Origin of the sequence: Dyadobacter sp. CY312 (genome assembly GCF_021390535.1) — a bacterium.
Classification (GTDB): Bacteria; Bacteroidota; Bacteroidia; order Cytophagales; family Spirosomataceae; genus Dyadobacter.
On sequence record NZ_JAJUXG010000014.1, the window covers coordinates 115,343 to 230,685 of the forward strand.

Here is a 115,343-nt window from a genome sequence, read left to right on the forward strand (position 1 = left end):
GATCAAAAAGTCATTTTTAATTACTCCTCGTTGCTGATTTGTCGTTCGGTTACTTTTTGTAAATACCAGCGGAAGTCCCTTATCATAAATCCTTTTCAAAATGTCCGGATGAAATGTAACAATCACAATTTCACTATTGTCACTGGAACTGATGTCTCTAATTTGGTTACCCGCTTTCAGGCAGTTTAGCAGCAGGGATTGATGGGCAGGAATATTCAAATGATCAGCTCCTGATTGATATTCCATGTCCCCTTTCAACATATATAAGAAACACGCTTGCTCAGCAACCGGAAATGTGAATTCAAAAGACGGCTTTAAGTTCAACCTTTGAATGAAGGTTTCACCAAACAAATCAAATTTTTTATATTCAGTGACCATGGAAACAGTATTACACGAAACAGTAGTGAGGATAAGTTATAAACGCTTGCCAATTCCCCAGCCTTCATTTTCTAAGACAGATATAGAACGAACAAGCACATTGCCACCTTACTGTGAAAAGGCTCTATACGGCTGCAATTACTCTGATACAAGAATTGCCGACGACGAAACAGATACACTTAGGACTTTTGAAATTAAACAGTTTCTTTCTGCTTCTTTTGTGATTGCTTCAAATTCTTGGTGGCTAAGTCCCGGCACATTTCCTGTAATTGAGAGGTGTACGCCAGTGATGCTCGCGCTATCCATGGACACAGTTGCCTGTGTATCCAGCTCAATTGCCACCAAACCTTTTTCTGTGAGCGCATAGCTGACTGCCATTGTAAAGCATCCTGCATGCGCTGCCGCGAGTAGCTCTTCGGGATTGGTTCCTTTTTCGCCTCCGACAAACCGGGTTTTAAAGCTATAATTTGTTTTGTTCAAAATCTCACTCTGGGTAGTCAGCTCTCCTTTGCCTTCTTTTATGCTTCCCGACCAATGCGCTTTTGCTGTACGTTGCATTTTTTATATCTGTTTGATATTGCTGTCGATATTGACAATACAAAGTTGCAACACTCGTGTTGGAGATGCCTTGGAAATCAGGCCAACTATTTGGCAATTTGGGTCATTGTAATGCACGTCATTAAGCAAAATCAGTCGATTTTGTCAACGCTTCCTATTGCTTGCAGGAGGAAGATAGAAGGTCCAAACTGGTAAAATGCTCGGGCGTAAGCATCGCTACCCAAAAGCAAATACAAGGGCGGTTCTGCCACCTCGGCCACTTCAATCATCACCTTGGCTCTTTTGCCGAATCTACGGGAACCGGCTTCATCCGTGGAAATCCATTTATGGTTATTATAATCGTAAATGGTAGTGCTCCCTTTTACCTGACATTTCTGAAAGGGTGAATTAGCTTAGCTATCTGCATTTGGCCTGAAATGTCCGATATTTGGCTCATTAAGATGCCAGGCATATTCTAATTTTACAATCTGAATCAGTTATCCATGTCGCAAACTCAGCAAGTCATTTTTGTTGTACCTCCATATGTACACGTCTTAGATCTGACGGGACCAGTTCAGGTTTTTTACGAAGCTGCTGAGTATGGTGCTCCTTATCAGTTACAGTATTGTTCATTTCAGAATCAGGTAACTAGCTCAGCAGGAATGCCAATGGGTCCTGTAAAGCATTTTACACAGGTAGATCCTCAACCCGGTGATATGATCTTTATTCCTGGTATGGACATGCATTATATACGATCAGAAGAATTTAAAGCAGAGCACGTTTTCTTTGACTGGCTTCGTGCACAGCACCGTCAGGGGGTTATCATTTGCTCTGTTTGTACTGGCGCTTTTACTGTGGCTCAGGTTGGCCTTTTGAATGGCCGGAAATGCACTACGCACTGGAAACGGGTTGATGAAATGCAAACAACTTATCCACAAATTGTAACCCAGCATGACCGGTTATTCGTGAACGATGGCGGGATTTATACCAGCGCCGGGATAACTGCCGGTATAGATATGGCACTGGCAATTCTGGAAGAGCAGCAAGGCCCGCTCTTTGCCTCAAAGATAGCCCGCGAGCTAGTCGTTTACTTACGCCGCGGTCCACACCATTCGCAGAAAAGCGTTTACCTTGATTACCGGAATCACATGAATGTGGCCGTTCACCAGGTGCAGGACTGGCTGATTGCGAATCTAAAAACCAGGTTTACATTAGACGCGCTCGCCGAGATCGCCGGTATGAGTACCCGTAATATGACCCGAACATTTCGAAAGGAGACCGGGATATCCATTCATGACTACACTACGCTACTGCGTCTGGAGCTGGCCCGTACGTTAAGGCATAATCCTGACATGACCATGGAAGCCATTGCACAGAAGTGTGGTTTTCGGGATGCCCGACAGCTACGCCGGATCTGGCAGAAAGACAAACTTAAAAACAACACAGGATCTTTTATTTCACCTTAATTCTATTAGCCCATGAACGTCATTCTTCGTTACCGATTTATTGTATTTGCTGCTTGCTGGCTCGCTGCCGCTTGCAACCCACTTTTGGCAAAGAACATATCCCCGAGAGAAAAACCTACGGCGTATTATTGCAAGCCCTGCGGCAATGGTTGTGATTTGGAACGACATGAAAAGCCCGGCAATTGTCAGCATTGTGGAATGCCTCTTGTCGAAGGCACTCCTGCCCTTTCAGATTCACTGAAGCGAAACGAGAAGCAAGCCAAAAAGCGAAATGTGGCTATATTTATTCACAATGGCGCTGAAATTCTGGATTTTGCCGGGCCTAGTGAAGTCTTCGCTTCCACAGACGGATTTAATGTCTATACCTTTTCGCTATCCAAAGAACCAATCATCAGTCAGGGATTCATTAAAATAACCCCGACCTATAGCCTGACTGATTGTCCCAAGCCTGATATTGTGGTTTTGCCTGGAGGTGATACTGGTCCGTTCATCGAGAATAAGCCGCTGATTGACTGGATAAAAAACGCTGCCACCCATGCGGAAGTCATGTTGTCGGTTTGTACTGGTGCCGGACTGCTGGCCAAAGCGGGACTGCTGGACGGCAAACAAGCGACGACTTTTCATTCTTATATTGAGAAGCTGCAACGGGCAACGCCCAAAGCAAAGATTCTGTCAGGTACCCGCTTTGTAGACAATGGACAGATTATCACGACTGCCGGTGTTTCCGCAGGAATTGATGGTGCCCTACATGTAGTTGCCAAGCTAAAAGGACAGGCCATAGCCACCCAAACAGCTCGTTATATGGAGTATGATAAGTGGAAACCAGAGGAAGGACTGATTGTGAAGCAATCAGATAAGGGCTCGGTCGAGAATAAATAGACATCGCTAACAAATTACCTTCAACCAAGTTCTGCTCTCAACAGAACACGGTTGAAGGTAAAGTTTTTGCGCTTTTTCTCTCTGAGGAAGCAGTCGGATCTTATTGTTTCATATCCTAGCGAACGAAAATATAATCAACACTTTTACCGTCACCTGAGATCACCACTTTTGCCGGTTACCGCTACCGTTATATGCTATTTTTTGGGGAAAGTCATGCTTTAGGTTCTCACAGGTAAAGCCATTATCAATAATTGAAGTCAGCTCGAAGTAGACGGGCTTTGTCTCACTACCTATAGTTATTGCATAAAAGATATCATTGCCTTTGACAATCAATTCCAGGTTATCTGTAAAAATGACCTCTTTGCCTTTAGAGGATCCTGATTTCGTTTCTGCAAAATTGCAGCAGGAATAAAAAGCGGAAGTAGCCTAAACGCCTTTTGATGTAGCCAAAAGAAATATGATCTACCTGAGCTGCCTATTGTCTTAATTATCAAGGTCGGACACCTTCGGTTATTTGTCTTGAACTGGGTTTTGAATCCTTGCCCATTTTTTCTGTTTCTTCAAAAAGAGTTTGAGATAATGCCGGCTTCGCTTAAAATGAAGAATAAGCACAAATTGGTAACTTTGCTCAATGATGACCGTTTGAAACCATGCCTATTAACACATTTCCCGAAAATCTGAGTCAGAACAAAAGGCTCTCGATACGTATCGTTTCTCCGGAATTCGGGCATGTATCGCCAGCGTTGGCGGATCAATACGGTTCTTCTCAACGGCTGCCTTATTATTTCTTTCTCTTCGTGATGCACGGGAACAGTCAGGAGGTTATCGACGGGGAAACGATCGAAGTAAACAAACATGAGCTTTTTTTTGCGTTACCTCACCAGCTTAGGCAACTACCTGTAACTGTCCATACCGCAGACTATTATAAATTGGGATTTGACGATGAATGCCTTTCGCGATTGCCGCGAAAGTTCCCCTTTCTTCTCAACCCTTTGAACCAGCAAAAAATCAGTTTCCCGCCCGATGCTGCACTTAGAGTTTGGAATACGTTCAAGATTTTGAATGACCTGCTACGTACTGCTGATAATGATCCGGAACTGATCCTGGCTTACCTGAACAGCCTGCTTACAGAAATAAACTCCGCTTATTTTGTATTGCATAAAAAGCATACGCCAGAAGGTCTTGATAAGTTTTTAGGATTCAAGCTGTTTGTAGAAGATAATCTTACCGAGCAACCTGCCATAACGGAGATAGCAGAGAAGCTTGCTTTAAGCACTGATCGTTTATATAAGATTGTAAAACAGCATTCCGGCGTTTCACCAAAAGAATTCATTACAGACCGCTTGATCATCGAGGCAAGGCGTAGAATGTATAATAACCAAAGCACATCTGTAAAGGAGCTGGCATATGAGCTCGGCTTTAATGATCCTGGTTATTTTTCGCGTTTGTTCAAAAAGGTAACCGGTAAAACGATAGCCGGCTTTTATCAGGATTTGTCCTTATAAAAGCGTTTTTTGTCCGGTCCTTACTGAAATATTAGCCACACCTTTGTCTAAAATAAATTATTTATGGACAGACAATTTGGTAAAATATTGGTAACCGGGGCAACCGGATTAGTTGGGTCAAGGCTTTTGCCTCGCCTTGTTGAAGCGGGGTATAATTGCTTTGCACTGGTACGTGGCAAAGATGTTGCGGCCGGAGTAGCGGCTATAGAAGGGGACTTGTTTGACCCGGCAACGCTGGAAGAAGCGGTAAAAGATGCAAAAGCGATCATTCACCTGGCAGCCGTGTTCCGGTCACCGGACGCGAACCTGATCTGGAAAAGTAACCTGGAGGGTACGCGCAACCTCATTAATGCTGCAAAAAGCAACGCCCCAGATGCCCGCTTCATTTTTGCAAGCACCAGCCATGTTTATGATATGAACAATCCGCACCCCGGCCAGGAGGACGATGTGCTTAACCCGCAACATGCCTATCCGGCAAGTAAAGTTGCTGCGGAAAAGGATTTACGTGAAAGCGGATTGAACTGGTCAGCTCTTCGCTTCCCATTTGTATATGGCGATGGCGACGGACATCTCGAAGATCTGCCAAAACACGTTACCGCTGCTAACTTTCATCCGGCTATGCGGATGAGCACCATTCACCATCGCGACATATACATTGCTGTCATGATGGCTTTGCAAGGGATCATGGACGGACGGGTGGTCAACATCGCAGATGAGGCCCCAACGACACTATATGAGCTATTGCAGCTTGTTGGCAAACCGATGGCTTCATTCGCAGAGCCGTTGATGAACCCCTGGTATCTCCACGCTGATACCTCGCTAGCCCGCAGTTTAGGCTTTCAGCCATCAGTGAGAACCGTCTATCAGGCAGTGCAGGAAAACCTGCTCTGATAACTTACTCGATTTGTCCGGCTCACTTCATTTTTACCATATGGTAATTGAGGGGTTTGTGCTGTACACTATCTTTACATGATGGAAGCGCTCATAAATCTTATCCTGCAATTTGGTGATCTGAACAAACAGCAGATCGAGTTTTTGCTGAGCAAAGTTGAAATGCTCGAATTGAAAAAAGACGACTACCTGTCAGAAGCCGGGAAAGTGCCCCGGTATGTGGCGTTCGTGTTGGAAGGCGTGTTTCGCTTTTGCTATTATAACAACAGGGGCGAAGAAATCACCAATTATTTTGTGGACGAAGGCAATTTTGTAGTAGATAATCAAAAATTTGAATCGCAGATTATGGCCTCCGAATATGTACAGGCCGTTACCGACTGCAAGGTACTGGTTTTTAATAAAAAGAGCTGGGACGAGATATCCAACACCATTGTGGGTTGGGAAATGATGAAGGCCAACATGGTAAAAAAATGCCTTACGCTGGCTATGGAACGGCGCAGTCCGCTGGTTTCAGAAGATGCCACCACGCGATATCTGTCATTCATTGAGGCGTTCCCCAACCTGGTCAACCGCATCCCGCTTTCGCATGTGGCCTCTTACCTGGGCATCACCCAGCAATCGCTGAGCCGTATACGCCGTAATATCCGTTAGCGGCGCTTTTTACCAAATGATAAAAATTTTCTTCTTGCCTTTTTCAACCTTTGCTTATTCATTTAAAACTAAAAAAGATGAGCAAAAAGATCGTATTGATAACCGGAACAAATAGTGGTTTTGGCTGGCTTTCCGCCCACAGCGTGGCCGCTTCCGGGCATCAGGTATATGCCACGATGCGCGATACAAAGGGCCGTAATGCCGATAAAGCCCAGGCCCTTGAGGCCATGGAAAACGTGACGGTTTTGGATGTTACCCTGACAGACGAGCAAAGCGTGAAGCAGGCCGTTGATGCCATTCTGACCAAGGAAGGTACTATTGATGTGCTGGTAAATAACGCCGGTTACAGCATGACCGGTGTGGCTGAGAGCTTTACCACCGCCGATGTGCATACCACTTTTGATATCAACGTTTATGCGCCCTGGAGACTGATCAAACAGGTGTTGCCCGCTATGCGTAAACAGGCCGACGGGCTGATCATTAACGTAACCAGCGGCTTTGGGCGGGTATCGTTCCCGTTTGCTACCATTTATTCTGCCTCCAAATTTGCACTGGAGGGAATAAGCGAGGGCCTGCACTACGAGGTAAAGCGGTTAGGCATTGATGTGGCCCTTGTGGAGCCTGGTGCTTTCCCTACCGAAATGCAGCAAAAGAACAACCCCGCATCGGATCAGGGTGTATTTGAAGGGTACGGCGCCATGGCCGATATACCCAACAAAATGATAGCCGCATTGGGTGGAGAGATGCAGGTTAAAAAACCTAACCCGCAGGACGTGGCCGACGCCATTGTAAAACTGATCGGCACGCCAAAGGGCACCCGGCCACTACGCACCGTGGTTGACCCCATCACCGGCCAATACATTGAAGCCGCCAATCAGGCTGTGGCCGAACAATTTGCCAAAGGATTGACTGTATTCGGCATGGGTGAGTTATTGTAAGTGGAACCCGATTTAACAGAAACGGCAGTGGCGTGGGCTACTGCCGTTTCTTATTTTGTGGCTGTTGGATCAGTTCAAACTAACGCGATATTGGAGATGAGAGATCATGCCAGAGAGCTTGTTACCGAGTTGGCGATGTAGCTCCATTGATTGCCTAATGTGGCAACCGGTCTCTAAACCTGCCGTAAACCCATGTCCCTACAACCGCACTAAGCAGTGTAACAATTACAACCATAGTACCCATCCCGATCTGTGCGAAAAGTGGTCCCGGACAAGCACCCGTCAAAGCCCAGCCCAGACCGAAAAGCAAACCTCCATAGATCTGTCCTTTGTCGAACTTCTTATCGGTAAAAGTAATCGGCTCCCCTGAAATAGTAAGGATGCCAAACCGCTTGATAAGCAGCACTGAAATCATTCCAACAACAACGGCGCTGCCAATTAGGCCATACATGTGAAAAGATTGAAGCCGGAACATTTCCTGGATCCGAAACCAGCTGATCACTTCCGCTTTCACAAAGAGAATTCCAAAAAATAGCCCGACTGCCATATATTTCAGGTTGTAGTACCATTTGTGCTGCTGTTGACTTTCATTGATGCACAGTGAATCCGTTGCACGGACGTCGTGCTCACTTGCTCCTACTAGATCTGTGATTATATGCTGCATATGCTTTTACACCTGAGTTTTTATAAAGTCCGCAAAAAGGAAATTCTGACTGGTTTGAAAAGGTGTGAGGTAGTCTGCATAAAAATGGCTTTTTACTTCAAACGAGCCTTTGAAGAAATCCGCCAACGCAGGCATATCATATTGACAAACCGGCAACCCGCTACATTTCTCCGGACCTAACATTGAAAATGTTCCCAGAATCATGTGACCATCTGCGACCGTATTTTCAACAAGGTTTTTATATTTTGTTTTTTGCTCTGCTGTCGTCAAAAAATGAAACGCGGCCCTGTCGTGCCAAATTCCATAATGCTTTTCAGGGTAAAAATCCAGAATGTCACTGACCACCCAGGTAACTTTCCCCGCTTTTCCCCCTAACCTTTTTTTTGCTCTTTCTATTGCAGTTGCCGAAATATCCAAGACAGTGATATTCGAGTAACCTTCGTCCAAAAGATAGTCTACAAGCAGGCTATCTCCTCCCCCAATGTCAATAATCGCTATATTTTTTACTGTACTGGCATTTTGAATTAGCTTTAAAGAATGCACTGGTTTCAGTTCGGTCCAGCTTACCTGATCAGATGTCTTATTTTTGTAAACATCTTCCCAATGTGTTTTAAAATGGTCGTTCATTTACTAAAGTATTAATAGTAGAGGCAATATCCAGTTAGCCATCACAAACCCGCCTACCATAAAACAGACTGTCGCCACAAGTGAAGGCCATTGCAGGGTTGAAAGCCCCATGATTGCATGTCCACTCGTACATCCGCCAGCATAACGCGCCCCAAATCCAACCAGAAAACCGCCACCCACCATCATGATCCATCCGGGAAGTGTCAGCAATTTGTCCCAGGTCACCAGATCAACCGGAATCAGCGATGAAAAATCCGTTATTCCATATACGCTTAATTCTTTTACCAATATTGGATTCAACTGCATTGGCTCTGGATTAGCCAGAAACGTTACTGCGAAAACCCCACCAAAAAAGATGCCTAATACAAAAAACAGGTTCCAAAGCTCCTTTTTCCAATCGTATTGAAAAAAAGGAATTTTCGCCGGGACGCACATGGCGCAAACATGCCGAAGCGATGAGGAAATCCCAAAGGATTTATTTCCCAGGATTAAAAGGACAGGCACTGTGAGCCCTATTAGCGGTCCGGCCACATACCATGGCCAGGGTTGTTTTATTATTTCCAGCATAATTAAAATGATCACTGTTGAATTTTTTTCTAAGCTTATCCCACCCGCCTCCATTGTAAACCTCAACTCCCGCCGCCCTGAGCATCTCCTCAGCAATGATACTGCGAACACCGCTCTGGCAGCAGGTAATCACTGGTTTTTCGCCGGCCTTAAAAAAGGCTGCTTTGGAGCCAATCATATGCAGCGGCATGTTCACGCTTCCATCGATATGACCGGATGAAAATTCCCGGGGATTGCGCACATCAACGATCAGCGCGCCGTTAGCAACAAGACTTTTAAAATCTGTTTTGTTATTTCCGAATAATACCGAAATAATTCCCATGATCTTGATTTACAAAAGTGTACTCGGACAAACATAATTGCTCACGGCGAGCCCACCTGACTCTTTTATCGCCTTGAACCCTCCTTTCACATCAATTAGATTGTCGTAACCCCGGGCTTTCAAAATAGAATTAAAGATCATGGAACGGTAGCCGCCTGCACAGTGTACGAAGTATGTGATGCTTTTATCGATCTGAGCCAGGTGCTCATTGATGTAATCAAGCGGCATGTTTTCTGCACCAAGGACATGTTCCGAGTTAAATTCGCTTGCTTTACGAACGTCCAGCACGACAATGGATTGATCACTTTGTAACCAATCTTTCATCTGTTGCGCGGTTACCGATTCGGTCTGATCAACCTCTTTACCTGCTTTCATCCAGGCTTCGATGCCGCCTTTCAAATAGCCGATCGTATGGTCGTAACCCACCCGGGCAAGACGTGTTACCACTTCCTGTTCCCTACCTGGCTCCGTAATGAGCAATATTCGCTGCTTAATATCTGGCAACAAAGTCCCAACCCAGGGCGCAAAACTTCCATTGATTCCAATATTGATGGAACTGGGAATAAATCCCTTTGCAAAGATCTCGGCATCCCTGGTATCAAGCATCACTGCGTCGGTTTCATTGGCTGCTGCTTCGAATGCTTCCGGATCCAACGCATTGTTTCCGCGTTCAATTACCATATCAATACTTTCGTACCCCCTCATATTCATCAGCACATTTTCAGGGAAATAAGCCGGAGGCGGCATCAGCCCATTGGTAACTTCTTTCACAAATTCCTCCTTACTCATATCCGCCCTCAGCGCATAATTGAACATCTTCTGGTTACCCAAAGTATCGGTCGTTTCCCTGCTCATACTTTTTCCACAGGCACTTCCAGCCCCGTGTGCGGGATACACAATAATATCATCAGCCAAAGGCATAATTTTATCACGCAAAGAATCAAAAAGATGTTCAGCCAGTTTTTGCTGCGTCAGTTCAGCTGATACTTTTTGCGCCAGGTCAGGCCGTCCCACATCACCAATAAACAAGGTGTCACCTGTAAAGATCCCTACCTCTCTACCCAGCTCATCTTTTAAAAGATAACAGCTGCTTTCCATGGTATGCCCCGGCGTGTGAAGGACTGTAAATGTGACATCGCCCACTTTTAAAACCTGACCATCCTCTGCTATAAGCGCATCAAAGTCAGGCTTGGCAGTTGGTCCAAACACGATCTGGGCACCCGTTTTTTCAGCAAGGTCAATGTGGCCTGATACAAAGTCTGCGTGAAAATGTGTTTCGAGCACATACTTGATTTTGGCACCGTCTTTTTCAGCCCGGTTGATATAGGGCTCAACTTCGCGAAGCGGATCAATTATCACGGCCTCGCCATTACTCTCTATATAATACGCGCCCTGTGCAAGGCAGCCGGTGTAAATTTGCTGGATTTTCATTCTGTTGATTATTAATGTTTTTTGTTCTTCTTAAAACTTAACTATACAAAGTTGGTGATGTTCTGGCAGGCGGTCAGTGATATTTGTCACTTATCGGAAAAGAGTTAACGCATTAAAAAAGACATTCCGATTAACTCTTTTGAGATGATGTAAATCCCCATGAACAGTACAAACCACCCAAAGCCTTTTTTTAGATAAGCAGCATTTACCCTTTTGGCAACCGCGCCTCCGATCAGGATCCCGACCATGGCAATGGCTGTAATTTTTAGCAGAAATAGCCAGTCAATCACAAAATGACCCAGATCGCCTGCAAAGCCGATCAGCGAATTCAGTGCGATGATCAGAAGCGATGTACCAACTGCTTCTCTCATAGGCATTCCTAATATCAATACCAGAGTAGGAATCAAAAGAAAACCTCCGCCTGCTCCCAAAATACCAGTAGTGAGTCCGATGCCTATGCCGCTTAGTAACATTTTGATTATGTTTGCTTTCAGATCACATTCCAAGCATCCGGGCTTTGTTTCCTTGCTTCTGATCATCCCCACCGATGCGGCTACCATTAACACGGCGAAAAGAAGCATCGTCAGTAAAGGTTCTGTAATCTGAAATCCGGCAATTTTAAATAGATCCTTTGGGATTAACGGAATCAGAAATTTACGTGTTAAAAAGACTGTCGTGATCGATGTGCTGCCAAAGAGCAAAGCCATTTTAATTTTGACCGAACCTTTCCTGTAATTATGATAAGCGCCGACAAGACTGGTTGAACCGACAATAAAAAGAGAATAGGATGTTGAAACCAAAGGACTGATCCCGAACAGATATACCAGCACGGGAACTGTCAGGATCGACCCGCCGCCGCCGATCAAACCAAGTGAAATCCCTATAAATACCGAGGCGACGTATGCAATGATTTCCATGTTTGTATCAATTGTGATACAAAATTCAGCGTTATTAAAATCCAGGAAAGTGATAAAAGTCACAGATGGAAAACATTGTTTTTTAAAACTTTACCAAAAACCTAACTCTGAGCGGCTCCAATTGACATAAGGAACCTTCAGGATCAGGTTTGATTTATAAACTTTAACCTTGGCTTACTAATTTAGCTCATGATGACTGAAAGTATTTCGTATTACCTCGACCACGTTTTTTCCGATTTTGAGCCCGAATTAAAACAGCAACTGGCAAAGGATTGCATCCTGAAAGATATACCTGCCGGGGAGGTAATTATGCGGACAGGACAGTTTATTAAACATACCCTGCTGATCGGTAGCGGCAGGGTAAAACTTTACCGTCAGGGCGACGATGGAGAAGAAGCTTTCATTTATAATCTCGAACCAGGCAGCGCATGTGCACTGTCGATGATCTGTAATACCCAACAGGAAGCTAGTGAGATCATGGCCAAAACCGTTGAAGAGACCGTTGCGATCATGATACCGATTCAGCTAATGGACGAGCTGATGCAGAAATACAAAAGCTGGTATCATTTCGTGATTGCCAACTACCGGGCCCGTTTTGAAGAACTGTTGGTCGTATTTGACAACGTCGTTTTTAAAGGTATGGACGAAAGACTGGAATTCTATCTGAAAAACCAGTTTGAAAATCGAAAAACTAACATGCTGACTATCACACACCAGGAAATTGGAAATGACCTGAATACTTCCCGGGAGGTCGTATCAAGATTGCTAAAAAAAATGGAGCAGAATAAAAAGATCAAGCTCCTAAGAAATAGTATCCAGTGGCTTTCCTGAATTAAATCAAAAAACCTTTACTGGAATTAAACACTCTGGATCAGATACACAATCAGTACGATACTAATCAGCAAGATAACGCCTGTTAAAATGCTAGTAAGAACAGTAGACGGCTGATAAGTGCCTTTTCTTAGCTGCTGATCCGTTTTTCGGTACTGCCAGAAAGAAAACAGGATCGTCAACACACCCATGGCTACCAGTATAATCCCGATGACCGCAGAATAACCATGCGAAGGTGTCCTCAGTTTCTCGCCTAGTACCACACCGATTTGTTTAACAAACAAAGAAAATTTGACCACCACAAAGCCAAATGCCATAATTCCGATACCGGTCCTTATCCACGCCAGATAAGTTCTTTCATTGGCCAGATGATCATTGGGCTTAAAGGGAGAATTGTGGTTTGTATTTTCATCCATAAAACAAAGATAACTCTGATTTTAACTTTAAGTCAGGAAAGCGACAAAGTTGGCAACAGGATTCAAACCATGGGCCAGGAATATTTCCCGCAGTGGCAAGTCGTATCATTGGCTGAAATACATCTTCAAAATACCGATTTTCTGGTCAATCGCTTTCAGCGTTACCAGATTCATTTCAAAATCAACACAGAGTATAATAGGTTTTTAGTGAAAATCCAGGTTATGACTTTATTAATATGCCTTTCTGAGATGGTCAGATCATACCGTTTTTGATAAGATTCCAAATATTCCAGTACTTCATTTTGGAAGGAAGATTTTGGCATCATCCATCCTGGCAACGAGCTATGCGGTGCCGGTGAAAATAAAGTTAAAGTATCCCAGACGTGCTGCCACGCTCCACCGCCTTACATCTGGTCATCCAAAATAATGTATTTCAGATTCGCCCGGCGAAGAAAGTACCCGCAAAGCACTCTGCCCGCCACCAATAATAATCAGATCATATATTTCCATGGTGCGCAACAGTGGGATCAGCTTTATAGTATTTATCCCGCAGCCAAAACGCAACGTTGACCAGAGCAATCAAAGCCGGTACTTCTACCAGCGGACCGATCACACCAACAAAAGCTTGTCCGGAATTGATACCAAAAACACCGATTGCCACCGCAATCGCCAGCTCAAAATTATTACCGGAAGCGGTAAAGGCTATGGACGCGTTTTGAGAATAATCAGCTCCCTGCGCTTTTGCCACAAAAAAGCTGACCAGAAACATAATAACAAAGTAAATAACAAGCGGAATGGCGATCAGAAGCACATCGCCCGGCAACTGAACAATGAGCTCGCCTTTCAGCGAAAACATCAGAACAATTGTTGACAGCAACGCAATCAGTGTGAGTGGTGAAATAAATGGGATAAATTTTTGCTCATACCACTGCTCGCCTTTCAGTGCTGTCAGTCCAATGCGGCTCAGCACGCCGGCAGCAAATGGAATGCCCAGGTAAATACCAACACTAACTGCAATTTCAACAATGGTTATATTTACATCCAAACCTTTCAAACCGACCAACGGAGGCAAAATGGTTATAAAAAAGTAGGCGTAAAAACTGTAAAGCAATACCTGAAAGACACTGTTTAACGCCACCAGACCGGCAGCATATTCCCGGCTTCCTTCCGCAAGTTCATTCCAAACAAGCACCATGGCAATACAGCGGGCGAGACCAATCAGTATCAACCCTATCATATATTCAGGGTGATTTGGCAGAAAAATAATGGCGAGCACAAACATCAGCACCGGCCCTATAATCCAGTTCAGAATCAGCGAAACGGTCATCACTCTGGTGTTGCGAAACACCTCACCCATTTTGTTATATTTCACCTTGGCAAGCGGCGGGTACATCATTAAAATAAGTCCGATGGCCAGCGGAATATTCGTTGTTCCACTTGAAAAAGTATTGATATAGGATGGCACAGAAGGCACAAAATTACCGAGCCCTACTCCTATGCCCATAGCCATGAAAATCCATAATGTTAAATAGCGATCCAGAAAACTGAGTTTCTTTCGGTTGGCCGCAGGGGCACCGGAACGCCGGGAGGTATTTGATGCAGACATAAGTATTAGCTGTTAGCGGATAGTCTTTGGCCCTTGGACTGGCCGCTCTCCGGAGTTTTTCATAAATCGGTTTTAATAAATAAGCCGCCAGATATCAGATTCATTTGACATTTGTATTTACAAAACCCTCACAGTATTCCCGGATCATTTCTCTTACAGCCCGGAACTCCGTTTTCACCTCTTCGTCGCTACCGGTTGCTTTGGCGGGATCTGGAAAATTATAATGGAATTTCTTTGCATTGGTGGGGAAATACGGACAACGCTCTTTGGCATTGTCGCACACGGTGATCACAAAATCGAAGTCGATGTTGGTGTATTCTTCAACATGATTAGATGTATGACCAGAAATATCAATCCCATCTTCGGCCATGATCGTTATCGCTTTCGGATTGACGCCATGCGTTTCAACCCCAGCACTGTAAACGGCGGCTTTTTCGCCGGCAAATTTCCTAAGATAACCTTCGGCTATCTGGCTTCGGCAACTGTTGCCTGTGCAGAGCACTAGTATTTTTTTCATTTTGCTTAATCTATTCCTGTTACTTTGCTTCTTCTTTCCAAAAGGTTGACGCTCCGCCAGATCCCATTCATTTTTCCAATATTTTCACGATATCCGATCAGGCGGAAACCATTCTTCTCATGCAGTTTGATACTTGGAACATTTTCGGTAAATATGCCTGCCTGAAGTGTCCAGTAGCCTCCTTTTTCACTTTCCAGGATTAGGTGCTTTAAAAGTGAATCACCGATTTTTTGTCCCCGGAAGCAGCTACCGATGTAAACGCTCACTTCGGCTACTCCGGCGTAGACACATCTTCCGGACACCGGTGTCAAGGCCGCCCACCCGGCAATTTCACCGCTGTCTGAAAGTGCGACAAAACGGTGCCGGGTTACATGAGACTGATCCCATGCCTGCCACTCAGGTGCGCTGGTTTCAAGTGTGGCATCGCCGGTAGCTATACCTTGTTCATAAATTTCACGGACGGATGGCCAATCACCAGATTCTAAATTTCGTATCATGATCATATTTATCTGGTCAGATTATTAACAGCATCCCCCGTCTGGCGTGCAACTTTGCGTTTCTGCACCAACCACTTCAAGTACCTGTACTTGCCTAACATCAGACTGCTTTTTGCTTGAAGGTGTGCAGCATTCTTCACCCGATGGTGTCGTGCCACAGCTTTGTCCCCTGGTTAAGGCTTTGCACTGCGTAAAGTCGGCAGCCAGATTAACAGTAAATGAATCACCATCACTTATAAATTCAGAAGGGTACATTTGACGTGTATCAAACTTTGAATTGCCAAATTCTATTTTGACCACACCCAGTGGATTAAGGGGAAGCGATTTTTCTACCAGGTTAATAATGGAAAGCGCTTTACTTACTTTCATGGCACGTTCAGTCTCTGCCACCGACGGCTCCCAAAGCTGCACAATGATTTCCGTCCAGCTATTCATCACACCACCGCAATCGACAGATACAATCGGTGCCTGCTTGATTTCAGTAATGTGGTAAGATGCGTCTACATACTGACCTTCTGCATATTGGAATTGAAGTACCTTGTCAGGATTTTCAACGAGCGTATTTTTGAAAGCCTGCCAGTTCATAGGATTTAAGTTATTCATTGCTATGTTACGATTCATTAATAATAAAAAATCTTGTTCCTAAATTATTTGCAGCAAGTTACTGCAACGTCCGATTCGAAAATTTCTCCGAATATAGCCTTAGCTTCCTGCCAGACCGTTTCATTGATACAGTAACAAACCCGCGGCGGATTGATTTCTCCATGAAGAATTCCAATATTTTTCAATTCCTTCAAGTGTTGTGAGACGGTGGCCTGTGCAAGCGGCAATACTTCAACCAGATCACCACAAACGCATGATTTTTCTTTTAAAAGATGTTGAATAATCGCAATACGCGCCGGATGAGCAAGCGCCTTGGCCAAATCGGCAATACGGTTTTGCTTATCGGTAAAAACCTGTGTCTTTGTAACTCCCATACCCAAAGGTAAGAAGTATTTTTATTATCGCAATAATACGATAGACATTTAAATAAACAACTCCTATAGACTTGAAGTCTATAGGTTAAAGGAAAGAATGAAATTCTTTCGTTGCTCTTTACTCATCCAGTAAATTTAACAAAATGTGTAGCAACTGAAACGGGGTCGCCCGGCGGTCCTGCCTCCTGCAATGTAAAGATGGAGACATTTACAGAGAAAGCAGGAAAAATGCAGAGCCAGTCATTTGGCAATCTCATGATCTGTTAAATAATCTATGGGGTAAAGTCAATATAATTCAACTTTTCGAATCTGTAAAAAATTATTCCCACTTTGATCTTTTATATATTGGTTAAAAACCAACATATGGTCGCTAGGGGAAAAACAAGGAGCTCCTACGATTTTCCCTTTTTCTTTGCTGGTAATTTGAACAGTAGAACCTTTTCTAAGATCCAAAAGATAAACGGAATTTTGAGCAACATAAGCTATCTGATTGCCACCATTATTGAGATTAAATGGGTAGTCAATTGAAAAATTATTGTTGGTCAGCAGTGTTATTTTTCCCGAAGAGATATCAATTTGACCCAGTTGATTATATTCATTCTGGTCTTTAATCAGGGCGTAAAGGAATTTTCCGTCGGGGCTAGATCGTAACCAATGCCGGGTATCAGAAAGTCCTTTTTCAGAAAAAGTAATCCGTTTCTGTTGTACGCCTTGCGGTATACGGGGTCTTCCTCCCGGTTTTCCTACCGCGTTTAAATCTCTCAGAATTTTTTCAGAATCGATATGGACAACAAAAACCTCTGTAATTTGTTTACCTTCCTTATTTAAAGTGTTTCCCTGAAAAGCAATTGCATAGGGAATATGTTCTCCGGAATGAAGTGTATATCCCTTTTTTCCAATCCAACACTCATCAAATGCCTTGTTGATTTGATCAGAACCCGGTACGGGATTTCTTACTACGTCGGTAACAATAGAGGAAAACATGGTACCAGTATTGTTTCCTTGTACTGAATCAACCATAATTTGTTGCGCTACCGGAATCATGACCCCCACCACCCTCAACTCTGTATCTACCATTTCATCGTTATAGGTGAAGCTAATCAGTTGTCCGTCCCCGCTCCAGCAATGAGAATGTGTTCCGCCTCGCAGCGAGCCAGGAGTATATGGAAAACTTACATCCCTGGCATCATAGAAAAACGGACGATGCGGAAGATTGATATCGATACCGACACCAGTCCTTCTCGACATTCCGTAAGGCTTCTCAGCATTAGCATCTGACAATCCATGGATAAAAATCACTTTATCCTCCGTCGGGCTAAAAGACACTGCTCCAACACCCGGCCCGTAAATGGTCTGGTTCTGGGTTTTATAAATAATCTTTTCTTCCCCGGTCAAAACATTAACAATGCCTATCTGAGAAGTTTCTCCAATTTTTGTATCGTCATTCCTGCCATCATAAACAATCCAATGTCCGTCCTTCGAAAACACACCGTTATGGTGTAAAGTATGACCTGACGAAAAAACTGTCAGGTCATTATTTTTTTTTGATACCATACAACGATATAAGATTGACTGTGATGGCGTGCTTTTCCAAAGAGATTTTTGTTATATTTTCAATTGAATCTGCTTTTATAAAGGCCCTTTAAAAGTGGTTCCTTTTCTGTTCTTATAGGGCTATTTTCAAAACTTAGAAGGATCTACTGTTACGTGTTTTACCGATCTTCTGTCGTAGGTGTAGGTTATATGTACCTTTCCGTCAGCACTCTGGATTATGGCAGGATAGGAATATCCATGCTGGATAGGATCGTTTTCGAGGGTGGTAACCACTTTCCAGTTTTTACCGTCATCCGATATAGCCAGATTAAGAATATTTCTTCCTTTTGGCTCCGGTCCGTTTTTAGTGGAATGGTTGTACACCAGAAGATGTCTGCCGTCTTTCAAAGTAACCGCATCGGTTCCGGAATTAGGATTTGGCAACCCGGATTTTTCCAGTTTAGACCAGGTCTGTCCATTGTCTTTGGACCAGCTTGTTACCAGCACATCCTGGATAGTTCTTGCCAGAATCTGCAGATCTCCGTTTTTGTGAATCAGCACACTCGGCTGAATGGCATCATACTCCACTCCATCGTTTATCGGCGGAATAACTTTCCAGGTTTTACCATTATCCTTTGAGATCTCAAAATAAATTCTCCAGTCTCTTCCATTGGGTGTGCCCCTTCTTTCCAGACTGGTCGGAGAGATAATCGTTCCGTCTGCCAGCTGAACCGCTTTGTTCTTCACCGGACCCAGTAAATCACCTACTATTTCATCCTTGCCCATCCTTACCGGTTTTGTCCAGGTTCGTCCTTCATCTGTTGAGGTCATGTATACGCCCCACCAGTTGTCTACATCCGGCCCGACTTTATAAAACAAAAAGATAGGACCGCCCTTAGGCCGGAACAGAACAGGATTCCAAGCCGGATGCTTCACCGAATCTGTCAGAAAGCCATTGGCGACTTCCACCGGCCAACTCCACTGTCCATTTTTATAATGAGCCACACGAATACCAACATCCTTGTTTTTTTCGTGTGTGCCGGCAAAGAAAGCACACATGAGCCCCTGGCTTGTTTCAATAATAGTAGAAGCATGACACTGAGCGGTTGGCTTCTGATCCATACTATACACCAGCTCTGAACTTACTATTCCCTGTTTTCCTTTCGTAGCTAATTCGGGAATTTTAAAATCCTGTCCGAAAGAACAATTCGTAAATGAGATTAGCAATGCTATACCTGCTATCTTCCTGAAATTTAATAAACTAGTCATATTCTTAAATATTGATGGTTAATATCCCGGATTTTGCTCTATTACACGTCCATAATTTGCGTCGATCACTGATTGTGGAATCGGAAAATATTGGTGATACTCCTGAATGGAATTTCTGGTTTCTTCCAGCAGGTTATACTTTTTGACTCTCTCCACCAGTTTTCCAAGCCGTACAAGTATTCGTCTCCGTGGTTCTTCCACTGTTAACTCTCTGGCTCTTTCTTCCAAAATAAAATCGATACTTACTTTACCGGCGCTAATAACAGGTGCGTTAGCTCTTTTCCGGATTACGTTGATATCCTCTGCTGCCAGATCTGTACGCCCCAGCTTGAAGTAAGCTTCTGCCCTTAATAAATATGTTTCTGCCAATCTGAACACCACTACATCTTTTGCTGTACGGCCCGAAGTAGGATTGTTTGCCCAGGGCATACCATCTATTTTTCTAGAATATGGATATATATTCCGCATGGTGTCGTCGTAAATTACCTTAGGTTCTACCTGCTGTTTAAAATACTTAGACCGTGGATTGTTGTAATAGAACTTCCTTCTCATATTATAGGAGGAGTTTCGCATATCGTTCGGGTTTTCTTTCCATATATCATACAGGAAGTAATTGGTACCCCTTACCCTTCCCACACCTCTTCCGAGTGTATCTACTACCAGCATGGCTACCCCATCCGGGTCCGTAATTTTGCTTAGAAAAGGAGCCCAATTACGAATTTGGACGTTTCCGTTCAGGCTGCTGCCTCCTCCCTGTACATTATTTTCAAATTGCCATACCAGAATAGACTCATTATTACCAGAGGCTCTGTTTTGATTACCGTCTAAAAACAAATCTGCAAATACATCGCCCGCTTGAGTGGCTTTGGAACCGAATCTGCTGGTCATGATCTTGTAATCACCTGAAGAGATTAATTCCGAAGAAATACGTACAGCATTCTGGGCATCGCCAAGACTCAAATAAACTTCCGTAAGCAAGTGTTGGGCTGCCCCCCTGGTGAGTTTCCCGTCGAGATTACCTTCGCTGACTGCAGGCAGCCATTGAACCGCAAACTCCAGATCGCTTTTCACAAAATTCAGCACCTCTTCTTTGCTCGATTTTGTATAGTCGTTTTTCGGAGAGGTATTTATTTGGTCTACTAAAGGTACCCCTCCAAAAGAGTTTACCAGAAGATTGTAGGTATATGCCCTGAAAAACCTAGCCTCTGCCAGTACCTGATTTCTTTCTTTCTCAGTAGCCCATACATCACTGCGCAACTCTCCGTAGTGAATGAGCGTATTAGCTCTCACAATCATGGCTGTATATGCCCAGTTCCAGAGCGTATTCAGGTTATTGTTGGTGGGCGTATAGGTGGTGAGATAGTTTCTCAGACCTATGTATTCAATGCCCGCATCTGCGCCAATATCTGTGGATGCAAAATTAAGGGCAAAGTAGGTATTGTCCCCCATTGACATTTCCTCCCTGGAAGCGGCATATAGTCCGGTGAGGTACGTCCTGAAACCGTTAGGAGATACTAAAATCTGCTCGGCACTTAAATTGGACAACGGAACTTCTTTGAGGTCATCCTCACAGCCCCATAAGACTATTCCTGTTATTATGATTATTAGAATACGTTTCATATATGGATATGATTTAAAAGCTAAAATTTAATCCCACATTATAAATCCGGGGCAAGGAATACAGCTGATCCGAGGAAGTTCCGCCAATTTCAGGGTCTGTCCCCGGCCAGTCACTAAGTGTTACCAGGTTTTTTGCATTTGCAAATACACGCAGCGATTTTAACCTCACGCGTTTCAGCACAGATGGCGGTACCTGATACGAGACGGAGATATCCTGTAGACGGACAAAGTTTCTGCTCACATACCAGCCGTGCCCCTGTGGGTTGGTATAAAGAAGAGAAGGGCGGGTTTGTGAAGCGTTTTCCTGGGTCCAGTATCCCGCATCGAGCTGATTCAGTCCTCTACCGGGAGCATTCGGGCTTACAGCTGTGTTCAATAGCGGAAAGTTGCTCATCCATCCTGTCATGACATTGATGAAGGTCGAAACGGTGAAATTACCATAATAGAAGTCATTGGAAAGTCCGAATTTAAATCTTGGCTGACCGCCAGATCCTATAATCCTACGGTCACTGGCATCTATTTTTTTATCTCCATTCAGGTCTTTAAGTCTGACGTAGCCTGGACGATAGCCACTAGGAAGCTCATCACCCTGTTGATACACTCCGTCAAAAACATAATCAAAATAGGAGGTAATGGGCTGCCCGAGAAACCACCGATTGCTGATATCATCATCTTCCGCTCCGTCATTGTTCAGATCCTGACCATACAGTTTGGTAATTTTATTCTGATTATATGTAAAATTAAATCCTGTATTCCAGCTGAATTTATTGGTTTGTATATTAGTTGTATTCAGTGTGATTTCTATCCCTTTGTTCTGTACTTCACCGATGTTGGTAAGTACGTTCTGATAGCCGTTCATGGCAGGAATTGATCTTCTTACCAATAGATCTTTCGTTCGGGTGTTGTACAGTTCTACTGTACCTGAAACACGCTTGGACAGGATGCTAAAATCAATACCTAAGTTTCCCGAATAGGTGGTTTCCCAACGCAGGTTATCGTTCCCCATTATGCTTGGAAACGCTCCGATAGACATGCTACCGCCGTTTCCATACACGTACTGGGTGATGCTCGATAAACTAAGGGACTGGTATGGATCAATACCCTGATTTCCAACCGACCCATAAGAAAGTCTTAGCTTCAGGTTATCGAACAGCTTTTGATCCTGCATGAATTTTTCACTGCCCACATTCCAGCCAAGTGCTACCGACGGGAACAAGGCGTATTTATTATTGGCAGCGAATACACTGCTTCCGTCTCGCCTTGTAGTCAGGGTAACCATGTATTTTCCGCCGTAATCGTAGTTTAATCTGATCATAGATGAAACACCCTTAATCTCAAAGGCAGAAGAACTGTTGGTAAGAATGGTACCCAAACTGAGATCATTGAATCCCAGAGCATCTGCACTCAGCTGATTAGCACGGGCCAGAGTCTGCTCCTGCTGCATGTAGTTTTTGCCGAATAAAAGCGTTACATCAAAATGATGCTCATTGATGTTTCTGTTGTACTTCAAAATATTCTCCCATACCCAATCAAAACCGTTCTGGTTCAGTTTATTGGCATACGTGGTATTATTCGGCAAAAACTGATCTTGTCTGAAAAAGTTATAATTACGGTTCCACCTTATATTTGGAGAAAAATTTACTCGTAAGCTCAGACCCTGGACTTTCGGAACCACAATTTCTGTATAAAAATTACTAAGCAGGTTATTGTAAACTTCCTCGTTGGTCGTCATTAACGAATTGTACAGCGGATTTGAAGCTACCTGATCTTCCTCCACTATGTACCGGGTAGGGTCTCCATTCGGGTGAAACCACCTGCCGTAGGGACTGCTCGTATAAAGACTGCCCACTGATGCCTCTATTCCCGACATATTTCTCTGACCGTAGGTGGAGGTTAAACCCACTTTAATAGAAGAGTTCACTTCGGTTTCTAAGTTGATACGAAACGTCCGTCGCTTGAAATTATCATTAACCAGTAGGCCTGCCTCCTTTGAAAAAGAACTGGATAAGAAGTAGTTCGTCTTTGCACTCCGTCCCGCCAGATTGATATCAAAATTCAATAGGCCGGCTTTTTGAGAAACCTGATCGTAAGGATCTGTAATCACACCATTTGCATAGTTATCTGCCTCTGTACGGTACAAATATGTTGTTATTTTAGACGGATCGGCGTCCAGTCCTGTCTGTGAACGGTAGTCCAGTTTACTCTGAATATATCTTTCGGGACTGAAAGAATTGATTTTCTTTCCCCAACCATAAGAAGAAACACTTGAATTAACCGTCAATACTACGCCCTCCTTATCTGCTCTTTTGGATGTAATTAAAATTACCCCGTTGGCAGCTCTGGAGCCATATATGGAAGCTGCACTTGCATCCTTGAGTATATCCATCGATAAAATATCATTGGGGTTTATATCGCTGAGTGTTCCGCCAAAGATGATTCCGTCTAAAACAATAAGCGGTGCGTTATTTGCACTTAGCGACCGCTGTCCCCTGATTAGAATACTAGGATCCTGCCCCGGACGACCATTGTCCAGAATCTGAACACCTGCCACCCTGCCCCGCAGAGCCTGACCCGCATTCATTGACGGACTGCTTTCCTGCACAGACATATCGAGGCTGCTCACTGCACCCGTTACTTTTCGTTTTGACTGGGTTCCGTATCCCACCACCACCACTTCTTCCAGACTGGCTACGGACGGTAGCAGTTCTATGGTCAGATCATCCGAGCTCTCACTGAGCGTAAGCTCTTTATTATCGTAACCTATATAAGAGATTAATAAAACACCGGTTTTCTGCTGAACCTCCATTCTGAAGTTCCCCTTTTCATCGGTAGATATACCGCTTCCGTTAGCTGCAAGGTTCACAGTTGCTCCGGGCAAAGGCTCCCTGGTTTTGGCGTCAATTACCTTTCCGGTAATTATATTCTGTGCCTGAGTCGTTATCGAAAACAACAGCAGCAGCACTGCCAGCCTACATGTGACCAGATTTCGATTCATTGCTATTAACATTTAAGGTGAATTCGTTTTATAAAGAATTGCTTTTACCGCCTGGTGCGGGCTATATCATTCACAGGCTGTACACTTTTAAATTAATCTGCTCTGCCAGTTCCTCAAATTTTTGTAACAGCCCATCCAGGTTGTCATAATCTGCCCCGCTGCTTAATGCGCTGCCGTTGCGGCATACCTGAGTGATGCCCAAGCCCCGTTTGCCAAGAATATATTTTGCACTTGCAGGATATGTATCATGCATGACGGCCATGTTTTCAGTAAAAAACCGGCGTACTTTGTCTACGTCCTCTGAATTATCATTATAATGAGTGCACAGCCAGACAACCAATTCCGGAAAGTAGTTTCCCTGGATACAGGACAGACCCGCCGAACCGGCCTTAAGAGAATCTACGGCGTGTACCATGTAGGCATCGTATAAGGCAAAATCAGCAGCGCTTTTACCGGCTGCAATCTTAGCCCGCACGCCATCAATATCCAGGCAAGTATCTTTGTGATATCTGATTCTTCCTGTCTTAACCAGTTCTCCCAGAAAATCGGCCCTCAAAATCCTTTTATAAGGCACAGGACATTCATAAAAACCAAGCGGGATGTCACCTGTTAAGTCGAGCAGTTTTTTTACGTTGGCTTCAAAGACTTGTTCAGAATCCGATTCTCCTGCCAGCAAACCGGTAATGACGATCACACTGTCAATGCCCGTACTGTGCATTTCTTTTATAAATGAAGCCTGATTTTCCAGCGTGTCAGGAAAAGTTCCTGTGGCCACAATTGGAACCCGCCCGTTTACTTTTTCCACGATAAAAGAAACCATAGCAAGCCTCTCCTCTCTGGAAAGATCATACATTTCACTCGACAAACAGTTGGCAAAAAGTCCCCCTGCCCCCGCACTAAGGTAAAACTCAACGAGCTCCTCCAGGGCTTTATAGTCAATAGCAGCACTCTCCTGAAACGGTGTAAGCATCACAGGGACAAATTTTTTAGGTATCATCATTTTTATTTTTTTCTTAGTTTAAGAGATAAGTTACCGGCCAGAAAAATTGATAAAGTACCCACCACAATGATCATGTTGGCGTGCAGGGGATTTCTCAGATAGTCGTATTGAGGAGGTATAAGGTAGGAGAAAGTCATCCAGAGAATAACCAGGATTCCGGTTACAGTACCCGTGAGTGCATCACTATTCGTCACTTGTTTGCTGATAATACCCAGCAGAAAGAGTCCCAGCATACCTCCTGCAAATATTCCTGATAGCGTCCACCAGACATCTAAAAGGCTCTTGATACCGATCATCGCTATTCCGCATAACATACCTGCTAATCCCACCACAACCGTTGCGACGTAAAGAACTCTCAGACTGTTCTTTTCAGTTGAATCCCGATTAAAATATCGCTTGTAGATATCTTCAGTAAATACGGTTGCCGAAGCGTTCATGCCTGAACTGATCGTGCTCATCGCCGCAGACAGAATGGCTGAGACAATCAATCCTAACAAACCGGTTGGTATCATATGCACCATAAAATGCGGCATGACTTTATCGGCATAATCGGATGGTATCATACGGGCTGCCAGCAGAACAACCTGCTGATCATTTATTCCTCTTCCAAGTTGCTCGGAAGCAGCCTGAAGTTTGATGGTGTTCAACAGCACCGGATTCTGCATGTAGTAGGTATACAGACATGTCCCTATGATAAAGAACAACAGCGATACAGGAACATAAATCCATACACAGAGCCATACAGACTTGTTTGCTTCATCCGGACTGGTGGCGGTGTGATACCTTTGAACATAGTTCTGGTCCATTCCGAAATTGTTCAGATTGATAAAGAAGCCGTATAACAACACTACCCAGAAAGATGAGCCTGTCAGATCGAACCGAATGCTTCCCAGGCTAAACTTATTTTCCGATAATCCTGCTGTGAGAATATCACTGAATCCTCCCGGCACCTCTTTTACCACCAGATAAATAATAATGATCGCCCCCAAAGTCTTTAAAATACCTTGTACTACTTCGGTCCAGATTACGGCTTCAATACCACCCATCACCGTATAAATCACGATGCATATTCCCACTATCACCATAATCGTTACCAGGCTATATCCTGTAAGCGCCTGCAGGGTCAGCGAAATCCCAAAGAAAATAGACCCGATCCTGGCTAACTGAGTTAATAAAAAGCATGTAACTGCATACGTTCTCGCCCAGGTACCAAACCGTTTTTCCAGATTCGTATAGGCAGATACCTCTCCGGTACTCCGGTAAAAAGGAACAAAGTACCTGGTGGCAAACCAGGCTGCAAAAGGCATAGAAAGACTAAACACAAAGGCATTCCAGTTACCTCCGAAGGCTTTACCCGGAACACCAAGAAATGTGTTCGAGCTCAAAAACGTAGCATAAATAGAAATTCCGATCGCCCAGCCAGGGATCCGGCCTGCGGCTCTTGTAAATTGGTCAGCGGAAGTATTTCTTCGGGAAAAATACAACCCGACCAATACCATTGCTATCAGGTAAACAATAATAATGGCTAGGTCCACTAATGGTAAGTTAGTCATGTATCAATTCTTTATATCGGTGATACAGGATTTCGTACTTTTCCCGCGTGTCAGGATTGGGTATATAGGTCTTTACGATCTTTGCGGCAATTACTTTTTGGGCTTCCTGAATATTGGGATAAATGCCGGATGCAGTTGCAGCAAAAATAGCTGAACCCAATGCGCAGGTCTGCCCGCTATCTGTTACATGGACTTCTACACCCATTACGTCAGCCAAAACCTGTACAACATAAGGGGATTTGTCAGGTATTCCTCCGGTGGCAATTACATGTTCTATCGCAATACCGAAAGACTGGAAGTGCTCCATGATTGCCCTCGAACCAAATGCCGTTGCTTCAACCAGCGCCTTGAAGAAATGTCCAGCTTGCGTGGCCAGTTCGAAACCGTAAGCAGACGCCTGCAGACCAAAGTCAGCGTCGGGAGATCTTCTCCCATTATGATAATCAGTGAATACCAGATCTGATCCAGTAAGTTCTATTCGGGCAGCCTCAGCAGTTACATAGTTAAAGAACTGATCGTCCAGCTTTTGACTTAATTCAGCACCGATCTGATCGCCAATGATATCCTGAGTAGGTTTTAGTACTAACTTCTTAAACCAACTGTAAATGTCTCCAAAAGCGGATTGCCCTGCCTCCAAACCAATCATTCCCGGATCAATCGAACCATTCACCTGGCCGCAGATCCCATCCACAACCGGCAGCTGGTTTGATTCGGGCACAACCAGCATGTCGCAGGTGGACGTGCCCACGACCTTGACTAAAGTATATGGGGTAATCCCGGCCCCCACTGCTCCGTGGTGGGCGTCAAGGGCTCCAACGGTAATAATTGTCTCGGGATTGAAACCAAATTTATCAGCCAGATTGGGAGAAATGGTACCGAACACCTGATCCGATGTATATGTTTCCGTATAAAACCTGCCGTCCAGTTTATCAAACGAAGGATCTAAAGTCTTTAGAAATGTCGCGGAAGGTAAGCCTGCGAACGCTTCGTTCCACATGGCCTTATGTCCAGCGGCACAGCGGTTTCTCTTTACAGCATAGGGTGCATCGGTTCCGCACAAATAGGCTGGAATCCAATCCGACTGCTCCAGCCAGGTATATGCATTTTGTAATACACTTTTGTCTGCTCTGTTGATGTGAAGTATTTTCGACCAAAACCATTCGGATGAATAAATACCGCCGCTGTACCTGGTGTAATCCGGATTCCACTTTTTTGAGAGCGCGTTTATTTCGGCCGCCTCATTGATAGCGGTATGGTCCTTCCAGAGTACAAACATCGCATTAGGATTTTCCTCAAACTCCTTTAATAAGGACAACGGCTGACATTTATCATTTACGGCCACAGGCGTAGAACCGGTCGTACTGGAAGCAATAGCCAAAACATTTGCAGCATTTTCTGTTTCAAAGAGCTTTACGAACACCTCATCCATCGACTCAATATAATCCAGCGGATGCTGCCGGTACTGGTCTTCTTCGGGATTGCAGTATAATCCGGCGCTCCATCTTTTGAAGTAAGCTATTGCCGATGCAACCACATGTCCATTGACCGGGTTAAGCAATACCCCCCGAACCGAATCCGTGCCGAAGTCCAGGCCTATCACTAGCTTTCTTTCCATGGGCTCAGATTCCGCAAAAGTTTACCTTAATCCCCAGATTCGTTAACGTGGCTGCTTTGACTTCCGCAGCTTTGCGCACATCGTAACCTCCGTCAACATATACTACCTGAATGTGATTGGCCTTGTGCTTGGCCATCAGTTGGTCGCGACTTACCCCATCCAGTATGCCATGCATCACAGGCCACTGCGGATCCGTAAGTTTCCACAGACGATCAACCTCAGAATCTGGCAACTCAACGCATCTGCCTGTGCCTATATCACACCAAAGCGCGTTGTCTTCAATGTAAATCCTGCTCCAAACAATATTTCCTGGCCTGCTTACTCCCCGCAGTGTCCCTCCACCTTTTCCGAAAAACATGGGTGGCTGACGCATACTGTCTGCTCCGGCATAGCCTCCTTTAAAATGTGATGCAGGAGCCGCGCCGGAAATCAGAAATACCCACACAAATTCCTCCTTACCTGCTATCGTAAAAGTTTCACCGTAGCGTAAGTCATGTAGCGTATTATCTCCGTTCAGTCCCAGTTCTCGCCAGAGATGATAGGTTACATAACCGTCTATACCGGCACATTCGTCTACTTCGTTAAAATGAGGCAACGCTGCATTTGGATACAATTCTTTTCCATTTGCATCAAAAACCGGCGGACGGTCCGTATTGTTTAGCAGTCCTTCTACCAGATCACTGGCTGCTGTAAGTTCTTTCAGACCTTGTTGATACTGAATCCCGATCGTATCGCAGCCAAATTCGTCGGCCAATCTAACTGCCGCAACGTACATTTTACATTGTTCAAGTGTTTGCTCTCTGGTAAGTTCATTTACCGGATCAGTTCCCCAGACAAAGTTCATTCCTCTTTCAAGCATCCATTCCAATACCACATTTGCTTCCTGGTCGGAGACTGCCAGCATCCTTGCATACAGGGTTGACTGGCTTAAACGTTCCTTGTAAATGCCAAGCGCGTGAATAAGCGCATCGGGGACGATAGCATTGAACATGCCCATACAGCCCTCATCGAACACGCCCATGATCACTTTATCATCTTTGATTCGGGCAGCAAATTTTTCAGCCACCATCAGTGAATCATGCTGCACTTTACTGATGTCAAATCGTTTCACATGGGAATAGTCATGGGTAACCTTTCCGGTATCAAGCCATTCTTTTAGTCCCGAGGTAAAAACGTTATCCTTAAAATCCTTACTCCATAAAAAGCTGTATGTCACCCCGGCTTTTGTTAAGGACCCTGTAAGGTTCAGCGCACCCACAAGACCGGGATAGGTGCCGTCCCAGTTAGCGACTATCAGAATCGGCCCCTGATGGGAGATAAGTCCAGCCAAAACATGATGGCTATACTGCCATACGCTCTCTGCGACTATCAAGGGCTTGGTTTTATCTATTTGTCTGAAAGTTTTTATTCCAATATGCTGGTAATCGATAAACCCATGTCCCTTTTCCTGATCATAATCATGGGCTCTTTTAAGGGTCCAGCAGTACTTTTGCAAAGCCTCTGCCAGCCCTTCTTCCATTTTTTGCTGCATAGGCCAACACTTAAGATTAGCCGACTGTCTAAGGTCTCCGCTACAGACCAGTAATGCCTGATTTACTTCCATTTTTCCATTTTGCTTTTGTATTACAAAGATGGAATGCCTGTCCCCGAAATAATTTCCTTAAATTTTCCAACTTGTCCAACATATTATCATATTTAAGAAAAATATGATATAATTTCTTTAATTTCGTACATTACAGTAACTGCAAGTAAGATATGGTACCTAAGTTTCATATTGTCCCCAGGTCCCTCGACAATGCTTTTAGCATTCGCCACGATGTAGTACCACAGTTTGGAACCGTGTGGCATTACCATCCCGAAATAGAGCTTCATTATCTCATAAAAGGGGAAGGAATTCGGTTTGTAGGTGACAGTATTGGCAATTTTCAGCAAGATGATATGATCCTCATGGGTTCAAACGTACCGCATACCTGGAAATGTAATATTTCCAATTCTTCGGATAATCATGTGGAAGCATTGGTACTTCACTTCCATCCTGAATGCCTTGGAAAGGAATTTCTGAATGTGTATGAAACCCAGGGAATAACCAAACTCTTTGAACAAGCCAAAACCGGACTCATTATCAAAGGCAGCTCGAAAGAGAAAATTAAACGGCTCATGTGGAGAATGAAACAAGAGACTGGCTTAAATAAGGTGGTTTACCTGCTTAGAATTTACGCTATTTTGTTGGAAAACAAGGAGTATGATGCTTTATCAAACAGTGCAGAGTTTGCAAAATTTAGTCAGCTGGATGGAAATAGAATGGAAAAGGTGTTGTCATTTACCTTAAAAAATTTTCGGGATAAAATTCTGACTGAAGATGTGGCGCGACTTACAAATCTGAGCGTTACTTCATTTTGTCGCTACTTTAAAATGACTTCCAATAAATCGTACTTTGATTTTCTTACCGAAGTACGGCTTAACCATGCCTGCAGATTACTGATTAAAACAGATTATACGATACAACATATAGCTCTGGATAGCGGATTTGAAAACACATCAAATTTTTACAGACATTTCAGGAAAGTCAAAGGAATTACACCCAAGGAGTACAAGGCCAGTTTTTTCTGACAGTAAGAGAACAGTGGTCTTTAATTCAACTGAATGTATCTGATCTTGCTTCAGCGCAAATTTCGTTTCAATACAGATTCAGCTCTTTCGCTCTGTATTTTTTAGAAACATCCAGTCCTTCCACGCGTATCGGAGCCATCACCATTTCTGTTTCCGACCAGATAAGAGAAGAGAATAGCTTTGGACTTGTTTTTGTAGCAAACATAATACACCTCCACAAAGACATCTCCATTTAAAAAACCTACTCTTTTACTACTTTCCTTACCTCGGAAAGACTTCCATTCTCGAACTTTACAAAATTTATGCCCGAATTCAGCTTGTCGATCGAAATTTTATTCAAGCCAGGTTGTAAAATTTTGCTTTTGGATGAGATCACTTTTCCACTTAAATCATAAGTAGTGATGTTCCAGGTTCCTTTTTCCAACGCATTAATTTCAACGGTTACTTTACCCGTGCTTGGGTTTGGATAGAAATTACCGACAATAGCTTTTGCCGCGTCGTTTTCTATTGAAATTATTCTTGAGAAACTAAATGTACCATCCGTACCGCCCGCGGCCCGATCGATCATTTTGAGGCGATAATATGTTTTTCCACCAGGTGGATTCGAGTCTAGGAATGTGTAATTACCCGACACCTTCGACGTCTGTTCGCCAATCTTGCCAAAAACTTTTGCATCCAGACTTCTTTGAATTTCGAAATGACTAAAATTGGTTTCCGAGCTGGTTTTCCAGTTAAGCTCATTTTCTTTCTCTATGGCTTTTCCTGAGAAAGAAATTAAAGTAACTGGTAAAGCTTGTGAAATTGATTTAGCCAAAAATCCACTAAAACCTGTAACGGGAAATGTGACTTCCCAAATGGAATTTATTTCATTCCAAACAAAAGTGTGATCATCTATATTCCAGGTCTTTCCCTCGGTTGGAATATAGATTGGTGAGCCTGCATAACCCAAGCCCGTTGGACTGGTTCCTGCATATTTCAGGATTTGAAAATTGGCAATTTTTGATACATCAGTTGGACCCGTTGGCAGCAACCCGCTCGTTATGGTTCCATTATAGGCATTAAAGTCGGCTTGGGAGAAGTACAACGTTACCGTTCCGGTTGCGGTACTGGGGTTGCTGCCCGGGGTAATTTCATAATGCCTTGGCACATAATTAAAAGGGGGGATTGCCTCAATCCAGCTTTTAACCGTCGCCTCCGTAAAACCCGTTGTTGGTACTACTTTGGCAATATACTGGCAATCATTACTTACCAACGGCGTAGTGGCTACATTTTGTGTATGGATTGTGGCTGTTGTTGGGAGCGAAACGGGCGTTACATTCACCGTTACAGGTGTCGATGAAGTTTTTAGTGCGCTGTTGGTACAGGTTACTTCGCAATAAAAATGATCCGTTGTTGTAACTGTCGCGGTGTAAGTGGCATCTGTTGCGCCCGTAACCGCCTCCCCGTTTTTAAACCATTGATAGGTAATCCCGTTGGTATTTGTTGGTGGAGACGAAAGTGACAAAGTAATGCTTGAATTGGCGCACACATTGTTTTGGCTGACCACCGTATTGCCAGCCGTAGGCGTGTCACTGCATGCCGGAACAACAATATTTACAAAATAATCTTCCGTTTCACCCCTGCTATACTCACCGCAGGCGGACGGCATTGGCAGGCCAACATCTCCGGCGGTAATCACTCTCATACGCGCCGGGCCAGGCAAAGCATCCGTCGGAATTATGAATGAACCTGTCTCTGTGTAAGCGGTGCGCGTACGATAAAACGCAGAATTGAATACTCTTTCGCCAGGTGCGTCAAATTCACCGTTATGGTTAAAATCTATCCATATTGCAGTTGACGTGTTAGGGCCCCAGGAACCACAAGGACTTGTATGAACAGAAAAGGGAATGGCAGTTAATGCCGGCAGATTCGGAGCAGCAATTAAAGTGGTAAAATCTGAATATTTATTAGGTACAGACCCGGGACCAGCAATTTGGTAACAACCTGAGGAATTGTTTAATGTACCAACAGTGACGTTATGTATATTGTCGTATTCGGCAAGAATAGGAGTAGAAACACATTTTTTGTAGAGGTAGGGGTCAAAGACAGTAACTGGCGTTGATGCCGTCGTTAAATTGCCATTGGGACAGGTAACTTTGCAATAAAAATGATCTGCTTTTGTGATTGTTGCTGTATAAGTTTCATTTGTCGCACCGGTGATCAGTCCTGCATCGTTGTACCATTGATACGTGTAACCGACAGTAGTAAATATCGGAGTCAGGGAAAAAGTGAAACTTATTTCCGGGTTACCCAGATTTTGAGTGGCTATGGTGTTCGTCTGTACTGGGCTGCCACTACAAGCAGGACGTGGTGCTATATCAATTAAATAATCTTCGGTTTCTCCATCATAATAATTTTCACAAGCAGAATTTAAGGGGAAAATACCATCACTGGTAATAATTCTCATACGGGTGACACCTGTTAAGGAGGATAAGGGAATCGTAAAAGAACCTGTCTGCGTATAATTTCCCCGATTTTCCCCTGTTGATTGATAGGCCAGTTCACCCGGGCTATCGAAAGTAAGGTTATGGTTATAATCAATCCAGATAGCAGTTTGGGAAACATTGTAGCTTTCACCGATTTGAACTGAAAATGGGATCGTAGCCATTTGATTAAATACCGGGACCGCAACCAGGGTTGTGAAGTCGGAATAACGATTTAATATGGACCCGGGCCCTCCTGTTTGAGACTTGTTGGTTGAATTGTTTAGTGTTCCTGCTGTCACATTAAAAATTTCTACAAGTTGCGCACTGTTGGGCATGGAAGCACAATAGCATTGGATGACGGCAACCGGCGTTGATGTTGTTGTTTGATTACCATTCGGGCAGGTAACTTTACAATATAAATTATCCGGTTCTGTAATTGTTGTCGAGTAGGTTTGATTTGTAGCACCGGCAATTAAGCCACCATTGTTATACCATTGATAGGTGTTACCAGTGGTAAGAATTGCAGGACTTAGAGAGAAAGTAAACTGAGATCCGGGACAGACCGAAGTGGCTATCGTATTCGTTTGTATCGGGCTACCACTACAAACAGGAGCTGCTGCAATGTTCACGAAATAATCTTCTGTTTCTCCATCATAATAATTTTCACAGGCAGAACTTACCGCATTATTACCAGAATTAGTAACAACTCTCATCCGGGTGATACCTGGTGAAGCGGTTATGGGAATTGTGAAAGAACCACTATGAGTATAAGCTTCCCAAACTGGTGATATTAACAGAAATACCCGTTCACCCGAGTTCTCAAAAACGCCATCACGGTTATAATCAATCCAGATAGACGTGTGGTGATAAGAATCGGTTCCACTAATTTGGACTGAAAATGGGATCGTAGCCAATTGATTAAATACCGGCGCATCTACTACGTTTGTATAGTCGGAATATTTATTTAATATGGATCCGGGTCCCCCGGTTTGATTCTCATTGCTTGAATTGTTTAGTGTTCCTGCTGATACATTGTAAATTTCTAAAGCTCTGGTATCATCGGCCATCGAAGTACAATAACACTTTAAAACAGCTGCCGGGGTTGATGTTGTTATTTTATCACCATTGGGGCATGTAACTTTACAATAGTAATTGTCCGGATCGGTAATTGTGGTCGTGTATGTGTCGTTTGTAGCACCCGTAATTAAGCCGGCATCGTTATACCACTGATACGTGTTACCGGTAGTAGGAATTCCAGGACTTAGAGAAAAAGTATATTTTGATTCCGGACAAACCGGAGTAGCTACTGTTTTTGTTTGTATAGGGCTGCCGCTGCAGGCTGGAGGTGTTGCAATATTGACTAAATAATCTTCTGTTTCTCCCGCGAGGTAATTGACACAGGCAGAACTTACCGGTCTCATACCAGAATTATTAACAACTCTCATCCGGGTAGTACCTGTTAAGGCGGTTATAGGAATCCTGAAGGAACCACTGGCAGTGTAATTTTCAAAATTAATTCCTACTGTCTGATATACCCGTTCGCTCGCATTCTCAAAAGTACCGTTATGGTTGTAATCAATCCAGACAGAAGTATGAGAATAATAGTTGCTTCCACCTATTTGTACCGACAATGAAATAGTCGCCAATTGATTAAATACCGGCGCAGCCACCATGGTTGTAAAGTTGGAGTAACTGCCTAATATGGATCCGGGTCCCCCGGTTTGATTCTCGCTGCTTGAATTGTTTAGTGTTCCTGCTTTCACATTAAAAATGTCCATTCCATCGTCTACGGTAGCCATGGAAGTACAATAATTTTGCGCATAAATACTGCCACCGGTAACGGAAAGCAGTAAGGTCAAACATAATAAAGACCGCCAGAATCTTTGTAGGGCGAAGGAAAAACGTATTTTTTGATGGGTTGAAATACTATCAGCCTTACCATCAAAAGCATAATTTTTGTTGACCATTTCTGCTCTAAACGCATGGACAAAAAGAAGCAATAATGTTTGTATATATGTTTTCATGATGTTTTTCAATTGAGTTAGTACTCTAAATTGTGAATCGGTTGGTTCAATTATGTAAGAGCTATAATTTAACACCCGTTGTGACGGCACGGAATATTTCTCCGTCCGTCCAAACCGGGAAGTGTATATGGTGTGATATAGCACGCAAAAATCTGCCAGGCATTGTCAAAGGCTCTTGACTAAGCGAATTTTTGCAGCTTGTCTATTTAAAGTGTGTGGTATTTTTTAACCGGGCTTACTCAAAAATGCTGAGAACCCAGACAGTTGTTCCTGTTTCTTAGACTAAAATGCTTTCGAAACTCGCGCTGGTGACCTTTGCTGATAATGATTACGGTTTGCTTCTGAATCAACCATGAAAAGCTGGAAGAAGATTAGAGAAAGCGCACCGCAGTTGAAAATGTAGTAATTCTTCATGCTTGTAAAGTTTACAATGTTGAGTAAATCAATACATCTTAAAACCGACGCACTGCGGAAGTAGCCACAGCTGTCGGACTATAGAGATGCAGGATTTTATGTAGACAAAGGAAACCAACATGGCTACAAAGCACAATAGCAAATTCTTGCTATGCAGGTGGGGTAATTGGGGTAAAATCCCATTTTGCACCTATCAGTTACTAATTAATATCTGAATTTTAGTCCGGTTATGTTGTTCGCCGGTATATATTTGATTTCCCTCAACAATATAATGTCTGTTATTTCATGCAACGTAAACTTCAAAAATCCGGGTTTTTCGGGCAATTCGTAAAACTTCAAACCTTCGGATTATTTCTTTTTGTATTCCACACCTGTATCCTTCCATGCAATGCACAGGCCCCCAAAACACGTATCAACATACAGTTGCTGGGACCTGAACAGGGGTTGCCCAGTCGAAATACACGCAGTCTGTCGCAGGATGGTCGCGGCTTTATGTGGGTTGGCACCGGCCAGGACCTTTGGCGGTACGATGGATATACATTTCAGAATTTTACAGGAATACTTACAAATTCCATCGGTAGCCATACGCTGATCAACCAGATCAGGACTGACTCCGGAGGTAACATCTGGGTAGCGCACAACAATGGGGTCAGCATTATAGATCCTATTCATTTTACCTGCAAAACCATTGACCCCTCCCGGTATATCAAAGAAGTAGCTACCAAACAAAATCTGGATATTTTTTTTGACAAAAAGAACAATGCGTGGGTAGCACTTTCCTCTGGCAGACTGGTTAAACTCGATAAAAATGCTGTCCCCATTGCCTTGTATACGCCACCAACAGACTCTACAAATTCAATAAAAAGTGTGGTTACCAAGCTTTTAAGTGATGGCAAAAGTAATGTGTATGCATATAGTGAAGGTAATTTTCTGGATGTCATCGGTGAAAAGGCAAATTTAGTCCGCCGTATCACTTTACTGGGTTCAGATCTGTCAGCCAGAGAGTGGCATGTTACCGGTGTGGTACAATCCGGCACGGACGGGATAACCATTTATTACAATCACTTAGGCGACAAAAAGAGCCGAATGCGCAAATATTTCCTAAGTAAACAGACATTTGACCCATTGCTTGAAGCGGACACCCCTATCGTTCCCGATTTAACTTATCCGGATTCGAAAGATTACACGTGGTACACGACAAAGAAAGAAATTGGCTTTTTAAATCAAAAAACAGGTGAGTTCATTCACCTGAACGACCGTCTCAGGCAAAAGTCAGGAGCTGGTATTTTTTTCTTCGCAACGTATCTGAGCTCCGACGATAGCTTTTGGATATCATGTGTCGACGGTCTTTTTAAAATCACACTAACCGAAGAGGTTTTCAGAAAATACCTGAGTGTACCTTTGGAAAAGCCGGGCGATATTGGCAGCAGTATCCGGGGTATCACCGAGGACAGCGAGGGGAAAATCTGGGTATGCTCGTATGGCTTTCAATCTGCCGGGGAGGTATATATGTTCCACCAGATCGACCCGATTACAGCAAGAGCCCGGCACATGGTGTTGCATCGTCCGAAGAATATCCCGGGGGAACATGTTATTCCATATAAAGTGCTGTTTGCAAAAAACCAGGTTTACGCCATTACAGATGGTACCCAATTCATCAAAATCAATCCCGAAAGCGAGGAATACTACCCGGTTGAGTTTCCTTTTGTCAGTGGTCGCGGATTTACATCTTTTTATAAGTTGAATGACCATACTTTCTGGATGGGAACCTGGGGCGGAATGGCCATGACCGACACCAGAAATCTGAAACCTGTATTATTCAATGACCGTACTGGTCCGTATATTAAAAATGTACGGATCAACCATTTTATGCCCTGGTCGCACAACCGGGTTTTGGTCAGCACCACCGATGGTCTGTACGTTTTAAACCACGATGGCACCATTAACGAGCACTTTGGGCAAGATACCAAAGACAAAATCAAGTTGCCTGCGTTACAAATATTTCACAGCACCTGGTATGAAAATGCATTGTGGGCAGGATCGACGCAAGGCTTGCTGCGCATTGACACAACTTTAAAAAAAGCACAGCTTTTTACTACCGAGGATGGCTTGCCAGATAACAACATCTACGCATGTTTGTCAGATAAACGCGGAAATCTCTGGCTGAGTACGAACAGGGGTTTGTCGCGCTTTGATACCCGCACGCAAAAGTTTTACAACTACGGCATTTTGGACGGACTGCCGCATATGGAATTCAATCACGGGTCGTATCTCAAATCACGGAATGGTATGTTATATTTTGGCGGGTTGAACGGCATTGTTGCCTTTGATCCTTCACGGCTTGACACCACCGCACCAAAAGAGCATGGATTGCAGCTGATATCCTATTCAAAATACGATGCAGGGCAAAATAGAATAGATACACTTACAAACTATCAGCCGGGACGCGAGATCATTTTTAATCCCGGGGATCGCTTTTTTGCATTTTCATTCATGAGTCCCGACTACCACGACACTTCACTCAATCGATTTCGATATCAGCTGGAAGGATGGAACGATGACGGCTGGCATATTTTGGAAAATGGGAACAAGCTACTTTTGAACAGTCTGCCGTCGGGAGATTATAAGCTTCGGGTGCAGGTTTCCGTGGCAGGTGCAGACTGGGGAACAAATGAATGGCAGGCTACCGTCAAAGTGCTTGCACCCTGGTACAAATCGCCCTGGTTCTTTATTCTAAGCACGCTGTCTATTGGTTTTTTAATATACCTCTTTTACCAGTACCGGCTCAGGCAGATTCTGCACGTACAACAAATACGAAATGGTATCAGCGCCGACATGCATGATGAGATTGGTGGTACGCTTAGCAGCATCACCTTTTACAGCCAGGCACTCTTGATGCAAATAGAAAAAAAGGAACATCAGCAGGTTGTACAGAAAATAAAAGAAAATGCCCAGCAAGTGCAGGAAGGTCTCAGCGATATTATCTGGAGTGTGAAAGCAGGAAGTGACGAGCTTCAGGATGTGTTTGCGCGTATGTTTCGGTTCGGCAGCGGAATTGCGGAATCCAAGGGTATTACTTTCAAATTCGAAACAGACCCCGGGCTTGAAAATAAAAAGCTCGATATGCAAACACGAAAAAATCTGTATCTCATATTCAAAGAAGCTATAAACAATGCCGCCAAGTATGCGGAATGCAGTGCTCTGAATGTCATAATCAATTACGAAAATGACGGTGTTATTATGATAATCAGAGACAATGGTAGAGGGTTTGATCCTGCAAATGCCAGACAAGGAAACGGTCTGACAAATATGCAGCAGCGTGCAGCTCAGATGAAGGCTAAACTTCTAATACAATCAGAGCGAGAAGGCGGTACAACCATTTCACTGACTTTCTAAACTGAATTGGCATGGCAAGTATTTGCTATGTAATGCCAGTTTCAGAGTTCTTAAATTTGCGGCATGAAATCAAGGATCATTATTTTCGACGATAACCAGGAAAGATTGAACAGTGTTGCGATGCTGCTGAATCTCTCCGCCAACTTTACTTGCGAAGGCACCTTTCACAATGCCAATAATCTGTTAGCGGATATTACCAGCTCCAAACCCGATCTTGTACTCATGGACATCGGCATGCCTGGCACAAATGGCATCGAAGCCACCCGGCTCGTACGAAAGCATTTTGGGGCATTACCTGTAATAATTCAAACAAACTTTGAAGAGGATGAACGCATTTTCGATAGTCTGCAAGCCGGAGCAAACGGATACCTTCTCAAAAAAACAAGTCCTGAAAGATTTCTCGAAAATTTGCGGGAAGCAATCGACGGCGGCGCTCCCATGACCGGCAGCATCGCCGTGAAGGTACTTCGCTATTTCTCCACCGAAACCCAAGCCAAAAAGGACTACCATTTAACCGAACGCGAAAAGCAGATATTAGGCTTTTTGGTTAAAGGTTACAGCTACAAATTGATCGCCGCCGAATGCGGAATAACCTACAACACGGTGAACAATCACATTCGCAATATCTACGACAAGCTTTATGTAAACAGTGCAACCGAGGCGGTAAGTCTGGCAATTAAAGAGAGGTTGGTTTGATGTAGATTCGACCAAAAAGATATTACATAAATTTATAAATTACGCTGAGCAAGTGTGACGAGTTCTACAAGAACTTAACAGAAACCAGATCTTAAATAACAGATCGGAAGGTATCATAGATATATCTTTAGGATCTAATGCGATTCTGTCAAAATCTAAATCAGACGTTTAACCAGCTCGGCCATAACCTCCATTTTCTTTTTATCAAACCTGTGTGCGGGACCGGACAGCCCGATTACTGATATGATCCTGTCCTTATAAAAATATGGTACAGCTATACAATTGAGTTCTTTTTCATATTCCTCCAAATCCATTGCATAACCCCTATCGAGTATCCCCTGCATTTCATTTTCCTGAAGTCTGATTTCATTTTCGTTCCCCCCTTTGTATACACTATTGGATAAATGTGGAGAATAGGCCATGAATACTTTCCCGATCGCCGTATGCTTCATTTCATATTCTTTACCCAATTCCAGAGAAATCCTCAATGATCTGTTGGGCTCACATTTCCATTCATACCGAAAGTAGCTGCCCATCTGTATTGCCATGAAGGATGTCTCACCGCTTTCGGCAGTCAGCTTTTCCATCATTGGCTTTAAATCACTTCGCAATTGATGGTAAGGGATATCGGAAAAATCCAGGTGGCGGATTTTCGAAGTTATCCGGTAACGAGGGGTTAGCTCATCCTGTTCAACATAGCCTGATTCTTTTAGACTGGCAAGGAAATTATGTACAGTCGTTTTCTGTAAACCTAACGCCTGAGCAATATCGTTCAGCCGGACCGTGTTCCCGTTGGCGGCTATATATTCCAGAATATCGAATGTCCTTTTGACGGATTGAATCATTTGTTCAACAGTATTGAATTATATAACATTAACTACTCATGTACGCCTGATTATTTCCAAAAATACATCAATTTTGAAGCGACAGTAACAAATTTCAAAAATGAAAAAAGTAACATTAGGAACAACAGGATTACAGGTGGCTCCAATCAATTTCGGCGGCAATGTATTCGGATGGACTTTGAATGAGAAAGAGTCCTTTGATATTTTAGATGCATTCGTAGCAGCAGGTTTCAATTTTATTGATACTGCCGACACATATTCGTTTTGGGTACCAGGCAACACCGGCGGAGAATCCGAAGCTATTATCGGTAAATGGATGAAAGAGCGTGGCAACCGTCAGGACATGGTTATCGCCACCAAAGTAGGCTTCCAAAACAACGAAAGACCAGCCGATATCAGCAAAGGAAATATCATCAAAACAGTAGAGGAGTCCTTACAGCGCCTGCAGACAGATTTTATAGATCTGTATTATACGCACATCGATGACGGAAAAACGCCGGTAGAAGAATCCATGGAAGCGCATGCACAGCTGGTCAAAGAGGGAAAAGTGAGGCATATCGGCGCGTCTAACCTAAGCGTTGAAAATCTTGTTTCTTCGATGGAATATGCAAAAAAACAGGGTACTGCGGCTTATGAAGTCTATCAGCCTCATTATAATCTGATCGAACGAGGCGAATTTGAAACAAAATACGCCCCTATTATAGATCAATATAATTTATCGGTACTTCCTTATTATTCGCTTGCTTCCGGATTTTTGACTGGCAAATACCGTTCAGCGGATGATCTTGGGAAAAGTCCTCGCGGTGGTGGCGCTACACAATATCTGAACGAAAAAGGTTTAGGTATCTTATCAGCACTGGACAAGGTCTCTGCCAAGCATGATACAAAACCTGCCACAATTGCATTGGCCTGGCTACTTAATCAGCCACATGTAGTTGCACCGATTGTGAGCGCAACGTCAAAAGAACAATTAGCAGTTTTGACCGACGCGCCGAATATCGTTTTGGATAGCGGCGACCTGGAAATATTGGATCAGGCCAGCGCCTATTAACAAAAAGTGAAAGATCAATTCCGGCACATCATCTTGCTTGATATGCCGGAATTGTTTTTATCAACAATAATCTTCAAGGAAGACTACGACGTCCACATTATCGCTTGAAAGGATCCCAAAATGGGAGTAACGAAAACCCAACCTGCACGAACGGCGTCGCACCGGTCTTGTTCTTAATGAGATAATCATTTTGTTTAGCCCCTACTCTGAAAATCCTGGATTGGAGTGTTGAATTCAGCCCCGCCGAGAAGCTTAAAACCGCTTTTTTTGTAAGCCTGTGCTCGAACATAAGTCCGGACTTTAATTCCGTTGTAGCAAATGTCATACGGTGCGGCAATATTGGACTGGGTCCGTCAAACCCAAAAAACGAATTGTTACCAGCCATTTCACTGAAAGCACTCAAAGAATTTCTTTTGCCTATCGTCTTCCGCAGAGCAACACGGTAAGGCAGGTCTGCCAACAGATAAACATCCAGCTCCTTAAATTTATGTGAATAGCTGATCAGTGGAATGAAAGGCGTTAATGAAGAAGGGTCAATATTAAGTACTACTCCAACCGTCATGTTTGTGTTTTCCCTCCGGATAACGGGCACTGTAAGAACCCCAAGGAACCGTAATTGCTTGCTTGCAAAATCAGGATTAAAAATCCCTCCGACAGATCCTGTAAGCGAAACAGGAATATTAAATATGGTATCCCGTCTGTTGAAACTTGCGGCCAGGTTAATCATCGGAACATAACGCGTTTCCTCCGATACCGAATATTCGGGGTTTTGAGTGGTGATCTGATTCAGGTCGAAAAATTGATGGACAAAGCCCACGCTTGCAACTACGATGTTTTTATTTTGTGTCAATATGGGAATATTCATGTTGACGGTCGTTCTGGACATGCGCATGCGTCCACTGAAGAAGTCGCTGCCATAAAGTTTAGACCGGAAATTTCCCTCAGCGCTGCTTTGATGGGTTACGGTAAGCTGACGTATTCGAGGATAAATCAAAGCTGCTTCGTCGATACGGACCGACCGGATGGAGTCGATCATTTTTCGCTTCATATCAGCCATCATTTTTTGCCTTACCGGGTCTGCGTGCTCCTGCGCCCTTACGTATCCCGAGACAGCTAATAAAAAAAACAAAACTTTCATGTTACGCATAGTACTTGGTTATAAATATTTAATAATTGGAGTTCCATTGGTTGCCGTAAACAACAGTCCACCATTCTTCGACAGCCATCAGCCATCTGGCTTAAAAATGGGAATACCTCATCCGAAGGCATACTGTTACATGGCTAATGAGCAGAAGACTTAATAAGTCCTTCTCTAGGCCAAAATTTGCCGTTTAAATAGCAGTACAGAAGTTGTTTAAGCGCGAAGCGGACAAAAGAGGAAATAAGCCGACATGAAGCGATACGAAAGGGCAGAAACTAGTGCTGAGAGCCTTTAACGGGATATATGTCCCACAATCCCGACGATCTGCACTGAGCGTTATTAGACTGCATGAAATTTCCATCTCAACAATGAACACGCACTGGGCAGTCACCAATTTACAAAAAGCCAGTCTCTCTCAGGAACCGGCCAGCCATTTGAGAAAACCAGGAGCCCTCTCCTTACTAACTGTTATTACATCGTTTATTTGAACAGAAATAGTTATTGACAACTTTCTCGAGAATATACTGGAAGCATTGACGATCGCTTTTCGGTTAACAAGTATTTGTCTGTTAACCCGGAAGAAATCATCACCGACAATTTCTTCAAGCTCGTCAAGACTTTTGGCAGGATAATGTTTGTCCTGCTTAAAAGTTATCAAGTGTACCATTCCGTTATCGAGGCGAAAAAAGGCAATATCATCGATTTTCAAAGGTTTGATCGTATCTCGGTATTGTATCAGCAACGACGATGGTTTTGGAGATTTTATTCCTGACAAAAGCCTCTTTATGGATTCATACTGCCCAGCAAGTCCGTCATTATTGGTTTTTGTTAATTTTTTGAATTTTTGTAGCGACGCCTCAACCGACTCGGTCGAAAAAGGTTTGAGGATGTAATCAATTCCGTTTGCGTGAAATGCGTTGAGTGCATATTCATCATAGGCGGTGCAAAAAATTACCGGCACAAATTCACTTCCCAGAATTTCAAAGCTGAGCCCATCACCCAATTGAATATCGCTGAATATCAGATCAGGTGCCGGTTGGGATGAAAACCACTTTTTACCTTCTTCCACTGATTTGAGAATCGCTGCGATTTCAATTGAAGGATCCAATTGCAACAGGGTTTGCGACAGATCCAAGGCAAGTGCTTTCTCGTCTTCTATAATGACTATTCTCATTTCGCCAGAATTCTAATGGTAACAGTGAAATATTCGTTGTTGGAGGTAATACGTATGTCTTCGCTTCCCATAAACACATAACGCTCGGAAAGATTTGAAAGCCCATATCCCGTTGACGGTTCTTTATATCTACGTGGTTGCATGTTGTTAGATATAGTCAGGTAATTGTCTAGTTGCTCAATTTTTATATGAATGGGACGGTCTTCTGTTAAATCATTATGTTTGAGAACGTTTTCGACCAGCGGTTGCAACGAGAAATAAGGCAAATACCGTGTGTTCGCTGTTTGTTGGTCAACCGATACGGAAAAGCTAAGTGCCGAACCAAACCTGACTTCCTGCATTTTCAGGTAATCAAGGCAAAATTCCAGTTCATCCTTTAACAAGGCAGTAGTGGTGTTATGACTGGATATTGCTACCCTAAGAAAATTAGCCAGGTGGATCAGATAACTTTCACCTTGCTTTACATCGACTTTATAAAGTGACTTTATCGTAGTAAGCGAGTTAAAAAGAAAATGCGGATGAATTTGCTGAATCAATAATAGGTTTTTTGTCTCACTGGCACTGGCTTTCAGTTGAAGGTTTTCGATTTCACCCTGCACTCTTTCATGCTGTATAATGACGAATTTTTGCACGATCAAAATCAATGAATTTAAAGCTGTAACGGCTACCAACGATGGCGCATAATCCCACAAATCATCAAAACCCTCGGACTCCCAGGATATTTTGGTAAATAAGGAGTACAATAAGCGTGTCAGAATTCCGATAATGATTGATGCGGTAAAACTGAGTACGTAAAAATTTGCCGGAAGACGTTTACCAATCGATTTTTTATTACCCTGGAAAATCTTAAGCAATAGGAGATTGGTAAAACTCGTCGCAGAAAAAAACAGGAAAGTTTCAAAGAACCGATTTATGGCATTGCCTAAATCTTCAATAATGGAAAGCAGAAATATAAATATGATGATTGAAGACATCAAAGATAGGATCCAGTTCAATCTGACCAGGCTCTTAACAGGTAATTGATTTGCTGTCACTGCATTAATCTAATTTGATGCGAATGTTTATTTTCCAAAAGTACATCTATCGATAACAATCATTTACTACTGCCAACATATTCCTCCCGATTACAGGTTGATTTCCAATATTCAACGAGACGAAAATCATCTCATTTTAGCTGCGCCCCATGTGTACGGAAGATTCAAATTTGACCAAAATGCGCCGAATTAAGTAATGACTCTCTTGCGAGCCGGACAAAATGCTCATTGAGCAGGTCAAAATCAGAATTAAGCAGAATATATGGTCTGGTATCCATCTAACCCGTCAAGGCATGTTTGGATTTCACCTCTCAATATAGACCTGCAATAGGATATGCACTTCCGCTTATGGAAAGTATGAAACTATACGCACTTTATGGAGATTTACAAATTGATAACAACCTGATCGAGAACGCTATTAGGCCAATTGCTCTGGGGCGGCGTAACTACCTCCTCTTCCAGGAAGCCCCACATAAAACAATAGCCCATCCAGATTGACTGAACGGGCTATTAACAAAATAACGGTTGTTATTACGGTGTACTATTGTGGCTGGTTATATTCATACCAGGCAATTTTCCAATTTCCATTTACTTTTTTCACTACAAAGATCTCGCGGTAGCTGGCCGGGATAGTTTGACCTGTTGCGTTAATCAATGTTGTTCCGGATGAATGCGATCTGACATATCCATATTCGCCGTCAACAACGACTTCGTCAATGTTAAAGGTAAGATTAAGCTTAATTGCAGAAAAGACACTCGTATAAACATCTTTAATGACAGCGCTGCCGATGGCAGTCGGCGAATCCGGGGCCATCAGCACACCATCCGTAGTAAAGGCTGCTGACACAGCGGCCGGATCTGAAGCAGTAACTGCGCTGGCATGCGTTGAAGTTATCAAGGAGTTGATAGCCAGCCTGTCCGCATCCGTTGAAGTAGCAGACTTGTTTTCGATCGTTAGAGTACTTTGTGCCTGGTTTAACGTCCCCATTTTATTCTAGATGTACCTTGCAATTTTCATTTGATCATCTGCCTTTTTCTGTACACGAGAGACCCGCGAAAGCGACTGCCAATAAGAGCGAATTTTTTTTCATTTCTTTTATTTTTTGTTTGTGATACGAAGGTCACGCACATTACCGGTATGCACCCATAAACAACTTTAAGAAGCAGCCTTAACATTGTTTAAGATTCAGTATTGATTTTAATCAACAACCAGACGTATTCCAGTGAATTGCCAGCGCAGATGGGGATGAAAGAAATTTCGGTATGTGCTGCGGCTATGACCTTCCGGGGTTGCCACAGAAGCCCCTCTAAGAACCAATTGACTCACCATAAATTTGCCGTTGTATTCACCTATTGCGCCATCCGCTTTTTTGAAACCGGGATAAGGCAGATAGGCACTGTTGGTCCATTCCCAGCGTGTTCCCCAGCCCAATGCAGCAGATGAAACCTCCCACTCTGCCTCGGTAGGCAACCTCAGCCCTTTCCAGTTCGCAAATGCGGTTGCTTCGTAAAAGCTTATATGACAAACCGGATTTCCCGGAATTATTTCCGACAACCCACCCAAATCATAATTCATCCATTTTCCATCTATCAAATGCCAGTACAGTGGTGCCAACACATGCTCACGCATAACCCAATCCCACCCTTCGGCATGCCAGTAGTTAAAATTCTGATAACCGCCGCTAGTGATAAATTCCAGGAATTCACGATTGGTAACCAGATGGGTCGCAATCTTAAAATCATTCAGCCATACCTGATGCCTACCATGTTCATTATCAAAAGAGAAGTCTTCGCCTTGAAATCCTATCTGGTAATTGCCTGCAACAACCTGGTGAAATGGTTTTTCGACAGAATTCTGGCCCGGTGGAACGTAATCAGGCTGATAGGCAGGAAACAATGGGTTATGCCCAAGGATATACTTAATATCTGTGACCAGTAGCTCCTGATGCTGTTGTTCATGGTTCAGGCCTAGTTCCACGGTTTCTGCCAAAGCAGAATCTGGTTTGGCATTTTCCAGAAGTTTAGCCATTTGCTGATCGACGTATCTTCGGTAGACATAAACATCATCTACTGTCGGCCTGCTAAGATTTCCCCGGTCAGTGCGGATCACCCTCGCCCCGACTGTCTCATAATAGCTATTGAATACAAAATCATACTGATTGTCATAAACCTGGTATCCCGGCAAAAATGGTTTCAACACAAAGGTTTCAAAAAACCATGTGGTATGTCCCAGATGCCATTTAGGAGGACTTACGTCCGCGCATGGTTGTACCACATAATCCTCTGTTTTTAACGGACGGCATATAAATTCGGTGTGCTGCCTGATCGCAGCAAACCGGGCTGATAATTCTTTGCCAGCCATTACAATGGTTTCTTCCATTTTTTTGGGAATTTAATCGTTTAATTTGGCCTCAGACAGCCTTCCATACCACATCGGCAAACCATCCTTTGGAGTCTGTAAAAGTAGACACAGCTTCAAAACCGCTATCGACCGCCATCTGGTTGATCTGGCTGAGCGAGTACTTTTGAGAAATTTCCATCCAAATACATTCTCCTTCGCTGAAATGAATATCCGCATCAGGAAATATCACGGTATGCTCACGCTGAGACACGAGGTAGCTTTTACAGGCACCAGTCCAGGGATCGTAACTGCAGTAATGATCAAACAAATCAAGATCAAAGTCAGCGCCCAATTCTGAATTGATCCGCTGTAACAGGTTTAGATTAAAGGCTTTGGTAATGCCCTGCTGATCTGAATACGCCGCCCGAATCAAATAAGGGTCTTTTACCAAATCGAAGCCTATCAAAGCCATATCGCCAGGCCTTATCGATTGCCGTATGAGGGTGCAAAACCGGAGTGCATCTGCCGGTGGCATGTTCCCAATGTTCGAACCCAGAAACATGACTACCTTATGTAGACTTGATAATGAAACCGCCTGATCGAGCATCTGGAAATATTCCCCTTCCAATGGCTGGATATCCAGTTCAGGGTTTTCGGCAAGTAAGTTACCAGTCAACTCATCAAGGATATTTCCGGAAATATCAACCGGCATATAACGGAACGATTTACCTTGCCGGGCAAGACTATCCAGGAGATATACCGTTTTTGTTCCATCTCCCGCCCCTAATTCAATAATATCAAAGCTATCTTCACCATTTTGGATCGCGGCGCAAATCCGCTCACGTTGCTGTTTTATAATGGCAGCCTCACAGCGTGTTAGATAATAATCCTCACAGGCCATAATCTGTTGAAACAGTCGATCGCCCTGCTTATCATAAAAATATTTTGAGGGAAGCGTTTTAAATTCCTTGGTAAGGCCCTCAATCACACCAAGATAAAATGCACCATTTTCTCCCATTACTTGGGTTGGGGAAAGGGCTTCCTGAACATTTTGTTCCATATTAACTTGTTATTTCAGTCGGTAGTTATTACAATTTTTCCGCTTGCCTTGTTGCTATCCATCAGCTTGTGGGCTTGGGCGATATCGTCAAGCTTGAACACGCCGCCGATGCTTAATTTTATTTCACCGCGCTCTACCATCGATATAAAAGACTGAAATGCCTTGTGATCGACACTCATCTGTCCGGTATCATATACAGTCAGATTTACTGCGGCAGGAATGTAATCCATGGGTGCAAAATCCTGGATACTCCAGGTTTCAGAAAGCATTCCGGTCATACAAACGATACCTCCCGGTTTAGCGCAGGAAAGTGAATCTTTTAAAGTATTGGCTCCGACCAGCTCCAATATTTTGTCGATTCCCCCGGGATACAGCTTATCAACCTGTGCTTTCAGGTTACCATCGTCAATCAGCACTGCTTCGGCACCTTGTTCGATCAAGAACTGCTTTTTCTCTTCGCTGCGACTCGTTGCAATCACACTCAGTCCTGAGTGGCGGGCAAGCTGTATGGCCAGAAGCCCGATTGACGATGTACCACCGCGAATCAGTATACTTTCGCCTTTTTGTATGCGCAGCGCAAGATGCAGGGAACCGTAAACGGTCTGGAACATTTCAGGAATTGCGCCGAGTACGTCCCAGGAAAGCGTACTGTTAAACGGATAGATGATCGAGCTGGGTAAGACAGCATATTCTGCGTAGCTCCCATCATAATCCCTTCCTATTCCACCCATGCAGGCAGCCACTTGTTGTCCAGGCTGCCATTTACCACTGGGGTCAGCAACTATTTCGCCCACACATTCAATGCCCAATATCCTAGGAAAAAGTACTCCGGGTGAGTATCCTTTGCGGGTCATCAGCTCGGAACGGTTTAACCCGAAAGCCTTTACTTTTACCAGCACTTGTCCCGGATTCGGTTCTGGCACCGACTTGTCTTCAATGATCAGCCGCTCTGGCCCTCCCGCTTGATAAATAACCGCTGCTTTCATAAATCCCTATTTTTTATTAAAGGTATTAAAAATGTACCTCGCTATTTTCCAGGATCCTGCCTGCCGTTTTAGCACAAACAAATCACGTGTTTTCATAGACGTAGCATGACCGGCAAAGTTCTTGATTGCAACCGTTGCTACGCTTTCAACGATGCCAAAATTCTGATCAACAACTACATTTAAAATTGAATAGCCGGCTTGTACAGTCCGGCGCTCAAAGAATTTTTCGGCACTGGCCAAAATCTTGTGAGGTCCTTTGATTGTAGGAAGGCCATCCGGCATAAAACATCCGTCCCGCACATACAGGGCTGCAATTGCAGCAGCATCGCTATTGTTGAGCGCAGTAGAATATGCATTCAACAATTCTTCAATCATTTGCTCGTCTTGCTTCATTGTCATCAATTGTTACTTTGTTTATAAATAGCCCTGACTCGATCTTACTCCCACAAATTATTTGTTGGATTTCAGATCGGGAGTTATAAGACAAAGTTCTGACAAGCAGTCAAAACGCACCCATAAACAACTATAAGAAAAACTCTTAAACTATATTAAGATTTGTCCCTGGAAACGATTGACTTTCGGATTTTACTTAGGAATTCAGGAGTGATCCCCAGGTAAGATGCAATCTGTGCATTTGGTAGTCGGTTAGCCAAATGAGGATATTGGGCCAGAAATGACTGGTAGCGCTGCTCACCGGTAGAGCTGATGTTTTCCAGTACCCTGTTTTGAAGCTCCATATATTTTTGCTCCGTAATGATACGGAAATTCCGGTCAAACTTGTGATGATTGATAAACAGGTAAAGAAGATCTGCTTTTTTAATTTGCAGGATCGTAGATGGCTCCATAGCCTCAATGTACATCAGGCTGGGTTTTTCGGAATAAAAGCTGCTTAAATCTGCTATCCACCGATCCGCCGGCCGACCATTCTCAGCAACAAATTGCAAATTATGCTCCACGCCCTTCTGGTCTACGTGGTACATCTTAAAACATCCTGAAACCACGAAGGAATAGTATTGGCACACATCTCCCTGTTGCAGTATGAAATGACGACGTTTCACCTGCTTTTCAACAAATAACCGGGTTATTTCAGCCCGCTCTTTTTCGGCAAGCGGAAAATACTGTTTGAAATATTCTATAAGTTGAGATGTTGCCAAAATTTGAGCTTTAGAGTCAAGATGTGATTTAAGATTATTGAAATAACACCTTTTTATGATTTTAGTTACATTACTGTTTCAAGATTGCATTCAAATCACTGCCAACAATTTGATCGGGCACCCTCTCCAACCTTGAAGTAGTTTAAGAGTATTTCTTAAAATAAGTTATGGGTACATCTGCTAGCAAACTGGGATCTTTGTGGCACGTTAAAGCCCAAGGCAATGAACTTTCAATGTGAACAAGTCTAATCAACCATAGCTATGAAATCCACCATCCCAGTATTAATGAGTTTCCTGATGCTGATCAGCTATGCGAATGCCCAAAACATTAAACTTAACCTTACAAAGCTAGAACCGGTTCAGGCATCCATGTCCGTTCAGACGATCGTTGGCAAGCAAGCGCTCCGGGTATTGAAAGATACTTCGGTGAAGGAAGTGGATGAACCTACGTTTGTCAAAGTGAAAGAAGTAGACTTTCGTGATGGTATCATTGAAGTAAAAGTGCTAAGCAGGTTACTAAAAGACGCACCCGAATATGCTCGCGGATTTATTGGTATCGCTTTTCGTATCGATGAGCAAAACTCAAAATATGAGAGCATTTACATTCGTCCAACCAATGGCCGGGCCCAGAATCAGGTCCGCAGAAACCATTCCATCCAATACTATGCATATCCGGATTACAAGTTTGACCTGCTCCGCAAACAATCTCCGGAAAAATATGAGTCGTACGCGGATATGGAGCTGAATAAATGGATCACCCTGCGGATTGAAGTGAAAGGCGCTTCTGCCAAATTATTCATAGATAAAAATCCGCAGCCATCACTGGTTGTCAATGACCTCAAACTAGGACCCGACGCATCAGGCGGTGTAGCACTCTGGGTGGAAGTGGGCACGGAAGGATTTTTTACCGATCTAAAAATTTCAAAGCCAGATTAACACAAACTGAAAATGAACCAGTTACAATTTAAACTTTTATGTTGTCTGCTATTACTGACAGGTATAAACGCGATTGGGCAGGACCTGAAACACCTCAGGCATTTCATGCAGCAAAACCCATCGCCCGAAACTGCCATACCTTATGGCAACAATCCAAAAGCTGGCCAGTATCTAAAAAGTGGTAATGCCAGGATTTATTATGAAGTATATGGCAAAGGAAAACCAATTGTCATTTTACATGGCGGCATATTCGGGTCAACGCTTGAAATGGGGCGGTTCATCGACAGCCTTTCCAAAAACTACAAAGTCATAGCTGTATCGACCAGAGGGCATGGAAAATCAGAAATAGGAAAGGCAGATCCCAGCTACGAGCAAAAGGCAAAAGATATTCATGCAATCATTCAGGCAGAAAAAAGTGACAGTGCAACCGTGCTTGGGTTTAGTGATGGGCTTACACAGGCTATTATCTTGCTGCCGCATTTCCTGCAAAAATAAAAAAGCTGATTGCGATTGGAGCAGGCTCCTGGAAAAAGGGATGGAGAAACTTTACTGTTAATAAAGAAATGGCTCTGAGTTGGACAGTCTTTATTGGAAACAGCAAATGGCATTAGTACCTGAGCCAGAAAGGGTCGATGAGTGGTTTACCTCCATTAGCAAAATGTATAATTCTACCGAGGTCAAAGATGAAGTTTTTAAACAAATTCAATGCCCTGTACTGGTGCTGTCTGGCGAACTGGACCAAAACGCCCCACTTCAAACTGTCATCGATGCTTATCGCCTGATACCTCATGCCCAGCTGGGAATTATCCTTAATGCGCCACATCCGGTTTTTCTGGTGAATTTCGACGCAGTTTGGGCTAGTATGACACTCTTTTTACAACTTTGACTTTGATTAATAATCTTATGTCCCAAGTGTACATTTTAAGGTATCCTTGACCAAGCTTACTGAACAAAAAAGGCACCTGCGAATCGATAGCAGGCACCTTTTTTGTCAGGTCGGCCAATCGACAATAGACTATTCTATCCACCGTTTTCAGACACACATTTGATGTAGCGGCGATGTTTCAACTGGCTTCATTTCACCCTCCTATCGTTCACATGGGAAACAACCCACACTACTAGGCATGCATCGTTTCAGCCTCTTGCATATTGGCAGCTACTGGCTCCCGGTGCATATTCCCCCAGTCAGACATAGAGGCAAGAACCGGCCTGAGCGTTTCGCCAAGTGAGGTAAGCCTGTACTCCACGCGTGGTGGCACTTCCGGGTATACCTGACGCTCCACGATTCCGTCATTTTCCAGTTCGCGTAATTGCGCCACCAGCATCCGCTCGGAGATTCCTTCAATGTCTCGGTTAAGTTCACTATAACGCATGGTCTTGTTGGATAGTCTGCATAGAATCGCAGGTTTCCACCTGCCCCCAATTAGACCTACGGTATAGGCCATACCACAGCTATCGATAATGTGCTTTTCATTAAAAGCATTGGTGGAGCTCTCTTTTCTCATTTCTTACTTTTTTGTAAGTACCTAACAATTATAGCAGTACAGTGCGAATATAACCTATTTTACGGAAATTCGATTCATAATTAATTATCGAATCAAATGAAAAAGTTAGAAAACAAAGTAGCGCTGGTAACGGGTGGTAGCCGTGGTATTGGAGCAGCAATCAGCAAAAAATTAGCACGGGAAGGTGCAACAGTGGTGTTCACCTATTCGCACGCAACCGAGAAGGCCGACGCAGTGGTTACCCAGATCCAGGAAGCGGGGGGAAATGCATTAGCGATCCAGGCCGATAGTTCCGATAGCCAACAAATTACGGATGCAGTAAATACCACCATCGCACAGTTTGGCCATATCGATATACTCGTGAGCAATGCGGGTATCTATATAGGAAAGGCATTCGAAGACCACACGCTTGAAGATTACGAGCGCATTATGTCCATCAATGTGCGTGCCGTTTACCTGGCGGCCCATGCGGTAGCAAAACAAATGTCGGCCGGTGGCCGGATTATCACCATTGGTAGCAATATGGCCGATAATTCATTTGGTCCACAGACAACTTTGTATACCATGAGCAAATCAGCCTTAAAGGGCTTCACGCGTGGTTTGGCCCGTGACCTGGGTCCAAAAGGCGTTACAGTAAACCTGGTACAACCAGGGCCAATCGATACCGATATGAACCCTTCCAATACGGAACATGCCGAGCTTTTAAGAGAAAGGATGGCTATTCCAAAATACGGGACCGGCGATGACATTGCCGGCCTGGTGTCTTTTTTGGCGAGTGAAGAAGGGAAGTTTATTACAGGTTCCGCGCTGACCATTGACGGAGGTTTTAATGCCTGATCGGTTTTTTGATACAGTTTGTCATTTAGCGAGGCTGCTTTTTTGAAGCAGCCTCGCTTTGTTTTAGGTCTGGTCAAGCTTTGAATTGAATATCTATAAAAAAAGGTAAAAACGCACGTTTTGCAAGGTTTAGAAAGCTTAACCTGAGCTATCATACTTTAATATACTGTCAAAGTAATTCATTCTACAGTCGGGAGTGGGAAAAGTAAACTGTTATTTCTTAGCAAGAAACCAGGCAGTTTTGCCTGCAAATTGCCCATCTCGCCTACTGACTGAGCTTATCTCAAAACACTAATTATTCGAGGCAAATATTGATGGGCAAATTATAGAGAGATGAAGTAGATTTCCCAGAAATTCTCGCTGGCTGCCATGCAGGCATAAGCCTAACTACTCGAATACATTCTTTTTCAACACCAGAACCGAAGCCTTTTAATGCTTTAATGTTTACTATACTTCCAACCGAATCGATTTTCAGTTGCAAAAACACCTTCCCTGAGACGTTTGCTTTCAAAGCCTTCTCTGGAAATCTAAGATTTTTCAACAAAAACTTATACATCTCAGCCTTCCCTCCTGGAAATTCAGCTTCCACATCAGGACGCCGAAATTCGGTCTGGGCAAAGCATCCAAATGATTGTAAAAAGAATAGAAGTACGGACAATCTGAGGCATATAATCATAGGATTCAACTTAGGAAATTGGTAGCTTAAAAGCTCAAGTAAAAGAACATCTTCACCTGATGCAGCTGCGAATCCAGAACAAATTGGGAGAAGTGAGCTGATCATGTACAAAACCAAGAATTTTACTAAAAAGCCAAAGCCCTTCTTGTTCTGTGTACCGTCATTTAACATAAAATGCAGTTATGAGAACAACTTGGTTATTCATGCAAAATTCAGCCACGTGGACTTGGAAGCTTTGGTGCAGGCGCGTACCCAAACGGACGAATTAAAGGAAGTACTGGTCCGTGTTCATCCGTGGTCCTCTTTACGTTATGGATATGCTGCTGTAGATATGGTTGAAAAACTGTATCAGGGTATTATTCCCAAATACTGGATCTGGCCTATGCCATTACCATCCATAAATCCCAAGGCAGTGAGTTTGAAACCGTCATCATTCCATTGGTCACCCAGCATTTTGGCATGCTGTTCCGAAACCTTGTGTACACCGGAATTACCAGAACGAAAAAACTGGTCGTTTTTGTTGGTACCAGAAAAGCGCTGGCTATGGCGGTCAATAAACAGAACACTGCCGCCAGGCAAACTGCGCTTGCATATCTGTTACGCCAAACCGGCATGTAAACAGGGGGTAGCTAAACTACTTTCAGTAAATCTTATATCATTTCTCTCTTGCAGGTGGAAGGGTGGAGAATTCGCTAGGCCGCCCCACCCAATTCCATGGCAAAAGGGCGATCAACTTTACCGCCTTAGCCCTTCGTTAACTCTCTGAGAGCAAATGTGATATTCGGGTCAATTGAACCCCAAATAGCGTGGTCAGCCTAAGCGAATTACGGAGGTCAACAGCTGGTTTATCGTCACTTTTGGTGAAAACATTTTAATTGTTGTACTAGACTATAATATTTGTATACGGATTTTTTATTATGGGTTCGTGAATATCATTTCGAAGTGTTCAACAATTGGAAATGGATCGTAATAGTGATGTAACAGACGCTTCCAATCTTTATAGGCGTCAGATTCTCTAAAACCGACTGTGTGGTCTTCAAGCTTATTCCATTCCACGAGTAGTAAGTACTTATTAGATTGTTCAACACATTTTTGTAGACTGTGCCTTATATAGCCAGTTGTCGAACTGATGTGTTTACCGGCTAACGCAAAGTCTCTTTCAAATTCAATTTCTTGATTCTTTTTAACATGTAAGATTGCTACTTCTAGTATCATAAACAGAATGAAATTGTACGAACAATATTTTTGGTCAGGGTTATGCAAAGATATTAAACCGTAATCGATTTATTTTTCGCCAAAAGTGACGCAGAACCCAACAGCTCCGAATTCTCCACTTAGATGCTGCAAATCAAAACGCGTCAGCAAAATTATCGACGTTATACATTCCTCGGCAATCGTAACAATGTTAGAGTTACATTAATTCTGCAATCGTTCTTTTTCCTCCACAATTGACGTAGCCTAACTACTTTACAAGACTTTTCACTTGCTGGACAACAGTTTAAAACGAACGTGTAGGTCACCTCCCCCGAGTTTCCCTTCCAGTGCCGCATTGACCATTGCGCTGGTGTTAGCCAGCTTGACCCGGGTACCCGTCCCATAATGCCCACCTGCCCAGCCTGTATTGACCATATAGAAATTGACCTCTCGGTCGCGTCCTGCCTGCTCCAATGCAATAATAAAGTACACTATCATGTACTTTTCTTGCTATCTATAAGGTTTTAAGCTTTGATCCTCACAGAAAGTATATTTTAGTATACTTTTTTGCGTGATACTGTAACTCGCACCAGCGTGGCACTAAAAAAGTATATTATAGAATACTTTTTTAGGGTAATTCGAGATAAAATCCTTAACTTTACTTTAAAAGAACATTATAATGAACTTTGTATCTATCATTGAGGCGATCAAAGCTAGGCGAGAATCACTTAAGGTTACGCAAAAAGCCCTATCAGATTTATCTGGTGTAGCACCGGGCGCTTTGAAAAAATTTGAGTCTGGCAAGGGCAATCCTACTTTGTCAACATTGAAGAAACTATGTGATGCCCTGGGCCTTGAAATCACCCTAAGCATAAAAAAAACCATTAATCCATGAGAAGTGCAAAGGTTCTTTTTAGAGGAGAGCAGGCCGGTATCCTATTGCAGGATAACAACGGTGTATTTGAATTTCACTATCACAAAGAATGGGCAGAAGACAGTTCGAAACCTCCTATCAGTTTGACCTTACCAAAAACGATTGAGGCCTATCAGTCTGAATACTTGTTTCCCTTTTTCTATAACATGTTGCCGGAGGGCTCCAATAAAGAAGTGGTGTGTCACCTAAACCGTATAGATCGAAACGACTACTTTGGCCTGCTACTCACAATTGCAAAAAGCGACACGATTGGGGCTGTGACAATTATTAAAATTGACAATCAATGAGGTTACCAGATATTCAATTTTGCCCGGGCACATTGGCCCCTGGCTATGACACTTATAGTAAGAATTGTCTCAGGCGGGTCTTCGATGGCAAGCGCGTAAGCCATATTTTGAGGTATGATTCACCCGCGAGCAATCAAGACACCAATGAACTGTTTGAAGAAAATCGCAAACGGATGTCAATATCAGGTGTTCAGGAAAAGTTTTCGGTAATCCTTGATAAGAATAAATTACGATTGATCGAAGAAGGCGAGCAGGGTAATTATATTTTGAAGCCCATACCGTCCACCGGACGCCGGCCGGATCAGATGCCGGCCAACGAGCATCTGACTATGCAGATCGCCAGGCAGGTTTATGGTATCGAAACAGCAGACAACGCATTGATCTTTTTTGCGGAAGGAGCGCAGGCCTACATTACTAAAAGATTTGACAGGTTTCCTGATGGCAGGAAATGTGCGCAGGATGATTTTGCATCACTGACGGGACGCATGCCCCAAACCCATGGAGAACACTATAAATACTTAGGAAGTTACCTGGAAATGTTTGATCTGATGCAAAAGTATGTTCCTGCTTACACAGTCGAATCCCCAAAATTGCTCCGTAGATTAATGTTTAATTATTTATTCTCTAACGGTGATGCGCATTTCAAAAACTTCTCATTGCTCGAAACCGATCAGGGAGACTATCGTTTGAGTCCAGCCTATGATTTGCTCAATAGCCGTATACATATTCGTGATAAAGATTTTGCATTGGACGATGGACTTTTACCCAAGAAACTAGCCCAAGGTAAGGTGATACAGCAATTTACCTCTCTAGCTGAAATAGCAGGAATTAACTCTAAAGTATTTGACGGAATAGTCGCACGTATGCTCAGCGGGGCCGAACAAGTGGAGCAGTTAATTCTTGCGTCTTTCCTAGACGAAACGACAAAACAAAACTATTTGCAGGCTTATCAGGGACGACTCAGGCAGCTTCTGAAAACTTAGTTGTTTTTGTGCAAAAGAGTAATCAAAATTCTCCAGTGCTCCAATTCTTCTACTCAGTATTCGTATTCCTTCTTTAAAGGTTTGTACCTCTTGCTGCTTTTGATTCAGTCGCTTTTCGTTAATTGCATAACCCTTCATCAGGTAATCTTCTAAGCGCTGGGTCGCCCATTGCCGAAATTGAGTGGCTTTTTGCCGAATTCACCTGATAACCTGGCGATAGATTGGAGAATTCGGATGACTTGACCACTTGATTCCGTGGCAGATTGTCCATCAACCCATTCTTTAATTCCATGAGTTACACAACTATCAGTCAGTCACTTATACTGGTCAATTCAATCCGAAATGACATGATCTTAATTCCCAAATTAAGATGGTCAACGGCTCCGTATTCTCCACCTCCATGAAGGACAATCTTGCGCTTTTTAGCCGGTTTCCGATGAAAAAATACCCATCCACTGAGAAGTTTAAGTCGAATGTGGCTACTGTGACAATTCCCGGAAACAAAAAAATACTCATTGGCAACTGGTGGCTTCGATATGCGCACGATCATGAATATACGGGATCTTATGCCAACCCAGGTTCCGATCCCAACAATTGGATCGCTGAAGATAAAATGCTCGCTGGCGTTGATGCCCAAAATAATATCGATAACGACATCGACCCGATACTTCTCTCGGAACCTTCTCTGCCGGTAATTGTTGCCGGAGATTTCAATTCAGGGAGCCATCTGGACTGGACTTCCAGAGCTGCCTCTCTGCACTATGGTTACGGCCCGGTCGATTTTCCTATTTCGAAATTAATGCTACAAAACGGATATGCCGACAGCTACCGTATCATACATCCAAACGAGGTCACCCACCCCGCCGGAACATTTGCCGCCATTTACGGACATATGCAAACGTTGCGTATTGATTATGTCTATTACAAAGGACCGGGATTAAAACCCAGGTTCTCAAAGATCATCAGAACACCTCCCCAGATCGACGATGTATGGCCTTCGGATCATTCGGCTGTCTTGACGGTATTTGAAATTCACTAACAGACAGGGTCTGTTAGTGTCGAAATGATATCACTTTCAAATCTAATTCCTTAACCAAACCATATAAAAAATGCTCAAAAAGATATTATCACTGGCAGTATTAATCATTAGCGTCTGTGAAGGTTATGGACAATCCAAACAAAAAAAGGTGTTGTTCGTCATTGTAGATGGCATTTCAGGTGATGTAATTGAAAAAATAGCCAAGCCGAATCTGGACATTATCTGCAAAGCGGGTGGTTTCACCCGCGCTCATGTTGGTGGCGGCAAGGGGACGTACTCTCAAACACCGACGATTTCGGCCGTTGGATACAACAGTCTGCTCACCGGAACCTGGGTCAATAAACACAATGTCTGGGATAACGACATTAAAGATCCCAACTACCAGTACTGGACGATATTCCGGTTTTTCAAGGAGCAGTACCCGCATAAAAGAAGCGCTGTCTTCTCCACCTGGCTCGACAACCGCACCAAACTGGTAGGCGACGGATTGCCACAGACGGACGGACTACGCATTGACTATCCCTTCGACGGCTTTGAGCTGGATACCATTCATTTTCCTCACGACAAGCAGAGTGAATACATCCACCTGATCGATGAAAAGGTTGTCGATCAGGCGGCCACCTACATCAGAACTGATAGTCCTGATCTGTCCTGGGTATATCTGGAATACACCGATGACATGGGACATAAGTATGGAGATAGTGAGCAGTTTCACAAGGCGATCGGGATCATGGATGATCAGATGGGTCGCCTTTACCGAGCAATCGAATACAGACAGAAAAGCTTTCAGGAGGATTGGTTGATTGTGATCACAACCGACCATGGCCGTGCGCCAAACACGGGTAAAGGCCATGGAGGCCAGTCAGACCGGGAACGTGATACCTGGATTGTTACAAATGCCAAAGACCTGAACACCCATTTTAAAGAAAAAAAAGGATCATTTACTCCGGCTATTGTTGATATTATGCCAACAGTCGCCAGGCATCTGGATGTTACGATCCCAAAAGAACAGGCCTTTGAGCTGGACGGTGTTTCACTTACCGGAAAAATATCGGTTGATCAGCCAGAGATAAAAAAAGAAGGAAACAAGATATACCTTACCTGGAATGCCCTGACCAAAGATGAAAAGGTTAAGATCTGGCTATCGACAACCAACCATTTTGAAAAAGGAGAAAGAGATCTTTATCTTTTAATGGATGACGTACCAGTAGAAAATCGGAAGGCCGAACTGGACGTTTCTAAGCTTCCGCCCGGCTTTTTTAAGGTTGTAATTGAAGGAAAGCACAACAGCGTAAACCGCTGGATTGTGGAAAAGTAGGTAACAAAAAACGTCACGCACGGTTTCGTGCGTGACGAAAATACCAGATAGAAAAAACTACATCTTCATCATCAAATGGCTAAATTTGTTGACACCAATACCTTTCTGGACGGTTCCGGACCTGAGCATCCTTGCCAACCACGTACCAGGGGAAATTAAACGGATGTTCTGCATCTATGGTGCGGGTGGTCACAAAAGAGGTGCGCATGGCCATTATAAAGCCTGGAATACTCTGACCTGCATCAAAGGTAGATGCCATATCTGTTGCTGTAAGGGAGTCAGTGAAAACTATTTTATATTGGACAATCCCTGCATGTTTCTAATGCTGGAACCCGTGACTGGCATGTGATGACCCATTCGATTATATCGACGGACCATCCATGATCAAGAGTGTACTTAGACAGCTTTAAGATTCAAATTAATCATATTGCGTTTGTTGCCTGCCCACTTTTTCAAAACATATTTTCATTCCGATCACGTAATACCTGAAATATATTTTCATGCAAAAAAATCTGCCATCCAGCTAGTCCGCATGCCCGTTTCCAGATCAAGGTGTTCAAATCGTTTGTAAGAACAGAAAGAACCCATATCGCTGTCGCCATTAATGAAGATAGCTCCAACGACGATCACATGTTTACAGGGATAATTTGTTTTCGAAATCAGAGTTTGTATACGGTCGTCGATCGCCTCAAACATCACCTCGGTAGCTTCAAAAATCCGACTCTCCGCCTCTTTAATCCGACTTCCTGAACGCAGAAATATCTGCTCAATGCTGTTCATCTGATAGTCCAGGCTGGTAACATCATCCTGAATAATCTGATTATCAATAAGTTTACCTAATGCGCCTTGCGCTGCACCGCAACATGAAGAGTTGCCACTTTGTCCTATCCGGTGGATCTCGCCTATCTTGCCCTCTTTGGTAACGCCTATATGTGGAGCATAAAAAATAACCACTGCTCCATCCTCTGGAACATGGTGCGCAAAAGCGTTCATGCCGGTAACGCCTGCAAACGGGAAACCATTCAAGCCTCCCATGTGAAACGGACCAAGCATTTCATAAGCCCTTGGAGGATATTGAATCGCGTTCACATCATCACAACACATGCTGTCGGCATGCATGAGTTGATTAGGTTTTAAGTTCAGTTTGCTTTCAATAACATCCAGCAGACTGTTAATTGTATCTTCCGTTGTCTTTGCGTTCGGATAAAATCTCCGGACGATGTCGATATAAAGTGTTTGATCCATTATTTATGTTACATTAAAATATCATTTTCTGCTACAATGGCCGGTGGTAGGTCGGATTCTCCGAGTATCTCTCTAAGGTCGCTTTCAATGGTGCGGCACATAGAGGTGATGGGAACATCGTTCGCTCCACCTTCGAACGGATTCTCAGTACTTTCTCCAACCTGTTCAAGCGAAGTAAACACCCAGCCAACAATTACACTGAATGGAATGGTAAGCCAAACACCATGATCACCCAACTTTGCAAATTCGTTCAACATGCCGAAGGGCATCAATATCACCAGCAAGCGGATGAAAAATAGGTTGATACTGGCAAACTGGCGTGGGTATGGAAAATTTTTGATACGCTCACTTTTACCCTGATGCTCATACAGCTCCTTCAAAAGGTTGGCCATTTGCATGTAAGGAAAGGTTTCCAGTTGTCCCGATTGCTTTAACGCTTTCAGCTGTGCTGATTGCAAAGCGATAATCTGGGTGGCCCGGTTTTTAGCTTTCAGAACTGCGCTACATTCCTTTTCGGTAAGATAGGGCTCCAATTCTTCACCCAGGTCGCTTTCCCACTCGGGAACCCTGTAGTATTTTTTAAATTCAACGTTATAAGGCTTTGTCCTTATATGTTCCCAACTACGAGGATCACGCATTTGGAATCTCAATGCCGTAAGCCATGCAAAATGTCTGTAAACCAGTTGACGGTGCAGGATCTGCTCCTCTTCTTCGGCAACTCCCGCTACAAAATCACGAGCCATAATGCCCCATGCTCTGCTACTATTGATAATAGCACCCCATATCTGCCGCGCCTCCCAGGTTCTGTTATAGGTTTGTGTGTTTTTAAAACCGGCAATAAAGGATGCTGCCGTCCCGACCAGCGCAATAGGAACCCAGGGAATTGCAATCCATTTCCACCCAAGCACCTGATACAGAGCAGTGGGAACCGCGGCTAAAAGTACCAAAGCATAAATACTTCGACGGGTCCAGACAAGAAATACGCCAAGTTTATAATGTGAACTGATATTCATATGGTTAGTTTGTTTTACTTGTAAATTTGCTCAAAAGAACACCCACCAGCACCACGGTATAAAATTGTCCAGCAATACCGATAAATGAGGTCACAAGTTTGGTGCTGTGATGACTAGGGGTAATATCCCCAAAACCAATACTAGTAAAGGTGATTGAACAAAAATAGACCAGATCAATAAAAATACTGGCAGAAGAAGAAGTATCAATTCCTTTAAAGGACTCCGAATTGTTGTATTCCATAGTTTGCAACAAAAAAACCGAAATTTCTATCAGTAGAAAATACCCGCAAACCGCAGCTGAAATGATGTCGGTATTGATATAGCCAGGCCTTAGTAAAAACCGTAATAATTCCAGAAACAAGAACACAAAAAAGACAACATAATTGATATTCAGTATTTTAAAATAATCCGGATCATGTTTGAAAAATGGAATTCCTACGGGTAGCAACAGCACAACAATAAAATGAATATTTCGAAACCAATGCCGCAGACTATGTTTGCCTGTAAAAATAAAAATACTCCCAAGTCCCAGAACTAGCATATTGATCGGCCAGATCACGCGCGTATAAAAGTCGAGGTCTGTTAAAAAAATGCCAATAAATAAATGCTGCGCCAGTGCAAAAAGTAAAATTTCATATTTGCGGTTGCGCAATAAGTCAACAAAGCCGCTTTGCATCAGTTGGCTTGACCTATATCCAGTCTATCCACCTTCCCGGCTGCATCGAAATGGAACTTGAAATAAGTTCTGAAATCACCCCACTTTTCTGTATGGAAGTTTCCGAAAATATCCTTTCCCTCATTTTCGACCTTATCAATAGTAGTAAACTTCTCATGACCGCAAGCCTCTTTCACAAATGCCTGAAAATTGCGCGGGCTACCGTCATCATAAAGTTTTGCATCGGCTGTAAAAAACGAGATGAATGTTTTACTATCACCTTTTTGCCAGGCATCAAATGCGGCTTTTACTGTTTGGTTGGTTAGTTTGCTTGTGTCCACTGTTTTGGTTGTTTGGTTGTTTAATTTTTGTTGCGGTCGCTGTCCACAGGCAATAAAGCCAGTTGAGCAGATTAATGTGATTGCCAGAATTGTGTATTTCATAATTATTTGCACTTGCCACAGATGCACCGCAGCGGCGGCCGCAGATATTCCAAATTCAGCCTTCTCATCTGTGCATCTGTGGCTAATTTTTAAATGGATGCTGCAAATAAATGATCACCAGGTTAAGAAGCAGAAAGGGCAATTCAATCATCACGCCTTTAAGATCCCTGTCCATTAAGTGAAAACAGATGATCAGCAGAATGCCCGCTGCCATCAGAAAATTACCCCAGACGAATGTTTTGGGATACAAAATAAGCAGCGCGCTCAATACTGTTATCGCCCCGTTAAATGTTATCAAACTCCTTGAAAAACCCCATTTCCCAAAAAGTTCTAACATTTCAGGTTTACCCATAAACATGGCCCAGCCTTGTTTAAAACCCATGAACACGGCTACAAGAATAAGTGCAGAGTTGATTATTTTCAGTATCATAACTTTTAATTAATTGGTTAAATGATGCATAAGTATTTGTCTCATAAAACTTCCAAATTAAGGTTTGTTTTAATGTTTGCCACGAATGCTTTCGACTATCGTGCATTCGTGGTAAAACTTTTAAGAAAAAACACTCAAATTTTTCGCAATGTCCTTGCCTTCATATGGCGGAAAAACATCCAGTTCCAGATCCGGATTTCCAATGAGCATGGCTTTGGTATTACTCAGTGCATCAAAACCTGCCTTGCCATAATACTTGCCCATTCCGGCGTAACCAACACCCCCAAAAGGCAGACTGTCTATCCAGCAATGCAGGTTGGTTTGATTGATACAGCCTCCGCCAAAAGAAACTGCATTCAGGAAGTAATCTATATTCCGCTGATTCTTGCTAAAGAAATAAGCGGCCAAAGACTTGGGCTTACGTTTGATAATTTCCACGATTTGCTTCAAATCACTGTAAACCATAATAGGGAAAACAGGACCAAAAATCTCCTGTTGCAAAGCCGGATCATCCCATGTACTTGGATACAAAATAGTGGGCTCTACATATCGTTGCTTGACATTAAACCTTCCGCCCAAAACCACTTTTTCAGGTATGATGTACGATGCCACTCTTTCGGTATCGTGTTCGCTGATCATCCTGGCAAAATCAGGGCTCTGACTTGGGTCTTCACCATACATTTTTACGGTTGCATTTTTGAGCTTATCAACAAATTCTTCGGCGATACTTTCGTGCACATACACATAACCCGGCGCAATACACCACTGCCCCGAAATGGCATAATGTCCCCAGGCAATCCGGTCAACAGCAATATCCAGGTTGGCCGTTTCATCTACCACGGTCGGGTTTTGCCCGCCCAATTCTAACACAATGGGTGTGAGGTTTTCCGCGGCTGCCCGCATCACTACTTTTCCCACCGCGGAGCTTCCGGTAAAGAAGATAAAATCGAAAGGCAAAAGAAGTAATTCTGTAATTTCCTCTCTCCCACCCGTGACTACCGTCACCGCTTCGGGCTGAAAATATTTCGGTATAAGCTCAGCAAAAAGTGCAGCCACGGTGGGCGTAACGTTGGCAGGCTTAAGCACAACAGGATTTCCGGCGGCCAGTGCTGCAATAGCTGGATCCAGGAGCAGCAATACTGGTGCGTTAAACGGCCCGATAACCAGCGTTACACCAAAAGGTTCTTTGTAAATAACCCCTTTGTTACCCGTATCTTCCAACCCCTTCGGTATTTCTACCTGCTGGGGAGTCATAAGCTGTTTAAGGTTTTCTTTGTAATATTTTATGTTACCGAGTGGTACCGTAATTTCAAAAAGCTGTTCAAATGGCGGTTTGTTAAAATCGGTTTTCAGTGCCTGGCAAAAGGCATCCTGATTGTCGGTCAAAAATTTTTCCAGACGGTTGAGCTGATCCATCCGCCACTCGTATGTTTTGGTGGTATCAGTATAAAAAAACTCCTTCTGTTTATCGAACAAAGACTGAAATGTATTCATGATTCTATAAATTTTTAGTACACATGATTAAGGTCCTCAACACGTTATCCTATTTAAACACACCAAAATTTTCAAGCGGAACTGTAAGTACCAGCCAGGCCAGAATTTTATTGCCGGTTACCTTATCGCTTTGATACATACACATTACCTGCGGAGTAAGCCATTTGAACAATTTCAAATCAGCACCCAAAATAATCCTGTTGCGCGTAAACTGTCCACCGTTTAGGCTCAGGTAAACTTCATCCTGCAAGAAAACACTCGCCTGCTTTTTAAAAAGTTGTGTTTTGTGTGTAATGCCCGGCCGGTTTCTATAAAATGACAGGTCACCGCCGGTCCGAAAACGGTGAAAGTACATATTCCGATCGGCAAGCGTCCAGTTTTTAGCAAGCGCAACAGCCAGCGTAGCCATCCCCAGGAACTGGTGCTCTTCAATCCTGCCACCGTTATCCAGGTCCACATTCACATAAGTATATCCGGGAGTAAGTGTGATGTATTTGTGGACTTTGAAGTTAGGTAGTACTAAAAGTGCCTTCACATTGTCTGTTGGGCTCATACCGCTGTAAATCAAAAGCTTGTTACTTTTTGGGATATTCATGCTCACGCCACCAACGACAAAGGAACTTACTCCGTCGATATCCTGCGCCTGAGTTGGAATTGATGCAACAGTAAGCAATATAAGTAAAACCAGGTTCTTTGGTAAAAGGCAGATTATCGATTTCAGCATCATTAACAAGGAGATCATTATGCCTGCCCGATATCCAGACGCTCAAACTTACCTTCCGAATTTTGTTCGAACTTAAAAAAAACAGGAAAAGTCCCCCATTGCCCGGCTTTAAAATTTCCAATTATCGCAGTTCCGTTACTTCCTACCTCATCAATGCTTAGAAAAACTTCCTTACCACATGAACCCTTTACGAAGCCATAAAAATCCCTTGGGTTACCATCGTCAGTCATTTTCGGTTCTACTGCGAAATACGAAAGAAATCTCATACTGTCACCTTTTTGCCGTGCTTCCAACGCTGCTTTTACGGTTGGGTTGGTTAGTTTTGAATAGTCCATTTGATTTACAGTTAGTTGTTTGATGATCTGTTTTTAAAAATGGGGCCGTACAAGATGTCTGTATCGGCCCCATTTTATTCTCATACCATTTAATTGATTGAAGTAAATTATTTGCTCACAACGATCCTGGTCGCTTTCACCTTGCCATTTTGCTCTACAACCTGAACGATGTAGATTCCATCAGGAAAGCTACTGATATCGACACGGCTTGGAACAACTCCTTGTGAAGTGTGCAAAATCCGGCCCATTTTGTTAAATATCTTCAGCGAGCGTGCGTTAGGCGCATCCACTTTAATGAACGAAGATGCAGGATTCGGATAAACGCTAACAAGATCTGCCGAACTCTCAAAATTGACATTACGGATATTAGTAAACGCATAGGTCCCGTCCACGTCAATCATTTTTAACCGGTAGTATAATATGGAAGATGTTGCCGGCAAGTCCAGGAAGGAATAATTTTGTATTTCACTACTTTCACCCTTCGCACTTACTGTCCCGGCGGTATCAAAATGTCGGGCATCCGCGCTGCGCTGTATTTCAAAGTGAGATGCGTTGCTTTCTGATGTCGTTGCCCATGTAAGTGAGACATGATCCTCTGTCTTTTTAGCATTAAAACTTAACAGCGTAACCGGTAGCGGTGTGGTTTTGTCGCTCGTTTTGGTAAACCAAGCTTGCTCGCTGGTAGCTGAAAAAGGAATGCCGAAATTCATGAGCATCTCCGAGCTGTTGATAGTAAACATGTGTACCCCTGGAGACTCATAATCAATTCTGTCCGAAGGCTGCCATTGGGCACTACCATTATAACGGGTAATATAGGCCTGATCATCGATATAACTTGTACCGTTAGTAGATATGTTGTGCTGAAGTTGTATGGTACTGGGACTGCCCGAACCATAAATATGCCAAACCCTGTCCATACCTTCCTGTGGAGTTCCGATCTGTGCCGTGGTGGCGGTATAGTCTGTGACGCTCACATTTAATTCAACAATACCGTAGGAACCAAATGTTGCAGGAGTATAGTCGCCTTCGGCAATACCCACAGGGAATGTAAAGCTGCCGCTCGGCCCCTCATTAAATTCCATAGCCATGTGCCCATCTATGCTGTTACTCGTCACCACCATGCGGTTGACACCAAAATTACTTACAGTTGCAGGTTCCCGAAACACGAAATCATTGCCATTCAGCAGCACATCGCCATTATCCACTTCAAAGGAAAAATCTTTTCCTATTTTAAGTGCAGCTGCAAGGGCTCCCGAAGGATTGATAATATCAAATCCCGGATCTGCAATATCATCTAATATGATATTCGCAGGATTTTGATGTTTTATATTCAGGTTTATAAAGTTACCGTCATTACCATCTATAATGGTAGCTCCAGCGGCAACGGTATAAAACGGATTTGCTGCCGGGTCGGCAATGACAAGTGTACCGGTGCCCGATATCTTTGCTGTAGGTGCTATCCATACATTGGAGCTATAGACCACGTGCACGCCGTTTATTTCCCACACTGCATCGGGCCCGATGTAAAGTGTTTCGCTGTATTCGAAAGTAACATCGCTAACGGCTGTTGTACGGTAACCGTTGTCTAGTGTACTGCTCTGCGCTGTTGCTGCGTGCCAAGAGGCAATCAGTGCAGTAAAAAGACCGTATATTAATATTTTTTTCATTTATATATCATTTTGTGAAACAGGTATACCTGAATCCAATTTTTCTGTGCGATTCATTAACTAAACCAACGAACGATCAACCGAGTCAATACTCCATAACTATCTAGAGTCCCTTGTGTCTTTCCAGTTTTCACTGCGACAAACAACCCTTAAATCGCCCTCCATCCGGCATCACCTTGAATACCATCTCCATTTACATCATTTACATATACCTCGGCGCGGCCAATGCTTGTATTGTAGCGAAGTGTGCCAAATACCGCTGTTGCGGGGCGTTCTGCATCTGTACCCGTGGGTAGCAATACACCATCAGTACCACTTATTTCAAGGGTAAGATCTGGTTTGGTAGTGTGATAGCCACCTATTTTGGTTTTACCATTTTTAAGGACTGTTAAAGCGTTACTACGCGTTATTGATGGTGTAGCGAAGCCATTGCCCACCTGGAACAGAGCATCGGTAGCTACAGGAACATATCCTGTACCACCAGTGTAATTCGTTCCAGTTCTTATTGCATTATCACTTCCAATCACTGTTTCATGATTTGACGTAGCAACGGTACGTATTCCCATTGCAGTAGAAAAATTCCCACTGGCGGTTGAGCTGTATCCCGTTGCAATTGATAAAAGTCCACTGGCGGTTGTAAATTCACCCATCGCTACTGATTCAACTCCGCTAGCTGTTGAACCATTACCTACGGCGGTTGATCGATCTCCGCTGGCTGTAGTACCAAGACCCATTGCGATTGAAGTACTTCCACTTGCTGTAGAATTAAGACCCATTGCGGTTGACCTGCTTCCACTTGCTATAGTACCACTTCCGGTTGCAATAGCATATTGTCCCGAAGCGGTATTTCCTAGTCCAAATGCTGCTGAATTACTACCTACTGAGCCTAAGTGGTCTGTTCCCACACGAATCGCTCCACGCACATCTAATTTTGCAAGTGGGTTTGTGGTTGAGAAATCTCCTAAACCTAAGTTTCCGTTCTGGTAAATGTTTTGGGTGTTGGTGGTTGCTTTTGTAGTTGTGCCTTCTACTTGGAATGGCTCCTGATAGACAGAAGCAGCGTTATACTTTTTTGCTACCCAGCCACCACCATCCCAATAGTATTCACCTGCTCCCCCACTTAATACTGGATAGGTAGTGCTCCCTTCCGTCGTCGTTGTACTGGTATTATATACAGTGTATCCACCTTCGGCGGGCGCCGCGCCATTCAGCGGTGCCCAGCTGGTGGTGCTTGTAAGTTCCACCCGGGGAAGCAGCAAGGCTCTGTTGTTACTTTCAAGGTCCAATATGGCCCCAGGCTTGGCAAGTGACGAACTACCAGTTACTGATCCGTCTTTGATTTTTGTTTGTGCGTTGCTTGTAATAGTAATAAGCATCAGGGCACTGCCTGTAAGAAGTGTAGAGAAATGATTCATTTTTTTATAATATTTTAGAGAAACAGAATATATGTATGCCGCTTATGGCGGCATACACGTCATTTAAATATTGTATCTTTATTCCGACAGCGCTTCTATCACAAATTGTGAGGCCAGATAACTGCTGTGCTGCTGTTGTGCGGTTATCAGCTTTCCGTCTCTTATGGCAAATGGCTCAAGGGCCCCTGCAACTTCAAAAGTGGTGTTCGGATTTTTACGTGCTTCGGTTTCTATTGTATATTCGTTTACCTTCTTTCCGAACGTTTCGTTGATCATATCTTCCTCACTATCTGCAAATCCGGTCCATGTTTTCCCATCGGCCAGTAGTGTCCCATCGCTCAATTTAGTCCACAAGAGCAGAGATGTTCCGTGGCAGATCAGGCAGGTGATCTTTCCTGCCTGGTAAAAATCAGCTATTAACTGATGCAGTTTCAGATCATCTTTAAAAGTGATCAGTGGTGCTCCACCGCCAGCTACGCAAATCGCATCATAGTCGGCAACGTTTACATCAGCAATTGGAATCGTATTTTCCATCCACTTACCAAATACAGTGTGGTGGACAAACCCAATACTGACAAGGTCATTTGGGTAGGCACCTTTGGGATTTTCAGGGTTGCTGTGTCCATCGAAAACCACTGCGCCACCATCAGGCGATGCTACGTCTACCTCATAACCCGCATTGATGAAATCAAAGAAAGGCCGGGTCATCTCTTCGGCAAAAAAGCCTACCTGCATACCTTCAAGAAGTGCAGCATTTGAAACCAGACACAATACCTTTTTCTCAGGATAGGTGTGTTGCCCGTGTCTCTTTATTACGTTATTACTCATGTTTTTTAAATAAAGCGTTAAATAATAAGGGTAATTGACAAGCCCTGGCCCGGCAATTACCCTTTGATGATTATCTTGTTGTGTACCCGCCGTTGGCAAAAATGGTTTGCCCGGTGATCCACCACCCTTCGGTTACTAGGAACTCTACCAAGGGAGCAATGTCCTTGATGTTAGTCAAACCTCCCAGAGCAGAAGCTGATTTGTGATAGGCTACCGCATCTTCACTTTCCTGTCCGTAAAAGAAAGGGGTATCCATCGGGCCGGGTGCTACCGCAGTTACAGAGATACCACGACTTCCAAACTCCTTGGATGCCGCTCTGGTAAAGTGTTCAACCGGCGCCTTCGCTCCTGCGTAGGTAGAATACAATCCGGTATAAGCAGCGAGCAATGAGGTTACTATCGTGCAGATCTTGCCGTTATCGTTAATCTTCTTACCAGCCTCCTGCAAAAAGAAGTAAGCCGATTTTGAGTTGATACCAAACATTTTATCATACTCTTCTTCAGTAGTTTCAGTAAATGGTTTTTTCAATACCATCCCTACCGTATTGATCGCGATATCGATACTGCCAAATTTCGCGATGGCCGCGTCAAAGAATGCTGTAACGTTTGCTACCTGAGTAAGGTCTCCCTGAAACAAGAAAGCCTCTGCACCCAAAGCCTGCACTGCCGCCAAAGTTTTTTCGCTTTCTGCTTTTGATCCCTCACTGTTGTAGTGAATGGCCAGCTTGGCCCCTTTCGCAGCAAAATCTTTGCTTAACAGAGCTCCCAGATTCTTGCCCCCACCAGCAATAAGTACTACTTTGTCTTTTAAATTAGTCGCTGACATAGCTATTTGTTTGATTGTTTATTTGATTGATTTAACTGATTGCAAAGTTGAAGTCCCAAATCCTTATTTTCATGGTGAACTTCCCGGGACTTTTACCTCCGTCAGCTTTTTTCTTGTCCTGAACTGACCGGGCGTCTCGTATCTGAATTTTTTGAAGAATTTTGAAAAATTGGAGGGTTCATAAGTTAGCAGTTTAGCGATACCGGCAATTGACATATCGGTTTCCACCAGTAACTTCATGGCTTGCTCCAATATTTTACTATCATAAAAATGACAAGGATGATTTCCCATAGTCTGCTGGATCGTATCTCCAAGGTGCTGGGCTGATATATTTAGCTCAGCAGCAATCTCATTGAGTTCCATCATTTCTGTTACATTGCCTGAAAGAATATCAGCCAGATGCTTATCCAGAAAATCAAAATACGCGTGCGTTATTTCCTCACTCCTTTTCATTTCTCCTTTTTTTATTTCTCTGAGTTTATTAACCTCGACTTCATTGTATCATATTCATCCTGGGTCAGCTCGCCACTATTTTTCAAATCTGCAAGGTGTTTTAGTTGTTGGCTGATACTTGGACTAGCATAAGCCTGATTAACTATAAGGGTATTTTTGCGCATCTTGTAGTCCTGCACCAGTTGGTTTATCTGTCCGGAAAACTCTTTTGCACCAGTCATGCTGGTCTCCCCGATAACAGATGTGACGCCCTCTGTTCTCCGAATAGAAATATGTCCGTATCCCAGAAAATGCCCGAACATCCCAAATGAAACCAGAGATTCATAAATATCGAAGATGGGTATTTGCATCTGTATTTTTGTCCATGGCAAAATACCTCTCGTTACATACAAGCCAGCCGGGCTGAGTGTCCACCGTACACTGCCCAGCGAGATCAGTTTGATTACATTAAAGAGAATTAAAACAGCTCCCAGAACTTTCCAGACGGTAGAGCTACCCAACATTAAAATTCCCATCAAGACAATTATACCCGGAAGTATAAATGTCAACCAGTGTTTTTTGGCAGTAATCTCAAAGTCAGTTTGTATAGCCATTGTATAGATATGAATTATATTCCCGCAGTTTATCAGGAGTTCGTACTTTCAAAAAGAAATCATTTCAGCCTCGTCCCCCGGTTACGGAAATGACTGGCGAGGTAACGATTCCGTTTAGTGTAAAATTTAATAATTCGGATTTTGTCCGAGATTTTTATTGATATCTATTTCACTTTGAGGAATTGGCCAGACGTAATTTTTGGCAGGATCGAAAGTCCGGTCTTCTGCCTTTATATGTTCGCCTGAAAGTGTCAGTTTCCCTGTGGCTAGGTCTACCTTGCCCAGGCGTGCACCCAGTACGGGCTTGGCCATCACTTCGGGACCTATTTTCCAGCGCTGCACATCAAACCAGCGAAGTCCTTCCATAGCCAATTCAACCCTGCGCTCCCGTCTTACCAGTTCACGAAGTTTGACCTGACTGTTGTAGACTACACGGTCCGTTTTAGGCATACCTGCCCTTACACGTACAGCGTCGATGGCGTCATACACACTAGCATCAACCTGTCCGGCTTCAATTTTCGCCTCAGCATATATGAGCAAAACTTCTGCATACCGTATCACGATCTGATTCAATCCGGTGTTCCACATATCGGGGTAGTCGGAAAGATTGGAAGTATACTTGTTTACAATGTAACCCGTGGCTGAATTATTCCCCCCACCGATGAAATCAGCAGACGATGATTCAATCGGGTTAAAATAACTCCCTGCGTACAGCTGCCCCGGCACCAGAACGGTTGCCTTTAAACGCGGGTCCCTGTTGGCATAAGGATCATTGGCATTGTATCCCGAAGCCGCATCTGTGATAAGCCTGCCATCTTTGGTCTCATAGGCATCAACCAGTGCCTGAGTTGGGTTAATAGAAGACCAGCCACCGTAAGAGGAAGAAGGCATTACACCGATGTTTCCGTTAGCATAATCATTTTCCTTATGCTGGATATCCAGGATAACTTCCTTGTTATTTTCATTCTGTATCCTGAACAGATCCTGATAGCTTGGATGCAACGCATAACCCAGTGCCATTACTTTTTGCGCACTGGCAATAGCATCCGCATATTTGCCGGTGTAGAGTTCAATTCGCGCCTTCAGTGCCAAAGCTGCTCCCTGCGTGACCCGCCCTACATCACTACCCGTATAATTAACCGGAAGAGTGGCAGCCACTGCACCAAGCTCGCTTAAAATAAATGCCTGCACTTCTATCATCGGCGTTTTTGAAATGGCATTGGCCTCTTCTCCTGAAATAGATTTGGTCACCAAAGGTATATCGCCGTAGAGCTGCGACATGGTGTAATACTGGTAAGCCCTCAAAAAGCGCGCTTCTGATTTCAGCCTGCTTTTCAAAGCTTCATCCATGGGTGTAACATCAATATTTTCTAGAAACCAGTTACATTTCTGGATCGTGGAATAGCTCCATCGGTCCTGTGAATAGGCGCTGGATGGTGTAATAGAGCCATTTCCAAAGTAAGTATAGCCTTCCCAATAGTACTGGCCATAAGCGTTGTCAGAAGCGCAATCCATATAAAGTGTATTATAGCTCTCCTCCCAGCCGCTATAACAACCATTCAGCGCGGCCAATGCATCGTTAGAGGATGACCAAAGGGATGAATTGCTATACGCATCCTGAGGGTTCCGATCCAAAAAATCCTTGTCACATCCTGACAAAAGAAGGGCCGTAGCAAATAAAAGTGAATATCTGTATCGTGTCATTTTTATGTTTCGGTTTAGAATGTAACGTTTAGACCTATTGTATTTACCTTTACCTGTGGGTAGTAATAAACACTGCTCACATTGGGAGCTTCCGGATCCACCCATTTATACAAACTACTCAGTGTCAATATATTTTGCCCGCTGTAATAGAACCGGACCTTTTGAAGCTTTATACCTTTCAGCCACTTTTCAGGTAAAGAGTATCCTAGTTGCAGATTCTTCAACCGCAGATAAGACCCGCTTTTTATCCAGAAGGAAGAGGACATACTTGAAGGATCATTCTGGGTAAAACTTGACAGAATGCGGGGTAATTCCGCGGAAGTATTTTCAGGTGTCCAGCTGTCAAGCAACACTGAAGTGGGCTTGCCTGGTCCCTGGCTCACAAATCCAAGCTTGCCTCCATCTGTATAAGATTTCACACCGGCAGCTCCCTGAAAAAATACCGAAAGATCCAGCCCCTTCCATGCACCGCCCACATTGAACCCAAAAGTTGTTTTGGGATAACTTGTGCCCAGATATTGCCTGTCAGAAGTATTGATGAGACCATCACCGTTAATATCCTTGTATTTGAGATCACCGGCTGCAGTTCGTGTACCTTGTTTGGCATGAGCAGCAATCTCATCCGTAGATTGAAAAATACCTTCTGCTACGTAGCCGTACAATCCATCAATCGGAAAACCCACTTCCCGGAATGTATAACCGCTTATGATAGGTCCGGTATCATGCAGATCGGTAATCTCATTTTTGATAAAGGATGCATTCAGCGAGCCGTTATAAGTAAAGTCACCCTTCTTGCCATTGTAGCCTACCGAAAACTCCCAACCTGTGTTCTTGACAGAACCTGCATTTTGAACCGGCGCATTCAACCCATAGACTCCACCGACCGGTACAGCCAGCAGAATATCGTCTGTTTGTTTATCAAAATAATCGACTGTAAGTGTGAGCCTGTTTTTAAGAAAGGAAAGATCCGCCCCTACCGTTTTCATGGTCGTCGTTTCCCATTTGATTCCCGAATTGGCTCCGTTGACAGGGCCTACACCTGCCGCGATAACTGCCGAAGTACCACCAAAAGTGTAGTTCTGGTTTGAACTAATTGTAGTGATGTACGGATAGTAGGGACTGCTTGGGAAGTCATTATTGGCTCTCAAAGTTTGGTTCCCAAGTTTCCCCCACGATGCACGGATCTTAAAGGTGGTGATGTAGTTTTCCAACGGCTGGAAAAACGATTCCCTGTCCATGTTCCATCCTGCCGAGAAAGAGGGAAATACCCCCCAACGGTTACCGTCAGCGAAACGGGAAGAACCATCACGGCGGATGTTGGCTTCAAAAAGATATTTACCATCAAAATCGTAGTTCAACCTACCAAAATAGGATTGCAGAGCCAGTTCATAAGCGTAACCACCCGTGGTTTGCCCGTCCGATGATCCCAGATTAATTTGAGAAAGTTCATTATTCAGCAGGTTTTTTCTAAATCCCTGATCCCAGGTATATTTGGTAAGCTCCTGCGAATACCCTGCCAGTGCACCGACATTGTGTTTTCCGAACGATTTGGTGTAATCCAGCAGATATTGATTGGTTACCACAGTATTCACAGTACTTCCGTCTGTTACCGAGTTTGGTCCCTGGTAGAAAGTAGCCGTTCCTTGTGCATTATAATACTGCTGGTCGGAGATAAATTTCTTGGTTTGTCCGATGTTTAATACGTAAGCAAGCATGGGCCTGAAATGCAGCCCTTTTAACGGCTCCCAGTCAAGACCGACATTGCCTGTCAAATCATAATAGTTTTCTTTGTTGAAGCTTTTGCCTTCCAGCCACGCCATAGCGCTGCCATCGCTGATGTAACCGTAATTCCCATTTTCATATTTGTACGGAACCGTTGGAGAAACACGATTAATCTGCCGTACAAGTTGTGTAAACTCCCCCGTAATAGGGTTACTTGGCTCGTTAATAATCGAGTTTGTAAATGCTATGTTTGCATTGGCTTTCAGCTTAGTTGTAATCGCTGAGGTGATATTAGACCGAAAAGTATAACGTTTTGTGTCTGTTTCTTTCACAAGCCCCTTCTGGCTAAAACTACCCAGAGAAAACAGATACTGGGTTTTGTCTGAACCACCACTTACGTCCACATAGTGGTTTTGTTGTATTCCGCTCCCCTTGTAAAAAAGGTCAAGCCAGTCAGTATCTGGATAATTATATGGATCAGAACCGTCCCGGAATTTTTGAATTTCCGCATCGGTCCATCTGGCTGCTTTCCCTTCATTGACCAGTGCCTGATTATACAATCCGGCCGCCTGCCAGGAAGGCAGAAAGTCGGGCAAATAAGTCGCTTCGGTTTTACCAATGTATGCCCTGTAATTGACCTGCGCCGTGCCTTTTTTCCCACGCTTGGTTGTGATAAGAATGACCCCGTTTGCTCCACGCGATCCGTATATGGCGGCAGAGGCAGCATCTTTCAGTACCGAAATTGTCTCAATGTCATCCGGGTTTACGTTGTTCATGGATGAAACCACACCGTCCACCATCACCATGGCGTTGCTGTTGTTAAGTGTACCGATACCGCGAACACGTATCGTACCGCCATCTCGCCCAGGCTGGCCCGAAGCCGCCGCTGTTACGGCTACGCCTGCCATGGTTCCCTGCAATGCATTGCCTACGCTGCTCACTGGCCTGCTACTTAGCTGTTTGGAGTCCACAGTTGCCACCGAACCTGTGAGGTTTACTTTCTTTTGCACACCATAACCGACCACAACCAGTTCGCTTAGCGTTTTTGTGTCAGCAAGCAGCGTGATATTGATCTCCGATCTACCACCTGTCACTACTTCCTGGCTTTGAAAACCTACAAAACTAAAAATCAACACCGGGTCTCCCCCGGATACTTCTATCAGGTAACTCCCGTTTAAGTCTGTTGAAACACCAGTGGTTGTTCCTTTAAGCAGAATGTTTACACCCGGCAAAGGCTCATTTTTTTCATCGACCACGTGCCCTTTTACGACACCCTCAGCATTGAATGATACGAGATTTCGGATTTCAGCAGCTTTGGCATCCCAAATGCTGAAACAACTAAGGAGCAGCCAGCCCGCAATCATCCGGAACAGATTTGTTCTGTAAATAGATTTCTTCATGTGTTTGTAATAGGTTTAGTTGTAAAGAGTTCCGGGGAATTAAATGTGAGATCCACGTACATATTCGGAGCCAATTGGGGCCAGCTTAGTTGTGCTAAGCTCCAAACCTAAACCACTCCCAAATTAATTCTGGTCCAGTCAATTTTTGTTTTTGTCAGCGGCTCGACGCAGTCAAAACGTTTAAAAATAAAATGCGACTCATTGCTTTCACGATCATTAATCTGAATTCCGCCGGCTAAAATCACATACCGGCATTGATACTCTGTTTTGGAAAAAAGGAGCTGCATCCGGTTGTCTATGACCTCATACATGACCTCTGCCGCTTCCAATAGCGGATAATCCGCAGACTTGATTCGCCTTTGATCCCGATGTAGTACCTGTTCAATAAAATTCATCTGATAATCCAAATCACTTATATGATCAAGCAGGATCCGATTGGCCATCAATTTACCTATTGCCATATTTGTGGCAGACTCTTGCTCTGCCCCGGTGAGCTCATCATTCAAATCAATATCAGCAGCATACAGAATCACAATAGCTTCATAAGAAGATCCATTTCCCGGTACTGAACGTAAAGCAGACAGCCCCTGAAATGGAAATCCGCCTAGTCCCCCAATGTTCTTAATCCAAGCCCCTTGCTGCATCTGATCCGACAAAGCGTAACTGTCTGCCGCGCTCACGATATACTTTATTTCATTTACATTCAAACCCAATCGCACCTGAGTCACATCCTTTATCAAACTTTCCGCTTCACGTATTGATTTAGTATCAGGATATAACTGTTTAATCAAACTTATGTCCATTCGTTTCTTCCATGTGTTGAGACTCATCAATTGCTAAATTTCAGAAACGGGTTTTACGAAAAATGATTATTTCCTTTAACCTGGTTCCTACATTAGGGGTCCACTTTACAGATTCCCTGGTTTAATTTTATCTCTGAGTTTAAGAACACTATCAACTTTCGTTATTGTAAAAATTTTCTTTTTTGTGGTACTGATAGTCGATGGCTTCCGCCCTAACTTTTGCGCAATCCAAGTAACTCCCATCCCGTCCACCAAGTACTCCGCTATCTCCAGTTCACGTGCTGTTAGGGTAATTCTTTTGGGAGGCGCAAGTTTTTGTTTTCCCTCAAAGTTGAATGTGTTCAATACCCGCCAAAGAGATTCATTGTTCAAATATCTATTCCCATTTGCAACTTGGGTCACACAATCAATCACTTCTTTTAATTCATCTTCTTTAGAGATATAACCCTTTACCCCTGCCGCTAAATAACTGTTGACCATGGATGGATTCACCTGCTGATCATACAGGATTACTTTTGTATGAGGATACCACTTTCTGACCTTCACAACGGACTCCACATTATTCTCATCTTCCAAACTGTTGACCCCTTTAATGATCAGGTCGGGACCAGGTGCAGGGAATGTCTCAAAAAAATGAAAGACACTGTTTGACTCCAAAATTGCCACAACCTGAAAATGTTCACAAAGAACATCATGCAATCCTTTCCGCAGGACCGGATTCTTATCAATCAGACCAATTTTTATTCCGTTCATTCTATTACTTTTAACAAAACCCACAGTCCATATTCACTATTTCCCTTTATCCCTTTACCTGTACCGGCTTAATTACATCCCGGAGTTTTAATACATTGTTGATTTCGAGCTTTTTAAAGATATTGTTCTTAATCGTACTAATCGTCGAAGGCTTCCGCCCTAGTTCCCTTGCAATCCAGGACGTTTTCATTCCATCGACAAGGAATTCTGCAATCTGTTGTTCACGGTCTGTAAGTTGTCCATTGCCTTTGACAACGGGCCTTTTTTTGTTACCAAAGTCATAGGTATTTAAAACCCAAAGCAAAATCTCTTCACTCAGGTAACGCTTCCCACTTACCACGTCCTTTACACATTCAATTAATTCATTCAAATCCGCAGCTTTTGACAGATATCCTCTCGCGCCCGTACTCAAATACCGGGATATCATCGGAAGGTTCACATCTTCGTCATAAATGATGACACTGCCTTTTGGATACCACCTTCTGGACATGTTAATAAAGTCCAGATTACCCGCATCTGCTGCACTCCCAAGTCCCATTATGATCAGATCCGGAATTTGCTTGGGAAACAATTCACGGAAATGAATGATAGTATCAGACTCCATGATGATTGCCCCGTCAAAATTGGAAGCGAGCACTTTATCCAATCCTTTCCGGAGTACAGGATGTTTATCTATCAATGCGATTTTCATTGTACTCAACATGTTTAATCAAATAAATTTTGGATAATCATTAAATACCTCAATGTATTTTGAGGTAAAGTCGACGCTTCCGGCAAAACCGGAAGAATGACTGATTTCTATTCCACTAAAACTATTTTCCTTTTCGTGCGTCCACAGAACTTTTGGATCCTACTGGTCAGTGATGACACAGATCATTCCTGGAAGAATAACAATGCAAATTCGTGCATTCGTGGCAATTTTCTTCTCTTTAGAAAAAGGAGGCTGATCCGAAAATCATCGTCCAGCCTCCTTTTAATTCTCAGACAACAGCAACAATAATCCCGCTGATGCAGGGCACCTACTATTTGCTGATAATCAGCTTGTGTGTGCTTAGTGATCCGTCCAGGCTCAGCAGTTTCACAAGGTACAGCCCTGGCTGTAAACTTTTGATGCTAACCCCGGATGCTGAAACAGGACTTGTGATCAACTCTTTACCATTTTGTGCAACAATGGTAAGGGTTTTTAGTTTGTTGATCTCCGCATTACTCACGTACAGACGGTCTGATGCCGGGTTGGGGAACACACTCAAAGCACTCTCAGCCAAACCTTCGAATGTCACACTACGTACATTACTATACGCAAACGTCCCATCCCTATCTACCATCCGCAAGCGGTAATAGTTATCTCCATTGGAAGGCATAGCGTGCGAGTATGTGTAGTTGCGCAATATGGCGCTTTCACCATGCGACTTTACCGTAGTAAGTACAGTCCAGTTTTTAGCATTCAGACTGTGCTGTACTTCGAAGTGATCGCTGTTAGTCTCTTCGGTGGTGGACCAGGTAAGGTTAGAAGTAGTATTTTCCTTTTCCACCTGGAATTGGGACAATGTAACAGGGAGATTAACATCTGCAACACTAACAGTACCGTTTGGAAAGCTGTTATTCGGGTTGTTGTCCTGATAAGTTGGCAAGACTCTTTGAATTTGAGCTGACCAAACTCCTTCGTCTACTGCTGCTTTGGTCGTAAGAGGGACTGCAAAACTTACAATACTCGCCGGAGGACTAGAACTTACAGCACCCGTTTGCGTCAATACTACGGTTTGCGGTCCGCTTTTTTGAAAAGTCCATCCTGTTGGAGGAGTGTAGACATCATCAAATTCAATTCCTGGCGGTACAGCTAATACAATTTGCAGCGATCCACCCGGCAACGGAGTTGTGGTTGCGGGATTCGTTCCCGAGACATTCACAAACGTCAAATTGAAAAACCCGGCCTTTTCGAATCCTGAGTAATCACCATCAGGCCCTCCGGTTAATTGCAGGTCTCTCGTTGTTTGCGAGAAAGCAATATTCATACCCATGGAAAGAAACACGGCCATCAGGGAAATTCTTAAAATATTTATTGTTTTCATAATGTTCTTAATTACGCTTGAAATAATGAAATAGAAGATTCCGCCCGATTCGCCGGCGGAATCTGTTTGTATCTATTGCTACGGATTTACATTTAAGGAAACACTGCCTGAATTATTGGTATTATCTTCCTCTCCCCCAGAACCGTCTCCAATGATAACCCCTAAATTATAGGCGCCTTTCGCAACACCAGTACCCATCGTCACTGTGCCCTCTATTGTTACAGCACTACTAAAATCTCCCTGTACGACCGCTGAATTATTTGTTAGAGTATAATAACCTCCCCCGTCGACAACAGTCCAACCAGTTCCAGAAAATGTCATACTAAAACTCGGAGAGGGCTTAACCACATACACTGTTATTGGACCAGCCGAAACCGAAGATGCTATATTATAGATATTGATGGTAAAAGGTCTCACCTTATTCGTTGAGGAGAAATCGGGCTGAGACATCAGAACCACCGGTGTCAAATCAGCGCCAGTGCCGATCACAACTGTAAAATCAGCCACAGCAGTTTGTCCATAACCATTTACTCCGGCTACCTGAAATTTGTAACTACCAGCAGTTCCAGCAGCCGGTGTTCCGGAAAGTGTTCCGTTTGCGGCCAAGGTTAAACCGGAAGGCAATCCAGTGTACCCGGCTATCGCGGGTAAAGCCTTATAGGTATAAATATTATTACATGCACCTCCAATAGAAAATCCTGGAACGTCGATGCTGATCTGTTTTGTGTAGGCACTGCTTACAACACCAGTTGGAAAAGCTCCTCCTGTGAAAATGATCGGTTTTCGCGCCTGGAATTCATACACATTCAATCCCCCACCAAAACCTGCATCCAAAACACCTGATCTGGTAATCACTATCCTGTCGAATGTTGCATTGGCTTTAACCGATACCGTGAATTTGTCAAGGTTTGTAAACAGACCGAAGATATTCACATTAAATAATGTTGAAACATCTGTTGCGGTAATAACCGGTGTAGATCCATTAAAGGCTGCAACCGTGGTACCAGCAAATAATCCCAAACCAAGACCTGCACTGTTCCCCAGCGTGACTACAACCTCATCTCCTGCCACAGCTGGCTTGCCAAGATACACGGTTTCAGACACCTGCCCAGCAAACCCACCTCCAACAATGGTTCCGCTAGGATTCAAAACCATAGCCGTATTTGTGTTATTGTCAACTGCACGGTCCGCATATACCATCTGAGCTCCCAGACCCACGCCCAGATTAAATCCATCTGACTCAACCGAAGCGTACTGAGGCACAACACAAAAATCTCCTGAAACCGTACGAGCATAGAATACCCTGACCTCGCCAGCAAAAGCAGCGTTGTAACGGATTCGAACAGAATTGTACGGTTGGGTGGACACAAGCCTAATAAATTGATTACCTGCACCATCTATAACCCATGTTGTTGTTACATTGGCTGCTGCAATTGCAGTTCCGTCAGAGCCTTGGGTAGCTCCCGCTCTGGCTGTAATTTCTAGGCTTGAAAAAACGTTGATCAACCCCTGGTCGCTGCTAGCCTTAATATACGTAACTGTACCGGCTGGTTTGTTTCCACCCGGAAATATAAGCTGAAGCCAGGCCCAACCACCAATAGCACCCCATACCCTTGCATTGTTACTAATACTCGCATCAGTGGCGTAACCCGGATTATCTACATTAGATAAAATACCGAAAACGTCTGATTTAGCCTCACGGTGCATTGTCGCATATTCATAGGTTTGCGCATAAACGTTAGAGCTCAAAATCAGACATGCAAATAAAATCGCAATAACACTCCTATTTAAACATTGTGAACTAAGGACGGAGAAATTAGACTTGGTTTGACTAATAAAATTCTTTTTCATAAAAAAGGGATTAAAATTTGTAGATTAAAAGTGTGTATTATTTTTTCTTTCGGTTACTTCATAGGCATGGTTGGTTTACAGATGATAAATAATACTGGACATAATACTCATGATACGTTTATAGAAAACCATCGAGAGATAGAACATAGAATAATCTATGGTTACAAATGTATATTCTACTATAAAAATGAAAGGGGGACAATCCCGACTAAAAAGAGGAATATTCTTAACATTTCGGGAATTCTCCTGTCATTCCAAGCACGAATGGCTTATTGAGACTTATAAAGCAGAAGAAGGAGACTGTTATCTCACCTGAAAACCAATCCTACTGCGTGACGCTGACACAATGATCCGGCCCTGGTGAAACCTGCCGAAAAAAATACCTGGATCATTGAATACGGACTCCCGCATCACCTCTGCGCAAACCTAACTCAACAGCCAGAAAACGCATTCAATTGCTTGTAAACAGGCCCCTATTAAAGACCGAAGAGGTAATATATTTTAAGCGCGTCAGAACAAACTAACAGATAGAATATAATCTGTTCGGTCGCCAAAAAACTGGTAAATTATCAAAAGGTCACAGTAACAACGAAAGTCAAAAGGTAGACAATCCTTAAATTTCGGTAGACAATCCTTAAAAAGTCAACAATATGATGCTATCCTGCGTGACTTATTGAATATTCAGTCGTACCAGAAATACATTTCATAGTATAATTTTATCTAAATTTATTCTTTCAAATTATCTCTATGAAATCATTTACAATAGACGAAAAATCCGTCTATTGTAAGCCGTTGTTAACTTAAATATCCCTGTCTGTTTTGAAACTGAAACTCTATCTGATAATAACAATTTGTATCGTAGCCAGGTTGGACTGCCAGGCAGAAACTGCCGCCGACAAGGGTAGCGGGGTGGGAACATTCTACCATTTAACCACAAAGGATGGGCTATCTAACAACACCGTTATTGCTATTACACAAGATTCCCGGGGTTTCATTTGGATGGGGACACCAGTAGGGCTCAACCGCTACGATGGAAAACAGATAATTCAATACAAAAATGAGGAAGGGAACCCAAAAAGCTTGTCGTCCTCAAGTATTGTTTCATTGCTTGCAGAAAATAACGGAAACCTCTGGATTGGAACCAGTGAAGGTCTCAACTATTATAATCGCATCACTGATTCATTTCAACGTATATATCTGAATGGTTATCCAACGAAATTCTCCCCCAAAAACCGAATAGATGCGATTGCCAAAGACAGTAAGGGACGAATATGGATTGGAACCTCCCAGGGGCTTTTCTGCAAATCGGACACCGCTACAATGAAGTTTACCAGATTCCTGTTTGGCAAAAAAGCGATTGACAACAGTATTGTAAAAAGTATCTGTGAAGACCATGCAAAAAACGTATGGGTTGGCACCAGGAATGGCCTTATAAAACTATACAATAAAAAAGGCTCAACGCAGCAACTGGAATACGTCATGTACCGAAGGAATGCCAAGAACAATCTCAGCGACAATGACATTTATGCCGTCGCATCAGACAGCCTTAACAACTTGTGGATTGGAACCAATAACGGTGGGCTTAATCTGTTTGACTACCCTAATGAAAGATTTACGACTTTGCCCAGTCCTACATGGAGTATAAATCACCTGATGACCGACAAACAAGGGCAACTTTGGATTGCCGGCCCCAATCAAGTAACAGTCATGAATACTTCATCTGGCAAACAGACGACATTTCGTCATGATAGCAACAATAGCCTCAGCCTGGGTAGCGAACATAGCCTGTGCGTTTTTGAAGACCGTTCAGGCTCAATTTGGACTGGCACATATTATGGAGGTGCAAGCGTCTCACATCTTGCCGATGTACCGTTTCAAACCAAAAAAACATGCATCTCTAATAGTGATATGGTTACTACTGTGACAGGGCATAAAAACGGTGAACTGCTCATCGGGACAGAGCTTGGACTCTGCCAAAGCAAGTCCGGCGCCGGAATCGGCGATAAATATTTCACACAGATTACCGGTATCAAAACAGCGATTATTGGTAAAGATGGAAGTGTGTGGGCAGGCTCTTCGAATAGCGGCTTGTCGCACATAAGGAACGGAAAGCTGATCAAAACATTTAGTAACAGCCCAAATGACACTACTTCTCTCAGTTCTAATTACGTGTTAAGTCTTCTTGAAGATGGCAGAGGCCGTATCTGGGCTGGAACGCACTGGGGACTTGATCTGCTGGACATAAACACGGGTTCATTTTCACATCTCAATGACAAAACATCCCTGGCAATTAAAGGCTCTGTGAACAAGCTTTTCGAGGATTCCAAACATAATATTTGGATAGGGACCAGCCAGGGCGTAGGTCTTTTAAATTACGATTCAAATGACTTCAAGTGGTTTCAGACAGTATCGCAGCGATCCACCTGGGCGTACTGGGAAAACACCGTTACGGATATCTTTGAAGACAGCAACGGGCAGATCTGGATAGGGACATACAGCGGCGGCCTGAAACGATATGATCCCGCGAAAAATTCACTTATCCCCTGCCTTGCCAGCGGGATGCCGAAAGATGTCACCAACGTGATTGAAGATAATAAGAAAAACCTTTGGCTTACCTCCAATGACCTTCTTTACAAACTCGACCCAATCAGCAAAAAGGTTAGAGTCTATAACTTTCATGATAGAATCCCGGGCTATCAACTTAGTGAACGTTCATCATATAAAAACCAGAAAGGGGAATTGTTTTTCGGAACAAACCGCGGCTTATTGTACTTTAATCCTGAAAATGTAAGAGATAATCCTAATCCGCCACCCCTTGCATTTACCTTCCTGAGTATTTTCAACACCAAAAGAAAAGGGTTCAAAAAAAACGAAACACAATCAGAAAGAAGCCTTGACGGAATAGAAAATCTGACACTGAATTACTGGGAAGATTCCTTCAAGATAGGCTTCGCGGTACTTAATTTTGTTAAGCCGAATAAAAATAAATACGCCTACAAACTGGAAGGGATAGACAATGAATGGACCTATCCTGAGACTTCTTCTGTTATTTTCAACCGGCTTCCATCCGGTGATTACACTTTACTGGTAAAAGGAGCAAATAACGATGGAATATGGAGTGAAAAACCAATACGTATAAATATACACGTATTACCTCCCTGGTGGAGAACATGGTGGGCATACTTAATATACACAGGTATACTGGCTTTCCTGATATTTATACTGCTCAGATTCTTTTGGCTAAGAGCTACGCTTGGTAAGGAAAAAGAACTCCACAGACAAAAACTGGATTTCTTCACCAACGTCAGCCATGAAATTCGTTCACACCTGATGCTGATTTCAGGGCCCGTTGAAAAATTAATCAAATCGGAAAAACTCAGCAGGGATGTACATCGTCAACTCGGATATATTCAGGATAACTCTCTGCGCCTGTCGGGACTGGTGAAGGAACTTATGGATTTCAGAAAAGCTGAAAGTGCCAATCAGAGACTGAATGTCACCAATAACGATCTGGTACCCTATCTGAGAAATATATTTACTGCTTTCAGCCAGCTTGCCGAATTACGAAATGTCAAATCTTTGTTTGTAACAGATGCGGAAACAATAGAATGCTGGTTGGATACCGAGCAATTTGAGAAAACGATATACAACCTGCTTTCCAATGCATATAAATTCACACCAGATCAGGGATATGTAAAACTGGAATTAAAAAGCCACGGTGAGGTAATCAATATCAGCGTTACGGATAATGGAAAAGGCATTGCAGCAGAAAACCTCAAAAAGATATTCGTCAGTTATTTTCAGGTGTCAGATTCCGGACTTCAAAATACGGGTCACGGCCTCGGACTTGCTCTTTCAAAGAGCATAGTAGAACTACACAAAGGCACAATGACGGCAGAAAGTACACAAGCGACCCAAGCGACGGAAGGTCGCACAACTTTTACTATAACATTACGAAAAGGGAAAGATCATTTCAGTATGGACCAAATTGCTGATCTTGATCTTAGAAATGCACTATCAAGTCAATTTACCATAAACGATCTCTCATCGGAAAACCTACATACTGCAACTATCAAAAAGGAAAGATATACGATCCTCTTAGCCGAAAATCATGTTGAATTCCGAAACCTGATCCGCGATATGTTAAGTGAAACTTACGAGATCATTTCCTGTGGCAATGGCAAGGAAGCCTACAATGCGGCTATTTCACAAATTCCAGACGTGATCATCAGCGACATAATCATGCCTGAAATGGATGGATTAGAGCTATGCAAGCGGATAAAAACGCATGAAACTACATCTCACATTCCTATGGTTCTGCTTACCGCACACGATTCGCAAGAATATGAGCTCAACGGTTTTAAACATGGGGCGGATGCGTACATTTCAAAACCGTTCAGACTGGAAATTCTCCTGTTAAAGATCAGGAATCTCTTATCCGCAAGACAAGCAATACAAAAGAAATTTAGCAGCAAGATTCTGTTCGAGCCGGGAAATGAGGTTGTGGTAAACAATAAGGAAGAACAGTTTATTGACACGATCCTAAAATTTGTTGAGGAAAATATGGACAACCCGCAATTTTCAATAGCCGCACTCGCCAAACATATGGGAATGAGCGAACCCGTATTGTACAAAAAAATAAGGGCGCTTTTGAATATGACTGTCAATGACTTTATAAAAACAATCAGGCTTAAAAGAGCGGCAAAAATGCTTAAAGAAGGACTATCTCCTGCCGAAGTTTCAGTATCGGTAGGCTACGCCGACCAAAAGTACTTTGGTCGGGAATTCAAAAAAACATTTGGGGTTTCGCCTGGAAAGTGGAATAGCACACCGGCTCAGGAGCTTAGCGAAGACTAACACCAGCCCCAGGCAATGTTACTATCTAGAATAATCCCATTTTTATGGTCTGGTTCAGGAAATGTTTATAAAATTCATGAACCAGACCACATTGGCTGCGCTCTCTCAGAAAAATTTCCGTTACAGATAATCTGGATTTCTTTCTTTACCTCTTTCCTTTTCAAAGAATTAGATACTCCATAGCCGGATCGTTCAGTATCCGTTCCATCTGATAGGTAACGATATCCTCCACATCCTCCTTAATTTGAATGTAGTTTTGGATGCAGCAAATCCGGAAAATTATCAAAACTATTGCCCCGGAAGCCAGTGTGGAGAATTCGGATAGTGTGACCACCGGATTCCGTGGTAGACTGACCATCATAGATTATTACTCTATATGAATTAAATGACTTTCAATCATTCATTTAAACTGGTCAATTTCAACCGAAACGATGTGTCCTTAATTTCCGAATTGAAGTAGTCAATGGCTCCGAATTCTCCAATTAGTCGAAATAACGTGTCTATCCGACGAACCTGTATTGTCTGGTAGGCTTTTCGGCAAGCCAGTTAATTATTGTGGTTACAGAACTTGTTCCAGTTATTTGGAAGCAGTTGACAAAGTTTTTTGTGTTTAGGGGATTGTATCCTTTCGAATACGTCCGTGGGCCACTCCTGCTGAATCCGATACAAAAAGTACTGGCAGTTGTGAGATAAAATCAGCATCTTAAAGAACAAGTAGCCTGATAAAAATGCATCCATTATGCTACCATCCGGCATAGTGACGCGCCCGATTTCTTATGCATTGAATGCTTTTTATAAAACGCTATTGCCCCTAATGCAACATTAATAGTATTACGGTGGGATTTCCCGGGGGGATAGGCTGTACTTTTAGGTTAATCTGATTCTTCCTTTCAAAAGCAATTCTATAAATACGGATTATATTTCTACCGTATAACCTCCTTAAGTGATACCACATTATCAACCTCAAGTTTTTTGAAAATATTGGCTTTGATCGCGCTGATGGTGGATACTTTCCTGCCAAAGGTTTGGGCAATTAAGGAAGTTTTCATACCCTGACTTAGATACTGAGCGATTTCATGCTCATGTGAGGTGAGCGTTGAATTTCTTTTTTTCTCTCTCTTTTTGAGATCAGGACAATTTTTCAACAGCAGGTCTATCAACACTTCACTGTTTACATATTTTTTCCCATTTAAAACATCTGTGATACAAATCATTAATTCATTCAAGTCATTTGTTTTAGAAAGGTAACCCTTGACATCGCTTCGAAGATAATTTATCAGCATCTCGGAATTAACCTGTTCATCGTATACGATTAGACTTACACCAGGGAAAAATTGCTTCATCCTGTTTATAAGCCCCGGATTTTCTGGGACCGTGACCTGATTAATACCAACAATTATCAGATCTACCGTTAAATCCGGACCAGGCGTATCAATGGACTTAAAGTTATCCAATTCAAAGATATCCGAATCAGAATAGTGATCTCGGAGTAGCAGACTCAACCCCTTGCGTATAATGGGGTATTCATCAATAATTAAAATTCTCATAACCTGAATTTCTGATAATTTCAAACATGCCTTGCTTACCAGGTGATTATCTTCAAAATAAACAGATGCGGGTCAATGCCCCGTGTCTCGGCCAGATGCAGGCATCAAGGTATTCAAATCTGCAACCCACATAAGTACATTTCCCGGTTTCGGATCAGCAGCGAAGATAGATTCACAACTCTGGACTCTACTATTTTTGCAGAATTGGCAATGTAGGTTCTCACCGACCGGGATGATGTAAAAAGGTCATTCCCGGACTTCCGGGAATGCCTTTTTACTTACATCATGTGCCAGTATAATATCAACCTGGTTTTACCTACCTGCTAATCAGTATCTTGTAGGTTGAAATATTACCATTTTTCTCCACAATCCTGACCGTATACAAACCAGTTGGCAAATGTTGAACATTAATACCATCAGCATTAACCTTCACTGATTCATATACACTTAACCCGCTATTGTTAAGAATCGATAGCTGTTTCACTTCCCCCAGAGTCAGATTCTGTATAAATAACAGATTCGTTACCGGGTTTGGATAAAGGCTGACCGCTTTTAGGTTGTCAAAATTTACACTTCTGATTCTGCTAAAAGCGAACGTAGCATCGCGGTCAACCATTCTGAGACGGTAGTAGTTGATACCCTCAACAGGTGTAGTGTGTGTATAGTTGTAGTTATTTAAGCCCTTGCTATCGCCATTGGATTTAACCTCGGCTACCGTTTTCCAGTTCCTTGCGTCGGCGCTATGTTGAACCTCGAAGGAATCACTGTTTACTTCTTCCGTAGTTGCCCAGTTCAACCTGGCCGACAATCCTTCCTTCTGCACATCAAACCCTGTAAGTTTTACGGGTAGAGGAGTACAAGGCAGTGATGGATCTGCTACAGATGTCCTTGTATCCACAAATGCGCCGTATACATCAACATATTGATCGAGTGCCCCCACAAGAGAGCCAACAGAAATTTTTACTTCATCAAAAGGCAAGGTTGCTGTGAAACCGGGATTGTAGAAGTCTGTAGGTGTTCCAAACCATTGAACAAGTACACTCAGATCAAACAAAGAACCATCGCTTTGGGATTCCTGCTGCACACCGTCAAGGAAAGTGGTGATGGTGATACCTGTAAACAATCCCCCGGAAAATATGAACGGGTTTTTCTTAATAGTGAATCCCGCAAAAGTTCCAACAGGATAAGTCGCCGAGGTTGTCGCCACCGCAACAGAGCCAGTCGCCAGGCCACTTGCAGAGTTGTAAATACGGGCATAGTCAGTCAGACTGCTTGAAACTGCATCCCATGCGTTGTCGACTTTGCAAGCCCCGCAGACAGCACCCGTAAATCCGGTATTGGCCGCATCTATCACCGCCGAATTATTAGGATTTGTTAAATAATAAGTAGCACTGCACGGTATAGCTTCAATACAGGAAGTCTGTATATAAGGACGATAAATTTCAACTGTTCCCAGGTTCACCGAGCCAATTTGGGATATACTCAATTGGATTTCATCGAATGAGGTTTTTGAAATGATCCCTACAATTTGTCTGTCATCTCCACCAGTGAGGACATCTGACGACGCAGCGGCAAGCAAGGCAGTACCTGTTCCATCCTGGACTTTAACGCCATCGTTCCATAAACTGATTGTAATACTTCCGGCAACCGAAGCCGAGAACAGGCTTGAGCTCTTGATATCAAACCCTGCAAATGTTCCAGCCGGATAGGTTGCGATAGCATTTGCGACAGATATAGAAGAAGTCGCTGCCGCCCCACCAACCATAATTAACGAAGCGGGCGTGGTTGCTACCGAGTTGACAATATTCTCTGAGTCGTTGATACTACATCCTACGCAAAGTGCAGAATTTATTCCTGTATTTTTGGCGTTGACATAAACCGGATAAGTTGGATTGCCAATGGAAGTAAGCACATTACATGTGAGCGGAGCGTCACAGAATTTTCTGATCACCGCTGCATAGACCCGAACATCTCCAAGGTTAACGCTTGGTCCTTTGGTTAGTTCAAACTTAACACCTGTGAACGGAAGGCTTGCAAGGAAACCGACCGTCTGACGGCCCGTACCACTCACAATACTGGAAGACAGGGCTACAAGATTACCGGAGGTTGAAAAACTCTCCACTACATCACCTGCTGAATTTAAAGTACTTATAGTGATATTATCCAGGAAGCCAACACCTGCAAAATTAGGGTTTTCAATATCGAAACCGGCAAACGTATTGGCAGGATAAAGGTTGCCTCCATCCTGAACTGCAATCGAGGCCGTTACAGCGCCCGATGCCAGGGTAGATATGGTCGCAAAGTTGGCGTCATTGTCATCAACAACGTTATTCAGATCATTTATCACATTGTTGACCGATGCTCCTGAATTTATACCGGTATGACGTGCATCAGTAAAGACAGGAAAATTGTCTCTTGCCAAAGGTTGTGTGGTGTTGCACGCATCATCAAAGGTTGGACAGAAGCGTTCGATAACTGCGTTATAAACCCTCACTTCTGAAAAGAGGCTTCCACTCACCACTGTTCCTATTGAATAACGCACCTCCGTAAACGGCATCGTCGTTTTAAACCCGATAAGGTATCTTCCTGAACTATTTAAAAAAGTACCACCCAATATACCTCCATCCGAGAAAGATTCCTGTTCAACCCCATTTGCGTCGTGAGTGGAAATAATATTCCGGACTACACCTGCCGCTGTGGCCACGTTCACATTTTCAATTTCGAAGCCTATAAAGGTACCCGAAGGATAACCACCGGTTTGCTGCGATTTTACTCCAATGTAAAGCGAAGAGATACCAGACAGAGTCTGTTCGATTGTGGCATAGTTGTCGGCATCATTGTCGACGACAGCCTCCTGATTTTGCACACTGCAGTTCAGACAGCCAATTGCTGCCACGTTTGTTGTACTGTATACGGGATAGTTGAGGTTTGTGCCGTCTCCTTCATGCAGATAAGTTTGCGTATTACAAGCTGCATTGGCGATCGGGTTATCACAAAAGCGTTTGATAACAGGATATTGGACTGTGATCGTTGAAATAAGGCTCACACCCACGCCCAATACAGAATAACGTATTTCATCAAAATCTACATCCGGAACAAAGCCAACGGTCACAGAGCCGTCCACAGAAAGTAAAGAGGCTGCTGCTAATTGTCCGGATGTGGCTGTAAACACCAGCTCATCGTTACGATAAGCTGTCAGGCTTCCCAAATCCAACAGGCTTCCACCTATAAGGTTACTCGAAGAAATTTTAAACCCTGCAAACGTACCGGCAGGATATTCTACGTACTCATCTTTTACCCTCACTGTATATGTTAACGCCAGACCAGCGGTAATAAATGAAGAGACCGTAGCTGTACTGGCATCTTCCAGATTAGTCAGGTCTGTTTGTATTGGCAGTATATTTCCCTGCCAGAAACCTAAACCGGTTCCGTAGGCATCCAGTCCGGGGCCGATAAGAGGAGTGGCCGTATTGCAGGCGAAGGTACGGGTGTAGCGTTTGAGATAACCCGTTTTAACCTGATAGGTGCTGTTGGGCGAACCTGAGACAGCTGTGATGTTACTGGATATTGATAATCGGACTTCATCAAATTCTTCATAGGCGTGCATGGAAACTTCCGTAGCGTAACTTGTGGTTGAGGTCTCCTGCAATACACTTCCTTTATATGTGCTGATGGTAATGGTAGTGGTTCCAAAGCCAGGAAAAAGCCCTCCACTTTGAGTTCTGTCAATATGAAAACCAACTTCGTAACCCGTGCTGGCCGTTGTTCTGTAAATGTTACCATCTGTTAATGACACGGTTCCCGATAAGCTACCCGTGCCCGATCTGCTAAGACTTGCAAAGTCAGTTGTATTGGTATTAGTAATATTACCCGTATTGGTCCAGCTGCTTTGAGGATTTCCTTGTGTTACTGCTGCAGTGACAGTACCAAAACCGGGACTAACTCCCCCACCGGTGATCCAGCTTGTTTCTGCACCACCAGCAGGAACTTTATCATCCTGTGCATATACAGGTGATAATGATAGCAAAACTAAGAAAAGGCTTGAGGAACAAGTGAGGCGCACACCTCTTTTTATATACGTTAACTCTAAATAGCTTTCAATGTGCTTTCGGTAACAGACTTTTTTCGCTTTCCTTATTTGAAAAGGGTTACTTTGCGGTTCTGATTGTTGTAGTATTCTTTCCATCGATTTATTCGTTTGAAATTACTTTAAAGAAATTGCCGTGATTTTAATTGCCAAGCGATGTCTTCGATAAAAAAGGCTTATCTGCACGTTGAGAGCTCCCTATAACCAAATCCGGTTCTCAGTCTTCGTTTTACATCAGATTAGTTCATGTCTTTGTATTTTGTTACCTGGTTGTAATTTGGTGGGTTAAGCAACTGATGTTTTTTACTCTTATCTACATACGCAGCCAAAGCTTTGCTTTCGATCCGTGTTTACAGACTCCCATTTTCAAGAAAGTACTTTCTTGAAGAGCATGTGCGTTTTAACATTCCTGGTCAAATACCTGGGTCATGGCAAAGCTGATATTGGTAACCACATTATCCAGAGCGCAACATTCTACTCTTCAATTATTTATTGAAAAGACCTTCAAATCAAAAAGGGCATAACACATCAGGGTAATAAACCAAGGGACAACATGTCATCCAATCCAGTGTCAGAAAAATTTATGAGTACCTATGATAAAACTACCTTCAGTAAATCAGATTACTTGTGTACAAATAATGATAAGAACAACGAAAGACACATCATATGCTTTTGTTAACAAAACATAATGTCATGCAAGAACTGAGTCTTGCTAAAAGTTCAGAAAGCACAATTCAGTCATATTACACTGAATTTCCCCACTAATTAATGGGTTGAGTAGAAGCGGTGCATACTTGCGAAATTTGCAAACAAATTTATATCCCATATTAAATATAAGCTTCTACAAATCATGGCATAATTACTATACATACAAGGGAAGTCTTCTAAACTCTATTCTAATAGGAAGACAAAACAAAAATACAGATAATTCTATTATTTCAAAATTTATTGTTAATTAAATTTCTATGTATATAAAATTAAAATATCAGCGTTACAATGATTTTCTCATACATATAGCCATGTTTACCAATCTGTACAATGAAAGGAGCATGATTGATCACAGAGGCAAAACGAAATCTGAAAAATGTGGACTTCCGGGCTTTGCTAAGAAAAGGCGCTTTGGTCAATAAATCTTACTTAGCGGCCTTGGGCGCTATAAAATGGCGTCCCCCGGCGTGGTTTCCGAATGTGGGTCAGAAAAGGTGCCTCAATATCATCTATATTTTGTTTCAATAAAATGTTAACATAGAACCTGATGTCAAGAGCTGAACTGGACAGACCAGGTAACCTGCAAGCTGCTAACCGTTGGAATCACTCCAATTTAGATTTTGCAGTTTTTAAAGATCTTTGCTTATTCGCTAACAGAACATAACATTTACCAGCATTACAACTATCTTTTGACTGTCTGTTTTTCTTCCAAAATAAGGAAATTTTCATTGTGGAAATAAAACGTAATGCCCGCCGGTCGCGGCTACCAAAAGACAAGCCCGGCGAGGGTTTGCTCTTCATAAGAGAAGGCAGAATTAAGCTGATTACGTCCCTTTTGTAGCGCCACCTGCCCCGGCGGTATGTCCAAGATCATAACACACTGCTCAAATAATTCATGCAGGCCACCTTCCAGTTCGTTCGCCAAACACGCCGGACATACACCTTTCAGCAGGACCGTCGCTTATCGAGGCGATAATTTCGGATTTTGGTTTGGATCGGTTCATGACCTGGCTATTTTTGGAATGTTATCCTACATTTGGTTACGAAGCTGCCTGATTTCTTCCAGCGCCCGGCGTCCCAATGCTGTCACCAGGTAGAGTCTAGTCTTTTACTCCTCCCACCCTGCCCGCCGGTCGCTCCACCCATTTCGCATTTGACCAGACCTTCTTCTTCAAGCCGGTGCAGGAAAGTATGCACCGCACCCAGATTCACCCAGCGATCTGACTGGTGTTCAGTTTCATTGACCACAGCTGCTTCATACGCATAGCCAGTCCGGATTGCAACGGCTAGCAACACCACTTCTTCAAATTGACCCAGGTAGGTTCCTTTCACAACACTCGTATTAGTTATGTAAATACTTTTGCTGGTTCCTGAAAAGTGATTACAATGCTGTCAGAAGAATTTGACTTTATTTGTTGCTGACCAGCGCTCAAAAAATTCTTCGATAGTGACCACCATTGGGGAGTTTAGCAGGAAGTAATGAATAATACGAGTCCGGGGAGTTTTGAAATTGCACGTTAAATTTCAACTTCATTGTTGAGCACCTCGAATTAGGTTTGAAACATTAAATTCTATCCACTAAAAGCAAAACAGGGCCGATTACGGCCCTGTTTTGTGCATCAATAAAATTTAAAAACAACATCAAATCATTGAAGAACTACAATTTCAGGTAACCACTTGCATTTCAACTAGTGGGCGATTATCACTTTTTTTGACAATATAGTTTCACCGTTAAAAATCTGTAATATGTAGGTTCCGGTGGCGATCATGTTCACGTCCAGATTGTGCCTACCTTCCTTATAGGGCACCTTTGTGAATCGGTGGACAATCCTGCCACTTAGATCTAAAAGATTAAACTTAGCTTCTTGCGAACTATTCTTTACTAGCAACACCTGACTGACTGGATTTGGAAATATTTCAACCAGACTCTTATTTCCCTTTATAACAACACTTCTAATCCGGCTATACGAATACGATCCATCTAAATCTATATTCTTCAAACGATAAAGAAGCTCTCCCGTTTGCAGATCATAATCCTTGAAGCTGTACGCACGCAGATCATACGTCGTTTCCTCATTACCCATGGATTTGACAAAACCAATACTAATCCACTGATTTGCGTCTAAGCTCCTTTCTATGGAGAATCCGCTGGATTTGGATTCGTATGTTGTCTCCCAATCCAGTTGCACATGGTTTTCATGGCTAACCGCAGTAAATCGCGAAAGTGTTACTGGCAAAGGTTTACAATCTACCACCACATTGATCTGGTTGCTAGCCAGTATACAATCATTGAGGTAGATATTTGAAGAGTAGGTACCGTTATCAGCAGGGAACTGAATATCGTTTACAGTTAGCTGATTTGCTGTCTGTCCACTAATGGGGTTACCATCCTTATACCATTGGTAAGTTGCCCCAGGTATCTGGCTTACTGATAGCATCATAGTATCGCCCGGACAGAACTTTTGAGCAGAGCTGCCTATCGGATAGCTTGTCTCGACTCCGGATGTAGAGCGCTGTGTCCCTGATCCGCATTCATCTGTTGCTACCACAATATACTGGATGCTGGCTGAAACGTTATTGAAAATGTAGGAAGCCTGGGGTCCCCCTAGCTGATTTCCATCTGCTACACTATTCTGAAATAAAGTGTAGGTATAAGTGCCTGACCCCTGAGAGGCAGGTGCCACCAGTGTTGCAGCATTGGGGGAGCCATTACAACCGGCTAACACACGAGCGGCGGGAATTGTAATGGGCTTAAAGCCCAGATACAGTGTTTTTTCAATCATACGGCAGGAATCCGAGTTTACAAAAGCCTGAACGGTATAAGTCCCCGGTGGAATTCCGCTTAAAATCCGGGTCGTGGTCATACTTGTCAGATCCGTTGTGAACGTTGAACCAGTGCTCTGAACTGTATTATCAGAATTAATTAATCTCACCATCCATGCTCCGGAAAATGGCGTACTGTATACGCTTCCATTGATGTTCACACCTTTATTACTGCTTTTGGAAGTAAATTCCACAGTTCCATTACATTCTATGGAGTAATCAAAATCTACATCAAGCAAAGCTTGTTCTGGAATAGAGATTGAAGCTGTTGTAGTTCTGGGACAATCTGTTCCAATAGAATCTACCAGGCGAAAGCTGTAATCTCCGGCGATCATATTATACAGTAAAGGATCATATATAACATTGTCAGTCCACCCCTCCAATAAAAATGAAGCAGGCAAACCAGCTCCGGCAGGTTGATTTAATACCTCCACATACACGGGGCGCCCCTCGGTAATGTGGCTCGTATTGTTACCGCCCGGCCAAAACCCTATCGATATTTTGCCCGCACATGCGTTATAATCATTTCGGGCTTCCACTTTTACTTCAAACGGTCTCTGCGTAATAGTTGCAGTTCCCTGGGTTTCACGTACACAATTTTCGTTCAGGCTGTCTTTAACAGTATATGTATAAGTCCCGAATGGCAGATGGTCAAAACGGACACCTGTGCCATTGTTTATACTCACACCATCAGGAAACGGTTGAGCAGAGACAGGACCGTCTGTGATCCTGACTGTGACAAGGCCAACAGATACAACACCTACGTATAAATCCCCCGTACAACTGGTTGCATTCATGACCGAATTTGATTGAATCAATCCTGTAAAAGCAGGTACATTAATCGTTGAAGTTATGGTGTCTGCGCAAATGGCAAATTTGACCTGGTAGGATTCATCCCTTTTAAGACTGAAGGTATATCTTTGATCCAGATATGGCAAGGTCTCCCAGTTAGCTCCATTGTCGACAGAAAACGATATATCGGTTTTAAAATAAGGAATTCCCCCTGATACAAATGGATCTCCATAACTGAAAGCCGGAGTATAAGTAACACTATCGCATTTATCGCTATTATAGTTCTGTAAATTTACCTGCAAGCTACCAGGATTGGCAATGGTTTGCTCAAACTCGCTGACCGTACCACACATGTCCTTATAGTATATTTTAACAGATACCGGCCATTGGACAGATGACGGGAATGGCTGAGATGCATCATAATTCGCATCCAGCTTGCTGATAACTGTATTGAATCTAAGATACGGAAAAGCACTGTTTACCGTCAGGACCGGAATTGAGTCCACGCTGTTGTCCGGCCACTTGATCCAGCTCCGCTCAATATTTTGCCCGGAGACTGGTGTTGTATTGTAAAAGCTGTAAGTCATTGCCAACGAATCACAATGAATTCTGGCAACAGATGTACCGTTTAGAATTGCAGTTCTGGTTTCCGATTCTACAGTTCTTTCAATAGTTTGATAGTTTCCGCAGTCATCATATACCCGCACGTAATAAGTTCCGGCGCATAGGTCGTTGAAGATGTTATCGGTCTGTTTAGGACGCACATAGTTTGAAGCAATATCTACCGCATTCAAGCTATTTACCAGTGCAAATTTAGGAATCAGAGCCCAGTTCGAAGAGTAGGCATCAGCATAAATATTGCCGTTACAGCAATTAACCGCGGGACTGGGATACGCATCGAAGTTGCTGATTGTACCACCAGTTTGATTTACAACATTCGCATACAGCTTGAGTGTGTCACCCGTTCCCGTTGGGCATACTGTTCTGACATACACCTGATACTGTCCACTGACAACGTTAGAAAAAGTACTGTCGTCTTGCCATCCCTGCACCTCAACCGCCGATGTAGTGTAAAGTGCAAACTGGTAGATATTGGGGGCAGCTGCGGATGGCGTAATACCTGACAACTTAATTTGTCCATTGCCGGGACAGGTTTCGTTGACGATGGCAGTATTACCAATATTTGTCGGTGAGACGCATTGGCCATGGGTTTCTAACACCAAAAAAAATAAGAATGCAACTGCGCATAAAGCCAGGCGAACCCGCCATCGAATAGTGGAAATATTTTCCATTAATTAGTAGTTTGTTGATGAATAAATGAAAATAGAATAATTGCTATTATTATATTAATCAATACTGGTAATTATTCAGAAGACTGAAATTATATAATTGATATAATACTGTAAATCACAAATATTTCGCAAAAGTATGTTGCCTCCTTTTTAAAAACGGTAACATGCTAAAAAAATATTCTATGATGTATTTTATTACGTAGCTAGTTGACTACATAAGGTTAGGAAATACCGGACACCTGACCGTCAAAAACACGATGCCGCTGGATCTGTAGGTCCAACGGCATCGTGCAAACTTTAAAATCTCATAGATCTCTGTCAAGATCCCCCTCTTTCGTAGGCCCAGTCCACGGCTTGTTTAATGGTTCTAATTACCTCCTGCATATCCGCCTCTCTATTAATGTCGATCCCGCAAAATGAGCTTCCGGTAACCTTGGCGTTCAGAACCATTAGATAAATGCCGGAAACAAATACCGCCGATAAAGCACGGAAATTGATCCCCGAACCTGCAAAATGTTTGTCAGTCATTTCAAGAATATCCTCCCCTGCTCTTTCCCGTGAATCAGCTATTGACCTCGAAATATCGTTTGCTTCATTTAATTGCCAGCGAATCATCTGTTGCATTTCTTTATCCCCATAAAAATAATTCATATGGTTTTCCAGAATATGCTTGATCAATTCTTGCCCCGAATCATCTTTACCTGTTTCAATCATCTTCTCCACATCTACCAAAGAAGTTATCCAATAATCCTTTTGAAGCAAATAGGCCTTAAAAAGCTCTTGTACGTTACCGAAATACCGATAAACAAGGGTTTTGCTTACACCAGCCAAGTTAGCAATCCTTGGAGCACTCAGACCTGTATACCCTTTGCTCATAAAGATTTCACCGGTTGCCTGTATCAATCTTCTTTTCGTTTCTTCTTTGTCTTTTTTGAAAGGAGTTTCCATCAGTTATTCATTTTCAAAGCTAAGGATGTAGTTATTTTTCAACTTGCACATCACTCATTGATGCATACTTACAAATCCTAAAATTTATCGGCAACAGGAGTATCAAAGCAATTTATTTCTTGACAACGATTTTTTGATTTATAGTCGCACCAATTTCCCATCGACTGTTCTCCGGATGATAACAAAGAAGCAATCTTGTTCTGTTCACCTGAAAATGTTTCTGATTTCGTAAGGCCCGTGTCTTGGCTTAGATAAATGCGATATTAAAAATTGACATCCAAATTTATGAGAATATTTCCCAATTAAGCATTTTTCTCCTCGTACCAAACCAGGGCGACTCAATTCGAATTTGAGACGCCCTGGTTTTATCAGCCCCATAACAAGCCCTCATCAGCAAAAGAGTAATGGGTGAAATTAAAAGATTGTACAAAAAGTACCATCTCCTAGCAACCCCGGAGAATTCGGATGGCTTGACCACCTGATTCCGTGGCAGATCGCCCACCAACACACTATTGTTATTCAGTAGGCAAAGACATATAAATCAATTATTTAGCATGGTCAATTTCAACCGAAACGACATGTCCTCAATTTCCGAATTGTGGTGATCTGTGGCTCCGAATTCTCCACCAGTGTCCACTAGATATAAAATTCGCTCCCATTTTCTTCAAAAAAGCCATTTTTATTCAGCTTTCAGCACTATGTCTTTCATAGCATTCTGGTTTCAAGAATATATAGTTCGCAGTGTATAATCTTCTATAAAAGGATTTCAGAAATGGCTTCAATGCTAACGATACTGGTTTGAATAGACCTCCCTTTTTAACATGATAAGCCAAGTGATCTTCCAATGTAGTTGTTTATAAAGGTAATAGCAATGGAATTGCAAGAACAAAGAGTTGCAGGCCTGGAAATGGAACAGCGTTTCAGATCGGGTAATCCTGAGACCTTTTTGTTTCAAGTTTTTTTTCCAAGCCGACTGCCATATCGCTTCAAACATAAACTCGATCCGTATATTATGCTTTGCGTAATCATCACCTTCATTGAACATTACCCAGACAATGCAGTCTGTTAAATTCTCATCATCAAATAGCATTTTTTTCATACCGTCTGAAATTTACGTCAAAAGGATGTAAAATTTCTCTTTGAAAAGAGTATTTCCATTTTGAAAATATCAGTATTAATTCAATTGCTGATTCGAGGGTTATATACACCTGGATACCAATAGATTAAGAAGCACCTGTGACTCGTTTTGAGTATTTATAGGGACGATACGAGATGTTTTTCTATTGATTATCCCATGTCGGGAATCAGAACACAGCTCTCATTGGGACTTTAATCGTATACGTTTTGTGTTCTCATCCTTTGTGGCGCGGCTATTTGACAATTATCTGCCTGTCCTGGGCAATAATTCACCCGATTGTTGTTTTTCTTTATTGACATTAAACTATCATGGCACAGTTGTTTTAGTGTTAAGATAGAACTACTTCTACTATCGTAAGTTAATGTTACCGTTCTCGAGAAAGCACTTTAACCAGATCTTGTAACGGTTAATTAACTCGCTGTTCAGACCATTTTTGACTGGATTGGTATCCCCACCATTAAAAGTTATCCTTTCCAAAAGTTCTTGCCACGGTCGCAGAAATTCTGCTGACGGACTCTGACGTAATCGATATTATAAAAAACACGATGAAACTATACATCAAATGCATGGTAGGTATTCACTGCAAAATGCTGGTGCATGACATACTGGAAAAAAGCGGGTTACATTCGGGAGCTATCGAGCTCGGTGAAGTTGAGATTCTTGAAAATATGACAACCGAGCAGCGGCATCTGTTAAAGTTCATGCTGGTAAAATCTGGATTTGATCTAATAGAGGACAAAAAGGCAATTCTGGTAGAAAAAATAAAGCATGTAATCGTGCATATGGTACATTTTGCTGATGATCTGCCGAATACAAAGAACTCAAATTATCTGAGCGAAAATCTGAATAAAGACTATCGTTATCTGGCAAAAGTATTCTCAGAATCTACCGGAACAACGATCGAGCGGTACATCATTGCCCAGAAGATAGAGCGGGTGAAGGAATATCTTCTATACAACGAGATGAACCTCACACAAATATCCTATGTGTTAAACTATTGTAGTGTGGCACATTTATCCAATCAGTTTAAGAAACTGACAGGTGTTTCTCCATCGGGTTACAAACAGCTCGGGCGCAATAAAAGGATACCTCTTGAAAACTTGTAAAATTGTGCAACTAATAAGCACAATTACGCAATCAAAACGGATAACAATTCAATCACCTTTGATGAGGTAGAAACTAATCTATCTGTTATCCAAATTTATATGTCACGATTATTACTATTAGTTCTGTCAATGGTCACGGTAGTCTCTTTTGCCAACGTCTGTGGCGCACAGGTAGCCCCCGATTTAGGTGCCGCTTCCAGCTACGCTTTATTTACCAACGCCGGAGCATTTACAAGCGACGGAGCAACGGTTGTGACAGGTGATATCGGTACCAATGCGGGAGCATTTACCGGTTTTCCTGTGGGAGTAGTCATTGGAGAGACCCACGTAGCTGACCTTGTTTCTGCACAGGTGGCACTGGACGTATCGGCTGCTTACGATGAATTGACGCCTCAGAGTTGTGACGTCGTGTTAGGAACAACTTTGGGGAATGGGCAAGTGCTTACCCCGAACGTTTATTGCCTTGGAGGTGCTTCAACGCTGAACGGAAACCTGATTTTAAATGGCGGAGGTGTTGCGGGTGGAATATTCATTATAAAAATCAATGGGGCGTTGAGTGCAAATGCATTTTCAAGCGTTACTTTAACAAATATGGCTTCACTGGATAATGTCTACTGGCAGATAAACGGCAGACTGGATCTGGCGGCTAGTGCTGTGTTCAGGGGTACAGTACTTGCCGCAGGGGCCATCGAGCTGATGGACGCTTCTTCGCTGATAGGCAGAGGCCTGACGACGGCAGGAGCGATTTCGCTGCACACCAATATCGTAACAAATCCTCAGGCTGCGTTACCGGTGACCTTAACAAGCTTTACAGTAAAAAAGGATGAGGGGCAAAAAGCAATACTTTCCTGGACGACAACAGCGGAGACCAACAGCGATCGTTTCGAAGTTCAGCACAGTATGACTGGAAAAGTATGGAAGAAACTGGGAACTGTAACAGCAAACGGAGAAAGCAGCATGATGATGAGTTATGCATTTACAGACGAAATCCCGGGAAACGGGAACAATTTGTATCGGCTTAAAATGATCGATAGAGACGAGAGTTTTTCGTATAGCAGCATCCGTAGTGTCGCGTTTTCGATTGCAGTGAAAATGATCATATATCCGAACCCGGCCATTGATTTACTGACTTTGGAAGTAGATGACATGAGCCAGATAAGACAGATACAGTTAAATGATGTTACGGGAAAAACGATGTACATCAAAGCTAAAACCGGCCTTCAAAATTTGTCTGCTCATTTGGATGTGAAGGACCTTCCGGCCGGTATCTATCTGGTGAGAATTACGAGTGAAACAGGAACCGTATCCTCATTGAAAATTTTAAAACACTAATTGAATTTACGCTATACACACCTGAGTTTGATCAATAACCTCTTTTTTTAGATGCTCCTGATATTTTCGGGCTTAGAAGAGAATTACAGACTGTGAAGGAGGGATAAAAATATCTGACCATATAACTTATTCAATCATTCGAATTCAATCATACCAAGTATTCTTAAGGGGTATTCATGACTTCTAATGAGAACTATTGCAGTTATTTTCCTGATTACACTGCTGCGCAGCAACATGATGGGGTTGTCCGCAGCAGTGTTGAACATGGATCAGGAGTATGCGATTGCAACTGCTCATTGGCCTGCAAGTAAAATACTGATTATCAAAATATATCATTCCATTCTTGCTGACTCAGTCCGTTTAGAGGTTAATAGTTATGAGGTTTTGATGGTATCAAAAATCAGTTGTACAAAGTAATCAGTTGCGTATATCAAAATGACCGTTTTCAAGTAGCATTACACTAACCTTTTGAGAAAGCGATCATCAAGAGTAACTTAGCTTATAATTAACTTCTTTGAATAAAATCATCTCCTCAATAGATGCCTTCGATAGAAATCTGCTATTTCCTTAATGACCAAACCTGGCTTATCGTCAGAAATATTGTGTGAGCTACCTTCCGCTAATATTAGTCTCCGGTTTTTATATCCATTGACCAAATTCCGCTGGTCATTTTTAAACCGCTCATTTTTGTTTGAATCCTGAAAAGGTCCGATCTCTGCCATAACGTCCAATATAGGAATACTGTCAGACAATAGTACCTGTCTAACATAATCACTAGTGCGTTCCATGTTGGCGAGCAGGTGGTATAAGCTTAAATTATCAGGTTCAAAATCTTTACGACTATACATTTCAAAGATCTTTTTGGCGAATTTCATATCCTGGTAAGACGGTATCCGTGGGTCTAGTAAGATAATCCCCTTTACCTGTTTTGGATGCCGTGCTGCAAATACCCGGTTATAAAATCCACCTAATGAATGCCCGACCAAAAGAAATTTCGCGTCCAAATAGCCAAATTTTTCCAGTGCAGCCTCTAAGCTCTTAATTTATTGAAGGATAGTGAAGTTTGCTGTGTCAAGGCTACTCTTACCAAAACCAGCACGATCATAAGTTATAACAGTTGCTCGAAGTTGACGATGAACAGGATCAGCAATTGAATCCCATTGCGTAGCATCCAGCCCACCGCCAGATTCTAAGAGTATTGGGGGGATTCCCCTTTAAAATTCTGAAATGAAGGTTAAAAGGTGGTACATCTATCAAAGTATCGATCGTCTGAGCATTTGCAATTACAGTTATGAATAGAAGGATTATTAAGTTCTTGAAAAGCATCATAAATCATAATAGAATAAGTATAGACAGGCTCAATATAGTAGGTCAGTGAGTTAAAAAAAACTGCACCTTATAACTATTTTGTGTTAGATTTGTACATATCTCACTTCCTATTAATATTTAAATATGTATCTAACTCAGCAATAACATGTTATGCATTGTGTTTTCAAATTGCTAGCGTTATTCTTGTTTGCATCAACTTCCAGTACATCCGCACAGGTAGAAAAACCGCGCGTGTACATTAACCCGGATGGAAATCACTTTACCAGAGCTCAGTTTGACAGCATCGGCGCTGCCAACATAGGTAAGCCGATTGCAATAATTGACAGGATAGAAAAGGATAAAGAAATTCAGTTCACATTTGAGGTTTTAACCGTTAACCCATTTGAAGCATTTTCAAAAAAATGGATTGGTCAAGCGTTTCCTAATTTTGAAATAAAAGACGTGAATGGAAAAATATATCAAAATTCATCTTTGCGTGGAAAAGTGGTTGTATTTAATTTTTGGTCAACTACATGCGCACCGTGTATTGAGGAGATGCCCAAACTTAATGAACTTGTAAGCAGCTATACCAGTCAGCCAGCTATATTTTTGGCACCGGCTCCGGAGACTCTTGAAAAGGTCAATAAAAGTCTAGATAAACACGCATTTAAGTATAACATCTTGCCCGACGCGAGTTCGCTATTTTCTGCATTGGGCATTGACAGCTATCCATATCACATAGTTGTCGATAAAGCTGGAATAATTAAGGCAATCTACCACGGATCACGTACAGATCTAGCAACTAATCAGCCTATTTTAAATGAAGGGATAATTACTTCAATTGAAGAAAACATAAAGAAATAGGAAAACAGTAAACATTTTCAAAATGAAAGCGACCGTTTCAGCGTACGCTGATATACCACAAAGAGGAGAAAGCACTGGCCATAACGCACTGCTGGCCATGAAATTGAAGGAGCATACATCAAGAGCGGCGGTCGCGTGGTAATGATGTCTCCGAAGCTCACAATCAATCCACCAGTTTCCTCTCCCACTAATGTTTTAAGTTTGTAATGATGAATAGCCTGGGCAAAATCAGCAGCAGATCAAAAGGTAAAGAGGCTTGTCAGTAAGATGAGCTTACCGTCAAACCTGTTTAACAAATCCTTTTCCTTACAAGTTGGTAATCATCTGTATCTGCACGTTATCCGGCGCAGCATACGACCAGGCGGCTTTCAGGTTTTGTACATTGGCCGTGTCAATTTGTGTCAGGGGTGAGTAATGATTGCGCTCAGGACCACCCGGGTATTCGGGCCAGCCTTTATCTGATTCCATGGTGAAACAGAAGTAAAGAACCGGACATAGGGCAAGTAGGATCAACAACGAAATTTTTCGAAACATATGGAATCAGGGTATTTGAAGATATTTATTGGGGACCGCAAGGGACACAGAAAAGCCGTAATGCATCCTGAACTTAAATTACAGGATGCAGCGCAAAACCTGATTTCACATTTTACTTTTCATAAAAGCACAGTCATTCATCCAGCGCAAACGCCACGTACTGATCACCAGATCTGGTGTTGAGCTTGCCTCCGCCACAGGCGATAACGATGTACCGTTTTCCGTTGATCATGTAAGTACTGGGAGATGCATAACCTGCCGCTGGCAACTTGGCCGAACAAACCATCTGCCGCGTTTGCTTGTCGAAAGCACGGATCATTTCGTCGCGGCTTGCAGCGATAAATATCAGTCCACCCGCTGTAACCAGTGGACCGCCATAATTATCGGTTCCCGTAACGGGAATTCCTTTTTAGTCAGTTCAGCATATTCACCCGGCGGCACCTGCCAGAGACGGTCACCAGTATTGAGGTCAATCGCCGAAAGTGTTCCCCAAGATGGACTGCTCACCGGATACCCGTTGCGGTCGTACCAGCGGTTGTAGCCGGTGTGCTGATAGGGAATGACATCCTTTTGTGGGGTGACGACGGGTTTTTCTGATGTTTTATTAAACAAAAAATTAACAACGGCAACGCGTTCGGCCTCCGAAATGTGTGAGAACGATGGCATCATACCCCGACCTTTCAGCATCACCTGTGTTACCATTTCTCTTGGAATGCGATCACCTATCTGTAAAAGCGAAGGGTAAGATCCGTCATGATTGCCTTTCTGATCAGCACCATGGCAGGCGGAACAATAGAGCATGTATTGGGCGCTACCGGCAACCTGTTTTTGGTCAGAAGATTTCCTACGTGGAACAAGCGATGTATACACGGGCACCTCTTTGGACTGGACGTACATCACCCCGTCCGGATCGGTAGCCGTCCCACCCCACTGCGCTCCTCCATGCGTACCCGGAAAGAAAACCGTCATTTTACCAGTTAATGGAATACATGGGGATCCGGTATTTGCTTTTTTTTAGAATATTTAAAAGTGAATTCCGGTCAGCCGCAAATGGATTGAGCTCCTTCTCGGTAAATGCCTGCCTTACCAAGGGTGCCGGCCACTGCGGAATAGGCTGTGTTGGACGCGCTTTTTCTCCGCGCACTACTTCTTGCAGAAAAACCACTTCCTTAATGGGGAAAACTGGTTTGCCTGTGACCCGGTCAAACACAAAAGTGAATCCCTGCTTGGTCACCAAAGCCACCACATCTACCTTTATGGGCCTTCCGTCCGGGCCTTTCCGGGTGATGGTCATAAGATTTGGCGGCGCTGGCGGGTCGCGGTCCCAGATGTCATGATGTACCAGCTGGTAATGCCAGAGTTTTTTACCGGTTGCTGCATCGAGTGCGAGTAAACAATTGGCATACAAATTATTGCCCTTCCGGTTACAGCCATAAAAAAGTCGTGAGCCGCTGATCCTGTTGGTGCATAAAGAATCCCACCTTTGCGGTCGATAGCCATACCCATCCAGGGATTTGTACTGCCGTGGCTCTGCCGGCAACCAGGTTAACCCGGTTCTCCTTTTGTGGGAATGGTATGAAAAGTCCAGACCAGCTTTCCGGTTCTTGCATCATAAGCACGGATATCGCCCAGTAGTGCGGTCTCACTCTCCGCGAGTCTGACACCCGTGATTATCAGATTTTTATAGATCGTATGCGACGTATTGGACACCACGTAGTCATCGGCTCCGGGACGTTGTATTCCGATTTTCAGGTCGAGTTTCCCGTTATTAGCAAAACCGTCGATTGATTTGCCGGTACTCGCATCCAGAGCGTGGAGCCATTTTCCTGCTCCAAAAAAGATTCGTTTGCCCGTTCCATCCGCCCAGTAACTTACTCCTCTGCTCGTAGTACCTCCATTGTCGGCTACATCCGTTTTCCAGATGTCCTTACCCGTCGCAGCATCAATGGCGAAGGCTTGTGTTCCGGCTGAAACGCCATACATGACTCCATCGACAATCATGGGATTACATTGCATCTGAGTCCGGTTCCGAACTGTATCCGCACCGCCAGACGAATAGGTCCAGGCAATTTTGAGCTTGTTAACATTGGATTTGTCGATCTGATCAATCGGAGAATAATGGCTGCGTGCACCATCTCCGTTATATTCCAGCCAATCCGTATCGGGCGTATTGACCTGGAACATAAGAGCCGTAACAACCAAAAGCAGGCGACTGCGAGTAGTGTTTTTTGCATGAAAATTTTAATTACTTTTCGGGACTAGCGGACTGAGGTAACCTAACCGGGTCAGAAAGCGGTCTGTCAGATCAATCACTTCATTATAAATTACTTCGTTACCAGCTTCATCATTGGCAAATCCGTGTTTCTTACCCGGATATCGGTGCAAAACTCATCGGCATTCCGGATAGGCACGGTGGTATCCGCTTCGCCATGAAAGATAATTGCAGCAGGAGCACCGGGCCGTACATACTCCACCGGTGAAAGGGATTTTGCTCGATCTCCCAACCGGTCATAACCGTAGCCGCCCTCTGTTGTTATGGTAACCGGATTAAAAAGAACGAACGCCGACGGTTTGGTACTGACCGACGTATCTTCTCCGGGTTCATTGATATGATCCAGAAAAGCCGTAGCCAGTGCAAGATGCCCTCCTGCCGAACCGCCACCTGCAACGATCCGATCGGCTTTTATGCCCAACCTATCCCCACTTTTACGAACCCAGCGCATTGCGGAACGGCCATCCTGAGCAGCTTCAAATGGCTTTGTTTTTTGTCGGCTCGAAACCCGGTAGTCTGCGGTAATGGTGATCATACCTCTTTTCGAGAAGTAACTGCATGCTTTTTCGAATTGCGTCACCCGACCGCGCACCCAGCCACCAAGGGTATATCCAGATCGTCAAATTTATGGATGGAATCTGGCTTGCTCAAATCCAAATTTCAGCAAGCCAGACATAGCAGTCGTTAAAATAACCTTAGACTCGAACTGTTCAACAAACAATTCAAACACCCATCAGTATAAATAGTCATTTTGCAATAGCCAGATGAAAATAAACTTATCCCTAAGATAAATTCTTCCGTCTGTTAACATTAAAAAAACACAAAACGGAGCACCAAGCGATGGATTTACACAACCTTCTACAATTATTTCTTCAAAGCTTGCTTTAACCCAGTTAACGGATTCAGACCTGTTTTTCCTGGTGTAAGCCACGAACCTTCCCCATTTTCGTTCCAGGCATATAGTAAACCTATTTTTTCACCGGTCACCGCTTTCTGATTTTCACTAATCCAATTAACAAGTCCTTTCACTGATCTTTGAGCCGATTCAGCGGAGAACCCGGTGTAATAGGGTTTTTCCAGATATTTGTTTTTGTCGTTGGCCCAGGGTCTGGGATCCCATCCTACTGTGCAGACCGGAATGTATTTAAGATTGCCACTTCCCAATTTATCCCAGAGTTTTTTCTCAGCCAGTTGCATGTTTTCTATGGGTGTGGCCAGCTGTCCGGCAACAAATCCGGCAGAATGATAGTTATACCCCGTTACAACATCCGCGCCGCAATCTTTTGCAATACCGGCACCATCCTCAGAGGCCGTACAAATCGCCACGGTTACACCTTTAAGCCCCGATTTGAGAGCCTGTAATTTCAATTTGTCAAAAGCTTCATTAACCGCTTCTGCCGAACCAAAATTTTTAATCAGGGAATTGTATTCAAAAAAAATCAGTAACGGTTTGCCATCCACGCGAAGGTACTGAGGTTGCTGAAATTCTTTAAGCCATATTTGTGTCACCTGATCCCAACCTTCCGGACCAATATTAAAACCTGCGTGGTTGGCAACAAGCAGACAATACTCCATCATTTTACCATTTTTCGACCTTTTGAAATAGTTAAGCGCATTATTCAGAATGATGTCATCATATTTTTGCTTCTCCGAGAAGTACCAGCAGAAACTAAAAAATGAAAGTCCTGCGTCGGCAGCGAGCGCTATTTGTTCATCTACGATTTCCTGCTTGCTGGTAACCCATCCCCACTTGGGTTCCCTTTCAGGATAATTGTTTTTGAGATCGTCGGTGATGTGAAATGTTGTTCCACTCCACCCGTCAAAATAATAGGCACCGATTTTCGGGCTTGTTTTCTGCGCTAAAGCAGAGGATGTGCCAAAAACAAACAGCACGATCAGAAACAATCCAATTGCTGGTAAATTTTTCATGATTTATAAGGAGTTAGCGTCTATTTAATCAGTTGCACTTCAGCCAGCACCGGCAGGTGATCAGAATAATACCTTCCCTCCTGCTGATCGGTGATCGTAGCGTGTTGCAGCACTTTGAACCTATTGTTGACAAACACAAAGTCGATACGGGCGCGGATGGGTTTGTCGCTCACATTAAAACCGCTGGCAGTATTAACCGGCCCATAATGTGGCGTTTCAGTGATAAAAAGTGCGTCCCTTAACTGCCCTCCCTGCACCATGGTTTTGTAGGCAGTTGAAGATTCGACGCTGTTAAAATCACCGGTCACAATCACGGGCGAATTCCTGGCTATCAGATCTATTTGTTTTCTGATAATTTCGGCACTTTTCTGCCTTGCTATTTCTCCACGGTGATCAAAATGGGTATTAAAAAAGAAAAATACAGCTCCTGACTTTTTATCCTTCAGTTTACACCAGGAAGCCACTCTCGGATACATCGCATCCCAACTTTTACTTTCCTTCACGTAGGGAGTTTCTGAAAACCAAAAGGTACCCGAATCCAGAAGCGCGTACTTTTCTTTCAGGTAAAATATCGCCGTAAATTCACCATTTTTACCTGCCACTCTTGGGACACCATACCAGCTGAATTCAGGCAAACTCTTTTCCAAATCACCCAACTGCTCCCAGTTTCCTTCCTGAGTACCGAAAATATCAGCCTTGTGGTACTTGATCAGAGCAGCCACGTTCCCTTTTCTAAATTCCCATCCATTGATGCTGTCGATACTGTTTTTATAACGGATGTTGTAGGAGATGACCCGGATATTCTGAGCAGACGCAAAACTGCCTGCCAGCAGAACAAAACACAAAAACAACGTTCTTTGGCGACATCTTAACTTTTTCATTTGATAATTAAGGTTTAGGAATAGTCGGATAAAATTACTGCCGCAGAAACGTTACATCGCTGATTTCGAATTTCGAAGAATCCTGTTTCACAGCATTGTAAAAGGGAGAATACATTTTGGCCCCGATCGTCCCCTTGTCAAGGTCAATGTCAAGCAAACGAATATATCCTCCTCCAAAGTCTTCATTCTGATAGTTTTGCAGGATCTGATAAATTTTATTCCCCTGCTGACCCACATCCACTTTTAAAGCTGAGCTCATAACGTGGCCGCTGAGAACCAACCGGATATTCGAGTGTAGTTTTATAAACCTGTCATAAACATCCTGCGGGCTAAAATCGCCATAACCTGCGTTTCGCTGGGCAATTTCTCCCTTGGGAGTCAGATGGTAATGGGTGAGTACAATTACGTTATAGTTAAAATACTGTTTGGCAACATCACCCGCCCAGTTTATGGCACCCATTCTGGGACAAAATTCCAGAGTGATCACCAACCAGTTGGTATTTCCTACTTTGAATGTGTAATAGGCGTTGTCGCTTTTGTCTGTTTCATATCTCCCTCTTTGGGAAGTGAACCGGCTAACCGGAAAGTACGAATTAAACTTGGCAGTTTTACGAAGATTTTGGTTCACATTACCAGGTGCAGCACTTCCGCTTTTGAAGCCAACTGCTTCCGTATCATGGTTTCCCAAGGTAATGGCGTAGGGAATATGGTGTTTATCAAAAATATCATAGCCCTGACTTGCTACTTCATAGTGATCGAAGTTGTCAAAATTTACGAGGTCTCCGACGTGTAAAACCATGGGAATGCGTAGTGAATCGTGCTTTGCTACTATCCAATTAATCCTGCTGAAATACATCTCGTGTTTAGAGCCAACTTCACTCTGCGTATCAGGAAAAACGGGTAGTGTAAATTTCTGCCCGACACAAATTGTCTGCGATCCAAGAATTAATATCAGAAAGCCTTTTAAGAAATTTTTCATTTATAGTTTGAGCTTAAACAGAACAACAGTTAAGAAAAAAGGGAGGGAATAAATAGTCTTCATTGCCTCCCTTTTCAGATTTTATCACCAACCTGCATTCTGTTCAAATGCAGGCATTTTGGTTACTTCGGCAAGTGGTATAGGAAAAAGGAGAAATTTATCCTCCCACGATTGCCGCCTGATTGTCACGATACGTTCGTTTGTAAGCGTACCGTCACTGTTTTTTGTCCAGGACATACCACTGGTAATTTTCCCTACCTTTTTGAGTATTTTCCAGCGACGCATGTCATAGAAACGGTTTTCTTCAAGTGCAAACTCAACACGGCGTTCACGTATCAGTCTTTCTCTAAACTGATCCTTGGTCAATCCTGCCGGTAACTTGGGCATACCCGCGCGCGCTCTGACTGTGTTTACAGCATTGTGAGCGTCGGGTGTAGGTCCGTTCGCTTCATTCTCTGCCTCGGCCAGGTTCAGATAAATCTCTGCCAGACGGAACTGCTTGTAAGTGGTTGTTCCTGCCGCTGCTGATCTCACAGCCGGGTCGACGAACTTGCGCATGTAATATCCGGTTGGCGTTCGCTGCTTCACACCTGAAATCCCGTGTTTGCCTCCCTTGTAGGACTCTATTGTTGTTTCTACACCATTGATGTTCCCATATTTAGCACCGTTATACCAAACCGTAGCGTAAAAGCGCGGATCCCGGTCAACATAAGGTTTTGCATCATTATATCCCGAAGCCGGATTAATTATTGGTTTCAGGTGTTCCTCATCTGCATAACCGGTAATTGCAACCTCGCCATTCTTCATCTCATAACTATCCACAAGCTCCTGTGAAGGACAGTTACCTGCTTTCTCCGGACCGAAGTTGGGGATCATGTGCATGAGGAATAGGATGTTGCCGAAGCGGCGGTAGGTTTGTCCGGAATACCCCCAATCGTTAATTTCAAAAAGCGTCTCTTTGTCATTCGGAGACTGTGCGAGATCGGGTTTGGTGATAAAATAATTTTCATAGTTGGGGAATAGCTGGAAGCCATTGGCCGTCAGCGCCTGCAAAGCCTGCTTTGAGGCATCCGCGGCTGCTTTCCATTTTGCCGCATCATTGGTTGGATTCCATTGCGGGCTTGCATTAAACAACAGTATCTGAGACTTTACTGCATAAGCTACCGCCTTTGTCATGCGCCCGCGCTCTGCTTCGGACGTAACCCTGTATGGCAGGCTGGCATCTGCAATTGCCTCATCACAATCCTTGACAATGAATTGGGTGCATTCTTCAAAAGTGTTTCTTCTGATTTTTGAAAAATCCTGCTCTGAAGTAATATCCTTATCCATTATGGGCATAGGTCCGTAGTTGGTGAGCAAATCATGGTAGAACATCGCGCGCAAAATTTTAGCTTCTGCAATTAACCTGCCTCTGAAACCGGCTTCGGGAACATTGGTAGCATTCACATTTTGCAAAAAGACATTTGCTCGCCGAATACCTACCCAGCTTCTTTCATACCAGTTCCTGTCATTGTACGACTGTGTCGTACTTCCCTCATTATCAAAAGGATTCTCGGCCGCACTGATGTTGCCAGTGATGTATTTGGCTACCGGAAAGTTTTGTTCAGGATAGTTACTCTCGTGCGAGTCATCGCCGTAGGCCGACAAGAAAGTGTAATAGTGATAATTACAACCATGTTTACGCAGTCTTTCGTAGGTCGTGTTCAGATAAGCTTCGGTCAGCTCCTGCGATTTGAAAACATCTGCCAGCGTGATCCTGCCGTCTGGTGTGATATCCAATGGGTCCTTTTTACAGGAATACGATATAAACAGAAAAGAGGATATGAGAAATAATCTAAAATATTTCATGAGAATAAGATTTTTACGGATTAAAAATTGACATTAATACCACCATTAATCACCCTGTAAACAGGGAAAGAAGTAATACTGCCCAGCTCAGGATCCCAATCCTTCTGAACCATTTTATCCCAGGTAAGAATATTCAGCCCGTTTACATACAATCGTAATTTTTTAACCCCGATCCGGCTTGTAAGTGTTGCAGGTAGTGTATAACCTATTTCAGCATTCTTCAATCTCACAAAAGCTTTATTTTCATTAAAATAAGAGTTACTTGCAGAACTAGAAGAGGATGTTAAACTAAGTGCCGGATAGAGAATTTCATATCCGTCAGCCGCTCTCTCGGGTGTCCAGGCATGTGTATGTCTTCCCCTAAAATCGTTGATTTCGGAAGAGAGAACCTGACCCGAGACTTTAAAAGCACCCTGGAATAAAAATGAAACATCCAGATTTTTATAGGTAATACCCGCAGCAGCACCCCAGCTGTATTGGGGCACGCTCGATTCGCCGATTGGCATCACGTCTTTGTTATCTATCTTTTTATCTCCGTTTAAATCCGCGAACTTTAAATCGCCCGGCCGCGGTGCTCTGCCCTGATAGGTAACACCATAGCTGTCAATATCTTCCTGGCTGTTGAAAAACCCGAGTGACTTATAGCCCCATTGCTGACCGATCTGATAGCCAGTTGATTTATAGCGGTATGCAAAATCGTCAGTCAACTGTACTTCGTCATTAAACAGAATTTTATTCTTCGCATAATTAAAGTTCACTTTGGAGACAATAGACAGCTCGGGGTTAATGGCTTTGTTATAATTAAGGTCGATTTCAAAACCTTTGTTTTCCACTATACCGATGTTGGCCGGTGCAAGACTGGTGGAAGGAACTCCGATAATAAGCGGAATGGTACCGCGGTAGATGAGCACATTATCACGTCTTTCTTTAAAAAAATCGGTGGTGATCGTAAGCTGATTAAACAAACCCAGCTCCACACCAAGATTGAGCTTTTTAGCAACTTCCCACTGCACATTCTGATTTCCGTAAAAAGATTCCTGAATTCTGGCTCCGCGTCCCAGTGTGGCTGAGTAGCTACCACTTTCCCTGCTAATTTCGTCCAGATACAAAAATCTTCGGTCTCCAAGCTGATCTCCTCCGACAGTTCCGTACGAACCACGGAATTTAAGCAGATTGACGGCTCTTGAAATTCCCTTGAAAAATTCCTCCTCATGAACATTCCATCCCGCAGAGATGGAAGGAAAAAATCCGTAACGTCTTCCTTTCGCAAACTGCTCAGAGCCGTTGTAGCCTGCATTGAACTCAGCCATGTATTTGCTTTTGAAGGCATAGGTAAGCCTGGTAGCCAGGCCCCGGACATTAAACGGTAGCGG

At 43.2% G+C, this 115,343-nt stretch carries 102 protein-coding genes and 2 pseudogenes (2 of these 104 running past the window's edge); 29 read left to right on the forward strand and 75 right to left on the reverse strand.

Translation table 11 applies throughout. The features are described 5' to 3' along the window. Both LZG71_RS20165 and LZG71_RS20170 read right to left on the reverse strand, forming a co-directional pair. A protein-coding gene (locus LZG71_RS20165; RefSeq protein WP_409013644.1) for a helix-turn-helix domain-containing protein crosses the window boundary here: on the reverse strand, positions 1 to 378 show its start. Its footprint begins 474 nt before the window's first position; only the first 378 of its 852 coding nucleotides appear in the window; its start codon is at positions 376 to 378; the stop codon falls past the left edge of the window. Between the two features lie 138 nt (positions 379 to 516). Continuing rightward, positions 517 to 936 carry an OsmC family peroxiredoxin gene (locus tag LZG71_RS20170; protein ID WP_233823403.1) on the reverse strand — a complete coding sequence of 140 codons (420 nt, stop codon included), beginning with the start codon at positions 934 to 936 and terminating at the stop codon, positions 517 to 519. 482 nt (positions 937 to 1,418) lie between these two features. Here LZG71_RS20170 and LZG71_RS20175 point away from each other — a divergent pair, with 482 nt between their 5' ends. From LZG71_RS20175 to LZG71_RS20200, 6 genes are all read left to right on the forward strand, one after another. After that, the gene (locus tag LZG71_RS20175) at positions 1,419 to 2,381 is read left to right on the forward strand and encodes a GlxA family transcriptional regulator (protein WP_233823405.1); all 963 of its coding nucleotides are present in this window, start codon (positions 1,419 to 1,421) and stop codon (positions 2,379 to 2,381) included. A 12-nt stretch (positions 2,382 to 2,393) separates the two neighbouring features. Further along, a complete protein-coding gene (locus tag LZG71_RS20180) occupies positions 2,394 to 3,260 on the forward strand; it encodes a DJ-1/PfpI family protein (RefSeq protein WP_233823407.1) in 867 nt (288 codons plus the stop codon). Between the two features lie 650 nt (positions 3,261 to 3,910). Further along, entirely contained in the window at positions 3,911 to 4,765 is an 855-nt protein-coding gene (locus LZG71_RS20185) for a helix-turn-helix domain-containing protein (protein ID WP_233823409.1), read from the forward strand. A 63-nt stretch (positions 4,766 to 4,828) separates the two neighbouring features. Beyond that, positions 4,829 to 5,656 (forward strand): NAD(P)-dependent oxidoreductase, encoded by an 828-nt coding sequence (locus LZG71_RS20190; protein WP_233823411.1) that lies wholly within the window; start codon positions 4,829 to 4,831, stop codon positions 5,654 to 5,656. A gap of 78 nt (positions 5,657 to 5,734) precedes the next feature. After that, positions 5,735 to 6,307, forward strand: a complete 573-nt coding sequence (locus LZG71_RS20195) for a Crp/Fnr family transcriptional regulator (protein WP_310587767.1) — start codon at positions 5,735 to 5,737, stop codon at positions 6,305 to 6,307. Between the two features lie 77 nt (positions 6,308 to 6,384). Then, positions 6,385 to 7,245: an SDR family oxidoreductase gene (locus tag LZG71_RS20200; RefSeq protein WP_233823413.1), complete on the forward strand. Its 861-nt coding sequence runs from the start codon at positions 6,385 to 6,387 to the stop codon at positions 7,243 to 7,245. Positions 7,246 to 7,399: 154 nt separating this feature from the next. Here the strand turns inward: LZG71_RS20200 and LZG71_RS20205 are convergent, their stop codons facing one another. From LZG71_RS20205 to LZG71_RS20230, 6 genes are all read right to left on the reverse strand, one after another. Beyond that, positions 7,400 to 7,909: a DUF6691 family protein gene (locus LZG71_RS20205; protein WP_233823415.1), complete on the reverse strand. Its 510-nt coding sequence runs from the start codon at positions 7,907 to 7,909 to the stop codon at positions 7,400 to 7,402. A 6-nt stretch (positions 7,910 to 7,915) separates the two neighbouring features. Next, positions 7,916 to 8,536, reverse strand: coding sequence for a trans-aconitate 2-methyltransferase (locus LZG71_RS20210; RefSeq protein WP_233823417.1), 621 nt, complete (start codon positions 8,534 to 8,536; stop codon positions 7,916 to 7,918). A 3-nt stretch (positions 8,537 to 8,539) separates the two neighbouring features. After that, the gene (locus LZG71_RS20215) at positions 8,540 to 9,103 is read right to left on the reverse strand and encodes a YeeE/YedE family protein (protein ID WP_233823419.1); all 564 of its coding nucleotides are present in this window, start codon (positions 9,101 to 9,103) and stop codon (positions 8,540 to 8,542) included. After that, complete coding sequence (locus tag LZG71_RS20220; protein ID WP_233823421.1) at positions 9,012 to 9,425, reverse strand: rhodanese-like domain-containing protein; 414 nt, start codon at positions 9,423 to 9,425, stop codon at positions 9,012 to 9,014. The genes LZG71_RS20215 and LZG71_RS20220 overlap by 92 nt, the downstream gene beginning before the upstream one ends. A gap of 9 nt (positions 9,426 to 9,434) precedes the next feature. Then, positions 9,435 to 10,856, reverse strand: coding sequence for a rhodanese-like domain-containing protein (locus LZG71_RS20225; protein ID WP_233823423.1), 1,422 nt, complete (start codon positions 10,854 to 10,856; stop codon positions 9,435 to 9,437). Between the two features lie 104 nt (positions 10,857 to 10,960). Further along, on the reverse strand, positions 10,961 to 11,773 hold the full coding sequence (locus LZG71_RS20230) for a sulfite exporter TauE/SafE family protein (protein WP_233823425.1): 813 nt from the start codon (positions 11,771 to 11,773) through the stop codon (positions 10,961 to 10,963). A 189-nt stretch (positions 11,774 to 11,962) separates the two neighbouring features. Here LZG71_RS20230 and LZG71_RS20235 point away from each other — a divergent pair, with 189 nt between their 5' ends. Next, a complete protein-coding gene (locus LZG71_RS20235; RefSeq protein ID WP_233823427.1) occupies positions 11,963 to 12,604 on the forward strand; it encodes a Crp/Fnr family transcriptional regulator in 642 nt (213 codons plus the stop codon). Between the two features lie 26 nt (positions 12,605 to 12,630). Here LZG71_RS20235 and LZG71_RS20240 read toward each other — a convergent pair whose 3' ends face one another. The 14 genes from LZG71_RS20240 to LZG71_RS20305 all read right to left on the reverse strand — a co-directional run bounded on the left by LZG71_RS20240 (position 12,631) and on the right by LZG71_RS20305 (position 29,733). Beyond that, complete coding sequence (locus tag LZG71_RS20240; RefSeq protein ID WP_233823429.1) at positions 12,631 to 13,020, reverse strand: YidH family protein; 390 nt, start codon at positions 13,018 to 13,020, stop codon at positions 12,631 to 12,633. A gap of 496 nt (positions 13,021 to 13,516) precedes the next feature. Beyond that, positions 13,517 to 14,626 (reverse strand): ACR3 family arsenite efflux transporter, encoded by a 1,110-nt coding sequence (gene arsB, locus LZG71_RS20245; RefSeq protein WP_233823431.1) that lies wholly within the window; start codon positions 14,624 to 14,626, stop codon positions 13,517 to 13,519. A 100-nt stretch (positions 14,627 to 14,726) separates the two neighbouring features. Beyond that, positions 14,727 to 15,143, reverse strand: a complete 417-nt coding sequence (locus tag LZG71_RS20250; protein ID WP_233823433.1) for an arsenate reductase ArsC — start codon at positions 15,141 to 15,143, stop codon at positions 14,727 to 14,729. 5 nt (positions 15,144 to 15,148) lie between these two features. Beyond that, entirely contained in the window at positions 15,149 to 15,640 is a 492-nt protein-coding gene (locus LZG71_RS20255) for a GNAT family N-acetyltransferase (protein WP_255713135.1), read from the reverse strand. A 24-nt stretch (positions 15,641 to 15,664) separates the two neighbouring features. Then, complete coding sequence (locus tag LZG71_RS20260) at positions 15,665 to 16,261, reverse strand: DUF6428 family protein (protein WP_233823435.1); 597 nt, start codon at positions 16,259 to 16,261, stop codon at positions 15,665 to 15,667. A 26-nt stretch (positions 16,262 to 16,287) separates the two neighbouring features. Further along, positions 16,288 to 16,617, reverse strand: coding sequence for a helix-turn-helix transcriptional regulator (locus LZG71_RS20265; protein WP_233823437.1), 330 nt, complete (start codon positions 16,615 to 16,617; stop codon positions 16,288 to 16,290). A 285-nt stretch (positions 16,618 to 16,902) separates the two neighbouring features. Continuing rightward, entirely contained in the window at positions 16,903 to 18,171 is a 1,269-nt protein-coding gene (locus tag LZG71_RS20270; protein ID WP_233823439.1) for a DUF3748 domain-containing protein, read from the reverse strand. Between the two features lie 126 nt (positions 18,172 to 18,297). Continuing rightward, positions 18,298 to 19,419, reverse strand: a complete 1,122-nt coding sequence (locus LZG71_RS20275; protein ID WP_233823440.1) for an exo-alpha-sialidase — start codon at positions 19,417 to 19,419, stop codon at positions 18,298 to 18,300. An 18-nt stretch (positions 19,420 to 19,437) separates the two neighbouring features. Continuing rightward, positions 19,438 to 21,039, reverse strand: a complete 1,602-nt coding sequence (locus LZG71_RS20280) for a RagB/SusD family nutrient uptake outer membrane protein (protein WP_233823442.1) — start codon at positions 21,037 to 21,039, stop codon at positions 19,438 to 19,440. Between the two features lie 13 nt (positions 21,040 to 21,052). Continuing rightward, a complete protein-coding gene (locus LZG71_RS20285; RefSeq protein ID WP_233823443.1) occupies positions 21,053 to 24,034 on the reverse strand; it encodes a SusC/RagA family TonB-linked outer membrane protein in 2,982 nt (993 codons plus the stop codon). 70 nt (positions 24,035 to 24,104) lie between these two features. Continuing rightward, a complete protein-coding gene (locus LZG71_RS20290) occupies positions 24,105 to 25,034 on the reverse strand; it encodes a dihydrodipicolinate synthase family protein (protein WP_233823444.1) in 930 nt (309 codons plus the stop codon). Between the two features lie 2 nt (positions 25,035 to 25,036). Beyond that, positions 25,037 to 26,587 carry a sodium:solute symporter gene (locus LZG71_RS20295; protein ID WP_233823446.1) on the reverse strand — a complete coding sequence of 517 codons (1,551 nt, stop codon included), beginning with the start codon at positions 26,585 to 26,587 and terminating at the stop codon, positions 25,037 to 25,039. Beyond that, positions 26,580 to 28,202, reverse strand: a complete 1,623-nt coding sequence (locus LZG71_RS20300) for a ribulokinase (protein WP_233823448.1) — start codon at positions 28,200 to 28,202, stop codon at positions 26,580 to 26,582. Before LZG71_RS20300 ends, LZG71_RS20295 begins: the two co-directional genes overlap by 8 nt. Before the next feature lie 4 nt (positions 28,203 to 28,206). Beyond that, the gene (locus LZG71_RS20305) at positions 28,207 to 29,733 is read right to left on the reverse strand and encodes a fucose isomerase (RefSeq protein WP_233823450.1); all 1,527 of its coding nucleotides are present in this window, start codon (positions 29,731 to 29,733) and stop codon (positions 28,207 to 28,209) included. A 224-nt stretch (positions 29,734 to 29,957) separates the two neighbouring features. Between LZG71_RS20305 and LZG71_RS20310 the strand changes: the two genes are divergently transcribed. Further along, complete coding sequence (locus LZG71_RS20310) at positions 29,958 to 30,812, forward strand: AraC family transcriptional regulator (RefSeq protein ID WP_233823452.1); 855 nt, start codon at positions 29,958 to 29,960, stop codon at positions 30,810 to 30,812. A gap of 67 nt (positions 30,813 to 30,879) precedes the next feature. Here the strand turns inward: LZG71_RS20310 and LZG71_RS20315 are convergent, their stop codons facing one another. Next, positions 30,880 to 31,017 carry a hypothetical protein gene (locus LZG71_RS20315; protein ID WP_233823454.1) on the reverse strand — a complete coding sequence of 46 codons (138 nt, stop codon included), beginning with the start codon at positions 31,015 to 31,017 and terminating at the stop codon, positions 30,880 to 30,882. A gap of 36 nt (positions 31,018 to 31,053) precedes the next feature. Continuing rightward, the gene (locus LZG71_RS20320) at positions 31,054 to 35,301 is read right to left on the reverse strand and encodes a GEVED domain-containing protein (protein WP_233823456.1); all 4,248 of its coding nucleotides are present in this window, start codon (positions 35,299 to 35,301) and stop codon (positions 31,054 to 31,056) included. Between the two features lie 699 nt (positions 35,302 to 36,000). On the opposite strand from LZG71_RS20320, the gene LZG71_RS20325 reads away from it, so the two are divergent. Then, positions 36,001 to 39,111, forward strand: coding sequence for a two-component regulator propeller domain-containing protein (locus LZG71_RS20325; RefSeq protein WP_233823458.1), 3,111 nt, complete (start codon positions 36,001 to 36,003; stop codon positions 39,109 to 39,111). Between the two features lie 63 nt (positions 39,112 to 39,174). Continuing rightward, a complete protein-coding gene (locus LZG71_RS20330; RefSeq protein ID WP_233823460.1) occupies positions 39,175 to 39,807 on the forward strand; it encodes a response regulator transcription factor in 633 nt (210 codons plus the stop codon). A gap of 155 nt (positions 39,808 to 39,962) precedes the next feature. Here LZG71_RS20330 and LZG71_RS20335 read toward each other — a convergent pair whose 3' ends face one another. Continuing rightward, a complete protein-coding gene (locus LZG71_RS20335) occupies positions 39,963 to 40,652 on the reverse strand; it encodes an IclR family transcriptional regulator (protein ID WP_233823462.1) in 690 nt (229 codons plus the stop codon). A 100-nt stretch (positions 40,653 to 40,752) separates the two neighbouring features. Between LZG71_RS20335 and LZG71_RS20340 the strand changes: the two genes are divergently transcribed. Next, entirely contained in the window at positions 40,753 to 41,703 is a 951-nt protein-coding gene (locus tag LZG71_RS20340) for an aldo/keto reductase (protein WP_233823464.1), read from the forward strand. Positions 41,704 to 41,800: 97 nt separating this feature from the next. Here the strand turns inward: LZG71_RS20340 and LZG71_RS20345 are convergent, their stop codons facing one another. After that, positions 41,801 to 42,841: a hypothetical protein gene (locus tag LZG71_RS20345; RefSeq protein WP_233823466.1), complete on the reverse strand. Its 1,041-nt coding sequence runs from the start codon at positions 42,839 to 42,841 to the stop codon at positions 41,801 to 41,803. Between LZG71_RS20345 and LZG71_RS20350 the strand changes: the two genes are divergently transcribed. Next, a complete protein-coding gene (locus LZG71_RS20350) occupies positions 42,840 to 43,004 on the forward strand; it encodes a hypothetical protein (RefSeq protein WP_233823468.1) in 165 nt (54 codons plus the stop codon). The genes LZG71_RS20345 and LZG71_RS20350 overlap by 2 nt on opposite strands. A gap of 255 nt (positions 43,005 to 43,259) precedes the next feature. On the opposite strand, the gene LZG71_RS20355 is transcribed toward LZG71_RS20350, so the two are convergent. Together LZG71_RS20355 and LZG71_RS20360 are read right to left on the reverse strand one after the other, a co-directional pair. After that, positions 43,260 to 44,018, reverse strand: coding sequence for a LytTR family DNA-binding domain-containing protein (locus LZG71_RS20355; protein ID WP_233823470.1), 759 nt, complete (start codon positions 44,016 to 44,018; stop codon positions 43,260 to 43,262). Further along, positions 44,015 to 44,992, reverse strand: a complete 978-nt coding sequence (locus LZG71_RS20360; RefSeq protein WP_233823472.1) for a sensor histidine kinase — start codon at positions 44,990 to 44,992, stop codon at positions 44,015 to 44,017. Before LZG71_RS20360 ends, LZG71_RS20355 begins: the two co-directional genes overlap by 4 nt. A gap of 357 nt (positions 44,993 to 45,349) precedes the next feature. Here LZG71_RS20360 and LZG71_RS20365 point away from each other — a divergent pair. After that, positions 45,350 to 45,505: pseudogene (locus LZG71_RS20365) on the forward strand (transposase); the annotation flags it as partial. Positions 45,506 to 45,593: 88 nt separating this feature from the next. On the opposite strand, the gene LZG71_RS20370 reads toward LZG71_RS20365, so the two are convergent. The 6 genes from LZG71_RS20370 to LZG71_RS20395 all read right to left on the reverse strand — a co-directional run bounded on the left by LZG71_RS20370 (position 45,594) and on the right by LZG71_RS20395 (position 50,593). Beyond that, complete coding sequence (locus LZG71_RS20370; RefSeq protein WP_233823474.1) at positions 45,594 to 46,040, reverse strand: nuclear transport factor 2 family protein; 447 nt, start codon at positions 46,038 to 46,040, stop codon at positions 45,594 to 45,596. A gap of 210 nt (positions 46,041 to 46,250) precedes the next feature. Next, entirely contained in the window at positions 46,251 to 47,432 is a 1,182-nt protein-coding gene (gene egtB, locus LZG71_RS20375; RefSeq protein WP_233823476.1) for an ergothioneine biosynthesis protein EgtB, read from the reverse strand. Between the two features lie 31 nt (positions 47,433 to 47,463). After that, positions 47,464 to 48,453 carry an L-histidine N(alpha)-methyltransferase gene (gene egtD, locus LZG71_RS20380; RefSeq protein WP_233823478.1) on the reverse strand — a complete coding sequence of 330 codons (990 nt, stop codon included), beginning with the start codon at positions 48,451 to 48,453 and terminating at the stop codon, positions 47,464 to 47,466. A gap of 14 nt (positions 48,454 to 48,467) precedes the next feature. After that, entirely contained in the window at positions 48,468 to 49,439 is a 972-nt protein-coding gene (locus tag LZG71_RS20385) for a zinc-binding alcohol dehydrogenase family protein (RefSeq protein ID WP_233823480.1), read from the reverse strand. A 6-nt stretch (positions 49,440 to 49,445) separates the two neighbouring features. Further along, entirely contained in the window at positions 49,446 to 49,838 is a 393-nt protein-coding gene (locus tag LZG71_RS20390; protein WP_233823482.1) for an SgcJ/EcaC family oxidoreductase, read from the reverse strand. Between the two features lie 149 nt (positions 49,839 to 49,987). Further along, entirely contained in the window at positions 49,988 to 50,593 is a 606-nt protein-coding gene (locus tag LZG71_RS20395; protein ID WP_233823484.1) for a Crp/Fnr family transcriptional regulator, read from the reverse strand. A 261-nt stretch (positions 50,594 to 50,854) separates the two neighbouring features. Between LZG71_RS20395 and LZG71_RS20400 the strand changes: the two genes are divergently transcribed. The 3 genes from LZG71_RS20400 (at position 50,855) to LZG71_RS20410 (ending at position 52,415) form a co-directional block, all read left to right on the forward strand. Continuing rightward, positions 50,855 to 51,529, forward strand: coding sequence for a hypothetical protein (locus LZG71_RS20400; RefSeq protein WP_233823486.1), 675 nt, complete (start codon positions 50,855 to 50,857; stop codon positions 51,527 to 51,529). Between the two features lie 12 nt (positions 51,530 to 51,541). Continuing rightward, complete coding sequence (locus tag LZG71_RS20405) at positions 51,542 to 52,024, forward strand: alpha/beta fold hydrolase (RefSeq protein WP_233823488.1); 483 nt, start codon at positions 51,542 to 51,544, stop codon at positions 52,022 to 52,024. 106 nt (positions 52,025 to 52,130) lie between these two features. Continuing rightward, positions 52,131 to 52,415 (forward strand): alpha/beta fold hydrolase, encoded by a 285-nt coding sequence (locus LZG71_RS20410; protein WP_233823490.1) that lies wholly within the window; start codon positions 52,131 to 52,133, stop codon positions 52,413 to 52,415. Positions 52,416 to 52,647: 232 nt separating this feature from the next. Here LZG71_RS20410 and LZG71_RS20415 read toward each other — a convergent pair whose 3' ends face one another. Further along, a complete protein-coding gene (locus LZG71_RS20415) occupies positions 52,648 to 53,034 on the reverse strand; it encodes a helix-turn-helix domain-containing protein (protein WP_304488666.1) in 387 nt (128 codons plus the stop codon). Positions 53,035 to 53,130: 96 nt separating this feature from the next. Here LZG71_RS20415 and LZG71_RS20420 point away from each other — a divergent pair, with 96 nt between their 5' ends. Further along, positions 53,131 to 53,871 (forward strand): SDR family NAD(P)-dependent oxidoreductase, encoded by a 741-nt coding sequence (locus LZG71_RS20420; protein WP_233823492.1) that lies wholly within the window; start codon positions 53,131 to 53,133, stop codon positions 53,869 to 53,871. A gap of 295 nt (positions 53,872 to 54,166) precedes the next feature. On the opposite strand, the gene LZG71_RS20425 is transcribed toward LZG71_RS20420, so the two are convergent. After that, entirely contained in the window at positions 54,167 to 54,718 is a 552-nt protein-coding gene (locus LZG71_RS20425; protein ID WP_233823494.1) for an energy transducer TonB, read from the reverse strand. A gap of 261 nt (positions 54,719 to 54,979) precedes the next feature. Here LZG71_RS20425 and LZG71_RS20430 point away from each other — a divergent pair, with 261 nt between their 5' ends. Continuing rightward, positions 54,980 to 55,165, forward strand: a complete 186-nt coding sequence (locus LZG71_RS20430) for an ATP-binding domain-containing protein (protein ID WP_409013647.1) — start codon at positions 54,980 to 54,982, stop codon at positions 55,163 to 55,165. 297 nt (positions 55,166 to 55,462) lie between these two features. Here the strand turns inward: LZG71_RS20430 and LZG71_RS20435 are convergent, their stop codons facing one another. Further along, positions 55,463 to 55,762, reverse strand: coding sequence for an antibiotic biosynthesis monooxygenase (locus LZG71_RS20435; RefSeq protein WP_233823498.1), 300 nt, complete (start codon positions 55,760 to 55,762; stop codon positions 55,463 to 55,465). Positions 55,763 to 56,026: 264 nt separating this feature from the next. Continuing rightward, a complete protein-coding gene (locus LZG71_RS20440) occupies positions 56,027 to 56,239 on the reverse strand; it encodes a phosphoenolpyruvate carboxykinase (ATP) (RefSeq protein ID WP_233823500.1) in 213 nt (70 codons plus the stop codon). A gap of 181 nt (positions 56,240 to 56,420) precedes the next feature. On the opposite strand from LZG71_RS20440, the gene LZG71_RS20445 reads away from it, so the two are divergent. The 3 genes from LZG71_RS20445 to LZG71_RS20455 all read left to right on the forward strand — a co-directional run bounded on the left by LZG71_RS20445 (position 56,421) and on the right by LZG71_RS20455 (position 57,945). After that, entirely contained in the window at positions 56,421 to 56,636 is a 216-nt protein-coding gene (locus LZG71_RS20445) for a helix-turn-helix domain-containing protein (protein WP_233823502.1), read from the forward strand. Then, positions 56,633 to 56,962: a HipA N-terminal domain-containing protein gene (locus LZG71_RS20450; protein ID WP_233823504.1), complete on the forward strand. Its 330-nt coding sequence runs from the start codon at positions 56,633 to 56,635 to the stop codon at positions 56,960 to 56,962. Before LZG71_RS20445 ends, LZG71_RS20450 begins: the two co-directional genes overlap by 4 nt. A gap of 173 nt (positions 56,963 to 57,135) precedes the next feature. Further along, positions 57,136 to 57,945: a HipA domain-containing protein gene (locus tag LZG71_RS20455; RefSeq protein WP_233823507.1), complete on the forward strand. Its 810-nt coding sequence runs from the start codon at positions 57,136 to 57,138 to the stop codon at positions 57,943 to 57,945. Here LZG71_RS20455 and LZG71_RS20460 read toward each other — a convergent pair. Continuing rightward, positions 57,874 to 58,083 (reverse strand): hypothetical protein, encoded by a 210-nt coding sequence (locus LZG71_RS20460; protein WP_233823509.1) that lies wholly within the window; start codon positions 58,081 to 58,083, stop codon positions 57,874 to 57,876. The two genes, LZG71_RS20455 and LZG71_RS20460, sit on opposite strands and share 72 nt — an antisense overlap. Before the next feature lie 232 nt (positions 58,084 to 58,315). On the opposite strand from LZG71_RS20460, the gene LZG71_RS20465 reads away from it, so the two are divergent. From LZG71_RS20465 to LZG71_RS30710, 3 genes are all read left to right on the forward strand, one after another. Then, positions 58,316 to 58,984 (forward strand): endonuclease/exonuclease/phosphatase family protein, encoded by a 669-nt coding sequence (locus LZG71_RS20465; RefSeq protein WP_233823511.1) that lies wholly within the window; start codon positions 58,316 to 58,318, stop codon positions 58,982 to 58,984. A 70-nt stretch (positions 58,985 to 59,054) separates the two neighbouring features. Further along, a complete protein-coding gene (locus LZG71_RS20470) occupies positions 59,055 to 60,302 on the forward strand; it encodes an alkaline phosphatase family protein (RefSeq protein ID WP_233823513.1) in 1,248 nt (415 codons plus the stop codon). A gap of 163 nt (positions 60,303 to 60,465) precedes the next feature. Beyond that, complete coding sequence (locus LZG71_RS30710; RefSeq protein ID WP_409013648.1) at positions 60,466 to 60,651, forward strand: WxcM-like domain-containing protein; 186 nt, start codon at positions 60,466 to 60,468, stop codon at positions 60,649 to 60,651. Positions 60,652 to 60,800: 149 nt separating this feature from the next. On the opposite strand, the gene LZG71_RS20480 is transcribed toward LZG71_RS30710, so the two are convergent. The 21 genes from LZG71_RS20480 to LZG71_RS20580 form a co-directional block, all read right to left on the reverse strand. After that, the gene (locus LZG71_RS20480; protein ID WP_233823517.1) at positions 60,801 to 61,547 is read right to left on the reverse strand and encodes a hypothetical protein; all 747 of its coding nucleotides are present in this window, start codon (positions 61,545 to 61,547) and stop codon (positions 60,801 to 60,803) included. Between the two features lie 8 nt (positions 61,548 to 61,555). Beyond that, the gene (locus tag LZG71_RS20485) at positions 61,556 to 62,560 is read right to left on the reverse strand and encodes a bestrophin family protein (protein ID WP_233823519.1); all 1,005 of its coding nucleotides are present in this window, start codon (positions 62,558 to 62,560) and stop codon (positions 61,556 to 61,558) included. A gap of 4 nt (positions 62,561 to 62,564) precedes the next feature. Next, positions 62,565 to 63,236, reverse strand: a complete 672-nt coding sequence (locus LZG71_RS20490; RefSeq protein WP_233823521.1) for a potassium channel family protein — start codon at positions 63,234 to 63,236, stop codon at positions 62,565 to 62,567. Further along, on the reverse strand, positions 63,236 to 63,658 hold the full coding sequence (locus LZG71_RS20495; RefSeq protein WP_233823523.1) for a hypothetical protein: 423 nt from the start codon (positions 63,656 to 63,658) through the stop codon (positions 63,236 to 63,238). Before LZG71_RS20495 ends, LZG71_RS20490 begins: the two co-directional genes overlap by 1 nt. Positions 63,659 to 63,740: 82 nt before the next feature. After that, entirely contained in the window at positions 63,741 to 64,088 is a 348-nt protein-coding gene (locus tag LZG71_RS20500) for a DoxX family protein (protein WP_233823525.1), read from the reverse strand. A gap of 120 nt (positions 64,089 to 64,208) precedes the next feature. Beyond that, positions 64,209 to 65,582 carry an aldehyde dehydrogenase family protein gene (locus tag LZG71_RS20505; RefSeq protein ID WP_233823527.1) on the reverse strand — a complete coding sequence of 458 codons (1,374 nt, stop codon included), beginning with the start codon at positions 65,580 to 65,582 and terminating at the stop codon, positions 64,209 to 64,211. A gap of 49 nt (positions 65,583 to 65,631) precedes the next feature. Then, entirely contained in the window at positions 65,632 to 66,309 is a 678-nt protein-coding gene (locus LZG71_RS20510) for a DUF2490 domain-containing protein (protein ID WP_233823529.1), read from the reverse strand. A 14-nt stretch (positions 66,310 to 66,323) separates the two neighbouring features. After that, a complete protein-coding gene (locus LZG71_RS20515) occupies positions 66,324 to 66,641 on the reverse strand; it encodes a hypothetical protein (RefSeq protein ID WP_233823531.1) in 318 nt (105 codons plus the stop codon). 107 nt (positions 66,642 to 66,748) lie between these two features. Continuing rightward, positions 66,749 to 68,308 carry a T9SS type A sorting domain-containing protein gene (locus tag LZG71_RS20520; RefSeq protein WP_233823533.1) on the reverse strand — a complete coding sequence of 520 codons (1,560 nt, stop codon included), beginning with the start codon at positions 68,306 to 68,308 and terminating at the stop codon, positions 66,749 to 66,751. A 149-nt stretch (positions 68,309 to 68,457) separates the two neighbouring features. Next, entirely contained in the window at positions 68,458 to 69,723 is a 1,266-nt protein-coding gene (locus LZG71_RS20525; protein ID WP_233823535.1) for a hypothetical protein, read from the reverse strand. 78 nt (positions 69,724 to 69,801) lie between these two features. Further along, positions 69,802 to 70,551 carry a type 1 glutamine amidotransferase domain-containing protein gene (locus tag LZG71_RS20530; RefSeq protein ID WP_233823536.1) on the reverse strand — a complete coding sequence of 250 codons (750 nt, stop codon included), beginning with the start codon at positions 70,549 to 70,551 and terminating at the stop codon, positions 69,802 to 69,804. Between the two features lie 70 nt (positions 70,552 to 70,621). Next, positions 70,622 to 71,377, reverse strand: coding sequence for an SDR family oxidoreductase (locus tag LZG71_RS20535; protein ID WP_233823538.1), 756 nt, complete (start codon positions 71,375 to 71,377; stop codon positions 70,622 to 70,624). 69 nt (positions 71,378 to 71,446) lie between these two features. Continuing rightward, positions 71,447 to 71,830, reverse strand: coding sequence for an AraC family transcriptional regulator (locus tag LZG71_RS20540; protein ID WP_233823540.1), 384 nt, complete (start codon positions 71,828 to 71,830; stop codon positions 71,447 to 71,449). A gap of 11 nt (positions 71,831 to 71,841) precedes the next feature. After that, positions 71,842 to 72,423 (reverse strand): SHOCT domain-containing protein, encoded by a 582-nt coding sequence (locus tag LZG71_RS20545; RefSeq protein ID WP_233823542.1) that lies wholly within the window; start codon positions 72,421 to 72,423, stop codon positions 71,842 to 71,844. 126 nt (positions 72,424 to 72,549) lie between these two features. Then, entirely contained in the window at positions 72,550 to 74,127 is a 1,578-nt protein-coding gene (locus LZG71_RS20550; protein WP_233823544.1) for a RagB/SusD family nutrient uptake outer membrane protein, read from the reverse strand. A 14-nt stretch (positions 74,128 to 74,141) separates the two neighbouring features. Continuing rightward, positions 74,142 to 77,249 (reverse strand): TonB-dependent receptor, encoded by a 3,108-nt coding sequence (locus LZG71_RS20555; protein ID WP_233823546.1) that lies wholly within the window; start codon positions 77,247 to 77,249, stop codon positions 74,142 to 74,144. A 107-nt stretch (positions 77,250 to 77,356) separates the two neighbouring features. Further along, positions 77,357 to 78,079, reverse strand: coding sequence for a hypothetical protein (locus LZG71_RS20560; RefSeq protein ID WP_233823548.1), 723 nt, complete (start codon positions 78,077 to 78,079; stop codon positions 77,357 to 77,359). 78 nt (positions 78,080 to 78,157) lie between these two features. Beyond that, complete coding sequence (locus LZG71_RS20565) at positions 78,158 to 78,805, reverse strand: response regulator transcription factor (RefSeq protein ID WP_233823550.1); 648 nt, start codon at positions 78,803 to 78,805, stop codon at positions 78,158 to 78,160. Positions 78,806 to 78,851: 46 nt separating this feature from the next. Next, entirely contained in the window at positions 78,852 to 79,496 is a 645-nt protein-coding gene (locus LZG71_RS20570; protein ID WP_233823552.1) for a response regulator transcription factor, read from the reverse strand. A gap of 331 nt (positions 79,497 to 79,827) precedes the next feature. Then, entirely contained in the window at positions 79,828 to 80,874 is a 1,047-nt protein-coding gene (locus LZG71_RS20575; RefSeq protein ID WP_233823554.1) for a T9SS type A sorting domain-containing protein, read from the reverse strand. Positions 80,875 to 80,952: 78 nt separating this feature from the next. After that, positions 80,953 to 82,623: an Ig domain-containing protein gene (locus LZG71_RS20580; RefSeq protein WP_233823556.1), complete on the reverse strand. Its 1,671-nt coding sequence runs from the start codon at positions 82,621 to 82,623 to the stop codon at positions 80,953 to 80,955. A 921-nt stretch (positions 82,624 to 83,544) separates the two neighbouring features. Between LZG71_RS20580 and LZG71_RS20585 the strand changes: the two genes are divergently transcribed. Then, a complete protein-coding gene (locus LZG71_RS20585; RefSeq protein WP_233823558.1) occupies positions 83,545 to 87,582 on the forward strand; it encodes a hybrid sensor histidine kinase/response regulator transcription factor in 4,038 nt (1,345 codons plus the stop codon). A 160-nt stretch (positions 87,583 to 87,742) separates the two neighbouring features. Here the strand turns inward: LZG71_RS20585 and LZG71_RS20590 are convergent, their stop codons facing one another. The 6 genes from LZG71_RS20590 to LZG71_RS20615 all read right to left on the reverse strand — a co-directional run bounded on the left by LZG71_RS20590 (position 87,743) and on the right by LZG71_RS20615 (position 99,779). Then, a complete protein-coding gene (locus LZG71_RS20590; RefSeq protein ID WP_233823559.1) occupies positions 87,743 to 87,943 on the reverse strand; it encodes a hypothetical protein in 201 nt (66 codons plus the stop codon). A 562-nt stretch (positions 87,944 to 88,505) separates the two neighbouring features. Next, positions 88,506 to 89,153 (reverse strand): response regulator transcription factor, encoded by a 648-nt coding sequence (locus LZG71_RS20595; protein ID WP_233823561.1) that lies wholly within the window; start codon positions 89,151 to 89,153, stop codon positions 88,506 to 88,508. Positions 89,154 to 89,445: 292 nt separating this feature from the next. Further along, complete coding sequence (locus LZG71_RS20600; protein WP_233823563.1) at positions 89,446 to 93,156, reverse strand: T9SS type A sorting domain-containing protein; 3,711 nt, start codon at positions 93,154 to 93,156, stop codon at positions 89,446 to 89,448. Positions 93,157 to 95,010: 1,854 nt separating this feature from the next. Next, positions 95,011 to 95,256 (reverse strand): PadR family transcriptional regulator, encoded by a 246-nt coding sequence (locus LZG71_RS20605; protein ID WP_409013646.1) that lies wholly within the window; start codon positions 95,254 to 95,256, stop codon positions 95,011 to 95,013. Between the two features lie 356 nt (positions 95,257 to 95,612). Continuing rightward, positions 95,613 to 98,831 (reverse strand): T9SS type A sorting domain-containing protein, encoded by a 3,219-nt coding sequence (locus LZG71_RS20610; RefSeq protein ID WP_233823565.1) that lies wholly within the window; start codon positions 98,829 to 98,831, stop codon positions 95,613 to 95,615. Positions 98,832 to 99,149: 318 nt separating this feature from the next. Continuing rightward, complete coding sequence (locus LZG71_RS20615; protein WP_233823567.1) at positions 99,150 to 99,779, reverse strand: TetR/AcrR family transcriptional regulator; 630 nt, start codon at positions 99,777 to 99,779, stop codon at positions 99,150 to 99,152. 1,683 nt (positions 99,780 to 101,462) lie between these two features. Between LZG71_RS20615 and LZG71_RS20620 the strand changes: the two genes are divergently transcribed. The 3 genes from LZG71_RS20620 to LZG71_RS20630 all read left to right on the forward strand — a co-directional run bounded on the left by LZG71_RS20620 (position 101,463) and on the right by LZG71_RS20630 (position 103,772). Further along, a complete protein-coding gene (locus LZG71_RS20620; protein WP_233823569.1) occupies positions 101,463 to 102,023 on the forward strand; it encodes an AraC family transcriptional regulator in 561 nt (186 codons plus the stop codon). Between the two features lie 99 nt (positions 102,024 to 102,122). Beyond that, a complete protein-coding gene (locus LZG71_RS20625) occupies positions 102,123 to 103,355 on the forward strand; it encodes an ice-binding family protein (protein ID WP_233823571.1) in 1,233 nt (410 codons plus the stop codon). 186 nt (positions 103,356 to 103,541) lie between these two features. Beyond that, the gene (locus tag LZG71_RS20630; protein WP_233823572.1) at positions 103,542 to 103,772 is read left to right on the forward strand and encodes a hypothetical protein; all 231 of its coding nucleotides are present in this window, start codon (positions 103,542 to 103,544) and stop codon (positions 103,770 to 103,772) included. 107 nt (positions 103,773 to 103,879) lie between these two features. Here LZG71_RS20630 and LZG71_RS20635 read toward each other — a convergent pair whose 3' ends face one another. Beyond that, positions 103,880 to 104,359 (reverse strand): alpha/beta fold hydrolase, encoded by a 480-nt coding sequence (locus tag LZG71_RS20635; protein ID WP_233823574.1) that lies wholly within the window; start codon positions 104,357 to 104,359, stop codon positions 103,880 to 103,882. A gap of 493 nt (positions 104,360 to 104,852) precedes the next feature. On the opposite strand from LZG71_RS20635, the gene LZG71_RS20640 reads away from it, so the two are divergent. Further along, the gene (locus tag LZG71_RS20640) at positions 104,853 to 105,527 is read left to right on the forward strand and encodes a TlpA disulfide reductase family protein (protein WP_233823576.1); all 675 of its coding nucleotides are present in this window, start codon (positions 104,853 to 104,855) and stop codon (positions 105,525 to 105,527) included. Positions 105,528 to 105,833: 306 nt separating this feature from the next. Here the strand turns inward: LZG71_RS20640 and LZG71_RS20645 are convergent, their stop codons facing one another. From LZG71_RS20645 to LZG71_RS20700, 8 genes and pseudogenes are all read right to left on the reverse strand, one after another. Further along, complete coding sequence (locus tag LZG71_RS20645; RefSeq protein WP_233823578.1) at positions 105,834 to 105,995, reverse strand: hypothetical protein; 162 nt, start codon at positions 105,993 to 105,995, stop codon at positions 105,834 to 105,836. Between the two features lie 199 nt (positions 105,996 to 106,194). Next, a pseudogene (locus tag LZG71_RS30715) lies at positions 106,195 to 108,245 on the reverse strand (PQQ-binding-like beta-propeller repeat protein). Positions 108,246 to 108,385: 140 nt separating this feature from the next. Continuing rightward, complete coding sequence (locus tag LZG71_RS20675; protein ID WP_310587768.1) at positions 108,386 to 108,925, reverse strand: alpha/beta hydrolase; 540 nt, start codon at positions 108,923 to 108,925, stop codon at positions 108,386 to 108,388. 272 nt (positions 108,926 to 109,197) lie between these two features. Next, on the reverse strand, positions 109,198 to 110,262 hold the full coding sequence (locus LZG71_RS20680; protein WP_233823588.1) for a glycoside hydrolase family 99-like domain-containing protein: 1,065 nt from the start codon (positions 110,260 to 110,262) through the stop codon (positions 109,198 to 109,200). Between the two features lie 20 nt (positions 110,263 to 110,282). Further along, positions 110,283 to 111,143 carry an endonuclease/exonuclease/phosphatase family protein gene (locus tag LZG71_RS20685; RefSeq protein WP_233823590.1) on the reverse strand — a complete coding sequence of 287 codons (861 nt, stop codon included), beginning with the start codon at positions 111,141 to 111,143 and terminating at the stop codon, positions 110,283 to 110,285. A gap of 34 nt (positions 111,144 to 111,177) precedes the next feature. Continuing rightward, complete coding sequence (locus LZG71_RS20690) at positions 111,178 to 112,122, reverse strand: metallophosphoesterase (RefSeq protein WP_233823592.1); 945 nt, start codon at positions 112,120 to 112,122, stop codon at positions 111,178 to 111,180. Positions 112,123 to 112,206: 84 nt separating this feature from the next. Then, positions 112,207 to 113,970 (reverse strand): RagB/SusD family nutrient uptake outer membrane protein, encoded by a 1,764-nt coding sequence (locus LZG71_RS20695; protein ID WP_233823593.1) that lies wholly within the window; start codon positions 113,968 to 113,970, stop codon positions 112,207 to 112,209. A 20-nt stretch (positions 113,971 to 113,990) separates the two neighbouring features. Further along, positions 113,991 to 115,343, reverse strand: partial view of a TonB-dependent receptor gene (locus LZG71_RS20700; protein WP_233823595.1) — the final stretch only. It continues 2,085 nt past the right edge of the window; only the last 1,353 of its 3,438 coding nucleotides appear in the window; the start codon falls outside the window, past its right edge; its stop codon occupies positions 113,991 to 113,993.

Excerpts from the sequence above, each read along its gene's own strand:
- LZG71_RS20170 (WP_233823403.1), bottom strand. The coding sequence starts at position 936 with ATGCAACGTACAGCAAAAGCGCATTGGTCGGGAAGCATAAAAGAAGGC.
- LZG71_RS20175 (WP_233823405.1), top strand. The coding sequence starts at position 1,419 with ATGTCGCAAACTCAGCAAGTCATTTTTGTTGTACCTCCATATGTACAC.
- LZG71_RS20180 (WP_233823407.1), top strand. The coding sequence starts at position 2,394 with ATGAACGTCATTCTTCGTTACCGATTTATTGTATTTGCTGCTTGCTGG.
- LZG71_RS20185 (WP_233823409.1), top strand. The coding sequence starts at position 3,911 with ATGCCTATTAACACATTTCCCGAAAATCTGAGTCAGAACAAAAGGCTC.
- LZG71_RS20190 (WP_233823411.1), top strand. The coding sequence starts at position 4,829 with ATGGACAGACAATTTGGTAAAATATTGGTAACCGGGGCAACCGGATTA.
- LZG71_RS20195 (WP_310587767.1), top strand. The coding sequence starts at position 5,735 with ATGATGGAAGCGCTCATAAATCTTATCCTGCAATTTGGTGATCTGAAC.
- LZG71_RS20200 (WP_233823413.1), top strand. The coding sequence starts at position 6,385 with ATGAGCAAAAAGATCGTATTGATAACCGGAACAAATAGTGGTTTTGGC.
- LZG71_RS20205 (WP_233823415.1), bottom strand. The coding sequence starts at position 7,909 with ATGCAGCATATAATCACAGATCTAGTAGGAGCAAGTGAGCACGACGTC.
- LZG71_RS20210 (WP_233823417.1), bottom strand. The coding sequence starts at position 8,536 with ATGAACGACCATTTTAAAACACATTGGGAAGATGTTTACAAAAATAAG.
- LZG71_RS20215 (WP_233823419.1), bottom strand. The coding sequence starts at position 9,103 with ATGCTGGAAATAATAAAACAACCCTGGCCATGGTATGTGGCCGGACCG.
- LZG71_RS20220 (WP_233823421.1), bottom strand. The coding sequence starts at position 9,425 with ATGGGAATTATTTCGGTATTATTCGGAAATAACAAAACAGATTTTAAA.
- LZG71_RS20225 (WP_233823423.1), bottom strand. The coding sequence starts at position 10,856 with ATGAAAATCCAGCAAATTTACACCGGCTGCCTTGCACAGGGCGCGTAT.
- LZG71_RS20230 (WP_233823425.1), bottom strand. The coding sequence starts at position 11,773 with ATGGAAATCATTGCATACGTCGCCTCGGTATTTATAGGGATTTCACTT.
- LZG71_RS20235 (WP_233823427.1), top strand. The coding sequence starts at position 11,963 with ATGATGACTGAAAGTATTTCGTATTACCTCGACCACGTTTTTTCCGAT.
- LZG71_RS20240 (WP_233823429.1), bottom strand. The coding sequence starts at position 13,020 with ATGGATGAAAATACAAACCACAATTCTCCCTTTAAGCCCAATGATCAT.
- arsB (WP_233823431.1), bottom strand. The coding sequence starts at position 14,626 with ATGTCTGCATCAAATACCTCCCGGCGTTCCGGTGCCCCTGCGGCCAAC.
- LZG71_RS20250 (WP_233823433.1), bottom strand. The coding sequence starts at position 15,143 with ATGAAAAAAATACTAGTGCTCTGCACAGGCAACAGTTGCCGAAGCCAG.
- LZG71_RS20255 (WP_255713135.1), bottom strand. The coding sequence starts at position 15,640 with ATGATACGAAATTTAGAATCTGGTGATTGGCCATCCGTCCGTGAAATT.
- LZG71_RS20260 (WP_233823435.1), bottom strand. The coding sequence starts at position 16,261 with ATGAATCGTAACATAGCAATGAATAACTTAAATCCTATGAACTGGCAG.
- LZG71_RS20265 (WP_233823437.1), bottom strand. The coding sequence starts at position 16,617 with ATGGGAGTTACAAAGACACAGGTTTTTACCGATAAGCAAAACCGTATT.
- LZG71_RS20270 (WP_233823439.1), bottom strand. The coding sequence starts at position 18,171 with ATGGTATCAAAAAAAAATAATGACCTGACAGTTTTTTCGTCAGGTCAT.
- LZG71_RS20275 (WP_233823440.1), bottom strand. The coding sequence starts at position 19,419 with ATGACTAGTTTATTAAATTTCAGGAAGATAGCAGGTATAGCATTGCTA.
- LZG71_RS20280 (WP_233823442.1), bottom strand. The coding sequence starts at position 21,039 with ATGAAACGTATTCTAATAATCATAATAACAGGAATAGTCTTATGGGGC.
- LZG71_RS20285 (WP_233823443.1), bottom strand. The coding sequence starts at position 24,034 with ATGAATCGAAATCTGGTCACATGTAGGCTGGCAGTGCTGCTGCTGTTG.
- LZG71_RS20290 (WP_233823444.1), bottom strand. The coding sequence starts at position 25,034 with ATGATGATACCTAAAAAATTTGTCCCTGTGATGCTTACACCGTTTCAG.
- LZG71_RS20295 (WP_233823446.1), bottom strand. The coding sequence starts at position 26,587 with ATGACTAACTTACCATTAGTGGACCTAGCCATTATTATTGTTTACCTG.
- LZG71_RS20300 (WP_233823448.1), bottom strand. The coding sequence starts at position 28,202 with ATGGAAAGAAAGCTAGTGATAGGCCTGGACTTCGGCACGGATTCGGTT.
- LZG71_RS20305 (WP_233823450.1), bottom strand. The coding sequence starts at position 29,733 with ATGCAGCAAAAAATGGAAGAAGGGCTGGCAGAGGCTTTGCAAAAGTAC.
- LZG71_RS20310 (WP_233823452.1), top strand. The coding sequence starts at position 29,958 with ATGGTACCTAAGTTTCATATTGTCCCCAGGTCCCTCGACAATGCTTTT.
- LZG71_RS20315 (WP_233823454.1), bottom strand. The coding sequence starts at position 31,017 with ATGTTTGCTACAAAAACAAGTCCAAAGCTATTCTCTTCTCTTATCTGG.
- LZG71_RS20320 (WP_233823456.1), bottom strand. The coding sequence starts at position 35,301 with ATGAAAACATATATACAAACATTATTGCTTCTTTTTGTCCATGCGTTT.
- LZG71_RS20325 (WP_233823458.1), top strand. The coding sequence starts at position 36,001 with ATGCAACGTAAACTTCAAAAATCCGGGTTTTTCGGGCAATTCGTAAAA.
- LZG71_RS20330 (WP_233823460.1), top strand. The coding sequence starts at position 39,175 with ATGAAATCAAGGATCATTATTTTCGACGATAACCAGGAAAGATTGAAC.
- LZG71_RS20335 (WP_233823462.1), bottom strand. The coding sequence starts at position 40,652 with ATGATTCAATCCGTCAAAAGGACATTCGATATTCTGGAATATATAGCC.
- LZG71_RS20340 (WP_233823464.1), top strand. The coding sequence starts at position 40,753 with ATGAAAAAAGTAACATTAGGAACAACAGGATTACAGGTGGCTCCAATC.
- LZG71_RS20350 (WP_233823468.1), top strand. The coding sequence starts at position 42,840 with ATGTTACGCATAGTACTTGGTTATAAATATTTAATAATTGGAGTTCCA.
- LZG71_RS20345 (WP_233823466.1), bottom strand. The coding sequence starts at position 42,841 with ATGAAAGTTTTGTTTTTTTTATTAGCTGTCTCGGGATACGTAAGGGCG.
- LZG71_RS20355 (WP_233823470.1), bottom strand. The coding sequence starts at position 44,018 with ATGAGAATAGTCATTATAGAAGACGAGAAAGCACTTGCCTTGGATCTG.
- LZG71_RS20360 (WP_233823472.1), bottom strand. The coding sequence starts at position 44,992 with ATGTCTTCAATCATCATATTTATATTTCTGCTTTCCATTATTGAAGAT.
- LZG71_RS20370 (WP_233823474.1), bottom strand. The coding sequence starts at position 46,040 with ATGGGGACGTTAAACCAGGCACAAAGTACTCTAACGATCGAAAACAAG.
- egtB (WP_233823476.1), bottom strand. The coding sequence starts at position 47,432 with ATGGAAGAAACCATTGTAATGGCTGGCAAAGAATTATCAGCCCGGTTT.
- egtD (WP_233823478.1), bottom strand. The coding sequence starts at position 48,453 with ATGGAACAAAATGTTCAGGAAGCCCTTTCCCCAACCCAAGTAATGGGA.
- LZG71_RS20385 (WP_233823480.1), bottom strand. The coding sequence starts at position 49,439 with ATGAAAGCAGCGGTTATTTATCAAGCGGGAGGGCCAGAGCGGCTGATC.
- LZG71_RS20390 (WP_233823482.1), bottom strand. The coding sequence starts at position 49,838 with ATGACAATGAAGCAAGACGAGCAAATGATTGAAGAATTGTTGAATGCA.
- LZG71_RS20400 (WP_233823486.1), top strand. The coding sequence starts at position 50,855 with ATGAAATCCACCATCCCAGTATTAATGAGTTTCCTGATGCTGATCAGC.
- LZG71_RS20405 (WP_233823488.1), top strand. The coding sequence starts at position 51,542 with ATGAACCAGTTACAATTTAAACTTTTATGTTGTCTGCTATTACTGACA.
- LZG71_RS20410 (WP_233823490.1), top strand. The coding sequence starts at position 52,131 with ATGGCATTAGTACCTGAGCCAGAAAGGGTCGATGAGTGGTTTACCTCC.
- LZG71_RS20415 (WP_304488666.1), bottom strand. The coding sequence starts at position 53,034 with ATGAGAAAAGAGAGCTCCACCAATGCTTTTAATGAAAAGCACATTATC.
- LZG71_RS20420 (WP_233823492.1), top strand. The coding sequence starts at position 53,131 with ATGAAAAAGTTAGAAAACAAAGTAGCGCTGGTAACGGGTGGTAGCCGT.
- LZG71_RS20425 (WP_233823494.1), bottom strand. The coding sequence starts at position 54,718 with ATGTTAAATGACGGTACACAGAACAAGAAGGGCTTTGGCTTTTTAGTA.
- LZG71_RS20435 (WP_233823498.1), bottom strand. The coding sequence starts at position 55,762 with ATGATACTAGAAGTAGCAATCTTACATGTTAAAAAGAATCAAGAAATT.
- LZG71_RS20440 (WP_233823500.1), bottom strand. The coding sequence starts at position 56,239 with ATGATAGTGTACTTTATTATTGCATTGGAGCAGGCAGGACGCGACCGA.
- LZG71_RS20445 (WP_233823502.1), top strand. The coding sequence starts at position 56,421 with ATGAACTTTGTATCTATCATTGAGGCGATCAAAGCTAGGCGAGAATCA.
- LZG71_RS20450 (WP_233823504.1), top strand. The coding sequence starts at position 56,633 with ATGAGAAGTGCAAAGGTTCTTTTTAGAGGAGAGCAGGCCGGTATCCTA.
- LZG71_RS20455 (WP_233823507.1), top strand. The coding sequence starts at position 57,136 with ATGTCAATATCAGGTGTTCAGGAAAAGTTTTCGGTAATCCTTGATAAG.
- LZG71_RS20460 (WP_233823509.1), bottom strand. The coding sequence starts at position 58,083 with ATGAAGGGTTATGCAATTAACGAAAAGCGACTGAATCAAAAGCAGCAA.
- LZG71_RS20465 (WP_233823511.1), top strand. The coding sequence starts at position 58,316 with ATGGTCAACGGCTCCGTATTCTCCACCTCCATGAAGGACAATCTTGCG.
- LZG71_RS20470 (WP_233823513.1), top strand. The coding sequence starts at position 59,055 with ATGCTCAAAAAGATATTATCACTGGCAGTATTAATCATTAGCGTCTGT.
- LZG71_RS30710 (WP_409013648.1), top strand. The coding sequence starts at position 60,466 with ATGTTCTGCATCTATGGTGCGGGTGGTCACAAAAGAGGTGCGCATGGC.
- LZG71_RS20480 (WP_233823517.1), bottom strand. The coding sequence starts at position 61,547 with ATGGATCAAACACTTTATATCGACATCGTCCGGAGATTTTATCCGAAC.
- LZG71_RS20485 (WP_233823519.1), bottom strand. The coding sequence starts at position 62,560 with ATGAATATCAGTTCACATTATAAACTTGGCGTATTTCTTGTCTGGACC.
- LZG71_RS20490 (WP_233823521.1), bottom strand. The coding sequence starts at position 63,236 with ATGCAAAGCGGCTTTGTTGACTTATTGCGCAACCGCAAATATGAAATT.
- LZG71_RS20495 (WP_233823523.1), bottom strand. The coding sequence starts at position 63,658 with ATGAAATACACAATTCTGGCAATCACATTAATCTGCTCAACTGGCTTT.
- LZG71_RS20500 (WP_233823525.1), bottom strand. The coding sequence starts at position 64,088 with ATGATACTGAAAATAATCAACTCTGCACTTATTCTTGTAGCCGTGTTC.
- LZG71_RS20505 (WP_233823527.1), bottom strand. The coding sequence starts at position 65,582 with ATGAATACATTTCAGTCTTTGTTCGATAAACAGAAGGAGTTTTTTTAT.
- LZG71_RS20510 (WP_233823529.1), bottom strand. The coding sequence starts at position 66,309 with ATGATGCTGAAATCGATAATCTGCCTTTTACCAAAGAACCTGGTTTTA.
- LZG71_RS20515 (WP_233823531.1), bottom strand. The coding sequence starts at position 66,641 with ATGGACTATTCAAAACTAACCAACCCAACCGTAAAAGCAGCGTTGGAA.
- LZG71_RS20520 (WP_233823533.1), bottom strand. The coding sequence starts at position 68,308 with ATGAAAAAAATATTAATATACGGTCTTTTTACTGCACTGATTGCCTCT.
- LZG71_RS20525 (WP_233823535.1), bottom strand. The coding sequence starts at position 69,723 with ATGAATCATTTCTCTACACTTCTTACAGGCAGTGCCCTGATGCTTATT.
- LZG71_RS20530 (WP_233823536.1), bottom strand. The coding sequence starts at position 70,551 with ATGAGTAATAACGTAATAAAGAGACACGGGCAACACACCTATCCTGAG.
- LZG71_RS20535 (WP_233823538.1), bottom strand. The coding sequence starts at position 71,377 with ATGTCAGCGACTAATTTAAAAGACAAAGTAGTACTTATTGCTGGTGGG.
- LZG71_RS20540 (WP_233823540.1), bottom strand. The coding sequence starts at position 71,830 with ATGAAAAGGAGTGAGGAAATAACGCACGCGTATTTTGATTTTCTGGAT.
- LZG71_RS20545 (WP_233823542.1), bottom strand. The coding sequence starts at position 72,423 with ATGGCTATACAAACTGACTTTGAGATTACTGCCAAAAAACACTGGTTG.
- LZG71_RS20550 (WP_233823544.1), bottom strand. The coding sequence starts at position 74,127 with ATGACACGATACAGATATTCACTTTTATTTGCTACGGCCCTTCTTTTG.
- LZG71_RS20555 (WP_233823546.1), bottom strand. The coding sequence starts at position 77,249 with ATGAAGAAATCTATTTACAGAACAAATCTGTTCCGGATGATTGCGGGC.
- LZG71_RS20560 (WP_233823548.1), bottom strand. The coding sequence starts at position 78,079 with ATGAGTCTCAACACATGGAAGAAACGAATGGACATAAGTTTGATTAAA.
- LZG71_RS20565 (WP_233823550.1), bottom strand. The coding sequence starts at position 78,805 with ATGAACGGAATAAAAATTGGTCTGATTGATAAGAATCCGGTCCTGCGG.
- LZG71_RS20570 (WP_233823552.1), bottom strand. The coding sequence starts at position 79,496 with ATGAAAATCGCATTGATAGATAAACATCCTGTACTCCGGAAAGGATTG.
- LZG71_RS20575 (WP_233823554.1), bottom strand. The coding sequence starts at position 80,874 with ATGAAAACAATAAATATTTTAAGAATTTCCCTGATGGCCGTGTTTCTT.
- LZG71_RS20590 (WP_233823559.1), bottom strand. The coding sequence starts at position 87,943 with ATGATGGTCAGTCTACCACGGAATCCGGTGGTCACACTATCCGAATTC.
- LZG71_RS20610 (WP_233823565.1), bottom strand. The coding sequence starts at position 98,831 with ATGGAAAATATTTCCACTATTCGATGGCGGGTTCGCCTGGCTTTATGC.
- LZG71_RS20615 (WP_233823567.1), bottom strand. The coding sequence starts at position 99,779 with ATGGAAACTCCTTTCAAAAAAGACAAAGAAGAAACGAAAAGAAGATTG.
- LZG71_RS20620 (WP_233823569.1), top strand. The coding sequence starts at position 101,463 with ATGAAACTATACATCAAATGCATGGTAGGTATTCACTGCAAAATGCTG.
- LZG71_RS20625 (WP_233823571.1), top strand. The coding sequence starts at position 102,123 with ATGTCACGATTATTACTATTAGTTCTGTCAATGGTCACGGTAGTCTCT.
- LZG71_RS20630 (WP_233823572.1), top strand. The coding sequence starts at position 103,542 with ATGAGAACTATTGCAGTTATTTTCCTGATTACACTGCTGCGCAGCAAC.
- LZG71_RS20645 (WP_233823578.1), bottom strand. The coding sequence starts at position 105,995 with ATGGAATCAGATAAAGGCTGGCCCGAATACCCGGGTGGTCCTGAGCGC.
- LZG71_RS20680 (WP_233823588.1), bottom strand. The coding sequence starts at position 110,262 with ATGAAAAATTTACCAGCAATTGGATTGTTTCTGATCGTGCTGTTTGTT.
- LZG71_RS20685 (WP_233823590.1), bottom strand. The coding sequence starts at position 111,143 with ATGAAAAAGTTAAGATGTCGCCAAAGAACGTTGTTTTTGTGTTTTGTT.
- LZG71_RS20690 (WP_233823592.1), bottom strand. The coding sequence starts at position 112,122 with ATGAAAAATTTCTTAAAAGGCTTTCTGATATTAATTCTTGGATCGCAG.
- LZG71_RS20695 (WP_233823593.1), bottom strand. The coding sequence starts at position 113,970 with ATGAAATATTTTAGATTATTTCTCATATCCTCTTTTCTGTTTATATCG.